General features: G+C 73.2%; 97 protein-coding genes, 5 tRNA genes and 3 pseudogenes (1 of these 105 cut by a window edge). 35 read left to right on the top strand and 70 right to left on the bottom strand.

All coding sequences use genetic code 11. The features are described from left to right. From hrpA to POF43_RS35095, 3 genes and pseudogenes are all read left to right on the top strand, one after another. Nucleotides 1–278: the final stretch of an ATP-dependent RNA helicase HrpA gene (gene hrpA, locus POF43_RS05050; RefSeq protein ID WP_271315564.1), read on the top strand. 3,664 nt of this gene lie to the left of the window's left edge; only the last 278 of its 3,942 coding nucleotides appear in the window; the start codon falls outside the window, past its left edge; it ends in the stop codon at nt 276–278. Nucleotides 279–402: 124 nt separating this feature from the next. Beyond that, a tRNA-Asp gene (locus POF43_RS05045) sits at nt 403–480 on the top strand. Between the two features lie 1,196 nt (nt 481–1,676). Further along, nucleotides 1,677–1,802 (top strand): annotated as a pseudogene (locus tag POF43_RS35095) (DUF6274 family protein); the annotation flags it as partial. Nucleotides 1,803–2,162: 360 nt separating this feature from the next. Here the strand turns inward: POF43_RS35095 and bldC are convergent. Together bldC and POF43_RS05030 are read right to left on the bottom strand one after the other, a co-directional pair. Beyond that, the gene (gene bldC, locus POF43_RS05035) at nt 2,163–2,369 is read right to left on the bottom strand and encodes a developmental transcriptional regulator BldC (RefSeq protein WP_109448844.1); all 207 of its coding nucleotides are present in this window, start codon (nt 2,367–2,369) and stop codon (nt 2,163–2,165) included. Nucleotides 2,370–2,864: 495 nt separating this feature from the next. Continuing rightward, a complete protein-coding gene (locus POF43_RS05030; protein WP_271322926.1) occupies nt 2,865–3,761 on the bottom strand; it encodes a DUF8083 family protein in 897 nt (298 codons plus the stop codon). 253 nt (nt 3,762–4,014) lie between these two features. Here POF43_RS05030 and POF43_RS05025 point away from each other — a divergent pair, with 253 nt between their 5' ends. Further along, nucleotides 4,015–5,127: a Leu/Phe/Val dehydrogenase gene (locus POF43_RS05025; protein WP_271313867.1), complete on the top strand. Its 1,113-nt coding sequence runs from the start codon at nt 4,015–4,017 to the stop codon at nt 5,125–5,127. 252 nt (nt 5,128–5,379) lie between these two features. After that, complete coding sequence (locus POF43_RS05020) at nt 5,380–5,637, top strand: DUF3073 domain-containing protein (protein WP_271313868.1); 258 nt, start codon at nt 5,380–5,382, stop codon at nt 5,635–5,637. A gap of 75 nt (nt 5,638–5,712) precedes the next feature. Here POF43_RS05020 and purM read toward each other — a convergent pair whose 3' ends face one another. From purM to purS, 6 genes are all read right to left on the bottom strand, one after another. Beyond that, nucleotides 5,713–6,780: a phosphoribosylformylglycinamidine cyclo-ligase gene (gene purM, locus POF43_RS05015; protein ID WP_271313869.1), complete on the bottom strand. Its 1,068-nt coding sequence runs from the start codon at nt 6,778–6,780 to the stop codon at nt 5,713–5,715. Between the two features lie 37 nt (nt 6,781–6,817). Then, nucleotides 6,818–8,335 (bottom strand): amidophosphoribosyltransferase, encoded by a 1,518-nt coding sequence (purF, locus tag POF43_RS05010; protein ID WP_271313870.1) that lies wholly within the window; start codon nt 8,333–8,335, stop codon nt 6,818–6,820. 106 nt (nt 8,336–8,441) lie between these two features. After that, nucleotides 8,442–9,209 carry a maleylpyruvate isomerase family mycothiol-dependent enzyme gene (locus POF43_RS05005; protein ID WP_271322925.1) on the bottom strand — a complete coding sequence of 256 codons (768 nt, stop codon included), beginning with the start codon at nt 9,207–9,209 and terminating at the stop codon, nt 8,442–8,444. A gap of 206 nt (nt 9,210–9,415) precedes the next feature. Further along, entirely contained in the window at nt 9,416–11,665 is a 2,250-nt protein-coding gene (purL, locus tag POF43_RS05000; RefSeq protein WP_271322924.1) for a phosphoribosylformylglycinamidine synthase subunit PurL, read from the bottom strand. Continuing rightward, nucleotides 11,665–12,342 (bottom strand): phosphoribosylformylglycinamidine synthase subunit PurQ, encoded by a 678-nt coding sequence (purQ, locus tag POF43_RS04995; RefSeq protein ID WP_271313873.1) that lies wholly within the window; start codon nt 12,340–12,342, stop codon nt 11,665–11,667. Before purQ ends, purL begins: the two co-directional genes overlap by 1 nt. Continuing rightward, the gene (gene purS / locus POF43_RS04990) at nt 12,339–12,602 is read right to left on the bottom strand and encodes a phosphoribosylformylglycinamidine synthase subunit PurS (protein ID WP_271313874.1); all 264 of its coding nucleotides are present in this window, start codon (nt 12,600–12,602) and stop codon (nt 12,339–12,341) included. Before purS ends, purQ begins: the two co-directional genes overlap by 4 nt. Before the next feature lie 325 nt (nt 12,603–12,927). Here purS and POF43_RS04985 point away from each other — a divergent pair, with 325 nt between their 5' ends. The 5 genes from POF43_RS04985 to POF43_RS04965 all read left to right on the top strand — a co-directional run bounded on the left by POF43_RS04985 (nt 12,928) and on the right by POF43_RS04965 (nt 15,261). Beyond that, nucleotides 12,928–13,245, top strand: a complete 318-nt coding sequence (locus POF43_RS04985) for a histone-like nucleoid-structuring protein Lsr2 (protein ID WP_271313875.1) — start codon at nt 12,928–12,930, stop codon at nt 13,243–13,245. A gap of 107 nt (nt 13,246–13,352) precedes the next feature. After that, nucleotides 13,353–13,424, top strand: a tRNA-Gly gene (locus tag POF43_RS04980). Nucleotides 13,425–13,503: 79 nt separating this feature from the next. Further along, nucleotides 13,504–13,579, top strand: a tRNA-Gly gene (locus POF43_RS04975). A 151-nt stretch (nt 13,580–13,730) separates the two neighbouring features. Continuing rightward, nucleotides 13,731–13,806 (top strand) — tRNA-Gly (locus POF43_RS04970). Nucleotides 13,807–13,983: 177 nt separating this feature from the next. Further along, on the top strand, nt 13,984–15,261 hold the full coding sequence (locus POF43_RS04965; protein WP_271322923.1) for an MFS transporter: 1,278 nt from the start codon (nt 13,984–13,986) through the stop codon (nt 15,259–15,261). A 142-nt stretch (nt 15,262–15,403) separates the two neighbouring features. Here POF43_RS04965 and POF43_RS04960 read toward each other — a convergent pair whose 3' ends face one another. The 4 genes from POF43_RS04960 to purD all read right to left on the bottom strand — a co-directional run bounded on the left by POF43_RS04960 (nt 15,404) and on the right by purD (nt 21,669). Beyond that, on the bottom strand, nt 15,404–16,303 hold the full coding sequence (locus POF43_RS04960) for a phosphoribosylaminoimidazolesuccinocarboxamide synthase (protein WP_271313877.1): 900 nt from the start codon (nt 16,301–16,303) through the stop codon (nt 15,404–15,406). 47 nt (nt 16,304–16,350) lie between these two features. Then, nucleotides 16,351–17,889: a N,N-dimethylformamidase beta subunit family domain-containing protein gene (locus POF43_RS04955; RefSeq protein WP_271313878.1), complete on the bottom strand. Its 1,539-nt coding sequence runs from the start codon at nt 17,887–17,889 to the stop codon at nt 16,351–16,353. 362 nt (nt 17,890–18,251) lie between these two features. After that, nucleotides 18,252–20,045: a hypothetical protein gene (locus tag POF43_RS04950; protein WP_282704425.1), complete on the bottom strand. Its 1,794-nt coding sequence runs from the start codon at nt 20,043–20,045 to the stop codon at nt 18,252–18,254. A 376-nt stretch (nt 20,046–20,421) separates the two neighbouring features. Further along, nucleotides 20,422–21,669: a phosphoribosylamine--glycine ligase gene (gene purD / locus POF43_RS04945; RefSeq protein WP_271318703.1), complete on the bottom strand. Its 1,248-nt coding sequence runs from the start codon at nt 21,667–21,669 to the stop codon at nt 20,422–20,424. Nucleotides 21,670–22,138: 469 nt separating this feature from the next. Here purD and POF43_RS04940 point away from each other — a divergent pair, with 469 nt between their 5' ends. Beyond that, nucleotides 22,139–23,095 (top strand): SLATT domain-containing protein, encoded by a 957-nt coding sequence (locus POF43_RS04940; RefSeq protein WP_372515837.1) that lies wholly within the window; start codon nt 22,139–22,141, stop codon nt 23,093–23,095. A gap of 107 nt (nt 23,096–23,202) precedes the next feature. On the opposite strand, the gene POF43_RS04935 is transcribed toward POF43_RS04940, so the two are convergent. From POF43_RS04935 to POF43_RS04920, 4 genes are all read right to left on the bottom strand, one after another. Continuing rightward, nucleotides 23,203–23,853: a putative DNA-mimic protein gene (locus tag POF43_RS04935; protein WP_271324836.1), complete on the bottom strand. Its 651-nt coding sequence runs from the start codon at nt 23,851–23,853 to the stop codon at nt 23,203–23,205. A 101-nt stretch (nt 23,854–23,954) separates the two neighbouring features. Beyond that, the gene (locus tag POF43_RS04930; RefSeq protein ID WP_271316229.1) at nt 23,955–24,629 is read right to left on the bottom strand and encodes a GntR family transcriptional regulator; all 675 of its coding nucleotides are present in this window, start codon (nt 24,627–24,629) and stop codon (nt 23,955–23,957) included. A 137-nt stretch (nt 24,630–24,766) separates the two neighbouring features. Continuing rightward, on the bottom strand, nt 24,767–26,137 hold the full coding sequence (locus tag POF43_RS04925) for an aspartate aminotransferase family protein (RefSeq protein WP_271316228.1): 1,371 nt from the start codon (nt 26,135–26,137) through the stop codon (nt 24,767–24,769). A gap of 113 nt (nt 26,138–26,250) precedes the next feature. Continuing rightward, nucleotides 26,251–27,534, bottom strand: a complete 1,284-nt coding sequence (locus POF43_RS04920) for an adenylosuccinate synthase (protein WP_271316227.1) — start codon at nt 27,532–27,534, stop codon at nt 26,251–26,253. 135 nt (nt 27,535–27,669) lie between these two features. Between POF43_RS04920 and POF43_RS04915 the strand changes: the two genes are divergently transcribed. Beyond that, the gene (locus POF43_RS04915; RefSeq protein WP_271316226.1) at nt 27,670–28,518 is read left to right on the top strand and encodes a diacylglycerol kinase; all 849 of its coding nucleotides are present in this window, start codon (nt 27,670–27,672) and stop codon (nt 28,516–28,518) included. Between the two features lie 626 nt (nt 28,519–29,144). After that, complete coding sequence (locus POF43_RS04910) at nt 29,145–29,828, top strand: DUF4397 domain-containing protein (RefSeq protein ID WP_271325962.1); 684 nt, start codon at nt 29,145–29,147, stop codon at nt 29,826–29,828. A 170-nt stretch (nt 29,829–29,998) separates the two neighbouring features. Here the strand turns inward: POF43_RS04910 and POF43_RS04905 are convergent, their stop codons facing one another. The 11 genes from POF43_RS04905 to POF43_RS04855 form a co-directional block, all read right to left on the bottom strand. After that, on the bottom strand, nt 29,999–31,006 hold the full coding sequence (locus tag POF43_RS04905) for an HTTM domain-containing protein (RefSeq protein WP_282704424.1): 1,008 nt from the start codon (nt 31,004–31,006) through the stop codon (nt 29,999–30,001). Next, entirely contained in the window at nt 30,996–31,550 is a 555-nt protein-coding gene (locus POF43_RS04900; protein ID WP_271324723.1) for a DUF5819 family protein, read from the bottom strand. Before POF43_RS04900 ends, POF43_RS04905 begins: the two co-directional genes overlap by 11 nt. 242 nt (nt 31,551–31,792) lie before the next feature. Beyond that, a complete protein-coding gene (locus tag POF43_RS04895; RefSeq protein WP_372515835.1) occupies nt 31,793–33,004 on the bottom strand; it encodes an ice-binding family protein in 1,212 nt (403 codons plus the stop codon). A gap of 312 nt (nt 33,005–33,316) precedes the next feature. Beyond that, nucleotides 33,317–34,519 carry a cytochrome P450 gene (locus POF43_RS04890; RefSeq protein ID WP_271316739.1) on the bottom strand — a complete coding sequence of 401 codons (1,203 nt, stop codon included), beginning with the start codon at nt 34,517–34,519 and terminating at the stop codon, nt 33,317–33,319. Continuing rightward, on the bottom strand, nt 34,516–35,250 hold the full coding sequence (locus tag POF43_RS04885) for an alpha/beta fold hydrolase (RefSeq protein WP_271324724.1): 735 nt from the start codon (nt 35,248–35,250) through the stop codon (nt 34,516–34,518). The genes POF43_RS04890 and POF43_RS04885 overlap by 4 nt, the downstream gene beginning before the upstream one ends. Next, nucleotides 35,247–36,575 carry a kynureninase gene (kynU, locus tag POF43_RS04880; protein WP_282704423.1) on the bottom strand — a complete coding sequence of 443 codons (1,329 nt, stop codon included), beginning with the start codon at nt 36,573–36,575 and terminating at the stop codon, nt 35,247–35,249. The genes POF43_RS04885 and kynU overlap by 4 nt, the downstream gene beginning before the upstream one ends. Continuing rightward, nucleotides 36,568–37,416, bottom strand: a complete 849-nt coding sequence (locus POF43_RS04875) for a tryptophan 2,3-dioxygenase family protein (RefSeq protein ID WP_271317855.1) — start codon at nt 37,414–37,416, stop codon at nt 36,568–36,570. Before POF43_RS04875 ends, kynU begins: the two co-directional genes overlap by 8 nt. Nucleotides 37,417–37,547: 131 nt before the next feature. Further along, nucleotides 37,548–37,961, bottom strand: coding sequence for a DUF3151 domain-containing protein (locus POF43_RS04870; protein ID WP_271325358.1), 414 nt, complete (start codon nt 37,959–37,961; stop codon nt 37,548–37,550). A gap of 374 nt (nt 37,962–38,335) precedes the next feature. Then, a complete protein-coding gene (gene fbaA / locus POF43_RS04865; RefSeq protein ID WP_271317857.1) occupies nt 38,336–39,358 on the bottom strand; it encodes a class II fructose-bisphosphate aldolase in 1,023 nt (340 codons plus the stop codon). 370 nt (nt 39,359–39,728) lie between these two features. Next, entirely contained in the window at nt 39,729–40,265 is a 537-nt protein-coding gene (gene pyrE / locus POF43_RS04860; protein ID WP_271317858.1) for an orotate phosphoribosyltransferase, read from the bottom strand. A 207-nt stretch (nt 40,266–40,472) separates the two neighbouring features. After that, nucleotides 40,473–41,261 (bottom strand): AraC family transcriptional regulator, encoded by a 789-nt coding sequence (locus tag POF43_RS04855; RefSeq protein WP_271325698.1) that lies wholly within the window; start codon nt 41,259–41,261, stop codon nt 40,473–40,475. 54 nt (nt 41,262–41,315) lie between these two features. Here POF43_RS04855 and POF43_RS04850 point away from each other — a divergent pair, with 54 nt between their 5' ends. Next, a complete protein-coding gene (locus POF43_RS04850; protein ID WP_271325699.1) occupies nt 41,316–42,800 on the top strand; it encodes an MFS transporter in 1,485 nt (494 codons plus the stop codon). Nucleotides 42,801–43,050: 250 nt separating this feature from the next. On the opposite strand, the gene POF43_RS04845 is transcribed toward POF43_RS04850, so the two are convergent. From POF43_RS04845 to POF43_RS04825, 5 genes are all read right to left on the bottom strand, one after another. Beyond that, nucleotides 43,051–43,890 (bottom strand): aldose epimerase family protein, encoded by an 840-nt coding sequence (locus POF43_RS04845; protein WP_271326070.1) that lies wholly within the window; start codon nt 43,888–43,890, stop codon nt 43,051–43,053. Between the two features lie 694 nt (nt 43,891–44,584). Then, nucleotides 44,585–45,550, bottom strand: a complete 966-nt coding sequence (locus POF43_RS04840; protein ID WP_271318523.1) for an SRPBCC family protein — start codon at nt 45,548–45,550, stop codon at nt 44,585–44,587. 1,402 nt (nt 45,551–46,952) lie between these two features. Then, entirely contained in the window at nt 46,953–48,437 is a 1,485-nt protein-coding gene (locus tag POF43_RS04835; protein ID WP_271325860.1) for a spermine/spermidine synthase domain-containing protein, read from the bottom strand. A 419-nt stretch (nt 48,438–48,856) separates the two neighbouring features. Beyond that, a complete protein-coding gene (locus tag POF43_RS04830) occupies nt 48,857–49,417 on the bottom strand; it encodes a DUF2617 family protein (protein ID WP_282704422.1) in 561 nt (186 codons plus the stop codon). A gap of 323 nt (nt 49,418–49,740) precedes the next feature. Beyond that, entirely contained in the window at nt 49,741–49,989 is a 249-nt protein-coding gene (locus tag POF43_RS04825; RefSeq protein WP_271314336.1) for a hypothetical protein, read from the bottom strand. A 192-nt stretch (nt 49,990–50,181) separates the two neighbouring features. Here POF43_RS04825 and POF43_RS04820 point away from each other — a divergent pair, with 192 nt between their 5' ends. Then, the gene (locus POF43_RS04820; RefSeq protein WP_271323228.1) at nt 50,182–51,360 is read left to right on the top strand and encodes a pyridoxal phosphate-dependent aminotransferase; all 1,179 of its coding nucleotides are present in this window, start codon (nt 50,182–50,184) and stop codon (nt 51,358–51,360) included. A gap of 75 nt (nt 51,361–51,435) precedes the next feature. Here POF43_RS04820 and POF43_RS04815 read toward each other — a convergent pair whose 3' ends face one another. The 3 genes and pseudogenes from POF43_RS04815 to POF43_RS35085 all read right to left on the bottom strand — a co-directional run. Beyond that, on the bottom strand, nt 51,436–51,993 hold the full coding sequence (locus tag POF43_RS04815; RefSeq protein WP_271314334.1) for a type III secretion system chaperone family protein: 558 nt from the start codon (nt 51,991–51,993) through the stop codon (nt 51,436–51,438). 143 nt (nt 51,994–52,136) lie between these two features. Continuing rightward, a pseudogene (locus POF43_RS35090) lies at nt 52,137–53,213 on the bottom strand (AAA family ATPase); the annotation flags it as partial. A gap of 71 nt (nt 53,214–53,284) precedes the next feature. Further along, a pseudogene (locus POF43_RS35085) lies at nt 53,285–54,800 on the bottom strand (Clp protease N-terminal domain-containing protein); the annotation flags it as partial. A gap of 184 nt (nt 54,801–54,984) precedes the next feature. On the opposite strand from POF43_RS35085, the gene POF43_RS04805 reads away from it, so the two are divergent. Beyond that, entirely contained in the window at nt 54,985–55,401 is a 417-nt protein-coding gene (locus tag POF43_RS04805; RefSeq protein ID WP_271314332.1) for a pyridoxamine 5'-phosphate oxidase family protein, read from the top strand. Between the two features lie 77 nt (nt 55,402–55,478). On the opposite strand, the gene POF43_RS04800 is transcribed toward POF43_RS04805, so the two are convergent. From POF43_RS04800 to dnaK, 4 genes are all read right to left on the bottom strand, one after another. Further along, nucleotides 55,479–55,934, bottom strand: a complete 456-nt coding sequence (locus POF43_RS04800) for a heat shock protein transcriptional repressor HspR (protein WP_271314338.1) — start codon at nt 55,932–55,934, stop codon at nt 55,479–55,481. Nucleotides 55,935–55,936: 2 nt separating this feature from the next. Then, entirely contained in the window at nt 55,937–57,136 is a 1,200-nt protein-coding gene (dnaJ, locus tag POF43_RS04795; RefSeq protein ID WP_271314331.1) for a molecular chaperone DnaJ, read from the bottom strand. Nucleotides 57,137–57,251: 115 nt separating this feature from the next. After that, the gene (gene grpE, locus POF43_RS04790; RefSeq protein WP_271323230.1) at nt 57,252–57,902 is read right to left on the bottom strand and encodes a nucleotide exchange factor GrpE; all 651 of its coding nucleotides are present in this window, start codon (nt 57,900–57,902) and stop codon (nt 57,252–57,254) included. After that, nucleotides 57,899–59,761, bottom strand: coding sequence for a molecular chaperone DnaK (gene dnaK, locus POF43_RS04785; protein ID WP_271314329.1), 1,863 nt, complete (start codon nt 59,759–59,761; stop codon nt 57,899–57,901). Before dnaK ends, grpE begins: the two co-directional genes overlap by 4 nt. A 393-nt stretch (nt 59,762–60,154) precedes the next feature. On the opposite strand from dnaK, the gene POF43_RS04780 reads away from it, so the two are divergent. Both POF43_RS04780 and POF43_RS04775 read left to right on the top strand, forming a co-directional pair. Then, nucleotides 60,155–62,425 carry a (Fe-S)-binding protein gene (locus POF43_RS04780; RefSeq protein ID WP_271323231.1) on the top strand — a complete coding sequence of 757 codons (2,271 nt, stop codon included), beginning with the start codon at nt 60,155–60,157 and terminating at the stop codon, nt 62,423–62,425. A 171-nt stretch (nt 62,426–62,596) separates the two neighbouring features. After that, nucleotides 62,597–63,541, top strand: a complete 945-nt coding sequence (locus POF43_RS04775; protein WP_271323232.1) for a Yip1 family protein — start codon at nt 62,597–62,599, stop codon at nt 63,539–63,541. A 100-nt stretch (nt 63,542–63,641) separates the two neighbouring features. Here the strand turns inward: POF43_RS04775 and dcd are convergent, their stop codons facing one another. Together dcd and POF43_RS04765 are read right to left on the bottom strand one after the other, a co-directional pair. Then, the gene (gene dcd, locus POF43_RS04770; protein ID WP_271318877.1) at nt 63,642–64,217 is read right to left on the bottom strand and encodes a dCTP deaminase; all 576 of its coding nucleotides are present in this window, start codon (nt 64,215–64,217) and stop codon (nt 63,642–63,644) included. Next, the gene (locus tag POF43_RS04765) at nt 64,204–64,401 is read right to left on the bottom strand and encodes a hypothetical protein (protein ID WP_271318878.1); all 198 of its coding nucleotides are present in this window, start codon (nt 64,399–64,401) and stop codon (nt 64,204–64,206) included. Before POF43_RS04765 ends, dcd begins: the two co-directional genes overlap by 14 nt. A gap of 142 nt (nt 64,402–64,543) precedes the next feature. Between POF43_RS04765 and POF43_RS04760 the strand changes: the two genes are divergently transcribed. Continuing rightward, nucleotides 64,544–64,617: transfer RNA gene (locus tag POF43_RS04760), tRNA-Gly, on the top strand. 83 nt (nt 64,618–64,700) lie between these two features. Here POF43_RS04760 and POF43_RS04755 read toward each other — a convergent pair. From POF43_RS04755 to POF43_RS04730, 6 genes are all read right to left on the bottom strand, one after another. Next, complete coding sequence (locus tag POF43_RS04755) at nt 64,701–65,066, bottom strand: hypothetical protein (RefSeq protein ID WP_271325433.1); 366 nt, start codon at nt 65,064–65,066, stop codon at nt 64,701–64,703. After that, nucleotides 65,063–65,524, bottom strand: coding sequence for a Shedu anti-phage system protein SduA domain-containing protein (locus POF43_RS04750; protein WP_271325434.1), 462 nt, complete (start codon nt 65,522–65,524; stop codon nt 65,063–65,065). The genes POF43_RS04755 and POF43_RS04750 overlap by 4 nt, the downstream gene beginning before the upstream one ends. An 18-nt stretch (nt 65,525–65,542) precedes the next feature. Then, complete coding sequence (locus POF43_RS04745; protein WP_271325435.1) at nt 65,543–66,121, bottom strand: hypothetical protein; 579 nt, start codon at nt 66,119–66,121, stop codon at nt 65,543–65,545. Between the two features lie 390 nt (nt 66,122–66,511). Further along, nucleotides 66,512–67,450 carry a DUF6086 family protein gene (locus POF43_RS04740; protein WP_271325436.1) on the bottom strand — a complete coding sequence of 313 codons (939 nt, stop codon included), beginning with the start codon at nt 67,448–67,450 and terminating at the stop codon, nt 66,512–66,514. Nucleotides 67,451–67,457: 7 nt separating this feature from the next. Beyond that, nucleotides 67,458–68,852, bottom strand: a complete 1,395-nt coding sequence (locus POF43_RS04735; protein WP_282704421.1) for a hypothetical protein — start codon at nt 68,850–68,852, stop codon at nt 67,458–67,460. Between the two features lie 29 nt (nt 68,853–68,881). Continuing rightward, on the bottom strand, nt 68,882–69,202 hold the full coding sequence (locus POF43_RS04730) for a hypothetical protein (RefSeq protein ID WP_271325167.1): 321 nt from the start codon (nt 69,200–69,202) through the stop codon (nt 68,882–68,884). 791 nt (nt 69,203–69,993) lie between these two features. On the opposite strand from POF43_RS04730, the gene POF43_RS04725 reads away from it, so the two are divergent. After that, on the top strand, nt 69,994–71,046 hold the full coding sequence (locus POF43_RS04725; RefSeq protein WP_271325166.1) for an LLM class flavin-dependent oxidoreductase: 1,053 nt from the start codon (nt 69,994–69,996) through the stop codon (nt 71,044–71,046). 88 nt (nt 71,047–71,134) lie between these two features. Here the strand turns inward: POF43_RS04725 and POF43_RS04720 are convergent, their stop codons facing one another. From POF43_RS04720 to POF43_RS04705, 4 genes are all read right to left on the bottom strand, one after another. Continuing rightward, the gene (locus POF43_RS04720; protein WP_271325165.1) at nt 71,135–72,349 is read right to left on the bottom strand and encodes a hypothetical protein; all 1,215 of its coding nucleotides are present in this window, start codon (nt 72,347–72,349) and stop codon (nt 71,135–71,137) included. Nucleotides 72,350–72,577: 228 nt separating this feature from the next. Then, a complete protein-coding gene (locus POF43_RS04715; protein WP_271316915.1) occupies nt 72,578–72,859 on the bottom strand; it encodes a hypothetical protein in 282 nt (93 codons plus the stop codon). 182 nt (nt 72,860–73,041) lie between these two features. Further along, nucleotides 73,042–74,115: a fatty acid desaturase family protein gene (locus POF43_RS04710; RefSeq protein WP_282698816.1), complete on the bottom strand. Its 1,074-nt coding sequence runs from the start codon at nt 74,113–74,115 to the stop codon at nt 73,042–73,044. Between the two features lie 358 nt (nt 74,116–74,473). Then, a complete protein-coding gene (locus POF43_RS04705; protein WP_271325777.1) occupies nt 74,474–74,758 on the bottom strand; it encodes an SCO5918 family protein in 285 nt (94 codons plus the stop codon). 818 nt (nt 74,759–75,576) lie between these two features. On the opposite strand from POF43_RS04705, the gene POF43_RS04700 reads away from it, so the two are divergent. Continuing rightward, a complete protein-coding gene (locus tag POF43_RS04700; protein ID WP_271316917.1) occupies nt 75,577–75,780 on the top strand; it encodes a cold-shock protein in 204 nt (67 codons plus the stop codon). Between the two features lie 110 nt (nt 75,781–75,890). Then, a complete protein-coding gene (locus POF43_RS04695; RefSeq protein ID WP_271325778.1) occupies nt 75,891–76,115 on the top strand; it encodes a hypothetical protein in 225 nt (74 codons plus the stop codon). A gap of 374 nt (nt 76,116–76,489) precedes the next feature. On the opposite strand, the gene POF43_RS04690 is transcribed toward POF43_RS04695, so the two are convergent. The 4 genes from POF43_RS04690 to POF43_RS04675 all read right to left on the bottom strand — a co-directional run bounded on the left by POF43_RS04690 (nt 76,490) and on the right by POF43_RS04675 (nt 78,776). Continuing rightward, complete coding sequence (locus tag POF43_RS04690) at nt 76,490–77,077, bottom strand: hypothetical protein (RefSeq protein ID WP_282704420.1); 588 nt, start codon at nt 77,075–77,077, stop codon at nt 76,490–76,492. After that, nucleotides 77,058–77,549: an RNA polymerase sigma factor gene (locus POF43_RS04685; RefSeq protein ID WP_271318427.1), complete on the bottom strand. Its 492-nt coding sequence runs from the start codon at nt 77,547–77,549 to the stop codon at nt 77,058–77,060. The genes POF43_RS04690 and POF43_RS04685 overlap by 20 nt, the downstream gene beginning before the upstream one ends. 96 nt (nt 77,550–77,645) lie before the next feature. Continuing rightward, a complete protein-coding gene (locus POF43_RS04680; protein WP_500692334.1) occupies nt 77,646–78,293 on the bottom strand; it encodes a class F sortase in 648 nt (215 codons plus the stop codon). Nucleotides 78,294–78,302: 9 nt separating this feature from the next. Beyond that, complete coding sequence (locus POF43_RS04675; RefSeq protein ID WP_271325750.1) at nt 78,303–78,776, bottom strand: Tat pathway signal sequence domain protein; 474 nt, start codon at nt 78,774–78,776, stop codon at nt 78,303–78,305. 524 nt (nt 78,777–79,300) lie between these two features. Between POF43_RS04675 and POF43_RS04670 the strand changes: the two genes are divergently transcribed. Further along, a complete protein-coding gene (locus POF43_RS04670) occupies nt 79,301–80,095 on the top strand; it encodes a trypsin-like serine peptidase (protein WP_271325013.1) in 795 nt (264 codons plus the stop codon). A 143-nt stretch (nt 80,096–80,238) separates the two neighbouring features. After that, a complete protein-coding gene (locus POF43_RS04665; RefSeq protein WP_271317198.1) occupies nt 80,239–80,967 on the top strand; it encodes a type 1 glutamine amidotransferase domain-containing protein in 729 nt (242 codons plus the stop codon). On the opposite strand, the gene POF43_RS04660 is transcribed toward POF43_RS04665, so the two are convergent. From POF43_RS04660 to POF43_RS04635, 6 genes are all read right to left on the bottom strand, one after another. Further along, nucleotides 80,968–82,653, bottom strand: a complete 1,686-nt coding sequence (locus POF43_RS04660) for a sensor histidine kinase (RefSeq protein ID WP_271325014.1) — start codon at nt 82,651–82,653, stop codon at nt 80,968–80,970. Next, a complete protein-coding gene (locus tag POF43_RS04655; protein ID WP_271325016.1) occupies nt 82,653–83,378 on the bottom strand; it encodes a response regulator transcription factor in 726 nt (241 codons plus the stop codon). The genes POF43_RS04660 and POF43_RS04655 overlap by 1 nt, the downstream gene beginning before the upstream one ends. 109 nt (nt 83,379–83,487) lie before the next feature. Next, nucleotides 83,488–84,231: a hypothetical protein gene (locus POF43_RS04650; protein ID WP_271325015.1), complete on the bottom strand. Its 744-nt coding sequence runs from the start codon at nt 84,229–84,231 to the stop codon at nt 83,488–83,490. 95 nt (nt 84,232–84,326) lie between these two features. After that, complete coding sequence (locus tag POF43_RS04645) at nt 84,327–85,538, bottom strand: ABC transporter permease (RefSeq protein WP_282704419.1); 1,212 nt, start codon at nt 85,536–85,538, stop codon at nt 84,327–84,329. Then, a complete protein-coding gene (locus POF43_RS04640) occupies nt 85,535–86,461 on the bottom strand; it encodes an ABC transporter ATP-binding protein (protein WP_282704418.1) in 927 nt (308 codons plus the stop codon). Before POF43_RS04640 ends, POF43_RS04645 begins: the two co-directional genes overlap by 4 nt. Then, entirely contained in the window at nt 86,458–87,807 is a 1,350-nt protein-coding gene (locus POF43_RS04635) for an efflux RND transporter periplasmic adaptor subunit (protein ID WP_271325215.1), read from the bottom strand. Before POF43_RS04635 ends, POF43_RS04640 begins: the two co-directional genes overlap by 4 nt. 271 nt (nt 87,808–88,078) lie before the next feature. Here POF43_RS04635 and POF43_RS04630 point away from each other — a divergent pair, with 271 nt between their 5' ends. The 4 genes from POF43_RS04630 to POF43_RS04615 all read left to right on the top strand — a co-directional run bounded on the left by POF43_RS04630 (nt 88,079) and on the right by POF43_RS04615 (nt 93,428). Beyond that, complete coding sequence (locus tag POF43_RS04630) at nt 88,079–88,771, top strand: hypothetical protein (protein ID WP_271325216.1); 693 nt, start codon at nt 88,079–88,081, stop codon at nt 88,769–88,771. A 388-nt stretch (nt 88,772–89,159) separates the two neighbouring features. After that, complete coding sequence (locus POF43_RS04625) at nt 89,160–89,888, top strand: hypothetical protein (protein ID WP_271318825.1); 729 nt, start codon at nt 89,160–89,162, stop codon at nt 89,886–89,888. 202 nt (nt 89,889–90,090) lie between these two features. Beyond that, complete coding sequence (locus tag POF43_RS04620; RefSeq protein ID WP_271325760.1) at nt 90,091–91,047, top strand: LysR family transcriptional regulator; 957 nt, start codon at nt 90,091–90,093, stop codon at nt 91,045–91,047. A gap of 932 nt (nt 91,048–91,979) precedes the next feature. After that, a complete protein-coding gene (locus tag POF43_RS04615) occupies nt 91,980–93,428 on the top strand; it encodes a choice-of-anchor P family protein (protein WP_271324989.1) in 1,449 nt (482 codons plus the stop codon). Between the two features lie 200 nt (nt 93,429–93,628). Here POF43_RS04615 and POF43_RS04610 read toward each other — a convergent pair whose 3' ends face one another. The 4 genes from POF43_RS04610 to POF43_RS04595 form a co-directional block, all read right to left on the bottom strand. Beyond that, a complete protein-coding gene (locus POF43_RS04610; RefSeq protein ID WP_271324988.1) occupies nt 93,629–94,414 on the bottom strand; it encodes an arylamine N-acetyltransferase family protein in 786 nt (261 codons plus the stop codon). Between the two features lie 208 nt (nt 94,415–94,622). Further along, a complete protein-coding gene (locus POF43_RS04605) occupies nt 94,623–95,312 on the bottom strand; it encodes a 4a-hydroxytetrahydrobiopterin dehydratase family protein (protein WP_271324987.1) in 690 nt (229 codons plus the stop codon). Nucleotides 95,313–95,597: 285 nt separating this feature from the next. Further along, nucleotides 95,598–96,524: a YihY/virulence factor BrkB family protein gene (locus POF43_RS04600; RefSeq protein WP_271317180.1), complete on the bottom strand. Its 927-nt coding sequence runs from the start codon at nt 96,522–96,524 to the stop codon at nt 95,598–95,600. Between the two features lie 236 nt (nt 96,525–96,760). Beyond that, nucleotides 96,761–97,219, bottom strand: a complete 459-nt coding sequence (locus POF43_RS04595) for a GNAT family N-acetyltransferase (RefSeq protein ID WP_271325542.1) — start codon at nt 97,217–97,219, stop codon at nt 96,761–96,763. A 224-nt stretch (nt 97,220–97,443) separates the two neighbouring features. Between POF43_RS04595 and POF43_RS04590 the strand changes: the two genes are divergently transcribed. Both POF43_RS04590 and POF43_RS04585 read left to right on the top strand, forming a co-directional pair. Next, nucleotides 97,444–98,178, top strand: coding sequence for a hypothetical protein (locus tag POF43_RS04590; protein ID WP_271325541.1), 735 nt, complete (start codon nt 97,444–97,446; stop codon nt 98,176–98,178). Between the two features lie 108 nt (nt 98,179–98,286). Continuing rightward, complete coding sequence (locus tag POF43_RS04585) at nt 98,287–99,648, top strand: cytochrome P450 (protein WP_271325540.1); 1,362 nt, start codon at nt 98,287–98,289, stop codon at nt 99,646–99,648. 2,127 nt (nt 99,649–101,775) lie between these two features. Here the strand turns inward: POF43_RS04585 and POF43_RS04580 are convergent. After that, nucleotides 101,776–103,215, bottom strand: coding sequence for an MFS transporter (locus POF43_RS04580; protein WP_282704417.1), 1,440 nt, complete (start codon nt 103,213–103,215; stop codon nt 101,776–101,778). A gap of 1,291 nt (nt 103,216–104,506) precedes the next feature. On the opposite strand from POF43_RS04580, the gene POF43_RS04575 reads away from it, so the two are divergent. From POF43_RS04575 to POF43_RS04565, 3 genes are all read left to right on the top strand, one after another. Continuing rightward, nucleotides 104,507–105,136 carry a tetratricopeptide repeat protein gene (locus POF43_RS04575; RefSeq protein ID WP_271325667.1) on the top strand — a complete coding sequence of 210 codons (630 nt, stop codon included), beginning with the start codon at nt 104,507–104,509 and terminating at the stop codon, nt 105,134–105,136. A gap of 68 nt (nt 105,137–105,204) precedes the next feature. Beyond that, nucleotides 105,205–105,435: a DUF8825 domain-containing protein gene (locus POF43_RS04570; protein WP_271318183.1), complete on the top strand. Its 231-nt coding sequence runs from the start codon at nt 105,205–105,207 to the stop codon at nt 105,433–105,435. Between the two features lie 468 nt (nt 105,436–105,903). Beyond that, nucleotides 105,904–106,581 carry an LAETG motif-containing sortase-dependent surface protein gene (locus tag POF43_RS04565; RefSeq protein WP_282704416.1) on the top strand — a complete coding sequence of 226 codons (678 nt, stop codon included), beginning with the start codon at nt 105,904–105,906 and terminating at the stop codon, nt 106,579–106,581. A gap of 740 nt (nt 106,582–107,321) precedes the next feature. Here POF43_RS04565 and POF43_RS04560 read toward each other — a convergent pair. Continuing rightward, complete coding sequence (locus POF43_RS04560; protein ID WP_271318860.1) at nt 107,322–107,534, bottom strand: hypothetical protein; 213 nt, start codon at nt 107,532–107,534, stop codon at nt 107,322–107,324. A gap of 1,202 nt (nt 107,535–108,736) precedes the next feature. Here POF43_RS04560 and POF43_RS04555 point away from each other — a divergent pair. Beyond that, nucleotides 108,737–109,252 (top strand): hypothetical protein, encoded by a 516-nt coding sequence (locus POF43_RS04555; protein WP_271325536.1) that lies wholly within the window; start codon nt 108,737–108,739, stop codon nt 109,250–109,252. Between the two features lie 132 nt (nt 109,253–109,384). On the opposite strand, the gene POF43_RS04550 is transcribed toward POF43_RS04555, so the two are convergent. The 3 genes from POF43_RS04550 to POF43_RS04540 all read right to left on the bottom strand — a co-directional run bounded on the left by POF43_RS04550 (nt 109,385) and on the right by POF43_RS04540 (nt 112,905). Continuing rightward, entirely contained in the window at nt 109,385–109,558 is a 174-nt protein-coding gene (locus POF43_RS04550; protein ID WP_271325537.1) for a hypothetical protein, read from the bottom strand. A 10-nt stretch (nt 109,559–109,568) separates the two neighbouring features. After that, nucleotides 109,569–112,466: a condensation domain-containing protein gene (locus POF43_RS04545; RefSeq protein ID WP_282704415.1), complete on the bottom strand. Its 2,898-nt coding sequence runs from the start codon at nt 112,464–112,466 to the stop codon at nt 109,569–109,571. 211 nt (nt 112,467–112,677) lie between these two features. Next, complete coding sequence (locus POF43_RS04540; RefSeq protein WP_282704414.1) at nt 112,678–112,905, bottom strand: hypothetical protein; 228 nt, start codon at nt 112,903–112,905, stop codon at nt 112,678–112,680. A gap of 343 nt (nt 112,906–113,248) precedes the next feature. On the opposite strand from POF43_RS04540, the gene POF43_RS04535 reads away from it, so the two are divergent. Next, nucleotides 113,249–115,240, top strand: coding sequence for a non-ribosomal peptide synthetase (locus tag POF43_RS04535; protein ID WP_271325504.1), 1,992 nt, complete (start codon nt 113,249–113,251; stop codon nt 115,238–115,240). Nucleotides 115,241–115,343: the final 103 nt, after the last annotated feature.

Genomic DNA, 115,343 nt, shown 5'->3' with positions numbered 1-115,343 from the left:
TGCTGCGGTACCTGATCGCCGTCGACCGCCGGCTCCAGCAGATGCCGTCCGGCGTCCAGCGCGACACCGCCCGGATGGCGAAGGTCCACGAGATGGCCGCCGAGTACGCGGACCTGCTCGCCGCCCTCAAGCCCGGCCGCCCCGTGCCGCCCGAGGTCCGCGAGATCCGCTGGATGCTGGAGGAACTGCGCGTCAGCTACTTCGCGCACGCCCTCGGCACGTCGTACCCGGTCTCCGACAAGCGCATCCTGAAGGCGATCGACGCCGCCTGGCCCTGACCTCCCCGGGGCCGCTGACCGGCCCCGGAAGCCCCCGGGTATCCAGTTCGACCCGGGGGCCCGAGCTGCTGTAGAGTCGTGCACGCAACGAAGCGAACGCCCTCCGGGGGTTCGCCGAGAGCCTGGTCCTGTGGAGCAGTTTGGAGTGCTCGTCACCCTGTCAAGGTGAAGGCCGCGGGTTCAAATCCCGTCAGGACCGCCAGTTGTGAACGATGGCCCGTAGCCCGCAAAGGCTGCGGGCCTTCGCCATACCCACCGCGAGGCAGTTGGGCCGAGAACGATCCGGGCCGAGGCCGCGCCCGGCGGCAGAGCCGCCCGTTGTGAACGATGGCCCGTGAGCCGCGACGGCTTCGGGCCATCGCCGTACCCACCTCCAGCCGACCGGGCCGAGAACGATCCGGGCCGGGGCCGCGCCCGGCGGCGGAGCCGCCCGATCGACACAGCAAATCCCGTCAGGACCGCCAGTAGTGAATGAAGGCCCGTAGCCGCCAAGGCTCCGGGCCTTCGTCATACCCACCGCCAGCCGACCGGGCCGAGAACCATCCGGGCCAGGGGCCGCGCCCGGCGGCGGAGCCGCCCGATCGACACAGCAAATCCCGTCAGGACCGCCAGTAATGAACGAAGGCCCGTAGCCGCAAAGGCTGCGGGCCTTCGCCGTACCCACCGCGAGGCAGTTGGGCCGAGAACCATCCGGGCCGGGGCCACGCCCGGCGGCGGAGCCGCCCGTTGTGAACGATGGCCCGTGAGCCGCGACGGCTTCGGGCCATCGTCATATCCCCGGAGCAACCCGATCGCGTTCGCGGCCCGCCACGCCTTCCGCGTTCCGCGTTCCGTCACCGTTCCCGAACCGCCGGCGGCCGACGCACCCGCATCCCTTCCGCGTTCCGCCGACGCCCCAACCCGCCGGAGGCCGACGCACCCGCACCCCTCGCACCTCCCGCCGCCACCCCGAACCGCCGGAGGCCACCGCCCCGAACCGCCGGAGGCCACCGCCCCCAACCCCCCGCTCCCCGGCTGCCGTTGGCATGCGTCCGTCCCCGTTCGGCCGGCCGCAGGGCAACACCCGGGTGGGGGAAGCCCTGTACGGGCGTCTGGGGGCCTTGAGGGGCTTCGGGGGGACTGGGGACCGTATGGACGTGACGAGGCCCACAGGGGGCCGTTGGAACGGACGCAGGGGTGGAATCGTCAGGCGGCGTGGGCAGTCTTGACGGGGGCGGGGGGTGCGGGTACCCCTGGCGAGGGGCAACGGACGCGGCCGGAGGGCGGTGCAGGCGCATGGCGAACGATGCGGAACGCGGGCGGGCCGGGAGCGCGGAGCCGGTCGCCGGCGGGCCGGCGCGAGACCCGGGGCCGGTTCCGGGCGACCCGCCCGCCGCCGCCGCGGGCCCGCGGCCGGCGAGCCGGCACGAGACCCGGGCGCTGCTGCGGGCGCATCTGTCCGCCGCCGCGGGAAGCGGCCCGCACCTGACCCGGCACTGTGGCACATGCCACCGCCTGTTGCGGCTGGCGCTGGAGGCACGGGAGAGGCGTTGAGCCCAATACCGGAAATAACGCCCGATGGGCAAGAGTTGGCCAAGTGACGGGCGTCACGTAAAGACTTCGCAAGGCGGGGGAACCAGCCGAGCCCCGAGGCCTCGTCAATTTAATATGTGAAATTGCACTCTTCGGCACACAAAAAAGCGATCGCGCCGGACCCGGCGGAGTCCGGCGCGATCGAAGCGGCAGCCCTGATGGGGACAGGGGACCTGAGCACGCGATGGGCGGTCGTACCCGGCTGGGGGACCCGGCGAACCGCCCGGTGGTGTGGTTTTGCGGTGGGACATGGTGTTACGTGGTGCTGCTGGGCATTGCCCGGTGTTACGCACTGCCCCGAACTGCGCGGGGTCAGCTCTCAGTGCGCTGCTGCGGGATACCCGCGAGCAGAGCCCTGACCTCCGCCTCGCGGTAGCGACGGTGGCCACCGAGCGTGCGGATCGACGTGAGCTTGCCGGCCTTGGCCCAGCGAGTGACCGTCTTCGGGTCAACGCGGAACATGGTGGCGACCTCAGCGGGGGTCAGCAGCGGCTCGGCATCTGGGGTGCGAGCGGTCATGAGCGGCCTCCTCGGGAGAACCGAACCATCACGGTTCATTCCTCTAAATTCTGCACCTTGACCCGCGTTGCCCGAAATGGCGGACGCGAGCCGAGTCGGTAATAGGACGAACGGCTTGTCCTCGGCACTACAACTACACCATCTGTCCAGCCGGAGCGGCCAAACCGATGGAATTGCCCCTCAGGTGTTCAAGCTCGGCGGATGCCGATGGACCATGCCATAACGGACAGTCACCCGGGCGTGACGATCAGTCACAGCGTGATCAAGACGGTGCGACCGCCTCTGGAACACGCAAGTTGTCCTATTTTGGCATGAGGGTTGGGTATGAGCGCAAGAGTGCTAAACGTGCTCTCCGTCACCTTCGACCCGTTGGTCCGAAAACGGCGCATGGGAACGCACCGGATCCGGACCCTGCTTACCCCGGGATAAGCGTTGGGTAAGGGTACACATCGCCCGCCCCGGGGACGAACCAGAGAACGGCCGCCGAAGCCAGGTCTAGCTGGCGAACTGGAGATCGCGCACCGCGCGCCAGCGCTCGGCCAGCCGGGTGTACGCCTCGCCGGCCGCGTCCGAGTCGCCGTCCCGCAGGGCCGACAGAGCCGTCGTGACGTCCGCGGCGCTGCGGTCGTCACGCAGACCGCTTTCCGGGATGACGTGTACCAAACCCCCGTAATCCAGCTCGACCAGGGAGCGGGGGTGGAACTCTTCCAGCCATCGGCCGACGTCCACGAGGTCGTCGATCATCGGGCTGTCCTCCATGGTGTCGCGCAGCACGCGCAGCCCCCTGGCCACCCGGCGGCGGGCCTGCACCATCGCGGCGCGGTAGCGCAGCGAGGGCGCGGGGCGCTGTTTACGGTCACCTTCACCTGAGCTATCCGGGACCTCGATCACGTCGCCGGACGGTGCGAAGAGCCGCTCGCCGTCGTCGAAGAGCACGAACCAGCGCACCGGCACGTGCCAGGTCGCCGAGCGGATCCACGGCCGCGCGTCGGGATTGCGCTCCCGCCAGCGCTCGAAGTCCTCGGCCGCCTGCCGCCGCACCAGGGGCGGCAGCACCGCGTCCAGCACCGGGGCCGGCCACTGGTCGGTCAGCTCCTCCATCGCCAGCCAGCCGCGCAGCCGGGTCCGCCACGGGCACACGTGCAGCACGCCGTCGACCAGCGTGACGAACGCGTCCGGGCTCTCGCGCACCGGGACCGGGACCGGCGGCACCGGGACCAGGTCGGCCAGCGCCTGGCGCAACTCGTCCTGCGCGGTGCGCGGTTCACCGGCCACCGAGGCCGCCGCGTACCGCTGCCAGTGGCTGCGTTCCCGCTCGGGGAAGGCCGCGAGCGGTTCGTAGACCCGCAGATACGACGCGTACGGGATGGCCGCCGTCGACAACCCTGACAAGCCCACTCACCGCTTCCTGGTCGCCGGTCCGTGCACGGTCCCGCCCGCCTGCCGTCTCCCCCTGTCGTCCCCCGCGAACCCGTTCCCGAATCAGGGGACACGCACAGGTACGCCGCATCGTCCCACGGGCGTCACCCGTCCGGGAGAGGTACCCGCCGGCACGTGGGCCGGAACCGGCCATGGGGCCTACGCTGTCGTCACCAGGCCCTCCCCACCCTCCTGGAGGGCGCACCTCTCCTCGGGAGTCACCACCGTGACCGACGTACCTCCACGGGAATCCGTGGTCTCCAAGCTGTTCCGATCGGAGCAGGGCGGGCACGAGCAGGTCGTTCTGTGCCAGGACCGGGCGAGCGGGCTGCGCGCCGTCATCGCCCTGCACTCCACCGCGCTGGGCCCCGGCCTCGGCGGCACCCGGTTCTTCCCGTACCCGAGTGACGACGCGGCCGTCGAGGACGCGCTCAACCTCGCCCGCGGCATGAGCTACAAGAACGCGCTGGCCGGGCTGGACCACGGCGGCGGCAAGGGCGTCATCATCGGCGACCCGGCCACCGACAAGACGCCCGAACTGCTGCGCGCCTACGGCCGTTTCGTGGCCACCCTGGGCGGCCGCTACGTGACGGCGTGCGACGTCGGCACCTACGTGGCCGACATGGACGTGGTCGCCACCGAGAACCCGTGGACCACCGGCCGCTCCCCGCAGAACGGCGGCGCCGGCGACTCCTCGGTGCTGACCGCCTACGGCGTCTTCCAGGGCATGCGCGCCAGCGCCAGGACCCTGTGGGGCGAGCCGACGCTGGCCGGCCGCCGGGTGGGCATCGCGGGCATCGGCAAGGTCGGCCACCACCTGGTGGAGCACCTGCTGGCCGACGGTGCCACCGTGGTGGTCACCGACGTGCGGGCCGAGGCGGTCGCCGCGGTGTGCGAGCGGCACCCCGGGGTGGAGGTGGCCGACGGCACCGGCGCGCTGATCCGCGCCGGCCTCGACGTGTACGCCCCCTGCGCCCTCGGCGGCGCGCTGAACGACGACACGGTTCCCGTGCTCACCGCCACGGTGGTCTGCGGAGCGGCCAACAACCAACTGGCCCACCCGGGAGTGGAGAAGGACCTCGCCGACCGCGGGATCCTCTACGCGCCCGACTACGTCGTCAACGCCGGTGGCGTCATCCAGGTCGCCGACGAGCTGCACGGATTCGATTTCGACCGGGCCCGGGCCAAGGCCGCGAAGATCTACGACACCACGCTGGCGATCTTCGAACGCGCCGCGGCCGACGGCATCCCGCCGGCCGCCGCCGCCGACCGGCTGGCCGAGCAGCGGATGGCCGACCGCACCCCCGCCGAGAGCTGGCTGCGGCCCACCGTGGCATGACGCGGGTGACCCGTACCACGCCCCGGCCGCACCCTGCTGGCAGAAGAAGGTAAAATCACAGCTGACCAGCCAGGACAAGGTCTTCGATGGTGTCTGTCTCGACGCGCGTCATGCGGGCGACGTACCGTGCGAGCGCGGAAGCAGGTACCGTTGAAGCCTTACGGACCGGTCTTCGCCATGAAGGCCGATTCATATCAGATACGCGTGTCAAGACTCGGGGCCGTCGAGCCCCGCCGTTGAGGGGGTCGAGCCATGGGGCGCGGCCGGGCCAAGGCCAAGCAGACAAAGGTCGCCCGCCAGCTGAAGTACAACAGCGGCGGAACAGATCTCTCACGTCTGGCCGAGGAGCTGGGCGCATCGTCGAGCCATCCGGTGAAACCACCGGAGCCGGTTGAGGACGATGAGCTGGACAATGACGACGACCCGTACGCACAGTACGCGGATCGCTACAACGACGAGGACGACGACGACGAGGACTCCGAGCCCTCGCCGCAACGCCGTCGCGCTTGACGCCTCTGTCTCGTTCACCCGGTCCGGGCCCCGCCCGGACCGGGTTTCGTCGCGCCCGTGCGGCGTGACGTCCGGTTACGAGGCGTAGTCGCCGGTCATGGTGACCGCTTCGGCGGTCCGGTCGGTGACGGTGCCGGCCACCCAGGCGTCCACGCCGCGGTCGGCGAGCACCGCCAGCGCCACGTCGGCCGCCTCGGCCGCGACGACGGCGATCATGCCGACGCCCATGTTCAGCGTCTTCTCCAGCTCCGGGCGGGTGACCTCGCCGAGCGAGCCGACCAGGGTGAAGACCGGGTCGGGCGTCCAGCTGCCGCGGTCCACCACGGCGGTCAGGTGGTCCGGCACGACCCGGGCCAGGTTGGCCGCCAGGCCGCCGCCGGTGACGTGCGAGAAGGCGTGCACCTCGCAGGCGCGGGTGAGGGCCAGGCAGTCCAGCGAGTAGATCCTGGTGGGCTCCAGCAGTTCCTCGCCCAGGGTGCGGCCGAGTTCCGGTACCTCGCGGTCCAGCGCCCAGCCGGCCCGGTCGAAGACCACATGCCGTACCAGCGAGTACCCGTTCGAGTGAAGTCCGGAAGACGCCATGGCGATCAGCACGTCACCCGTCCGGATGCGGTCGGCGCCCAGCAGTTGATCGGCCTCGACCACGCCGGTGCCGGCGCCGGCCACGTCGAACTCGTCCTGGCCCAGCAGGCCGGGGTGCTCGGCGGTCTCGCCGCCGACCAGCGCGCAGCCGGCCAGCACGCAGCCCTCGGCGATGCCCTTGACGATGGCGGCGACCCGCTCGGGGAAGACCTTGCCGACGCACACGTAGTCGGTCATGAACAGCGGTTCGGCACCGCAGACCACCAGGTCGTCGACGACCATGCCGACCAGGTCGTGGCCGATGGTGTCGTAGACGCCCATCCGGCGGGCGATGTCGACCTTGGTGCCGACGCCGTCGGTGGCCGAGGCCAGCAGCGGGCGCTGGTACCGCTTGAGGGCGGAGGCGTCGAACAGCCCGGCGAAGCCGCCGATGGAGCCGACCACCTCGGGGCGGGTGGCCTTGCGGACCCACTCCTTCATCAGCTGGACGGCGCGGTCGCCGGCCTCGATGTCGACGCCGGCGGCCGCGTAGGACGCGCCGCCGCCCGTTGTCTCAGACATGGCAGAGGAACCTTCGTGTCGGGTCCGGCGGCGCCGGTCAGGGACGGCGGAGCGCGTCGGCCGCGGACGTGCCGCCGGCCAGTTCGGTCTCCAGGAGCTGCTTGCCCAGCAGTTCCGGGTCGGGCAGCTCCATCGGGTACTCACCGTCGAAGCAGGCGCGGCACAGGTTCGGCTTGGCGATGGTGGTCGCCTCGACCATCGCGTCGATCGAGATGTACGACAGCGAGTCCGCGCCGAGCGACTTGCCGATCTCGTCGACCGTCATGCCGTTGGCGATCAGCTCGGCCCGGGTGGCGAAGTCGATGCCGAAGAAGCACGGCCACTTCACCGGCGGCGAGGAGATCCGCACGTGGACCTCCAGGGCGCCGGCCTCGCGCAGCATGCGCACCAGGGCGCGCTGGGTGTTGCCGCGCACGATGGAGTCGTCGACGACGACCAGCCGCTTGCCCCGGATGACTTCCTTGAGCGGGTTGAGCTTGAGCCGGATGCCGAGCTGGCGGATGGTCTGCGAGGGCTGGATGAAGGTGCGGCCCACGTAGGAGTTCTTCACCAGGCCCGAGCCGTACGGGATGCCGCTGGCCTCGGCGTAGCCGACCGCGGCCGGCGTGCCGGACTCCGGGGTCGGTATCACCAGGTCGGCGTCGACCGGCGCCTCCTTGGCCAGCCGGCGGCCCATCTCGACCCGCGAGAGGTAGACGTTGCGCCCGGCGATGTCGGTGTCGGGGCGGGCGAGGTAGACGTACTCGAAGACGCAGCCCTTGGGGGCCGGCTCGGCGAAGTGCGAGGAGCGCACGCCGTTCTCGTCGATGGCGATCAGCTCGCCGGGTTCCACCTCGCGCACGAAGCTGGCGCCGCAGATGTCCAGCGCCGCGCTCTCCGAGGCGACGACCCAGCCGCGTTCCAGCCGGCCCAGCACCAGCGGGCGGATGCCCTGCGGGTCACGGGCCGCGTACAGGGTCTGCTCGTCCATGTAGACCAGGCAGAAGGCGCCCTTGACCTGGGGCAGCACCCGGCGGGCGGCTTCCTCCAGGGGCAGCGGGGAGCCGTCCTCGTCGGTCTGGCCGGCCAGCAGGGCGGTCACCAGGTCGGTGTCGTTGGTCGCCGCGACCCGGGTCGCGCGGCCGTCCGTCTGCGGCAGGCGGGCGGCCATCTCGGCGAGTTCGGCGGTGTTGACCAGGTTGCCGTTGTGGCCGAGCGCGATCGAGCCGTGCGCGGTCGCACGGAACGTCGGCTGGGCGTTCTCCCACACCGAGGCTCCGGTGGTGGAGTAGCGGGCGTGGCCCACCGCGATATGGCCTCTGAGGGATCCGAGGGAAGTCTCGTCAAAGACCTGGGAGACAAGCCCCATGTCCTTGAAGACCAGGATCTGCGAGCCGTTGCTCACCGCGATCCCGGCAGACTCCTGACCCCGGTGTTGCAGCGCGTACAGTCCGAAATAGGTCAGCTTCGCGACCTCTTCTCCCGGAGCCCAGACACCGAAGACGCCGCAAGCGTCCTGGGGGCCCTTCTCACCGGGAAGGAGATCGTGGCTCAGTCGTCCGTCTCCACGTGGCACGTCTTGAGTCTATGGCAGGTCCCCCGCCGACCGGACCCGCGCGGCGGCCCGGCCGGCAGGTGAGGCGAGAATCACGGCCGCCGCGCACCGCAACGCGCCGGCGGGGTCACCGTCTGTCAGGCCCGGCCCCCGGCAACCCCGCCTCCGCCACGCACAGCGGCCGGCCCGGCACCGGCAGGTACCCGGTGAGGTCGGCCCGCTCGCCGCCGGCCGAGACCGCGGCGTCGGCCAGCGCGGCGGCCCATGCGACACGCCCGGTGGCCAGCCGCAGCCAGGTGACCGGGTCGGTCTCGACGACGTTGGGCGGGGTGCCGCGGGTGTGCCGGGGGCCGGGGAGGCACTGCACGGCGGCGAACGGCGGCACCCGGACCTCGACCGCGTTGCCGGGGGCCCGCTCGGCCAGCGCGTCGGCCAGCACCCGCACGGTGGACGCCAGCGCCTGCCGGTCCAGCGGCACGGCGGCACCGGTGGCGGCGGCCAGGTCGTCGGCGTGCACGGTGAGCTCGACGAGCCGGCCCACCACGAGGCCGGCGGCGGTCGTGCTCCCGGGCGGCACCCGCACCGTCGGGTCGGCGGGCGGGCCGGCCGGCGCCCGCTCCAGCGCGGCCACCGCCGACGCCAGCCGGGCGGCCGGGTCCGGGTCCGCCGCGCCCTGCTCCGGTCGGCCGGGCGGCGCCTCGTGCAGCGTCTCGACCTGCGACGCGACGTGGCCGGCCAGGTCCCGCACCGTCCAGCCCGGCAGCCGGGTCGGCAGCGCGAGGGCGGCCGGGTCCAGCCCGGCGACCGCGTCCCGCACCGCGGCGGCCTGCGCCAGCAGTGCGGCACGGGTCTTCACCGGGTCGTGGACGCGGGCTCTGCGGGTTCGCGGCGGCATGCGGTCGAGATTAATGCGCGGGTAGGACAGCGGCCGGTGAACCGTCGCGGATACGGCAGCGCGGGCCCGTGCACCGTGGCGGATACGACAGGCCGGCCCCGCCAACCGTCGCGGATACGACAACTGCCCCGCAGGACCCGTGCGCGGATACGACAGCGGCCCCGCGCACCACCAGGGGTTCGCGGGGCCGCCGGGAGCGCCGTGCGTCAGGCGATGATCGCCGGGAGCGTGGCCTCGTGGGCCGCGAGCAGCTCGGTCAGCGGCAGGGTGAACTCGCCCTGCACGTCCAGCGCGTCGCCGTCCACCACACCGATCCGGGTGGCGGGCAGTCCGCGGGCGCCGCACATGTCGGTGAACCGCAGTTCCTCGCTGCGCGGCACCGCGACGACCGCGCGGCCGGCCGACTCCGAGAACAGCAGGGTGAACGCGTCCACGCCGTCCGGCACCACGATCCGGGCGCCGTTGCCGCCGCGCAGGCAGGACTCGGCGAGCGCCTGGACCAGTCCGCCGTCGGACAGGTCGTGGGCGGCGTCGATCATGCCGTCGCGGGAGCCGGAGATGAGGATCTCGGCCAGCAGCTTCTCCCGCTCCAGGTCCACCGCCGGCGGCAGCCCGCCGAGGTGGTCGTGGGCGACCTGGGCCCAGGCGGAGCCGCCGAACTCGTCGCGCGTCTCGCCCAGCAGGTAGACCAGCTGGCCCTGCTCGGCGAAGGCGATCGGGGTGCGGCGGGTGACGTCGTCGATGACCCCGAGCACGGCGACCACCGGGGTCGGGTGGATCGCGGTGTCGCCGGTCTGGTTGTACAGCGAGACGTTGCCGCCGGTGACCGGGGTGCCCAGCGCCAGGCAGCCGTCGGCCAGGCCGCGGGTGGCCTCGGCGAACTGCCACATGACGGCCGGGTCCTCGGGCGAGCCGAAGTTGAGGCAGTCGGAGACCGCGAGCGGCCGGGCGCCGGTGGCGGCGACGTTGCGGAACGCCTCGGCCAGCGCCAGCTGCGCACCGGTGTACGGGTCGAGCTTGGCGAACCGGCCGTTGCCGTCGGTGGCCACCGCGACGCCGAGGTTGGTCTCCTCGTCGATGCGGATCATGCCGGAGTCCTCGGGCTGGGCCAGCACGGTGTTGCCCAGGACGTAGCGGTCGTACTGGCCGGTGATCCACGCCTTGGACGCCTGGTTGGGGCTGGAGACCAGCGCCAGGACGGCCGCGCGCAGCTCGTCGCCGCCGGCCGGGCGGGCCAGCTTCGACGGGTCGTCGGCCTGGAGGGCGTCCTGCCAGTCGGGGCGGGCGTAGGGCCGCTGGTAGACCGGGCCCTCGTGGGCGACGGTCCGCGGCGGCACGTCGACGATCTGCTCGCCGTGCCAGTAGATCTCCAGCCGCTCGCCGTCGGTCACCTCACCGATGACGGTGGCGATGACGTCCCACTTCTCGCAGATCTCCATGAACCGGTCGACGTGCCCCGGTTCGACGATCGCGCACATGCGCTCCTGCGACTCGCTCATCAGGATCTCCTCGGGGGAGAGCGAGGAGTCGCGCAGCGGGACGGTGTCGAGCTCGACGCGCATGCCGCCGGAGCCGGCCGAGGCCAGTTCGCTGGTGGCGCAGGACAGCCCGGCGCCGCCGAGGTCCTGGATGCCGACGACCAGCTTCTCGGCGAAGACCTCCAGGGTGCACTCGATGAGCAGCTTCTCCTGGAACGGGTCGCCGACCTGCACCGCGGGCCGCTTGGCCGGGCCGGTGCTGTCGAAGGTCTCCGAGGCCAGCACCGACACGCCGCCGATGCCGTCGCCGCCGGTGCGGGCGCCGTAGAGGATGACCTTGTTGCCGGTGCCGGAGGCCTTGGCGAGGTGGATGTCCTCGTGCCGCATGACCCCCACGCACAGCGCGTTGACCAGCGGGTTGCCCTGGTAGCAGGGGTCGAAGACGACCTCGCCGCCGATGTTGGGCAGGCCCAGGCAGTTGCCGTAGCCGCCGATGCCGGCCACCACGCCGGGCAGCACGCGCCGGGTGTCGGGGTGGTCGGCGGCGCCGAACCGCAGCGGGTCCATGACGGCGACCGGGCGGGCGCCCATCGCGAGGATGTCGCGGACGATGCCGCCGACGCCGGTCGCGGCGCCCTGGTACGGCTCGATGTACGAGGGGTGGTTGTGCGACTCGATCTTGAAGGTGACCGCGTAGCCCTGGCCGACATCGACCACGCCGGCGTTCTCGCCGATGCCGACGAGCATGGTGTCGGAGGCCGGGGCCTTCTCGCCGAACTGGCGCAGGTGGACCTTGCTGGACTTGTACGAGCAGTGCTCGGACCACATCACCGAGTACATGGCGAGTTCGGCGCCGGTCGGGCGGCGGCCGAGGATCTCCACCACGCGCTCGTACTCGTCGGGCTTCAGGCCGAGTTCGGCCCAGGGCAGCGGGGTGTCGGGCGTCTTGGCGGCGTGCTCAGTGGTGTCGAGAATCATCAGACGTTCACCAACTGCTTGAGGATCGACGTGAAGAAGCCGAGCCCTTCGGTGGTCGGGCCGGTGAGCGGCTCGACGGCGTGCTCGGGGTGCGGCATGAGGCCCACGACGTTGCCGGCGGCGTTGCTGACACCGGCGATGTCGCGGCGCGATCCGTTGGGGTTCAGCTCCAGGTACCGGGCCACCACCCGCCCCTCGGCCTCCAGCATGTCCAGGGTGCGCTCGTCGGCGATATAGCCGCCTTCACCGTTCTTCAGCGGAACAGTGATCTCCTGGCCCTTTTCGTACGATGACGTCCAGGCGGTGGAGTTGTTCTCGACCCGGAGCTTCTGGTCGCGGCAGATGAAGTGCAAATGGTCATTCCGGGTGAGCGCACCGGGCAGGAGATGCGATTCACACAGGATCTGGAATCCGTTGCAGATGCCCAGAACCGGAAGACCCTCCTTCGCGCCCTCGATGATCATCTCCATGATCGGGGAGAACCGCGAGATCGCGCCACAGCGCAGGTAGTCGCCGTAACTGAAACCGCCGGGCAGGACGACGCCGTCGACCTGCTGGAGATCCTTCTCACGGTGCCACAGCGCGACGGGTTCGGCGCCGGCCAGCCGCACCGCGCGCAGCGCGTCGCGGTCGTCGAGCGAACCGGGGAAGGTGACGACTCCGATGCGAGCGGTCACGAGGCGTCGCCGTTCTCGACGCGGACGGTGAAGTCCTCGATCACGGTGTTGGCCAGAAAACTCTCCGCGATCTTGTGAATACGGCCGAGGGCGTCGTCATCGACGGGCCCTTCGACCTCCAGCTCGAAGCGCTTGCCCTGCCGTACATCGGAGATCCCGTCGAAGCCCAGGCGGACGAGGGCGCGCGATACCGCCTGGCCCTGGGGGTCGAGGATTTCCGGCTTGAGCATGACGTCGACGACGACGCGTGCCACTGGCACTCCCGGGGGTGTGGTGCTAGGTGAAGTGTCCTCAGGGTACCCGGCCACAGAATCTACACGCATAGATATAGCTGTCACCCCGTCACGGTTATGCATCGACCGGGGTAACCTCTTGGGAATCGGAGCAGGAAAACCGTATGGTCCCGATTGCGGTCCGTCCGCCGTGGAAAATGCGGTCACTTCCGCACGCGATAATCCGCTCGCTTCATACGAAAACTCATTGACAACAACCGTCGGCTACGGCATATACCCGCACGGCACACCGGGTACCGGGGACGTTTCGAGCGTTCCCGGCGGATCGTGGCGGGACGAAAGGACAGAATCCATGGCGCAGCGCGTGGTGGTCACACTCTCCGACGACATCGACGGCGGCGAAGCCGCCGAGACGGTGGCGTTCGGCCTTGACGGCAAGGCCTACGAGATCGATCTGTCCAGCGACAACGCCGGCAAGCTGCGGGCCGCGCTCGGTCCCTATCTGGAGGCCGGCCGCCGCCGCAGCCGCTCCGGCAAGACCTTCCAGCGCACCGCGGTCGCGCCGGACCCGGCCGCGGTGCGCGCCTGGGCCCGGTCCAACGGCATGGAGGTGCCGCCGCGCGGCCGCATCCCCAAGAAGGTCTACGAGGCCTTCGAATCGGCGAGTTGAGCCTGACGGCCGGTCGAAGCGGCCGATTGGACAGCAGCCCCCGGTGATCCGCTAGAGTCTGGAACACGCCGAGGGGCAAGGCCGAAAGGCCGGGCCAACCGGACCGCGCGGGTGTAGCTCAGTAGTAGAGCGCCCCTTTTCCAAAGGGGAGGCGCAGTGTGCGATTCCTGTCACCCGCTCGACTGGCCGTTCTACCTGGTCCAACGGATCAGGTAGAGTAGCCAGCGCGCCGGACGGTGAAAGCCGTTCGGAGGCAATGCGGACGTGGCTCAGTTGGTAGAGCATCACCTTGCCAAGGTGAGGGTCGCGGGTTCGAATCCCGTCGTCCGCTCCAGGAATCGAAGGGCCCGGTCGGCTGACCGGGCCCTTCGTCGTGCCGTGGTACCGGTGGTCGCGCCCTGGTTGCCGGCGCGCGACACGGCCCGGCGGTGGCGGGTGCCGGACGGCCGGGGGGCCGTGGTTATGATGACGTGGTCACAGCGCACGCGGACGTGGCTCAGTTGGTAGAGCATCACCTTGCCAAGGTGAGGGTCGCGGGTTCGAATCCCGTCGTCCGCTCCAGAGATCGAAGGGCCCGGTCGGCAGACCGGGCCCTTCGTCGTTGTGCGGACGTCGTGGAGCCGGGGTGAAGCTTCGGTGCCGGGCCGCGCCGCCATTCCGCACCGATCCGGGCGAAGCCGGGGATCACGGCTCCCAGGGGCCGTTGACACCTCCGCAACCCGGACATAGCTTCCGCAGATGCTGACTACGGTGCGGGAGCAGGCGCGTGGCCTGACCAAGGACCAGCGCAACGCGTTCCTCGCGGCCTACCTGGGCTGGACGATGGACGCCTTCGACTATTTCCTCGTGGTGCTCGTCTACAGCGAGATCGCCGACGACTTCCACGTCTCGCTGACCGACATGGCGTTCCTGACCACGGTCACCCTGGTCATGCGGCCGGTGGGCGCGTTCGTCTTCGGCCTGTGGGCGGACAAACGCGGCCGCCGGACGCCGCTGATGGTGGACGTGATGTTCTACTCCGTCGTCGGTTTCGCGTGCGCGTTCGCGCCCAACTACACGATCCTGCTGCTGCTGCGGCTGCTGTACGGCGTCGGCATGGGCGGCGAGTGGGGTCTGGGCGCGGCGCTGGCGATGGAGAAGATCCCGGTGGCCAAGCGCGGTTTCTGGTCCGGGGTGCTGCAGAGCGGTTACTCCTTCGGCTACCTGATCGCCGCGCTCGCCTTCTTGTTCATCGAGCCGCACTTCGGCTGGCGCGGGATGTTCGCGTTCAGCCTGGTGCCGGCGCTGGTCGCGCTGTACGTGCGGACCAAGGTCGGCGAGTCCGAGGCGTGGGAACGCACCGTCCGGCTCAACGACACGCCGGTGCGGGAGATCTTCAAGGACCCCAAGGTGCTGCGCCGGTTCGGTTATCTGGTCCTGCTGATGACCGCGTTCAACCTGATGTCGCACGGCACCCAGGACGTCTATCCGACCTTCATCAAGAAGGGCCTGGGGATGACGCCGGACACCGCGATCGTCATCGCCATCGTCTACAACATCGGGGCGATGATCGGCGGCCCGCTGATGGGCGGTTATTCGGAACGCTTCGGACGGCGCCGGGTGATCGTCGTGGCGGCGGTGATCGGCCTGCCGATCGTGCCGCTGTTCGCCTATTCGACGTCGGCCGGCTGGCTGGCGCTGGGTTCGTTCCTGATGCAGATGTGCGTCCAGGGCGCCTGGGGCGTGATCCCGGCGCACCTGAACGAGCTGAGCCCGGACAAGATCCGCGGTTTCTACCCGGGGGTGACCTACCAGCTCGGCAACCTGATCGCCGCGCTGAACCTGCCGCTCCAGGAGTGGCTGGCCACCCGCTACAGCTATCCGACCGCGCTGATGGTGACGATCATCCCGACCCTGCTGCTGGTCGTGCTGCTGACGGCCGTCGGCAAGGAGGCCCGCGGCCAGCGGTTCGGCCGGGCGGACGACACGGCGACCGGGGCACCGGAGTCGGGCACCGCGCCGGAGCCGGCCATGTGATCGGCCGGGCACCGTCGCGACGAAGGACGCCACCGCCTGGCGGGGTGGCGTCCTTCGTCGTCGCGCCGGCGCGGGCGGGCCGTCCCCGGCGGCGGCGCGGGCGCGGTCCGGCCGGCCGCGGCCGTGCGGGGACCGCGGGAGGTCACTGCCAGGTCAGGCCGGTCAGGCGCTCGTAGGCCTCGATGTACTTGGCGCGGGTGGCGGTGACCACGTCGGCGGGCAGCGGGGGCGGCGGGACCTCGGCCGCGCGGTCCCAGCCGGAGGCGGCAGAGGTGAGCCAGTCGCGGACGTACTGCTTGTCGAAGCTGGGCTGGGCGCGGCCGGGCTGCCAGGTGTCGGCGGGCCAGAAGCGGGAGGAGTCGGGGGTGAGGACCTCGTCGCCCAGGACGAGTTCGTCGCCGTCGAAGCCGAACTCGAACTTGGTGTCGGCCAGGATGATGCCGCGCTCGCGGGCGATGTCGCGGGCCCGGGCGTAGACGGCGGTCGTCAGCTGCCGCAGGGTGGCCGCGGTCTCGGCGCCGACCTGGTGGGCGACCACCTCGAACGAGACGTTCTCGTCGTGCTCGCCGACCTCGGCCTTGGTGGCGGGGGTGAAGATCGGCGCCGGGAGCTGCGAGCCGTCGGCCAGGCCCTCGGGCAGCGCGAGCCCGCAGACCGTGCGGGTCGCCTCGTACTCGGTCAGGCCGGACCCGGTGAGGTAGCCGCGGGCGACGCACTCGACCGGGACCATGGTGAGGGCCTTGACGACCGTGGTGCGGCCCGCCCAGTCGGCGGGGGCGCCGGCCGGCAGGTCGGTGGAGACCACGTGGTTGGGGCACAGGTCGGTCAGCTGGTCGAACCACCACAGCGACAGCCGGGTCAGCACCCGGCCCTTGTCGGGGATGGCGGTGGGCAGCACCCAGTCGTACGCGGAGATCCGGTCGCTGGCGACCATCACCAGGTGGCCGTCGGCGTCCCGGTAGAGGTCACGGACCTTGCCGGTGTGCAGATGGGTCAGGCCCGGCACCTCGACGGGTTCGGGCTTTTCCACGAATCCGGACACGCTTCCTCCACGGTGGTTCCGACGAACAGCGTCGATTCTCGCGCACCTCACCGCGGCCCGGGCGCGGCGGGTCGGGTGCGGCCGGTGACGCGGTCCAGCAGGTTGGCGGTGGCGCGCTGGACGCGGCGGTCGACGTGGCCGGGCCGGTCCAGCGCCGGTGACCAGGCGAAGGTGCCGGAGGCGAAGACGTAGGCGCCGCTGGGCGCGCGGTACAGCGAGGTCTCCTGGTGGGTGAGGGCGCCGGTGCCGTCCTCGTACGGGGAGTGGGCGAGCAGCATGCGTTCGGTGTACTCCGGCAGCGCGGTGCGCGGGAAGTAGCGGTCGGCCTCGCCGGCGACCAGGCCGGGCAGCTCGTCGTTCTCCCCGGCGCCGGTGTCCTGCCACAGCCAGTGGCCGGCGTTGCGGACCACCATGGGGCACGGTTCCGGGACCCGGCCGGCGTACTGGACGCCGAGCAGGCCCTGTTCGGGCTCGCCCAGGTCGCGCCACAGGGCGCTGCGGCCGCGGGCGTCGGGGCGGCGCTTGCGGCACATCATGAGCCGGTCGGGGGCGCCGCTGGGCGAGGGGGCCAGCGAGACCTGCCAGTACATGGTGTTGGCGGACAGGAAGACCAGCGAGGTGCCGTGGGCGCGGGCGCGTTCGGCGGCGCGGCGCATGGCGACGGTCCAGTACTCGTCGTGGCCGGGGAAGACCAGGCCCCGGTAGCGGGTGGGGTCGACCCGGCCGGCGTGCAGGTCGCGGGCGCCGGCGTAGGCCAGGTCGTAGCCCTCGCGCTCGGCCCAGCGGATGAAGTCGTAGGCGTGGCCGACGTGCAGCGGCAGGCCGGCGCCGGCGTAGGGCCGGTCGAAGGAGACGGTGACGGCCGCGGACTCCTCGCCCAGCAGCCCGCCGTGCTCGTCCCAGGCGTGGTAGAGGCTGGCGCCGGTGCGGCCGTTCTCCGGGTAGAGGTTGTACGCCTGCCAGGTGACGTCGGGCAGCACGAGCAGCAGGTCGGCGGGCTCGGGCGAGCGCACGGTGAACGGCACGTGGCTGCGGTAGCCGTCGGCGGTGGTCAGCACGGCCACGTAGGCGCCGGGCCGCCACAGGGTGGGGATCTGGAGCCGCCAGGACTGCCACCAGTTGTGGCACGAGACGGTGCGCCCGGCCGTCAGCGGCGGGCACTGGACGATGCCGGACAGCCGGGGGCTGGTGGTGATCTGGCCGGCGCCGCCGTCGTAGGCGCCGATCCGGTAGACGTCGACCAGGAACTGCTGCGCGGGATTGACGGTGACGTGGAAGTCGACCGCGCCGCCGGGTTCGACCGAGGAGCAGGCGGTGTACCCCTTGATCTGAAGGCCCACGTCGTCGGCGTTGTGCGGTCCGGGCTCGCGTCTGCTGCGGGCGGTGCGCTGGGCGGGCAGCGTGCGGGTGCCGGTGCGGCCGCCGTCGATGGCGGCCAGGTCGACGTACCAGGGCAGCAGCTGTCCTGAGCCCTCCAGGTAGTGCTCGCGTTCGCGCAGCCAGGGCAGCGGCCCCTGGCCGAAGGGGTCGTTCACGCCGTGCGCGAGCGCACCCGAGTCCCAGCGCCGGATCTGATCCAGGCTCACCTGTCTCCCCCTCCTCGCGAACGGCCGAATGTCACGAAAACCACCGCGGACCACCAGCAGATCACACAAAGCAGCGCTTCCATCACCCATCGTGGCTAATTATCGGAACGGATTCCCGGCCAGATGCCTTATTACCGGCCAAGCGTGACGAAGTCGTGACGTTACTCACATACCGAACGGCCGGAAGGGCGGTGGTCGATGGGCGCGGCGGCCGGCCCGGCGCGGCCCGCGGTCGCCGGTGCGGACGGCAGTCCCCGGTGCGGCCCGTCGTCGCCGGTGCGGGCCCCCGTCCTCCGTGCGGCCCGTCGTCGCCGGTGCGGACCGCCGTCCCCCGGGCTGCCCCAACGGGCCGGGGCGGCGGTTCAGACCAGTCGGACCGGCTGCTCCAGGCGGACGCCGACGGCGGCCAGCCAGGCGCGCAGCGGCGCGGGGTCGCCGTGCTCGACCAGGCACTGCACGGGCTGGGCGAGGTCGCAGCGGCGGACGCCGCCGACCAGGAGCGCCGGGCCGTCGAGCCAGTCCAGGCCGGGCACCGCGCCCGCGGTGTCGACGGCGGCGCAGCAGACCATCGCGGTGACGTGGTCGGCCAGCAGGTCCCGGCCGCCGCGCGGGGGCAGCAACTGGTAGACGGGGGTGGGCGGTTCGGCCTCCGGGCCGACTCCGGCACCGTCGCCGGGGTCACCGGCGCCCGCGGTCGCGGCGGCGAGTTCCTCCTCGCGGCGCAGCTCGTCGCGCTGCTGGCAGGCGGTGAGCCGGGCGGCCAGCTCCTCGCTGCCGCCGCGCGCCAGCCGGTCCAGCACCCGGGCCAGCGTGACGGGCCCGGGGGCGGCCGGGTCGGCGGACGCCACGGCGGACGGCACCCCGGCGGGCGCGGCGGCGAGAGCGCCTCGGCCCGGGGGCGCCGCGGCGACGGCACCGGCGGGCGGCGAGGTGGCGGGGGCGGACCCGGCGGGCGGGTAGGCGGCGAGGGCACCGGTGGGCGGGGCGCCGGGTTCCGGTGCGGCGCCGGAGGGCTCGTCCAGCACCCGGTGCAGGCGGGCGGCGTCGGTGCGCCAGCCGCGGTCCACCACGTCCCGCGGGTACGCCTCCCAGCTCACCGGCGCCCAGGCGGGGCCGGGGCGGGCCGGGCCGCCGTGGAAGAGGCGGGCGGCCAGCAGCGAGGTGGCCTCGTCGACGGCGCCGGGCGACTCCAGCAGATCGCAGGCCGGGCGTTCCCCCAGCCGGGTCTCGAAGCCCTCCGCCAGCCGGTCGCGGCGGGACAGTTCGGTCAGCGCGCAGACCACGCCGACGTCCAGCCGGGACGGCCAGCGGCCCATCCGCCAGGCGGGCAGCGCGACCCGGGTCAGCAGCCGGTCCCAGCCGGCGTAGGCCAGGCCCACCTGCTCCTGGGCGACGATCCGCAGGCCGTAGTCGACGGTCTGGGCGTTCTCCGAGGCGGCGGCGGCCACCGCGCGTTCCATCTCGGCGATGTGCGTGCGGCAGCCGCGCAGCATCAGCCGGGCGAGCCGGCCGACCAGCGCCAGCGCCGGGCGCAGCGGCACGGTGAGGGCCGCCGGCGCGTCGAGGCCGCCGGGGGCGCAGACCGCGACGGCGGCGTCCAGGCCGCGGACGAAGCGGCGGGCGGCCGCTATGTCGGGGTCGGTGGCCGGGCCGGTGCCGGCCACCACCGGGGCGAGCAGGGCGCGCAGTTCGGCGACCCGCATCCACCAGATGAACGGTGAGCCGATGACCAGCACCGGCGCCGGTTCGCCGGCGGCGCGGCGGCGGGCGGCGGTGCGGGGCAGGCCGGTGCCGCCGGTGTGGCCGGGGTGGCTGCGGTCCTCCAGCCAGCTGTCGCAGTCCGGGGTGAGGGCTATCGCGGACGGCACCGGCACGTCGAGCCGGCCGGCCAGGTCGCGGACCAGGCGGTACAGCTCCGGCGCGGACTCCTCCGGCACCGGGACGGTCGGGCTGACCGCGGGTCTGGCCCGGGTGACGACCGCCGCGACCGCGGCGCCGGCCAGCAGCGCCAGGACGGCGACCAGCACCGCCGCCCAGCGCAGGACGTGCCAGACGGCGCCACCGGTGTGCCCGGTCGCGACGGCACCCAGCAGCACCACCGCGACCGCGGCGGGCGACAGGGCGAGCGCCAGCGCGGCGCTCCGGACGCGGAGCACCGCGAGGGCACGGACACGTGCTGCGTCTTTACCGGCCACCGAGCTGTTCACCCCCAAGCTGATACAGCTGAGACGACAGCGGACGCCGACGGCGTTGGCTCATGCCCCCACTGTGGCAAAGGCTCCCGACATCGCAATGCCGGGAGGGCCAGTTGCCTCAGTGCCCCGGACACATCCGTCCGGGGCACCGGAGTCCACTTGCCGGGCACCCTAGTTCGGGTCGCGGGCCGCGTCAGCCGGATAGCGGAAGGGCTCACCCGATTGAATGGCTTTGGCTACGGCTGGCGACCGGGCGAACACGCTGCGCAGTCGCTCCGGGGGCGGGCGGACACCGGGGTCGGGCCGCCGGTCACGGGGGTGGCGGGGGTTGCTCCGGTCAGCCGCGGGCGGCGTCCCGGGCGATGTCGGTGCGGTGGTGTGAGCCGTCCAGGGTGATCCGGCCGACGCCGGCGTAGGCGCGGTCGCGGGCGGTGGTGAGGTCCGGGCCGGTCGCGGTGACCGACAGCACCCGGCCGCCGGCGCTGACCACCCGGCCGTCGGCGTCGTGCGCGGTGCCGGCGTGGTGGACGTAGGTGTGCTCGTCGGCCGCGGCGTCCGGCAGGCCGCCGATCGGGTCGCCGGTGCGCGGGGTGCCGGGGTAGTTGTGCGAGGCGATGACCACGGTGACGGCCGAGCCGTCGCTCCAGCGCAGGCCGGGGTGGTCGGCGAGGCGGCCGGTGGCGGCGTGCAGCAGCAGGCCGCCGAGCGGGGTCCTGAGCCGGGCCAGCACGACCTGGGTCTCCGGGTCGCCGAACCGGGCGTTGAACTCGATGACCCGCACGCCGCGCGAGGTCAGCGCGAGCCCGGCGTACAGCAGGCCGCTGAAGGGGGTGCCGCGGCGGCGCAGTTCGTCGACGGTGGGCTGGAGCACGCTGTCCAGCACCTCCTCGACCAGCTTGGGGTCGCTCCACGGCAGCGGCGAGTAGGCGCCCATGCCGCCGGTGTTGGGCCCCTGGTCGGCGTCGAGGGCGCGCTTGAAGTCCTGGGCCGGCTGCAACGGCAGCACGGTGACGCCGTCGGTCACCGCGAACAGCGAGACCTCGGGGCCGTCGAGGAACTCCTCGATGACGACGCGCCCGCAGGCCACCGCGTGCTCGCGCGCCTCGCGCAGGTCGCCGGTGACCACGACGCCCTTGCCGGCCGCCAGTCCGTCGTCCTTGACGACGTAGGGCGGGCCGAACGCGTCGAGGGCGGCGTCGGCCTCCTCGGGCGTGACGCACACGTAGCTGCGCGCGGTGGGGACGCCGGCGGCCGCCATGACCTCCTTGGCGAACGCCTTGGAGCCCTCCAGTTCGGCGGCCTCCTTCGACGGGCCGAAGCAGGGGATGCCGACCGAGCGGACCGCGTCGGCGACCCCGGCGACCAGCGGCGCCTCCGGGCCGACCACGACCAGGTCGGCGTCCAGCCGGGTGGCGAGCGCGGCGACCGCGGTGCCGTCGAGAGCGTCGACCGGGTGCGACTGGGCCACCTGGGCCGTGCCGGCGTTGCCGGGGGCGCAGTGCAGCGACGTCACACCGGGGTCGAGGGACAGAGCGCGGCACAGGGCGTGTTCGCGGGCGCCACCGCCGATTACGAGGACCTTCACGCGGGCCAGGGTAGTCGGCCCCGGGGACCGCTCCGCCGACGGCGTCCGATGGGTGGGACGGCGCGGGTGGCGGACGGGACGCGGAGGGTGGGACGGCGCGGCCGGCGGGCGGGACGCGGAGGGGGGGACGGCGCGGGTGGCGGGCGGGACGCGGACGGGGGACGGCACGGGTGGCGGGCGGGACGCGATCGGGGCCGGCGCAGGGGGCGCGGGGTGGTCCGCGGCACCGGGCCGGGCGGGGTGGGTGCGCTCCGGAGGGGCGGTGCGCCGGGGCCCCGCGCCGGTGCTCACTCTTTCGGGTGAGGCCGGACGGGGCCGGGCACCGGCGAGGACGGCCCCTTCGGGGGGTTCACGGTGCAAGAGGCTCATCCGGTCCACCGGATGGCGGTATGAAGGGAACTTCGGGGCCACGCGGCCTGATCGTCGGCCGCGTTGATCGGTCCCGGCGGACGGGTGAGGGAGTTCACGGGTGAGCCAACCGGACAAGCACCCCGAAGGAGGCCCTCAGGAGGGCGTCCCCGGCGGCCCGGGCGGCGTTGGCGGCACCCCGGCGGGCCACGGCGTCCCCGGCCAGCCGTACGGCGTGGGCAACGCGTGGCCGCTGGGCCGGGGACCGGGCGGGCCGGTGGCGTTCGGCGGCCCGGTGCCGGGGCGGTGGGACGGCGGCTGGCCCGGCGGGCGGTCCGGGGGCTGGCCGGGCGGCGGCTACCGGCGCGGCCGGCTGCGGGACCGGGCCGGCGACCTGGCCGGCGCGCCCTTCCCGCAGGGCGACTGGGGTGATCCGGCGGCCCGGCTGGCGGAGTTGTACCGCTGGGCCGAGCAGGACGCGTCGCGCACCGCCGAGTGGTATCTGGCGGACCGGCTGTGGAAGCGGCGGCTGGCGCGGCTGGCCCGGGCGGTGACGCTGGCCGGGGTGGCCGTCGCGGTGGCGCTGCCGCTGCTGGCGCTGGCCGCCGGGTCGTCGGGCGACGCGGGCCGGTCGGCAGCGGTGTGGGGGGACCTCGGGCTGCTGGCGGCGGCGCTCGGCGCCGGGTTCGACCGGTGGTTCGGGCTGTCGTCGGGGTGGATGCGGGACGTGGCCACCGCGCAGGCGGTCCGGCGGCGGCTGGAGGCGCTGCGGTTCGACTGGGCGTCGGAGAGCGTGCGCGAGGTGCTGGGCCCGGCGGACGGCACCGCCAGCGAGGCGGCGGAGCGCTGCCTGACGGTGCTGCGCCGGTTCTGCGAGGACGTCACCGAGCTGGTCCGGGGCGAGACGGCCGAGTGGATGGTGGAGTTCCACGCCGGCGGCGGCCCGCTGCGCACCCAGTCGGCCGGCGGCTGGCACCGCCGCGACGACGGGCGCCCGGCGGCCCGTTTCCCGCTGCCGCCCGCCACCGGCCGCCCCAGCATGCCGCGCCAGCGCCCGCCGGAGAGCCCGGGCCGCTAGCCGATCGCGCCGCCCGGCCGGTCGGGCGGCAGCGGTCAGCCGGTCAGGCGGGCAGTCGGCGAGCGGCAGTTGGCGAGCGGCAGTTGGCGAGCGGCGAGCGGCGCGGTCTAGCTGAAGATGATCATGGAGCTCTGCGCGAGGCTGCGGGTGACCGCCGCGTGCAGGCCGAGCCAGACGTGGCGTTCGCGGGTGAAGGGGCTGCCGTCGGACGGCACCGGGCGGGCGGGTTCCTCCAGTTCGGTGGGGCGCTCCGGCGGGGCCGGGGCGGCCGGCGGGTTGGCCGGGTCGATGCCGATCGCCGGGGCGACCGCGAGCAGTTCGCGCAGCAGCCCGTGGCTCGACCCGAGCGGGCCGCCGCCGGCCAGCAGTTCGTCGTTGGCGACCGGCGCGGCGAAGTCCAGCGGGAGGTAGGCGCCGGCGTTGTCGTAGTGCCACACCAGGTGGGACTGCTCGGCGGCGGACTGGAACATCTCCAGCAACTGCTGGTAGTCCGAGCCGAGTTCACCGGTCGGTGTCACTTCCAGGCCGCACACGCCCAGCAGGTGGACGCGGCGCAGCAGGTGCAGGTCCGCGTAGTCGAAGCCGGCCACCGGCGCGACGTCGCCGGAGACGCCCGGCATGTAGCGGTAGACCGGCACCGAGGGCAGGCCGACCTCGTTCAGGGCCTTGTCGAACGAGGCGATCTCGTCGGCGAACGGGTTGTCGGGACTGTGGCACAGCACGTCCACCAGGGGGACCAGCCACAGGTCACAGGCCACGGGCTCTCCACGTCATCGAGGGTTGCTGGCGGGAACTGCCCAGCGTAGCCGCCGAGCACCGTCCCGTCAGGACCACCGGCCGACCGCCGTGCGACGGGCCGTCAGCGGCCGGCCGCCAGCTCCCGCATGGCGTCCAGGGTGTGGCCGTTGTACTCGGCGACGATGCGCCGGGCGGTGCCGGCGTCACCGTCGCCGACGGCCTGCGCCAGCGGTACGTGCCCGGTCCAGAAGACGCCGGCGAGGGTGGGGACCCGGCGCAGGTGGGGAACCGCGTAGACCCAGGACTGCACGCGCAGCCGGTCGAGGAAGTCGGTGAGGTGGGCGTTGCCGGCCAGCAGCGCGAGTTCCCGCCAGAAGCGCAGGTCGCAGCCGATCAGCACGTCGATGGTGCCGGCCCGGGCGGCGGCGGCCGCGGCCTCGGCCCGGCGGTGGACCGAGGCGAGGCGTTCCGGGGCGAAGACCGGGCCGAGGTCGGCCATCCGGCGCAGCAGGCCGTCGGTGACCAGGGTGCGGGCCTCGACGATGCCGCGGTAGTCCTCGTCGGAGAAGGCGCGCACCTGGAAGCCGCGGTGGTGTTCGACGTCGAGCAGGCCCTGCGCGGCCAGGTCCACCAGCGCCTCGCGGACCGGGGTGGCCGACACGCCGTACAGCTCGGCGATCTGCTTCACCGTGAAGTGCCGTCCGGCGGCGAGCCGGCCGGTCAGCACCTCGTCGCGCAGCGCGTCGGCGATCTGCTGTCGCAGGCTGCTGCGCCGTACCGGCGTCACGCCGGACATTCCGCCTCCTCGACCGGCCCGCGGCGGATCTCGCCGGGCGGCAGGTTCCGGACAACATACCGAGGAACGGGCGGGGTCCCGGCCGGGCGGCGGCCGGGACCCGTCCCGTGCGGTACGGCGGGCGGCGGGGGCCGGGGTCAGACGGTGAACCCGTCGGCCGTGGTCAGCGCCTCGTCGAGGATGGCCAGGCCCTCCTTGGCCTCGGCCTCGGTGATGGTGCACGGCGGTACGACGTGGGTGCGGTTCATGTTCACGAACGGCCACAGTCCGTTCTTCTTGCAGGCGGCGGCGAACGCGCCCATCGGGGCGTTGTCGGCGGCGCTGGGGTTGTAGGGCACCAGCGGTTCGCGGGTCTCCTTGCTGCGCACCAGGTCCAGCGCCCAGAACACGCCCATGCCGCGGACCTCGCCGACGCTGGGGTGGCGGTCGGCGATCTCGCGCAGCGCCGGGCCGATGACGCGTTCGCCCAGGTCGGCGGCGTTCTCCACGATCCGCTCCTCGCGCATCGCGTTGATGGTGGCGACGGCGGAGGCGCAGGCCAGCGGGTGACCGGAGTAGGTGAGGCCGCCGGGGTAGGGGCGGGTGGCGAAGGTGGCGGCGATCTCGGCGGAGATGGCCACCCCGCCGAGCGGCACGTAGCCGGAGTTGACGCCCTTGGCGAAGGTCATCAGGTCGGGCACCACGTCCCAGTGGTCGGCGGCGAACCACCGGCCGGTGCGGCCGAAGCCGGCCATCACCTCGTCGAGGACGAAGACGATGCCGTACCGGTCGCACAGCGCGCGGACGCCCGCCAGGTAGCCCTCCGGCGGGACCAGCACGCCGGCGGTGCCGACGACGGTCTCCAGGATGATCGCCGCGATCGACTGCGGTCCTTCGAAGGCGATCAGGTCAGCCAGGTGCGACAGCGCCCGCTCGCACTCCTGCTCGGGGCTGTCGGAGTGGAACGGCGAGCGGTACGGGTAGGGGCCCCAGAAGTGCACGACGCCGGCCGAGGCGGTGTCCGACGGCCAGCGGCGCGGGTCGCCGGTGAGGTTGATCGCGCCGGAGGTGGCGCCGTGGTACGAGCGGTACGCGGACAGCACCTTGGGGCGGCCGGTGTGCAGCCGGGCCATCCGCACGGCGTTCTCCACCGCCTCGGCGCCGCCGTTGGTGAAGAAGATCTTGTCCAGGTCACCGGGGGTGCGCTCGGCGACCAGCCGGGCGGCCTCGGCGCGCACGTCGATGGCGTAGGCGGGCGCGAAGGTGGTCATCCGGCCGGCCTGCTCCTGGATGGCGGCGACCACCTTCGGGTGCTGGTAGCCGATGTTGGCGTTGACCAGCCCGGAGGAGAAGTCCAGGTAGGTATTGCCGTCGTAGTCCCAGAAGTAGGAGCCCTGCGCGCCGGCCACGGCCAGCGGCTCGATGAGCTCCTGGGCGGACCAGGAGTGGAAGACATGGGCCCGGTCGGCGGCCTTCACGGCGGCGCCCTTGGCCGGGTCGGGCTGGTGGTCGGCACGAGGGGTGGTCATGGCGCCAGCGTAGGCACGGCACGCGGAGCCGGGAAGCTTTCACCCTGTATGGTCCGGGCCGCCCGCGGCGACACAGTGTCGGCGTGGGCGGCCCGGGGGTGCGAACGGGCGGATCAGAGGAAGGAGTTGATCTCGATGGTCTCGTTGCGGCCGGGTCCGACGCCGATGGCGGAGATCCGCGCGCCGGACATCTCCTCCAGCGCCTTGACGTACGCCTTCGCGTTGGGCGGCAGCTCCTCGAACGTCTTCGCCGCGCTGATGTCCTCGGTCCAGCCCGGCAGCGTTTCGTAGATCGGCTTCGCGTGGTGGAAGTCGGTCTGGCTGTAGGGCAGTTCCTCCACCCGGGTGCCGTCGATGTCGTAGGCGACGCAGACCGGGATGCGTTCCCAGCCGGTGAGCACGTCGAGCTTGGTGAGGAAGAAGTCGGTCAGGCCGTTGACGCGGGTGGCGTACCGGGCGATGACCGCGTCGAACCAGCCGCAGCGCCGGTCGCGGCCGGTGGTCACGCCGCGTTCGCCGCCGATCCGGCGCAGCGCCTCGCCGTCCGCGTCGTGCAGTTCGGTCGGGAACGGGCCCGAGCCGACCCGGGTGGTGTACGCCTTGAGGATGCCGATGACGCGGGTGATGCGGGTCGGGCCGATGCCGGAGCCGGTGCAGGCGCCGCCGGCCGTCGGGTTGGAGGAGGTCACGAAGGGATACGTGCCGTGGTCGACGTCGAGCAGCGTGCCCTGGCCGCCTTCCAGCAGCACGACCTTGTCCTGGTCCAGCGCGTCGTTGAGCACCAGGGTGGTGTCGGTGACGAAGTCCTTGATCCGGTCGGCGTAGCCGAGGTACTCCTCGACGACCTGGTCGGTGGAGATCGCCCGGCGGTTGAAGATCTTCACCAGGATCTGGTTCTTGTCGCCGAGCGCGGCCTCGACCTTCTGCCGCAGGATCGACTCGTCGAACAGGTCCTGCACCCGCACGCCGACCCGGTTGATCTTGTCGGCGTAACTCGGGCCGATGCCGCGGCCGGTGGTGCCGATGCGGCGGGTGCCCAGGAAGCGTTCGGTGACCTTGTCCAGGGTCTGGTGGTACGGCGTGATCAGGTGGGCGTTGCCGCTGATCAGCAGGCGGGAGGTGTCGACCCCGCGCCCCTGGAGCCCGCTCAGCTCGGAGAGCAGGACGGCCGGGTCGACGACGACGCCGTTGCCGATGACGGGGACGCATCCGGGTGACAGGATGCCGGACGGCAACAGGTGGAGCGCGTACTTCTGGTCGCCGACCACCACGGTGTGGCCGGCGTTGTTGCCGCCCTGGTAACGGACGACGTAGTCGACGGAGCCGCCGAGGAGGTCGGTGGCCTTCCCCTTGCCCTCGTCACCCCACTGAGCACCGAGCAGCACAAGTGCGGGCACAGGCGTACACCCCTTCCGGGCGGGGCATGTCCAACGTGCGTCGCAGCAGTCGGTTCGGTGCCCCGGAATAGACGAAGCCCCTGGCGCAAAGGCGCAAGGGGCTCTTGCACCGAGATTTTACCCGAGAGGACCAAGGTGTCGGCTCATGCCCCGCTGCTTGTCGTCATAGACCCGGTGGCCCGCACGTTGGACGGCGAATCGGTGCGCATCGCGAAGGACGTCCTGCGGGCCGGCGCCGACTCGTTGAAATTCTGTCTGCCCGATTCCGTCGCCGAGTGGGAGCGGATGCTGCGGCACCGCGGCCGGCGCCGCCCGGTGGTGGTCGGCGACGACGCGGCGCTGCTGCGCACGGTGCGGACGCTGCGCAGTGAGGGCACGCTCGGGCAGCTGACGCTGTCCTACGTTCCGGTGGGGCCCCGGCGGCCGCAGGGGCTCGCGGAGCGGTTCGGGGTGCCGTTGTCGGCCGCGCCGGCCGCCCGCGCCGCGCTGGAGGGGGCGGAGCGGGCGCTGGACCTGCTGGTGGACGACAGCGGCGGCATCGTGGTCGGCGCGCTGCGCATCCCCGGGGTGGACGGCCGCCCGGAGCCGGCGCCGGAGCCGGCCGACGCCCGGCCGCCGGAGTCCGGGGACGGCGCCGCGCGACGGCACTGGCTGGAGCGCGGCGCGCGGTCGCTGGCCCGGGCGCTGTCGGGGCCGCACGGGCACCCGATGGAGCACCTGCTGCGGGTCGAGGCGGACGGTGTGCTGCTGGCCGACCTCGACCGCCCGGTCCACCAGGTCTGCGTCGACGCGCCCGACGGCGGTCTCGCACTGGTCCGGGTCCACCAGGCCGGCGACCGCACGACGCTGTCCGCCCACGAGTTCAGCGTCTCCGGCCGGGACTTCCGCTACCGCGCCGACGAGGCGGTGTGCGGCCCGGTGCGGCACCGCACCTGGACGGTGCACCCGTCGGCGTGGCGTCTGACGGTGCCGGCCAAGGACTGACCCGCGGCGGGGCGCCGGGGGCTGCCGCGGGGTGCCGGGGGCGGCCGCGGGGTGCCGGGGCTGCCGCAGGGCGCCGCACGCCGGCGGCGCGTCGGCCGTACGCCGGCGGCACCGGTCCGCACGGTGGGCCGCTCCGCACGGTGGGCCGCCTCCGGGCCGCACGGTGGGCCGGCCCCGGCCCCGGCCGCACGCCGGCGGCGCGTCGATCGCTCCCGGCCGCACGTCGATCGCCCCGACCGCATCCGGCCGCACGCTGGGCCGCCCCGGGCCTCCGGACCCCGCGCCTCCGCGCCTCCGCACCTCGCCCACCCCGGCCGCGCGTCTCCGAACCCGACCGCACCGCCGTGACCTGCGTCTTCCGCGCGAGTTGCCGACCTGTCTGGACCTTGGGACAGTGATCTGGGGCCGTTCGGGTGACGGCGCGGGCACGGAACGTCCACGCCATCGCCTCGTCCGGGGCCGCGGGGGCCGGGGCCGTCCCGGTCCGCCGGGCCGTCCCCGCGTCAGGCCGTCCGCGCCGGCGCCGGCGTGCCCCGGCTCCGTCCGCCGCCGTACCTCCTCCGCCGTACCTCCTCCCGGCCATGCCCGGGGTCCGCTCGGGGACCAAGTGACGAAGGGACGAGTACATGAACAAGCTCGCGAGGACCACGCTGGCGCTCGGCGCCAGCGGTCTGCTGTCGCTGGGCGCCGTCGCACCGGCCGCCGCCACTCCGCACGCCGCCACCGCGGGCACCGCGAAGATCTCCGTCTTCCACGGCATCCCGGGCATGACGGTCGACGTGTACGCCAACGGCAAGAAAATGCTGTCGGACCTCAAGCCCGGCAGCCTCACCCAGCCCACCGACCTGCCGCAGGGCACGTACGACATCAAGGTCCTGCGCGCCGGTTCGGCCCCCGGCAGCTCGCCGCTGCTCCAGCGCAGCGTCGACGTCACCAGCGGCTCGAACTCCACCTTGGTGGCGAACCTCAACCCCGGCGGCCAGCCCGCGCTGAACGCCTTCAGCAACGACGTCTCCGCGGTCCCGGCCGGCAAGGCGCGGCTCACCGTGCGGCACGTCGCGGCGGCTCCGGCGGTGGACGTCAAGGTCAACGGCGGCACGGTGTTCAAGGACCTGAAGAACCCGGGCCAGGCCCAGGTGGACGTCCCGGCCGGCACGATCAACACCAGCGTCGTCCTCACCGGCACCGACAAGGTCGTCCTGGGCCCGTCCCGCTACACCGTGACGGCCGGCAGCAACACCGTCGTCTACGCCTGGGGCAGCGCCAACAACCGCGACCTCGCCCTGAAGGTGCAGTCCCTGGCCCACTGACGAGGCCACCGCCGGCGCGAAGTCCTGCGAGGGGTGCCCCGCGGTCCGGGCGTCCGGCGGGGGAGGACGTTCTCGCGGTCCGGGTGGGCGTGCGGCGGTGAACGGCCGCCGTGCGCCCACCCGTTCGCGCGCCCGCACCGCACCGCACCGGATCGGCGGGCGGGCCGGCGTCAGACCCGGGCCGGCACGTCGGGCACCGCGGGGGCGGGTACGGCGGGGGCGGCGCCGGGGCGGCGGGAGCGGTCCGGGCGGCGGAGGGAGCGGAAGAAGCGGTCCGGCAGGAAGACCGCGTCGGCGACGATCATGGCGCCGGAGAAGACCGGCAGCCCCAGGAGCACGGCGATGCCCAGGTGCATGCCGAGCAGCAGCGCCAGGACCGCGTACTTCGCCCTGCTGAACGCCGCGAACGGCACGGCCACCTGGACCAGGACGGTCAGGTACCCGGTGACCGCCAGGGCCAGCGGGTGCTGGTCGGCGAGGTGGGACAGCGCCGGCCACGGCTGGAACAGGCCGAGGTGCAGGACGTAGTGCAGCGCGGTGCCGTCCCGCCACTGGTCGCCCTGGACCTTGTACAGGCCGGTGGAGCCGTACAGGACGCAGACCTGGGCGGCGATGACGAACATCGCGCAGTTGTGCAGCACGGTACGCAGCCGCACCCGGACCAGGGCGGCCTGCCGGACGGCGGGACGCGCCGGGCGGCGACCGCGTCTGCGGGCGTCGAGCGACCAGCGGGAGCCGCAGGCGGTGAACGCCAGGTAGACGGCCATCAGGACGATGAGGTTGTCGCCACCGTCCGTCATGAGGATGGCCCGGCCGTGGAAGGACGTCACGACGAGGGCGAACAGCACGGACAGCGCCCGGGTCCGCCAGCCCAGCGCGAACAGGGCGCAGACCAGCAGGGCGAACGCGTAGCAGCACGCGAACCAGGCGGGGCGGTCGCTGAGGGTCAGGACACTGAACCAGCCGGTCCGGCCCTGGAGTTCTCGCGCGAGCGCCGGGCTCCACGGTGAACCGGGCCCCCAGATCTCGTCGCGGTGCGGGAACTCGCGCAGCAGGAACGCCAGGTAGAGCAGTCCGTAGCCGGCCCGCAGCACGGCGGCGGCGTGCAGGGAGACCGCTCGTTCGGTCAGCAGGGTGAACGCCCGGGTGACCGGGTCGGGGGTGCGGTCAGCGGCCATGGGAGGTCACCTGCCACCACGGGAGGATCTGGGTGCTGGAGGGCGTGCGGGGGCCCGGGCTTCCCGGGAGGCCGATCGGGGTGGTGTCGACGCGCAGCTGGACGGCGTCGAACGCGCCGGAGCCGTGGGCGGCCAGCCGCTGGGCGGCGATGCCGGCCAGGTACCGCCGCAGCATGCGGGCCCGCTCCGGACCGGGTTCGTCACCGGTCCCCTGGGCGGTGGAGTAGAGGGACCACGCCCGGCGCAGCATGTTCTGCGCCGTGTGGCTGGGGAAGGGGTCGTGCCGGACGGCGGCGGTGTCCTGCGCGGTCAGGTCCAGCCAGCGGCCGGCCCGCCGGGTGCCGCCGGCCGAGGTCGTCGCGGCGCGCGCCCAGACCTCCTGCGGCGCGGATTCCGGATTCGGCGCGAACATCTGCCAGTTCTGCTCGAAATAGGGATAGATCCACGCGTTGATCTGCCGCTGATATCGCTGGGACACGACATTCGGCGGCGCGTTGTAGAGGAATACCAGGCACAGGTGGACAAGGGCCGTGGTGACGCACACGGCCGCTCCGACGGCGATGATGATTGCGGCCGTGCGGGAAAGCGGGACATCCGGTTCCGCCGTTCCGGTCACGGCCGGTGCCGGCGCGGGAACGGTGCTTGTCGCACGGTGGCGGTCAGTACTGCTCATCTCTTCCTTTCCGGCCGGGGGCGCAGGCGTGGCGAGCGCGCGCCGCGGCCGCTCCCCGGGACGGTGGTCCGTCCCCGGGAGCAGCCACGGCACGGTGGGGGTGCGGACGCGGGTCAGATCCGCGCGGTACGCGGGCCGCGGCGGCGCACGGCGTACGCTCCGGTGCCCAGCGCGGTCAGGGCCAGCAGGCCGGCGCCGGCGCCGAGTTCACCGGCCGAGCCGCCCTGCGAGCCGCCGAACCCGGTGCCCGGGGTGCCGTACGGGCGGTGGCCGTGGTGCCGCCGGCCGTGGTCGGACCCACCGTGGTCGAACCCGCCGTGGTGCGGACGGTGGTGGTGCGGACGGTGGTGGTGGTGACCGCAGTGGTGGTACCGGCCGCAGTGGTGGCCGCCCCCTCCGCCGCCGGTCGTCCCGCCGGTGTTCCCACCGGTCGTGCCACCCGTGTTCCCGCCGGTCGTACCACCCGTGTTCCCACCGGTCGTACCACCGGTGTTCCCGCCGGTCGTACCACCCGTGTTCCCACCGGTCGTACCACCGGTGTTCCCACCCGTCGTGCCGCCGGTGTTCCCACCGGTGTTGCCGCCCGTCGTGCCGCCGGTGGTGGCGCTGCCGCAGACCGAGCGGGTGATGGTGTTGGTGTCCAGCGTGACCGACCCGTTGCGGGCCAGCGTCCGGCCGTCGACGGTCGCGCCGGTGGTGGCCGAGATCGAGGTGAGGGCCAGGATGTTGCCCACGAAGGTGGAGTTGGTGCCCAGGGTGGCCGAACTGCCCACCTGCCAGAAGACGTTGCACGGCTGGGCACCGTTGATCAGGACGACCCGGCTGGCGGAGGCCGTGGTCAGGGTGGACCCGATCTGGAAGATGAAGACGGCGTTCGGGTCGCCCTCGGCGTCGAGCGTCAGGGTGCCGGTCAGGCCGATCGACGACGAGCCGTGGTAGACGCCGGGCGTCAGCGTCAGACCGCCGAGGTCACCGGCGATGTTGGCGTCCGGCGCCTGGCCCGCGGCGTTGTTGTAGGCGGCGGTCAGGTCGGTCTGCGCCTGGAGGGCGACCGCGTCCGCGGAGTGGATGACGCCGTTCACCGTGCCGGGCGGGAATCCGGTGACCGAGGTGCCCGGGCTGACGCCGACGTTGCCGGTGATCACGGAGGGGCCGGTGTTGGTGACGCTCTGGCCGGCCAGGACCGCGAAACTGCTGGTCGTACCCAGCGGCACGGCCACCCCGATCGCGCTCGCCCCGGCCGGCGTGAAGGCCGCCCACGCCGCCGCGAGGCTCACGACGAGGGCCGACGCGCCCCAGGCGTGGAAAGCGCGCCGTCTCGGCACGCCAGGTGATTTCTTTTTCATGGTGACGACTGACCCCTTCAGAACGTTCCGACGGTTTCTGGGTCGCCGAGAAGCGATGACAGACGCACGGTCGAATTCCGGTAAAGGGCAATGCGTTCCCGTCGCGACTCTCCGGCGGAGAGACACTTGCTCGGCATATTCCACGAGAACGCTATGCGGACGTCACGGATTCACCGGGGACGCGCGGCGGCGCATCCGGGTGAATTGTCATACGGGCTTATTTTCATATTCGGACACGGCAGAGCCCGCCCCGCCCCCGCCGGGGGAGGTGGGACGGGCCCGGGTACCGGATCAGACCTCGACGAGCAGCTCGGTCAGGCCGCGGATGACGTAGCCCGGCTTCCACGACGGCTCGCGCACCAGCCGCAGTCCGGGTGCCGCCCGCAGCAACGCGCCGAAGGACGCCAGCAGTTCGACGCGGGCCAGTGGCGCACCGAGGCAGTAGTGGATGCCGGCGCCGAAGGTGACGTGCGGGTTGTCCTCGCGGGCGAGGTCGAGGCGGCCGGGGTCGGTGAAGTGCGCCGGGTCGTGGTTGGCGGAGCCGAACAGCAGCGCCACCTCGCTGCCGCGCGGGATCACCGTGCCGCCCAGCTCGATGTCGTCCAGCACCCAGCGTTCGAACATCTGCAACGGGGTGTCGTAGCGCAGGAGTTCCTCGACGGCGGTGGGCAGCAGGCCGGGGCGGGCGCGCAGCGCGGCGAGCTGCTCGGGGTGCCGGAACAGCGTCCACCAGCCGTTGACCGTGGTGTTGACGGTGGCCTCGTGGCCGGCGTTGAGCAGCAGGACGCAGGTGGAGACCATCTCCTGCTCGGTGAGCGTCTCACCGCCGTCGTGGGCGGCGATCAGCGCGCTGACCAGGTCGTCGCCGGGACGGGCGCGGCGCTGGGCGATCAGGCCGCGCAGGTAGCCGGAGAACTCCTCGCTGGCGCGGACCGCGGCGGCGGCGGTGGCCTCGTCCGGGTTCAGCTCGAACATGCCGCAGATCGCCGCCGACCAGGGCCGCAGCGGCTCCCGGTCCTGCGGGGGTATGCCGAGCATCTCGGCGATGACGGCGACCGGCAGGGGTTCGGCGACCTGGGCCAGCAGGTCGCCGCCGCCGTCCGCCACCAGGTCGTCGGCCAGCCGGGACGCCAGCGACTCCACGGTCGGCCGCAGCCGCTCGACGGTCCGCGGGGTGAACGCCTTCGACACCAGCCGCCGGATGCGGGTGTGGTCGGGCGCCTCCAGGTCGAGCAGCCCGTTGCCGTTCAGCACGTGGAACGGCTCGTGCTCGGGCGGGGGCGGGGTGCGGCCGAACTCCTCGTGGCTGAACCGGTGCTGGTAGGTGCGGCCCAGGCGCCGGTCGCGCAGCAGCGCGCTGACGTCGTCGTGGTGCGGCACCAGCCACTGCCGGGTCGGTTCGAACCGGACCGCCCGGCCGCGGTCGCGCAGTGCGGCGTAGGCGGGGTAGGGGTCGGCGACGAAGGCGGGCGACCAGGGGTCGAAGGCGGTCACGCGAACTCCCGCAGGGCGTCGAGCAGATGGGGGAAGGCGGCGCTGCCGGGGGTGAGCGCCGCGAAGTGCCCGGTGCCGGGCAGCTCGCGCAGCGCCGCGCCGGAGGCGGCCGTGTACCGGCGGGACAGCTCCACCGGCACGTCCGGGTCGTCGGTGCCGTGCAGCAGCACCGCGGGCCGGGCGGCGGGCAGCAGCCGCCCGGGGTCGGCGTCGTCCAGCGGGCCGTCCGGGCCGAGCAGCTCGTCGACGGCGTGGTCGCTCAGCCCCAGCTCGCGGGCCAGCGCGAGGTCGGCCACCGGGCCGACGGCGACCACGCCGCGCACCCGTTCCGGCAGCCGGTGCGCGGCCCACAGCGCGAGCTGGCCGCCCGCGGAGTGGCCCAGCAGCACCTGGGCTGCGCCGTCCGGCCAGGCGCCCGCGACCACCGCCGCCACGTCGGCCGACATCTCGGGCCAGCGACCGCCGCCGCCGACCCGGCGGTACTCGGCGAGCGCGACCGCGTAGCCCTCGGCGGCCAGCGCGCCGGCGGTCGCCGCCAGGTAGCCGCGGTCGTGGCGCTGACGCCAGTAGCCGCCGTGCAGCACGGTCACCCGCGGGCCGGCCGGGTCGCCGTGGAAGTCCACCACCTGCGACGCGTGCGGCCCGTACCGCCAGGTGCGCGCGGGCGGCGGCGCCGGCAGGGCGGCCAGCGCCGGCCACTCCCCCGCGACGCGGGCCGCGGCGCCGGTCACCGGGCGTCCCCGGCCAGCACCTCGCCCAGGACGCGGGCGGCGCGCAGCGCGTCGGCATACCGGGTGTACAGCGGCGTGAAGCCGAACCGCAGCACGTCGGGACGGCGGAAGTCGCCCACCACCCCGCGGGCGATCAGCTCCCGCATCACCTCACCGGCGCCGGCGCAGCGCAGGCTGACCTGGCTGCCGCGTTCGGCGTGCGCGGCCGGCGTCACCGGCTCCACCCGGCCGGCGGGCACCAGGGCGGCGACGCAGTCGAGGAAGAAGTCGGTCAGCGCCAGGCTCTTGGCCCGCACCTGCTCGATCCGCACGCCGTCCCAGGCCTCCAGCGCGGTCTCCAGCGCCAGCAGCGACAGGATCTCCGGCGTGCCGACCCGGCCGCGCGCCGCGCCGTCGGCGGGCCGGTAGCCGGGGGTCATGCCGAACGGGTCGGCGTGCGAGTTCCAGCCCGGCAGCGGCGAGTCGAACCGCGGCTGGAGGTCGCGCCGCACGTAGAGGTACGCGGGCGCGCCCGGCCCACCGTTGAGGTACTTGTACGTACATCCGATCGCGAGGTCGACGCCGTGCGCGTCCAGTCCGACCGGCAGGGCGCCGGCGCTGTGGCACAGGTCCCACACGACCAGCGCGCCGGCCGCGTGCGCCGCGGCGGTGACGCCGGGCAGGTCGTGCAGCCGTCCGGTGCGATAGTCGACGTGGTTGACCAGCGCGACGGCGGTACGCGGGCCGATCTCGCCGGCCATCGCGGCGGCGTCCACCGGCCGGACCGTGCGGCCGGTGAGCCGGGCGGCGGAGGCGGCGATGTACCCGTCGGTCGGGAAGGTCGCGGCGTCGACCAGGATCTCGTCGCGGTCCTGCCCGGCGAGCCGGACCGCGCCGACGACGGCCTTGAAGACGTTGACGCTGGTGGAGTCGCCGACCACGATCTGCCCGGCCGCCGCGCCCACCAGCGGCGCGATCCGGTCGCCGATCCGCTCCGGCGCCGTCCACCAGCCCGACTCCGTCCAGGACCGGATGCGCAGCGCACCCCATTCCTCGGTCACCACCCGGTGCAGCCGGTCCGCGACCGCGGTGGGCAGCGCGCCCAGCGAGTTGCCGTCCAGGTAGACGGTGTCGTCCAGCGCGAACCGGTCCCGCACCGCGGCCAGCGGATCGGCGCCGTCCAGCGCGCGGGCGCGGTCGTCCAACGTGGGGGTCCGCTGCGCGGCGCCGGGGGTGGTCTGCTGCGCGGCGCCGGTGGTGGCCGGTGCGGTCTGCTCCGCTGCGCCGGCGGTGACCGGGGCGGCGTGCGGGGGGTGGGCGGCGGTGTCCTCGGGGGCGTCAGACATGGCTGCGGGCCGTCCACAGTTCGGGGAAGACGGTCTTGGCGGCACGTTTCTCCAACCAGGCGACACCGGCCGAGCCGCCGGTGCCCGACTTGGCGCCCATCGCGCGGCGGGTGGCGACCAGGTGGTCGTTGCGCCAGCGCCAGACGAGTTCGGCGACCTCGGTCAGCGCCTCGCCGAGCCGCACCTCCGGGGTGTCCTGCCCGCCGGCGTAGACGTTCGCCCAGACCTGCTCCACGCGCGGGTCGGGCACGTAGCGGGCGGACAGGTCGCGGCCGAGGACCTCCGGCGGGACGGCGTGGCCGCGGCGGGCCAGGTAGCCGAGCACCTCGTCGTACAGGCTCGGCTCGTACAGCGCCTTCTCCAGCTCGGCGTGCACCCGGGGGGCGCCGCGGTGCGGCACCAGCATGGACGCCGACTTGTCGCCGAGCAGGAACTCCAGCCGCCGGTACATCGCGGACTGGAACCCCGAACCGTCGCCGAGCGCCGCGCGGTAGGCGTTGAACTGGACCGGTGTCAGGTGGGCCAGCGGCTTCCAGGAGGCGTTGAGCGACTCCAGCTCCCACGTGCTGCGGCGCAGCGCCTCCAGCACGACCGGCAGCTCGTCCTGGCGCAGCGCCTCGCAGGCGACCTGCCATTCGTGGACCAGCACGGTGAACCACAGTTCCATCACCTGGGTGGCCACCAGGAAGACCATCTCGCCCGGCTCGTCCGACAGCGGGTGCTGGAGATGGGTGAGGACGTCGGCCTGGACGTAGTCCTCGTAGGGCGTGGTGCCCTCGAAGTCGAGGTTCGGGGTCTCCGGTCCGGCTTCGTTTCGGGCCTCGGGGGGCGGTACGGACATCACTTTCTCCGTTCATTGCGGCCCCACGGGATCGCCGGGGGCCATGCGGAGATCTTCCGCATGGCCCGGCCGGACCGCAAGGTCTGCCGGAGTGACCCCCCGCACGTGGCGCGGGGGGTCACCCGGGTCCGTCAGCCCAGCGTGTCGGCCGCGGTCGGGGAGGAGTCGCGCAGGAACGTGCTGCAGCGCTCGTACTCCTCGCTCTCACCGATCGCCTGCGCCGCGCGGGCCAGCGCGTGCAGCGCCCGCAGGAAGCCGCGGTTCGGCTCGTGCTCGAACGGCACCGGGCCGTGGCCCTTCCACCCCGCGCGCCGCAGCGCGTCCAGCCCGCGGTGGTAGCCGGTCCGGGCGTACGCGTAGGACGCCACGGTGTTGCCCGTCTCGAACGCGTCGTCGGCGAGCTGCGCCCACGCGAGGGAGGACGACGGGTACTTCGCCGCGACGTCCGCGGGTGCGGCGCCGGAGGCGAGCAGGTCACGCGGCTCCGGGTCGTCGGGAAGGTGGGTGGGGGCGGGTCCCCCGAGCAGGTTCTCGTGTGTAGCCATGGTTTCCAGTCTGCCGGTTCCCGCGACGGGACGCGGCACGGCCCCGGCGGACCAAGGTCTCCGGGGCCGTGCGCGGGCCACGCCGCGAGCACGCTGCGGGTGCGGATGCGGTGCGGTGGTGCGGTTGCGATGTGGTGCGTGGTGCGATTGCGGTGCGTGGTGCGGTGGTACGTGGTGCGGGTGCGGTGGTGCGATTGCGGTGGTGCGGGGTGCGGTGCTTGGTGCGGGTGGCACGGGTGCGGCGGCGGCGCGTCCGCGGCGCGTTCGGCGGTGCGTCTCCGCGCCCGTCAGGCGTTGCGTCTCCGCGTCCGTCCGGCGGTGCGATGACGCGTGCGGTGCGTGGTCCGCGGTGTGCCGCGCCCGTGCCGCGGCGGCTACTTGAGCTTCTTGCCGGCCGACCGCAGGTTCTCCGTGGCGGTGACGACGCGGGCGGCCATGCCGGCCTCGGCGGCCTTGCCCCACACGCGCGGGTCGTAGGTCTTCTTGTCGCCGACCTCGCCGTCGACCTTCAGCACGCCGTCGTAGTTGGCGAGCATGTGCCCGGCGACCGGGCGGGTGAAGGCGTACTGGGTGTCGGTGTCGATGTTCATCTTGACCACCCCGTACTCCAGCGCCTCGTTGATCTCCTCGATCGTCGAGCCGGAGCCGCCGTGGAAGACGAAGTCGAACGGGCTCGGCTTGCCGTACTTCTCGCCGACCGCGTCCTGGAGTTCCTTCAGGATCGACGGGCGCAGCACGACGTTGCCCGGCTTGTAGACGCCGTGCACGTTGCCGAAGGAGGCGGCCAGCAGGTAGCGGCCCTTCTCGCCCAGGCCGACCGCCTCGGCGGTGCGGAACCCGTCGTCGACGGAGGTGTAGAGGGAGTCGTTGATCTCGTGGGAGACGCCGTCCTCCTCGCCGCCGGTCGGGGTGATCTCCATCTCCAGGATGATCTTCGCCTTGACCGCCTGGGCCAGCAGCTCCTTGGCGATGTCCAGGTTGTCGGCCAGGTTCTCCGCCGAGCCGTCCCACATGTGCGACTGGAACAGCGGGTTGCGGCCGGCCGCGACGCGCTCCTGGCTGATGGCCAGCAGCGGGCGGACGTAGCTGTCGAGCTTGCCCTTCGGGCAGTGGTCGGTGTGCAGCGCCACGTTGACCGGGTACTTCTCCGCGACGATGTGCGCGAACTCGGCCAGCGCGACCGCGCCGGTGACCATGTCCTTGCTGTACTGACCGCCCAGGAACTCCGCGCCACCGGTGGAGATCTGGACGATGCCGTCGCTTTCCGCCTCGGCGAGACCGCGCAGCGCGGCGTGCAGGGTCTGCGACGAGGTCACGTTGACGGCCGGGTAGGCGAACTTGCCTGCCTTCGCCCGGTCGAGCATCTCGTTGTAGACCTCGGGGGTTGCGATGGGCATGTGTCCGCTCCTTGGACTTGCGGGTGTGCGGTGCTTCAGGGGCTCTCTCGACGCCGTTGTCGCCCTCATCCTTCCAGACGCGGCGACCGAGGCACATACCCCGTTTTGGGGGCGTTTGTACGACTGTTGGGCGGCGGCGGGTGTTTCACGTGAAACACCCGCCCGGCTCAACGGGTCCCGCCCCGCCCGGTTCCAGGGGCTTCCGCCAGGCGTTTGCCGGGGGTGAGTTGGCGGCGGGCCGTTGTCCGGGCTTCCGTTGACCGTTGCGCGGACCCGCGGTGACCGTTGCGCGGGCCTCCGTTGACCGCCACCCCGGACGCCCGGGCCTCCGCAGACCCCCACCCCCGGCGCCCGGGCCCTCCGTCAGCCGTTACAGGCCGAGGTCGCCCACCCCGTAGGCGTAGTGGTACGACAGCCCGGCGTCGGCGATCGCACCGGCCGCGCCGCGTTCGAGCAGGACGGCCACGCCGACCACCTCGGCGCCCGCCTCGCGCAGCGCCTCGACCGCGGTGAGCACCGAACCGCCGGTGGTGGAGGTGTCCTCGACCGCCAGCACACGGCGGCCGGCGACGTCCGGGCCCTCGATGCGGCGCTGGAGGCCGTGCGCCTTACCGGTCTTGCGGACCACGAAGGCGTCCAGCGAACGGCCCCGCGCGGCGGCGGCGTGCAGCATGGCGGCCGCCACCGGGTCGGCGCCCAGCGTCAGTCCGCCGACCGCGTCGTACTCCAGGTCGGCGGTCAGGTCGAGCATGACCTGCCCCACCAGCGGCGCCGCCGCGCCGTCCAGCGCGACCCGGCGCAGGTCGACGTAGTAGTCCGCCTCCAGCCCCGAGGACAGCGTCACCTTGCCGTGGACCACGGCCTTTTCCTTGATCTGCCGCAGCAGAGCCTCACGGGCGTCAGTCATGCGACGAGGGTAACGAGCCGACGCCGGCGGTGGTGAACCGGTGGGAGCGGGGCCGGGACGGGCGGTGCGGGGGCGGGACGGGCGGTGCGGGGGCGGGACGGGCGGCGGCGACGGCCGCGTGCGGATCGCGGGGGGCGATTGGCGCCGCGAGCCAGGGCACCGGGCGGTGCTGTCGAACCCGTCGGGTCCCCCGGAAGGGGCGGGCCCTCACGGAGCGCCGGGCGGGGCGGCGGTGGGACGGTGGTCCGCGCAACCCGCCGCGGCGCGGTAGGCACCGGGGGTCTGGCCCATCGTCCGGGCGAAGGTGTCGATGAACGCGCTGGTCGTGGCCCAGCCGCAGCGCCGGGCGGTCTCGGTGACCGTCGCCCCCTCGGCGAGGTGGATCATCGCGTGGAAGACACGCGTGGTGGTGCGCCACTGCGGGTAGGTCGTGCCGAACTCGGTCCGGAACAGCCGGGCGAGCGTCCGCTCACCGACCCCGGCCCGGCGGGCGAGGGCGGCCGCGGTGCGCGGCCGGGTCAGGTCCTCGGCGACGAGCCGGCAGACCTGGGCCAGCCGGGGGTCGCGGGCGATCGGCAGCGTCAGGGGCTGGACGTGGGCGCGGCGCAGCCGGTCGGTCAGCACCGCCCGCATCCGCCGGGCCTCGGGGTCCGGCAGGCCGGGTCCGGTGCAGGCGACGAGCAGTTCCCGCAGCAGACCGTCCACGGCCACGACGGTCGGCGACCCGGTCGGCAGCGGGGCGTCGTCCGCCGGGAAGCCGACGGTGTGCACGGAGGTCCGCCCGTGGACCCGGTGCTCGTGCCAGGTGCCGGCGGGGGTCCACACGGCGCGGCCGGACGAGGCGACCCAGGCCCCCGCGTCGGTCTGGACGGCGAGCACGCCGGTGCTGACGTGGATGAGCTGGTGGTGGTCGTGGCGGTGCCGGGCGATGATCTCGCCGGAGGCGTGGGTGTGCGTGCTGGTGGGGGCGATCCCGGGTTGGCCGTTCCGCGACATGGAACGGCAGAATAACGGAAGCACGACTGGCGGTGCTCATGACACCGTGACGCCATGGCGACAGCACCAGGTGATTCCGCACCGCCGCGAACCGGGCCGGGGCCCCTCCCCGGCGACCCGACGACCTTCCCCGGCGACCCGGCACCCTTCTCCGGCGACCCGACACGCCTCTCCGGCAGCCCGACGACCCTTTCCGGCGGCCCGGCCACCCTCGACGACGCCCCGGCGGCCCGTCCCCCGGGCGGCGGCGGCACGCCGGGGACGGCCGGGCGCCGCGGGGCGGCCGGTGGGCTGCTGGGCCGGCTGCGCCGTGCCGCCGTCGACGTCCGGCCGCTCGCCGTGCCGGCCTACCGACGCGTCCTGGCCGGTCAGGGCGCGTCGCTGGTGGGGACGATGGTGACCCAGGTGACCATCCCGGTGCAGATCTACGCGCTGTCGCACTCGTCGCTGTACGTGGGGCTGGCCGGGCTCGCCGGGTTCGTGCCCATCGTCGTCCTCGGCCTCTACGGCGGCGCGATCGCCGACGTGGTGGACCGGCGGCTGCTGTGCCTGTGGTCGTCACTGGTGACCTGGGCGGTGACCCTCGCTCTGCTCGTCCAGACGCTGCTGGGCGTCCGGTCGGTGGGCCTCATCCTCGCGCTGGTCGCCGTGCAGGCGGGCGGCTCCGCCATATCCTCGTCCACGCTCGGCGCGATCATCCCGCGCATCGTGCCGTCCGGCCTGGTGCCGGCCGCCAACACGCTGAGCTTCACCGTCGGCAACATCGGATCGGTCCTCGGACCGCTGGCCGCCGGGGTGCTCGTCGGGCTCCCGCACGGGTACGCCCTCGCCTACGGGGTGGACGCCGTGCTGTTCACCGTGTCGCTCTACTCGACGCTGCGGCTGCCTTCCATCCGCCCGGAGAACGCCCCGGCCCGCCGCGGTCTGCTGGCGGTCCTGGACGGGCTGCGGTTCATCAGCGGCAGGCCGGTGCTGCTGATGTCGTTCGGGGTGGACATCGCCGCCATGGTGCTGGCCATGCCGAACGCCCTGTTCCCGCAGGTGGCGGCCACCCGGTTCCACGGCGGGATCGGCTGGCTGTACTCGGCGGTCGCCATCGGGTCGGTGCTGGCGGGACTGTGCAGCGGGTGGATCGGGCGGGTACGCCGCCAGGGTGTGGCGCTCACCGTCGCGGTGGTCGGCTGGGGGGTGGCCATCGCCCTCGCCGGGTTCGCCCGCACGCTGTGGCTCGCCGTCGCCCTGCTCGCACTGGCCGGCGCCGCCGACCTGGTGAGCGCCGTCTACCGCCAGACGATCCTCCAGACCCACGCCCCGGACGAGATGCGCGGCCGCATGCAGGGGATCTTCACCGTGGTCGTCAGCGGCGGCCCCCGGCTCGGCGACCTGCGCGCGGGAGCGATGGCGGCGGCCACCACCGTGGGCATCGCCTGGTCGGGCAGCGCCATGCTCTGCGTCGTCCTCGTCCTGGCCGGCGCGCTGGCGGTACGCCCGTTCCGGACCTACACGGTGAACGCGGCGGGCGGCCGGACGGCGCCGTGAGACGCCCCGCGACGGGGTCGTCCACCCGGCGCGCGGACGGGTGTCGGGGTGTCGGGGTGTCGGGATCGGCGGATCGGGGGCGGCGGGGGCGGGGGCTCGCGGCGGGGGTCGGAGTCGGGGTGCGGCGGGGCGCGGCGGGGCGGGGGCGTCGGGGACCGGGGTCGGCGCGCGGCGGGGGCCGGGGGCGCGCGGCACCGGGCCCGCCCCCGGCCCCCGCCCACGGCGGGTCGCGGGCCGTCAGCCCAGGCGCTCAGCCCAGGCGCTCCCAGGCGAAGGTGGCCGCCATCTCCAGGGGGTTGATCGGGGTGACCATCCGGGGCGCGGTGTTGAGGCCGTTGGGCGGGCCGGACTGCGGCTCGACGCAGACCGCGGCGTCCTGCTCGTCGTAGACCACGACCCACGGGGACGGGCTGGTGACGCGCAGCCGCAGCTCGCCGGGCCAGGTGAGGGTGACGTCGACGCCGTCGGGCATGCCGAAGCAGTCGTCCCAGGGGCCGGGCAGCGGGTCGATGCGCTTGCCGGTCGGCAGGTGGTCGTCGCCGCGCTCCTCCTGCCAGGCGGCGTCGAAGGCCACGGTGACGTTCGCGCCGCCGTCGCCCAGGTTGCGTTTGAACCACGGGTGCCAGCCGGCCTGCGCGGGGAACGAGTCGCCGGGCACGTCGGTGACGGTCTCCACCGCCATCCCCAGCGTCAGCGAGTCCTCGGTCAGCTCGAAGGTCTGCGTCACCCGGCCCGGGTACGGCCACGGGTCGGCGAGGTCGTAGGTGAACGCGGCCGTGCGCTCGGTGCCGCCGGGGGCCTGCCGCCAGACGGTGTCGCGACCGGTGCCGTGGATGGCGTGCGGCGCGGAGTTGATCGGCAACTGGTGCGTGACGGCGCCGTTGCGGAACCTGCCCAGCGCGGTCCGCCCGCACCACGGCACCATCGGGAACGCGCCGTACTTGTCACCCTGACGCAGCAGTTCCCGGCCGCCGACCCGCAGACCGCCGATACGGCAGCCGGCCTGCGGACGAATCGTCAACTCGACGTCACCCGCGGTCAGTCGAACGGGGGAGGACAGGGCGTCGGCCGCCCGGGGGGTCTCGGTCATGCCCCGAATCTACCGGGGCCCGCCCGCCCCCGAAGGACACCGCCCGCCACGATCACCCGGACCACCACGACGCCGGTACGGGGGTCCCAGGCGGGAGCGGGAGCGGGTGGGGGTCGGGTCGTCGGGCGGACGGGTCCGGGTGCCGGATGACCCGAGGCGGGACCGGGTGCCGGACGGAGAGGCGGGACCGGGTGCCGCCGGGGCCCCGCAACGAGGCCGACTCGCCGCACGGCGAACAGCGCGCCGGAGCGGCACCGCTCGCACGGCGAACCCGACGCGGGAACGGACTTTGGTCGGACCGGACGCTGGTCGTACGCGAGCCCGACGCCGGAGCGGAACCACCACCCGACGGACCCCGCCGGAGAAAACCACCGGTCACGCCCGCGAACCACGCCCCGGAAGCCGGACCGACCGCACGGCGAGCCGTCGGAGCAACCGAACCCGCCACCGCGTCCAGCCCCGCCACCGCAGCCGAACCCGCCACGCAGCGCCCCCGCACGGGAACGGAGCCGGACACACATGGCGAACCCGCATCGCGAACCCCCACCGCGAAGCCGCACCGGAAGCCCCGGTCAGCCGCCCGGCGAACCCGGCACCGCAGCCGACCCACCCGCAGGACGACCCCCAGCGCGAGCGCCCACCCGGTGCCCGGCAGACGGACGGTCCCCCGGCCGACCGCCGGAGGCAAGCGGCCTCAGCGGCGTCGGCGCCACGCCCGGCCGACGACCACCGCGCCGGCCAGCAGTGCGGCCGCCGCGGGGGCGGCCCAGCGCAGGGTCTCGCCGGCCGAGCCGGTGTCCGGCGCGGCGACCGGCGCGTAGCGGCCACGGGGCGGGGCGTGGTCGACCTCCTCGGCACTGCGGCCGATCATGGTGCGCCGGGCGTGCGCGGCCTCCGCGGGCGGCTCGTCGCCGGTCTCGTCCTCCAGGCCGGCCACCGTCTCCGGCACGTCGACGCCGACGTCGTCCTCGTCGAGCCCGCCGTCGTCCGCCTCGCCGCCGAAGGCTCCGGTGTCCAGCCGGTCGTCGTCGGCGTCGTCGGCGTCGAGGTCCAGGTCCTCGGCGGCCGGCTCGGTCAGGTCGGCGCCGTCGAGCTCGTCGCGATCGGAGGCGTACCGGTCGTCGAGGGCGTCGGAGGCGTCGAGGTCGGCGCGGCCGGGCGGAACGTTCCCGCCGGAGACGGGGGGCGCGGGCGGCGGCGGGGACTCCTCGACGGGACCGGCGACCGGTTCGGCGTCGAGGTCGGTGGTGAAGTCGTTGACGAAGCGGTCCAGCAGCCTGCGGGCGGCGGCCTCCGCCGTGGCGTCGTCGTACTCGGTGAGCCGTCCGCCGGCCTGGACCGCGCCGGAGAACTCGATCCGGGTGCCCTGGTCCTCCCGTTCCAGGCCGATGACCAGGGCGACCTTCACGACGCCGCCGCCGCGGGCCTCGGTGCCCTCGCCCTCGATCTCGAAACCGCCGTCGCACTCCGCGATCCGCAGGCTTCCCCGGTAGGTGATCGTCGAGCCGCCGATCCGCAGCCGCAGCCGCCCGGCGACCGTCCCCTGCGGTGAGTCGGCGTCCCGCTGCACCGCCGAAACGCACCGCACGACACGGTCCGGCTCGGCCAGAGCCCGCCGCACGACCCCCACCGGAAACGGAACGAACGCCTCATGCTCCATGTTCAACGAGCCTACTCACCCCACCCCCCGCCCGTCAGTGCCCCGACACGCCTGAAACGGCCCGAGCCGCCCGGCCCGGACGCCCGTCCAAGGGCAGCACCGCTGGTCGGCGCCCTCCCCCGGCGCCCCCGCACCGCGCCACGAACCCGCCGCAGACGTGCGGAATGGTGTTCTCCACAGCGGTGGCGAGCACCTCACGGGTCGGCCCAACACGCCCGAACGACCCGGCCCCCGGCCCCCGGCCCGAACGGCTCTCCGCGGCAGCCCCGGCCGCCCACGCCGTACGACGGCAACCACGTCCGCGGAGGCATCGGCACAGGTCGGAGCGCTTCTACGTCCGGGTTCCCGCGCCGGCGGCGTGCTGAGCCTGCGGGGGCCGCGCGGGAAGACGTCGCGCGTGACGATGGCGAGGCCCCCGCTCGGTCGGGTCAGCACCGAAGCCTCAGCACGGGCGCAGCCAGCCCTCTGCCGCTCCTCCGCACACCTGAAGCAGTACACCGGCTCCGCCACCCCAGCCCCGTGGCCCGCCCCCGGCCCCCGCGACCTCGCCCTGCCGAACCATCGGCCGACGCTCCGGCCGTTCGCCCGGTCCGCGCGACGCGTGACGCTGGCGCCGACCGGGACCCTGCTCACCGGCTCCCGCACCTCGACCGGCCACCGCTGACCGGCCAGCGCCGACCACCCACCGCCCCCGCCCGGCGCACCCGCGACGCCAGCGCCCCGGCCCCGCCGACGCAAGCGGTGCGGCCGACAGCGGTCGGAGCGCGCTGGTCACCGTATTCGGCACGCGCTGGCCACCGTGCGCAGCATGTACCGGAGCGGCCCACCCGTACCCGATCGTTCCGCACAGGCTGGCCACCGCACCCTGCACGCACCGGAGCGGCCCACCCGTACCCGATCGTTCCGCACGCGCTGGCCACCGAGCTCAGCTCGCACCGGAGCAGCCCACGCGCACCCGATCACCTCCCGCGCATTCCGCAAACGGCCCGGCGCGATGACGGCCCACGTGGTGTTCCCCGCCAACCCGCACACCCCGCACACTCCCCGGCGGAACAGCACCGCCGCACCGTCACCCCGCCCCCGACGCTTCGCGCCCACCCCGTGAAAAACCCCGCCCTTCCGCAACCACCGTCCCGTTGGAAGGCGTAACCCCCGTGCCTCGGCGCCGACTTCCGCGTCACCCTCAACTGCCTTCGCCCACCCGCCCGTTCACCGCGTACAAGACAGACCGTCGACCGAGTCGGCGACCCCGACGAGGCAGCCGCCCACCGTGCACCTCGCCACGCCCCCGCGCCTCCCGCGTCACCGGCCACGCCCCTCCTCCGCCAGCAACTGCCCCCGCGGCCCCTCACCGTCAACGCCCTCCACCGCCAAACGCCCCCACCGCCAACGACCACGCCCCTCACCCCCCGAACCGCGGCCTCAGCAGCGTCGAGGGCGGCACCCCGGACGGCGAGCGGACGGTGACCGGCCGTACCCCCGCCGTCGCGGATGCGGGAAGCGCCGGGGGGCGTTCCCCCGCCAGGACGAAGCCGTCCGGGCCGGCGCGGTAGGGCAGCGTTCTCAGTCCGGCCGCGCGCAGGCCGGCGTCGATCGTCCACAGGGTGGGGCCGGGCGGACCGGCGGCCACGGCGACGCGGGCGGTGGGCGGCAGGGTGCGGCGCAGCAGGCCGTAGAACTCCTCGCAGTACGCGTCGGGGTCGAGTACCGGGGCGGGCAGGTCGGCGATCACCACGTCGTAGCGGGCGCCGGGTTCGGCGGTGCGCAGCCAGTCGAAGGGGTCGGACCGCCGCACCCGGACCCGGGGGTCGGCGAAGGCGTGGCCGTTGAGCGCGGTGAGGTCGGGGTCGGTGCGGGCGGCGCGCAGCAGACCGGTGTCGGGGCCGACGACGGTGACCGACGCGACGCCGGGGAAGGCCAGCAGCCGGTGCAGGGTGAGGCCGTCGCCGCCGCCGAGCAGCAGCACGCGGCGGTGCGGTCCGGCGGACATCGCGGGGTCGGTCAGCGCGGCGGGCAGGGCGGAGCCGGCCCGGGCGATCTGGTGGCCGCCGACGAAGACCCGCAGCGGCCGGCCGGGCGTGCCGCCGGTCAGGGCGACCTCCTGCGCGCCGGTGCCGCCGGCCGGCCGGGCCCCGGCGCCGTACAGCGCGTCGCGGGCGGCCCGTTCGAAGGTACCGGCGCAGGCCGCGGCCGTCGCGAGCACGGCGAGCACCAGCAGGTTGGCGACCAGCAGCAGGCAGCGGGAGCGGGCGGTCAGGTCGCGGTGGAACAGGCCGAGCACCATGGCGCCGCCGGCCACCGCGTTGACCGCGCCGGTGACCAGGGCGCCCGCCAACTGCCCCAGGCAGGGCAGCAGCAGGAACGGGAAGGCCAGCCCGCCGGCCAGCGCGCCGACGTAGTCCGCGGCGAACAGGTCGGCGACCGCGCCGCCGGCGTCCTGCCGGCGCACCCGCTGGATCAGGGTCATCAGCAGGGGTATCTCGGCGCCGGTGAGCACCCCGATGGCGAAGGCGAACGCGGCGGGGGCGGCCGGGGACGGCCCGAGCCAGGCGAAGCAGGCGTAGAGCGCCATCGCGGAGAGCCCGCCGGTGAGCGCCAGGGCGGCCTCGGTCAGCGCGAAGCCGAGCGCCGCCCGGCGGCGCAGCCCCTTGGCCAGCAACGAGCCGACGCCCATGGCGAAGACCATGACGGACAGCACCACGGACGCCTCGGTGACCGACGAGGTACCGGCCAGGTAGGAGGCGAGGGCGACGAGTTCGAGTTCGTAGACCAGCCCGCAGGCCGCGCACACGAAGACCGCGGCGAGCACCAGCGCACGACCCAGCCGCGCCGGTACCGGCAGCCTGACCGGTACGGCGCCCCGCGCGATCAGTACGTGGTCGACCATGCCCTCACGCTACGTCACTTCCTGTGGCCAGACGATCACCCGCAGGTGGCATATGACGGCATTCGGGGGCGCGTTCAGGCAGACACGCACACCCGCACGCCCCCCCACGCGCGCCGGTCCCACCACGCCGGTCCAGCCACGTCGGCCCATGCGCACCGGTCCCGCCACGCCGACCCCTGCACGCCGCCGCCGGCACATCCGCCTCAACGCCGCCCCGCGCCAACGCCGAACACCTCACGCGCGCCGACCACCACATCGGCCCGGCAGCCGCACCGCCAAAGCCCCGCACCGCGCCCCCGAAGCCCGCACCGCCAAAGCCCCGCACCGCGCCCCCGAAGCCCGCACCGCACCCACGCACCCCCGAAGCCCCGCACCCCAAAACCCCGCCCCGCACCACCCGCACCCGTACCAAAAACCCCTCACACCAGACCCGACACCCGCGACCGGGTCGCGACCAGGCGTCCTTCCTGCGGGTAGGCGTGCCAGGTGCGCCACGCCACCTCGCCGGGGCCGCCGTCGTCGCCGTCCGGACCGCGGTGCACGAGCAGGGCGGTGAACGCGTTGGGGTCGCCGGGGAAGCGGCCGGCCAGGCCGTTGGGGTGGTCGGCGACCACCGCCAGCAACTCCTGGGCGCGGCTGGCGAAGGCGTCCGGCGGCAGCGTCTCCACCCGGGCGGCGAACTCGTAGTCCCAGTCGCCGACGCGTTCGGCGACGCCGAGCGGCAGCGGGGTGCGGCGGCCGGGCAGGCAGGCGACGGTCTCCGAGCAGGCGCCGGCACCCGCCGACAGCAGGATCTGGTGCGAGGCGCCGAGCAGGCGCATCTGCACGCGGGCCCGCGCCGGGCGCGAACCACCGTCCGCGGACGGCAGTTCGAGGTCGAGGTCGACGACGGCCAGCGCGGGCAGCGGCTCGGTGCCCAGGCTCCAGGCCAGGTCTCCGGCGCGGGTGTCGGTGTAGGCGGTCTGGAGTGTGGTGAGCATGGGTCGGCTCCGCTGGCACGAAGTGCGGTGGTCTGAACGGGGCGGCCCCGTGCGGCGGTCCCGCCGCGGTCGGCGCCGGCGGTCCACGCCGCGAGGACCCGGGGGAACTTCCACCGGCGCGAAACGTCAACGGGGAGTCTGGATATACGGAATCATGAAATACGCCGCACCCCCAGCGTTTTTACCCATTCATACCCGCATTACATCCCCACGGGCCCTGTCCGGTTCAGGTGTTCGGCTCGGGCGCCCGCGACTCCCGCTCGTGAGCGGGCAGTCGGCGGCACCGCACCCCTCACCTCGGGTGCGGTGCCGCTGTCGCCGTCTCAGTGGTGCCCGCCGCCGGAGAAGCCGCCACCACCGCCGTGGTGACCGCCGGAGAAGCCACCGCCGCCGTGGTGGCCGCCGCCGGTGTGGTGGTGGCCGTGGTGCTGGTCGCCGGCGGCGGCGCCACCCGCCAGGTAGGAGGTGTCGTTGCGGCGGGACAGGTCGCCGCGGCCCCCGCGGCGGCGCACCGCGTTGCTCACGACGCCGACCACTACTACGAGGAGGACGGCGATGACGATGACGGCCATGGTGCGTTCCTTTCGTCGGTCCGTACGGAATCACGCCGCAGGCGGTCCGTCCGGTTCCCTTCCCCTGCCCACCTTGTGCCGGAGAATCCTCGGCCCGCCACGTGTGGGGAGGTCCCCGGCCCCCCACGTGCGGGGGACCTCCTTGTCCGTCGCGTTCTTGAGGAAGCCGGGGGCAGGCCGCAGGATGGACGCATGACGATCAAGCGCGCGCAGCGTCCCCTGCTGAACCGGCGGCTGGACGGCTTCGGGACCACGATCTTCGCCGAGATGTCCGCGCTGGCCGCGGCCACCGGATCGATCAATCTCGGCCAGGGCTTCCCCGACACCGACGGCCCCGAGGAGGTCCGGGAGGCAGCGGTGCGGGCGCTGCGCGACGGCCGGGGCAACCAGTACCCGCCGGGGCCGGGCGTTCCGGAGCTGCGGCAGGCGATCGCCGCGCACCAGGCGGCGTTCCACGGGCTGACCGTCGACCCGGACCGCGAGGTGCTGGTGACGGCCGGCGCCACCGAGGCGATCGCGGCGGCGCTGCTGGCCCTGGTCGAACCCGGTGACGAGGTCATCGCGCTGGAGCCGTACTACGACTCCTACGCGGCCGGCATCGCGATGGCCGGCGGCACCCGGGTGCCGGTGACGCTGCGGCCGGACGGCGACCGGTTCGTCCTGGACCTGGACGAGCTGCGCGCCGCCGTCACCGGCCGCACCCGGCTGATCCTGCTCAACACCCCGCACAACCCCACCGGCACGGTGCTGTCCCGCGCGGAGCTGGCCGCCATCGCCGAACTGGCCGTCGAACGCGACCTGCTGGTGGTCACCGACGAGGTCTACGAACACCTGGTCTTCGACGGCGAACACCTGCCGCTGGCCGCCTTCCCCGGCATGCGCGAGCGCACGGTCACCATCTCCTCGGCCGGCAAGACCTTCTCCTTCACCGGCTGGAAGGTCGGCTGGGTCACCGGCACGCCCGAACTCGTCGACGCGGTGCGTACCGCCAAGCAGTTCCTGACCTACGTCTCCGCCGGGCCGTTCCAGTACGCGGTGGCCGAGGCGCTGCGGTTGCCGGCCGCCTACTTCACCGGGCTGGCCGACGACCTGCGGGCCAAGCGCGACCTGCTGTCCGCCGGGCTCGCCGAGGCCGGTTTCCGGGTCTTCCGCCCGGCCGGCACCTACTTCGTCACCACCGACATCACCCCGCTCGGCGGCACCGACGGCTTCGCGTTCTGCCGCGAACTGCCGGGCCGCGCCGGGGTCGTCGCGGTGCCCAACGCCGTCTTCTACGACGACCGCGCGGCCGGCGCGCCGTACGTGCGGTGGGCGTTCTGCAAGAAGCTGGACGTGCTCGCCGAGGCGGTCTCCCGGCTGAAGAACCTGTAGCCCGGCTCAGGACCGCGTGGACGCGCGGGAGCCCGGCACCGCACCGGTGCCGGACTCCCGCGTGCGTACGCCGGGTCAGGCCTGCTCGGGCCCGCCGTCGGACTCGCCGGGCCCGGCGCTGCCGGACTCGGCGTCCTTCTCCAGGCCCAGCTGGTCGATGACCCACTTGTCGAAGTCGATCGAGGCCCGCACCCAGCTGACCGTGCTGGAGACGAAGTGCTCCAGGCCCACGCCGAGGCCCAGCAGCATCTGCGCCTCGCCGATCAGCCGGACCGCGCCGTCCTCCTGGGTGTGGGTGTACACCTTCGGCCACAGCGTCTGGCGGTTCCAGCCGTCGATGACCTCCAGCAGCTTCGGCTTCTCGTCCAGCGGATAGGTCCGGTCGTAGAACGTGCGGACCGCGTAGACCTCCTGCTCGTCCTCGCCGCGGAACATGAAGTACGTGCGGAACGTCTCCCAGGGCGCCGCGAGGTCACCCTCGTCGTCGACGACGTGCTTGAGCTCCATCTGGTCCAGCAACTGCTTGACGATTTCCTGGTCGGGACGGATCACACCTCCACCGGGCGGACCGGCCGGAGGTTCGTTGTCCGGCTTGCCACCGAAGTTCGGAATAGAGGACGGGTCGATGCTCACCGCGGGTTCCCTTCATACGGAATTCCTGCATCCTCCCGCATCGGCGCGGGGGCTTGGCAACCCCGGCCGGCCTCGGCCGGGGGTCACCGTACGGGCGCCGTCCCGCGTCGCTGCACGGCCGGGGGTCCCGTGGTCCGGGGCCCTCACCGGACGGGCGCCACCTCCAAGTGTCCCTCACTGTCCCCGTCGGCCCGCGAGACGCGGACCGTGTCGCCGTCGCGCACCTCGCCGGACAGGATCGACCGGGCCAGCCGGTCGCCGATCGCGGTCTGCACCAGGCGGCGCAGCGGCCGTGCGCCGTACGCCGGGTCGTTGCCCTCGTGGGCCAGCCAGGCCAGCGCCTCGTCGGTGATCTCCAGCTCCAGGCGGCGGTCGCGCAACCGGTCGCGCAGCCGGCCGATCTGCAGGCCGGCGATCCGCTTCAGCTCCGGCTCCAGCAGCGCGCCGAAGACCACCACGTCGTCGAGACGGTTGAGGAACTCCGGCTTGAAGGCCTGCCGGACGGTGTTCAGCACGCCCTCCCGCTTGGCCTCGTCCGTCAGCTCGGGGTTGACCAGGTACTGCGATCCGAGGTTGGAGGTGAGGATGAGGATGGTGTTGCGGAAGTCGACCGTGCGGCCCTGCCCGTCGGTCAGCCGGCCGTCGTCGAGCACCTGGAGCAGCACGTCGAAGACCTCGGGGTGGGCCTTTTCCACCTCGTCCAGCAGCACCACGGTGTACGGGCGGCGGCGCACCGCCTCGGTGAGCTGGCCGCCCTCCTCGTAGCCGATGTATCCGGGCGGGGCGCCGACCAGCCGGGCGACGGAGTGCTTCTCGCCGTACTCGCTCATGTCGATGCGGACCATGGCGCGCTCGTCGTCGAACAGGAAGTCGGCGAGCGCCTTGGCCAGCTCGGTCTTGCCGACGCCGGTGGGGCCGAGGAAGAGGAACGATCCGGTGGGCCGGTCCGGGTCGGCGATGCCGCTGCGCGAGCGGCGCACCGCGTCGGAGACGGCGGCGACCGCCTCGCGCTGGCCGATCAGCCGGCGCCCCAGTTCGTCCTCCATGCGCAGCAGCTTGCGGGTCTCGCCCTCCAGCATGCGGCCGGCCGGGATGCCGGTCCAGGCGGCGACCACCTCGGCGATGTCGTCGGCGGTGACCTCCTCGCCGACCATGCCCTCCAGCGCCCGCTGGGCCTCGATGGCCTCGGCCAGCGCCTTCTCGGCGGCCGGGATCTCCTCGGTGCGGATACGGCCCGGGGTGACCCAGTCGCCGGTCTCCGGCGCCTTCAGCTCGGCGCGCTGGTAGTCGCTCTCCAGCTCGTCCAGCCGCTTCTTCAGCTCACCGACCCGGTTGTGGACCTCGCGTTCCTTGTTCCACCGCGCGGTCAGGCCGCGCAGCTCCTCGTCCTTCTCCTCCCGGCCGCGGCGCAGCGCCTCCAGGCGTTCGCGGGCGTCCGGGGCCAGGGCCTGTTCGGCCTCGTCGCGGTCCTTGGCCTTCTTGAGCTTCTTCTCCTTCACCCCGGAGGTCGCCAGCAGCGACTCCTCCTCCATCCGCAGCCGGTCGACGGCGCGCTGGAGTTCGTCGATCTCCACCGGTGAGGAGTCGATCTCCATGTGCAGCCGGGAGGCGGCCTCGTCGACCAGGTCGATCGCCTTGTCGGGCAGGAAGCGGGAGGTGATGTACCGGTGCGAGAGGTTGGCGGCGGCCACCAGCGCGGAGTCGGCGATGCGGACCTCGTGGTGGGCCTCGTAGCGCGGCTTGAGCCCGCGCAGGATCGCGACGGTGTCGGAGACCGACGGCTCGGCCACCAGCACCTGCTGGAAGCGGCGTTCCAGGGCCGGGTCCTTCTCGATCCGCTCGCGGTACTCGTCCAGCGTGGTGGCGCCGACCATCCGCAGTTCGCCGCGGGCCAGCATCGGCTTGAGCATGTTGCCGGCGTCCATCGCCGAGTCGCCGCCGGCGCCCGCGCCGACCACGGTGTGCAGCTCGTCGATGAACGTGATGATCCGGCCGTCGCTCTCCTTGATCTCGGCGAGCACCGCCTTGAGGCGTTCCTCGAACTCGCCGCGGTACTTCGCGCCGGCCACCATCGCGCCCAGGTCCAGCGCGACCAGCCGCTTGTCCTTCAGCGAGCCGGGCACGTCGCCCTTGACGATGCGCTGGGCCAGCCCCTCGACGACGGCGGTCTTGCCGACGCCGGGCTCGCCGATGAGCACCGGGTTGTTCTTGGTGCGGCGGGAGAGCACCTGCACGACGCGGCGGATCTCGTTGTCCCGGCCGATCACCGGGTCGAGCTTGCCCTCGCGGGCGATGGCGGTGAAGTCGGTGCCGTACTTCTCCAGCGCCTTGTAGGTGGCCTCGGGGTCGGGAGTGGTCACGCGTGTGCCTCCGCGGGCGGTCTCGAAGGCGTCCAGCAGCGCGGTGGCCGTGGCGCCCTGGCGTTCCAGGGTCTGGGCGACCGTACCGCCCTTGGCGGCCAGGCCGATCAGCAGATGTTCGGTGGAGACGTAGGCGTCGCCCAGCTCCTTCGCCCGCTCCGCCGCGTCCGCGATCACCGCCAGCAGCTCGCGGGAGGCCTGCGGCGGCGCGACGGTGGCGCCCTGCACGGTCGGCAGCACGGCGATCTGCGCCTCGGCGGCCTTCAGCAGCGCCCCGGGGTCGGCGCCGACCGCGATCAGCAGGTCCTTGAGGTTGTCGTTGTCGGCGGCGTCCAGGAGGGCGGCCAGCAGGTGCGCGGGCGTCAGGTCGGCGTGCCCCGCCGTCACCGCGCGGTTGTTCGCACCGCTCACGGCCTCCTGGCTCTTGTTGGTCAGCTCTGCGTTCACGGGGACGCGGACCTCCTCCTGGGTGACACCGTCTGTCTCCTGCCGAGTACAGCATAAGACAAGTTGAGCCTATTCCGCTCAACTCAGGGATTCGTCCGGCCGGGGTCGTCCACGCGGAACGGCGCCGCCCGCCGGGTGCCCCGTTCGGACGTGGGACGCGGTACCCCCGCGATACGTTGCCGTCATGGCCTTCGACCCCCGTACCCCGAGTCCGGACTTCCTCGCGTTCTGGCGGGAGCCGCACTACGCGACGCTGACCACCGTCCGCCCCGACGGCACCCCGCACGTCGTACCGGTGGGCGTGACGTACGACCCGCCGGCGGGGCTGGCCCGGGTGACGGCGCGCGACGGCAGCCTGAAGGTGCGCAACGTGCTCACCGCCGGCGACGCGGGCGCGCCGGTGGCCGTCTGCCAGGTGGACGGCGGCCGCTGGGCCACGCTGGAGGGCCGCGCGACGGTCTCGCGGGTCCCCGGCCGGATCGCCGAGGCGGTGCGCCGGTACGAGGAGCGGTACGGCCGCGAGGTGCGCGAGGACCCCGAGCGCGTCGTCATCGAGATCGCGCTGACCCGCGCGAAGGGTTCGCCCCAGCTGCTGGGCTGACCGGCGGGCCGCCAACGGCGACGGCCCCGCCTCCGGTGGGAGGCGGGGCCGTTCGACGGCTCGTGGCGCACGTCAGGTCACGGCGTGCGCCGGGGAGTGGGACGCCAGACCACCAGCGCGGACGTCTGCTGGACGTCCTCGTAGCGGACCAGGTCGCGGCGGTAGGAGGCGTGGACGGCCGCCTCGCGCTGCCGCAGGGTGGCCGCGGCGCCCTCCAGACCGGCCTGGAGCTCGGCGACCCGCGCCTGGAGCGCCGCCACCTGGTTCTCCAGCTCGATGATCCGCTTGATCCCGGCGAGGTTGATGCCCTCGTCCTGGCTCAGCTGCTGGACCTGGCGCAGCAGGTCGATGTCCCGCGCCGAGTACCGGCGGCCGCGGCCGGCGGTACGGTCCGGCGATACCAGGCCCAGCCGGTCGTACTGCCGCAGGGTCTGCGGATGCAGCCCGGACAGCTGCGCCGCGACCGAGATGACGTACACCGGTGATTCTTCGGTCAGTTCATACGGATTACGGCGTGCTCCCCGGCCGTCCATCCTCATGCTCCCTTCGCGGCCTTGAACAGCTCCGCCCGCGGATCGGCGTCCGCGGTGGCCTTGCGATACGACTCCAGCGCGTCGAGCGCCTCGCCCTCCGACTCGGCCGGCACCGTCACCTCGACGGTGACGAGCAGGTCGCCGCGGGAACCGTCCTTACGGGCGGCGCCCTTGCCGCGGGCGCGCAGGGTACGGCCGTTGGGAGTGCCCGGCGGCAGCTTGAGCGTGACCGGCGGCCCGCCCAGGGTGGGCACCTTGATGTCGCCGCCGAGGGCCGCCTCCGGGAACGTCACCGGCACGGTGACCGTGAGGTTGTCCCCCTTGCGGCCGAAGACCGGGTGGCTGTGCACGTGGACCACGACGTACAGGTCGCCGTTGGGCCCGCCGCGCTCGCCCGGAGCGCCCTTGCCGCGCAGCCGGATGCGCTGCCCGTCGCTGACGCCCGCCGGGATGCGGACCTGCATGGTGCGGGAGCTGGCGGCGCGGCCGCTGCCCTTGCACACGTCGCAGGGGTCCTGGGCGATCATGCCGCGGCCCTTGCAGTCCACGCACGGGTCGGTCAGCGAGAAGCCGCCGCCCCCGCCGCGCGAGACCTGCCCGGTGCCGACGCAGGTCGGGCACACCCGCGGGGTGCCGTTCTTGTCGCCGGTGCCCGCGCACGCCTTGCAGGGTGCGGAGGAGGACATCCGCAACGGCACGGTGGCGCCGTCGACCGCCTCGGTGAAGCTCAGCGTCACCTCGGACTCGATGTCCTGGCCGCGCCGCGGCTGGGTCCGGGTGGTGCCGCCGCGGTTGAACAGCCCGCCGAAGACGTCGCCGAGCCCGCCGCCGAAGCCGCCGCCCGCGCCGCCACCGCCGGGGGAGCCCCCGGGCTGGCCGGGGGCGCCGCCGCCGAACAGGTCGCCGAGGTCGAAGTTGAAGCCGCCCGGACCGCCGGCGCCGCCGGGGGTGCGGAACCCGCCGCTGCCGAACAGGGTCCGCGCCTCGTCGTACTCCTTGCGGCGCTTGGGGTCCGACAGCACGTCGTTGGCCTCGGAGATCTCCTTGAAGCGCTCCTCGGCCTTGACGTCACCCTTGTTGGCGTCCGGGTGGTACTCGCGGGCGAGCTTGCGGTACGACTTCTTGATCTCGGCCACGGTGGCGTCCTTGGGGACGCCGAGGACCTTGTAGTAGTCCTTCTCCACGTAGTCCTTGGTGTTCACCTTCGGCGTCCCTCCTCCCGTACGAATACCGGGATCCGTGGTACGGGTACCACGGACCCGGTGCCGTCGATCACGTCAGCCCTCACGTCGTTCGGGCTTCCTGCTCCGCGGGGCGTCAGCCCTCGTCCGGGCCACCGCTCTCCTCGTCCGCCACGTCCTCGTCGGCCCGGCCCTGCGCGCCCGGCTGCGGTTCGGCGACGGCCACCCGCGCGGGGCGGATGGTGCGTTCGCCGATCCGATACCCAGGCTGGAGGATGCTCACGCACGTGGTCTCGGTGACCTCGGGCGAGTAACTGTGCATCAGGGCCTCGTGCACCAGCGGGTCGAAGGGCTCGCCCTCCTTGCCGAACTGCTGGAGACCGAGCTTGGCGGCCACCGACTCCACCGACTCGCCGACCGACTTGAAGCCGCCGACCAGCTCGCCGTGTTCACGCGCCCGGCCGATGTCGTCGAGCACCGGGAGCAGCTCGGTGAGCAGCCCGGCGACGGCGATCTCCTTGACGGCGATCCGGTCGCGGTCCACCCGGCGGCGGTAGTTCTGGTACTCCGCCTGGACACGCTGCAGGTCGGCGGTGCGCTCGGCCAGCTGGGTGCGGGCGGTCTCCGCCTCCTTGCGGGCGGCGCCGTCGCCGGCGTTGCCCGCGTCCCCGGCCGGGGCACCCGGGCCCGCCTGATCGGCGGACCCGGAACCCTGCTCGGCGGACCGGTCGGTCTCGTCGACGGGGACGTCAGCGGACTCCGAGAAGCCCTGCGACTCCTCCGTCACGCCGCACCACCCTCACGCTTGTCCTCGTCGACGATCTCGGCGTCCACCACGTCGTCGGCGTCGTCCTTGGACATGTTCACGTGCTCGCCGTCCTCGCCCGCGCCCTCGGCACCGGGGTTGTCCGACTGGGCGTTGGCGTACATGGCCTGGCCGAGCTTCTGGCTGGTGGCGGCGACCTTCTCGGTCGCCTCGCGGATCGCGGCGATGTCCTCGCCCTTGAGCTTGTCCTGGAGCTCGGTGACCGCGGCCTCGACCTCGGTCTTGATCTCGCCGGGGACCTTGTCCTCGTTGTCCTTGAGGAACTTCTCCGTCTGGTAGACCAGCTGCTCGGCCTGGTTGCGGGTCTCGGCGGCCTCGCGGCGCTTGTGGTCCTCGTCCGCGTACTGCTCGGCCTCGCGCATCATGCGGTCGATGTCGTCCTTCGGCAGCGCGGAGCCGCCGGTGACGGTCATCCGCTGCTCCTTGCCGGTGCCGAGGTCCTTGGCGGCCACGTGCATGATGCCGTTGGCGTCGATGTCGAAGGTGACCTCGACCTGCGGCACGCCGCGCGGGGCCGGCGGCAGGCCGGTCAGCTCGAACATGCCGAGCTTCTTGTTGTACGCCGCGATCTCGCGCTCGCCCTGGTAGACCTGGATCTGCACCGACGGCTGGTTGTCCTCGGCCGTGGTGAAGATCTCCGAACGCTTCGTCGGGATCGTGGTGTTGCGCTCGATGAGCTTGGTCATGATGCCGCCCTTGGTCTCGATGCCCAGGGACAGCGGGGTGACGTCCAGCAGCAGGACGTCCTTGACCTCACCCTTGAGGACACCGGCCTGGAGCGAGGCACCGATGGCGACGACCTCGTCCGGGTTGACGCCCTTGTTGGCGTCCTTGCCGCCGGTCAGCTCGCGCACCAGCTCGGCCACGGCCGGCATCCGGGTCGAACCGCCGACCAGCACCACGTGGTCGATCTCGGCGAGCTGGATGCCCGCGTCCTTGATCACGTTCTGGAACGGGGTCTTGCAGCGGTCCAGCAGGTCACGGGTGAGCTGCTGGAACTGCGCCCGGGTGAGCTTCTCGTCCAGGTGCAGCGGGCCCTCGGCGGAGGCCGTGATGTAGGGCAGGTTGATGCTCGTCTCGGTGGACGACGACAGCTCGATCTTGGCCTTCTCCGCCGCCTCACGCAGGCGCTGGAGGGCCATCTTGTCCTTGGACAGGTCCACCCCGTGGCCGGAGTGGAACTGCTTGACCAGGAAGTCCACGACGCGCTGGTCCCAGTCGTCACCACCGAGGTGGTTGTCACCGTTGGTCGCCTTGACCTCGACCACGCCGTCGCCGATCTCCAGCAGCGACACGTCGAAGGTGCCGCCGCCGAGGTCGAAGACCAGGATGGTCTGGTCGTCCTTGTCCAGGCCGTACGCCAGCGCGGCGGCGGTCGGCTCGTTGACGATGCGCAGGACGTTCAGACCGGCGATCTCGCCGGCCTCCTTGGTGGCCTGGCGCTCGGAGTCGTTGAAGTACGCCGGGACGGTGATGACCGCGTCGGCCACCTTCTCGCCCAGGTACGACTCGGCGTCGCGCTTCAGCTTCTGCAGGATGAACGCGGAGATCTGCTGCGGCGTGAAGTCCTTGCCGTCGACGCCGATCTTCCAGTCCGTGCCCATGTGACGCTTGACGGAGCGAATGGTCCGCTCGACGTTCGTCACCGCCTGGCGCTTGGCCACCTCGCCGACCAGCACCTCGCCGTTCTTGGCGAAGGCGACGACGGACGGCGTGGTCCTGGCGCCCTCGGCGTTGGTGATGACGGTGGGCTCACCGCCTTCGAGAACACAGACGACGGAGTTCGTCGTACCCAGGTCGATGCCGACCGCACGTGCCATGGTGGAATCCTCCAGCTGACTTGAGTGGAACTGACTCAAGAGTGCCTGAGCGCCTTCTCGATGTCAACCAACATGAGCGGGCATGACTCAAGTCTCCTGTGCGTAAGGAACGCATAAGGCGGCGGAGCGCGCGCCGACGGCCGCGCCGGACCTCCGCCGGACCCCGCCAGGACCGGCCCGGGCGCCCCCGACGGACTTCCCGGGCCGCGCACGGCCCCCCGCCCGCTCCACGCGGACTCCGCGGAGCGCGGACCCGGCGCGGATCACGCGACGTAGATCACCGGACCGGGCGGCTGCGTGCGACCGGGGATTGCGGGTAATGTCGGAAGACCACGTAAGTTACTGCTTAGTAATCGCCATTCGGCGCGCCCCTGGCAGGGATGAGGAGCCCTCATGCAACTCGCCGCGATCATCGTGTCGCTGGTTCTCACGGCGGTGGGGGTGGCCCTCATCGGCCGCGCGGTCGGCAGGATCTACCGTTTCGTCAACCTCGGCAGCAAACTGCCCGAGGGTGCGCGCACCGGCGACCCGGTCAACCGGTCCAGGACCCTGGCCACCGAATTCGTCGGTCACACCAGGATGAACCGCTGGGGCGTCGTCGGCGTCGCCCACTGGTTCGTGGCCGTCGGCTTCCTCACCCTCGGTCTCACCATCATCAACGCCTACGGCCAGCTGTTCAAGGCGAACTGGCTCCTGCCGATCATCGGCGACTGGGTGCCGTACGAGTTCTACGTGGACTTCATCGCCCTGTTCACCACGCTCGGCATCCTGGTCCTGATGGCGATCCGCCTGATGAACCTGCCCTCCCGGGCCGGCCGCAAGTCCCGGTTCGCCGGCTCGGTGGCCTGGCAGGCGTACTTCGTCGAGTACGTGATCCTGGTGATCGGCCTCGCCATCCTCACCCTGCGCGGCCTGGAAGGCGCCATCCACGGCGTCAACCACTACGAGGCGTCGTACTGGGCGTCGTACCCGCTGGTCGCCGCGTTCCACGGCCTCAGCGTCGGCACCCTGCAGAACCTCGTGTACTTGGTCGCGATGATCAAGCTCGGCGTCACCATGGGCTGGGCCATCACCGTCGGCCTCAACACGAACATGGGCGTCGCCTGGCACCGGTTCCTAGCGTTCTTCAACATCTACTTCAAGCGCGAGGCGTCCGGCGCCGTCGCGCTCGGCGCGCTCCAGCCGATGATCTCCGACGGCAGGCCGATCGACTTCGAGGACCCGGGCGAGGACGACCAGTTCGGCGTCTCCCAGGTCGAGCACTTCTCCTGGAAGGGCATCCTCGACTTCTCCACCTGCACCGAGTGCGGCCGCTGCCAGTCGCAGTGCCCCGCGTGGAACACCGGCAAGCCGCTGTCGCCGAAGCTGCTCATCATGAGCCTGCGCGAGCACGCGCACGCCAAGGCGCCGTACCTGCTGGCCGGCGGCGGCAAGAACGCGGAGGGCGAGGAGAAGGCCACCGAGGAGCAGCTGGCCGGCGTCCCGGCCGCCGCACTGGCCGAGGCCGAGCGCCCGCTGATCGGCACGCTGGAGGAGAACGGCGTCATCGACCCGGACGTGCTGTGGTCGTGCACCACGTGCGGCGCCTGCGTCGAGCAGTGCCCGGTCGACATCGAGCACATCGACCACATCGTCGACATGCGGCGCTACCAGGTGATGATCGAGTCGTCGTTCCCGTCCGAGGCGGGCACGATGCTGAAGAACCTGGAGAAGAAGGGCAACCCCTGGGGCCTGCCGAAGAAGCAGCGGCTGGCCTGGGTCAAGGAGGTCGGCTTCGAGGTGCCGGTCGTCGGCGAGGACATCGAGGACCTCACCGAAACGGAGTACCTGTACTGGGTGGGCTGCGCCGGCTCCCTGGAGGACCGCGCCAAGAAGACCACCAAGGCGTTCGCCGAGCTGCTGCACATCGCCGGCGTCTCCTTCGCCATCATGGGCGGCGAGGAGAACTGCACCGGTGACTCCGCCCGCCGCCTGGGCAACGAGTTCCTCTTCCAGCAGCTCGGCCAGGAGAACGTCGCCACGCTGAACATGGCGTTCGGCGAGGACGACGAGGACGAGTCGACGAAGCTCCCCGCGTCCCGCAAGAAGATCGTCGCCACCTGCCCGCACTGCTTCAACACACTGGCCAACGAGTACCCGCAGCTCGGCGGCGAGTACGAGGTCATCCACCACACCCAGCTGCTCCAGCACCTCATCGACGACGGCAAGCTGGTCCCGGTCACCCCGGTCGAGGGTCTGATCACCTACCACGACCCGTGCTACCTGGGCCGGCACAACAAGGTCTACACGCCGCCGCGCGAGATCATCGCCGCCGTCCCCGGCAACCGCACCGAGGAGATGCACCGCCACAAGGAACGCGGTTTCTGCTGCGGCGCGGGCGGTGCCCGGATGTGGATGGAAGAGCGCATCGGCAAGCGCATCAACAACGAACGCGTCGACGAGGCCCTGTCCCTCGACCCGGACATCATCTCCACCGCCTGCCCCTTCTGCCTGGTCATGCTGACCGACTCGGTCAACGGCAAGAAGAGCGACGGCAGCGCGAAGGAGTCCGTCCAGGTGGTCGACGTCGCCCAGCTGCTGCTCGACTCCGTCCGGACGGCACCGCCGGCCGGCGAGTCCGACGGCGAACCGGCCAACGCGCCGGAACCGGAACCGGCGAAGTAGCCGGACACGCGGCCCCACGCGAAACGGCCGGCGCCCTGGCGGGGGCGCCGGCCGTTCGTTGTTGCGCGGGCCGGTGTGATCATCCGATGCGTGTCACAGCTTCGCAGCAATGCCGCCCCGATGGCCCGGCCTCCCGCTCGAAGGTCCGTCAGGCCGGGTACGTTCGAGAGCGTGGCAGGATTCAGGATCGGACGCGGCGGCCCCGCGCAGCAGCAGCCCCAACCGCGACACCCCGGGCAGTATCCCGGCCCGCCGGCGGGTCGACCCCCGGCCCAGGACGACGCGCCGGGCCACACCCGCGCGTTCACCGTCAACGTCAACACGGACGGCGGCCACCAGGACCCGTACCAGGGTCAGGGGTACCAGGGTCAGGGTCAGGGGTACCAGGGCGGATACCAGGGCCAGGGGTACGCGAACCAGGGGTACCCGGCGCAGGGTCAGCAGGGGTACGGGTATCCGGGCCAGGGGTATCCGGACCAGGGTGATTATCAGGGCGGCGGTCCGGACGGTTACGGCGACGCGGACGGTGGCGTCAACACCTACCGGGCCGGTCAGCCGAGCGCGCCGCCGATGGGACCGCGCCTGCCGTGGCAGCAGTTGCTGACCGGGATCGTGGTCCGGCCCGGTCGGACGTTCTGGCAGATGCGCGACTACCAGGTCTGGGGTCCCGCGCTGCTGGTGACGTTCGGCTACGGACTGCTCGCCGTCTTCGGCTTCGACAGCGTGCGGTCCGACGTGCTCGGCGAGCCGATGTCGCAGAGCGTCCCGTGGGTGGTGGTCACCGCGGTCGCGGTGACACTGATGGGCCTGGTGATGGGCGCCGTCACGCACACCCTCGCCCGGCAGTTCGGCGGCGACGGCAACTGGGCGCCCACGATCGGCCTGGCCATGCTGGTCGCCTCGATCACCGACGCGCCGCGCCTGCTGTTCGCGCTCTTCCTCGGCGGCGGCAACGGATTCGTCGAGATCCTCGGCTGGGTCAGCTGGCTGGCCTGCGGTGCGCTGATGACGTCGATGGTCAGCAAGTCCCACGACCTGCCGTGGCCGAAGGCGCTGGGCGCCGCGTCGATCCAGCTGATCGCGCTGCTGGTGCTGTTCAAGCTGCCGACGTTGTAGAGGACGCCGCGGCGGGACGCACGGCCGCGGGCGTGGGCGTGGGCGTGGATGTGGGCGTGGGCGTGGCCGGCGGAGCCGTCGCGGGGGCGGCGGGGGCGGGTCAGACCTGGGTGCGGTGGAAGTTCAGGTAGGAACGGGACGGCGTGGGGCCGCGCTGGCCCTGGTAGCGCGATCCGTGGCGCCCGGAACCGTAGGGGAACTCCGCGGGCGAGGTGAGGCGGAACAGGCAGAGCTGGCCGATCTTCATACCGGGCCACAGCTTCATGGGGAGCGTGGCCACGTTGGACAGCTCCAGCGTGACGTGCCCGGAGAAGCCGGGGTCGATGAAGCCGGCGGTCGAGTGCGTCAGCAGTCCGAGCCGCCCGAGCGAGCTCTTGCCCTCAAGCCGTGAGGCGACGTCGTCCGGGAGGGTGATGACCTCGTAGGTCGACGCGAGCACGAACTCGCCCGGGTGAAGGATGAACGGATCATCCCCCTGCGGCTCCACCAGCCGCGTCAACTCCGGCTGCTCGACCGCCGGATCGATGTGCGGGTAGCGGTGGTTCTCGAAGACTCTGAAGAACCGGTCCAGCCGTACGTCAATGCTCGACGGCTGGACCATCGACTCGTCGTACGGATCGATACGGACCCGTCCGGACTCGATTTCCGCCCGGATGTCCTTGTCAGAGAGAAGCACCTGATGAGGATACGTCCCCGGCCAGCCGCTCCAGGGCCACCGGCACCGAATGCCGCAACCGCGCGCACCGGGGACACCGGATCAACCGCCCCGGGCCCAGCCGCTCCACCCCGAGATTCTGCAACGGGAACACCCCCGTGCTGAAGACATGCCCATCCGCACACCGCACCACCGTGCGCTCCATACGCGCTCCCCTTCCCCACCAGAGGCCAGAACGCACGCCACCCTAGGCGATCCCCACCCCCCACCCCACCAGCCACTCCGCCAACTCCGCCATGCGGTACAGTTACCCCACGCGACGGCATCCCCACTCAGCCGTTGTCTACGCGGGTGTAGTTTAATGGTAGAACATGAGCTTCCCAAGCTCAGAGCGCGGGTTCGATTCCCGTCACCCGCTCCACGCATCAGCCCCAGGTCAGCGACCTGGGGCTTTTTGTTGTCCGGGCCCGTTCAACGGCTCCTCTGCATCATCCGGCCGGAGCACTAACGAGTAGGTCGTGAGGAGCGCCCCGGACGCAGGTGGCGGGAGGCTGCCAAGCAGGAGGACAGCCACGTCGCCTCGACTTGAGCGATGATCATGCCGTCTACCGTGATCATCCCGTCCATCAGACCACCGACGATCGTTCCGTCCTTCACGCTGCCGACCCGTATCGAGTGATCGCCGACACGGAACATCCGCCAGTCCATGTCGCTGTGCCAGAGCCGGGCAGTCGTCTCACCTTTTCGCTGGGCGAAGACGAGTTCCTCGCCGAACTCGTTCACGAAGTAGCCGACATAGTCCTTTTCGGTTATCTCACCACCACACAGGCGGGCAAGAAGCCGTTCGATTGCAGGAGGGGTGTCATTCATGCCGGGAGCTCCTCGGAGGCATCGGGGTCCTGCCACGGCGACGAGAGCGCCAACATCCGTGCCGCCGAATCCAGCAGGGACTCGTACGTGATCACTTCTATGCGCGCCATATGAGTGTTGTAGGTGCGTAGAGTTTCCGCGATCTCTTGGGGCGTGACACTCCCCGTGGCGAACTGCGAGTGTCCGAGAACGACCGTCACCGAAGCTCTGCGGGTGTCGACACCGTGGTCGGCCAGAATCGCAGGGCGGTTCTCGTCCATCGCCCGGAGATAGTTCTGCGCCTGGGAGACCGCGCGATGCGCCGCAGCGCCCAGCATGAGATGACCACTACGTCGGATCACCAAGTCCTGGACGTTGGCTCGCTTGAGCTCAACCACGTGCAGGGATCCGTCACCACGCAGCAACGGGATGTCCAGAATGGTGTCCGCGGTGTACTGACGACGTGCCAGTTCACGCACATAGGCTCCACCGAAGATCTACTCCTGATTCTTGAGACAGGAGTGGAGGTCACTCTCGGAACTCTTGGGGTCGTCCACTGCGGTACGCAACGCCGCCAGGCCGGTTCGCCTCGCCTTCAGTTCAAGCAACTGGGCCAACAACGCCGCGTCAGCATCCGCCAGAACGTCGTTCATCATCCGCGCGGTCTCGGCGGAGGCCGGCCGGGGAATGTTCCGGAGAAGGATCTCCATATGCCCGATCTGCTGGAGTCGCCTCATGTCTCGGACGGACAACTGGATCCCACCCTCGCCGGTACCGAGGCCCAGATGATCAGCGGACTGCACGATGCCACGAAAGAGGTCCCGGGCCTCGGCGGCGGTCGCGTTGAGGTCTTCCTTGCACAGGACGTCCAGCACTGCGACTGCCTGGCCGGCGCCTATGGCAGCCATCCGCCGCATGTACTCCTCGCTGCTCTGCCGCGCCTCCTCGTCGTAGTAGTTCTCCAGAATTTCAAGGAAGAGCTCGCCTCCCGCATACGCGGCGAAGTGCTGAAAGCGCCGGGCAAGCTCGAAGTCCTGGTAGAGGATGGCCTCCTGAGCGACATCCCTCCAAGGCATTCACCAGTGGCCTGCCCTTGCCATGTGTGAGGCGATCACCCATGAGGCGGAGCACCGCATCTATGCGCTCCTGCACGCCGGTCTGCTGGGTCAGCTCCCGTGCTGCCTCGACCAGACGCCGCAGCGTGGAGCCGGACCGGAATGTCGTCATGCGGTCCCCCCTGGAACCGGCCACCGACAACGACGCCTGGTCGCGATCCGGGTACGGAAGAGATGCAGCGACAGGTTCGCGGCCGCCCTCGGCGCCGGCTCCAGTACTCCGCCACGGGCACGGTCACGGCCGGGCAGGGCTCCCTGGAGGCTCTGCCGAGCCGCGCCGAGGGCCGGCCCGGCGAGGCGCCCGGCTCTCCGGACCCGCCGGCCTCCGGTGCGGTACCGGCGGTCAGTCCGTCAGCGGGGCATCTGGGCCGCGTGCTGGTCACGCAGGGCCGACCAGGCAGCTCGCTGCTCAGCAGGGTCCGTCGGCGGCACGTCGTGCCCGGCGCGGCGCAGGAGTTCCAGCGCGGTGGCCAGGAAGCCGACGGTCAGGGATCGCTCCACACCCTGGCCGGTGCGTCCGTAACGGGCCAACGCCCGCGTGCAGAAGGCCAGCAGAGCCGGGATGTCGATGGTTGCGTCCGCGTCGCCGGCGGCACAGCCGATGACGGACGGGACGCCAAGCAGCTCCGCGACGAGCACCTCGTGTCCGATGAACAGACGGGCGATGTCGGCGTCCGGCCGCCACAGGACCGCACCGGATTCCCCGCCGGCGCGGAACGCCACCGTTTCTCCCTCGGACGGCAAAGCCCGGGCGCCGCGAGCGGCTTGCTCTGCGGAAGCGGGGGGCAGATTTCCCGCGGCAAGCAGTGCGCGGGCGCGGTCGAAGACGAGAGTCCCCTCCATTTCCACAGCCCGCGCCGTGATGTCGTCTACGACCCGGCGCAGCACCTTCAGCCATTCGCGGCGGAAGACGGCCTCGGGTACCACAAGTCGGCTGCGTTGGTTGAGCAGGTCCGCAGGCCCCCAGTCGAGGCTGTACCAACGGGAATCGATGGTCAGATCCTCCCCCTGCCGGGTGATCCACCATTCGACCTGGAACGCGGACGGTCCCCAATAGACGTGTACACGCTCTTCCGTTCCCTCCGCCAGGGTCTCCAGCATGATGACGATGTCGTCGACGAGTACCTGCACGTCCTCGCTGTAGACGAGCGACACCGGCAGGCCATTCCAGGAGAGGATCATTCGTTCGGTGTCGTCCGGGTACATCTGCCGCATGGCACCGTCGATGTCGTCCACCACGTCGGAGATATCGACGGTCTCCGGTGAACCCGTCTGAATCCAGAAATCCATGACCAGCCTATTTGGTGTAGGGATACGCGTGGACCGTACCATTCGGACGGACCTTGACGTACAGTGCGTTGGGTTTCTGCATCGTTCCATCCGGCATGTATTCGATGCAATCGTTGTCCGGGGGGAGATCGAAGAATCCCTGCTTGCCGGGGCCGAGTTCAGCACCCTTCCGGACTGCGAAGTCCACATCCGCGGGGCTGCCGAAACGCCCCTGCGGATTACCCGTTTTCTTGACCCGTTGCGGTCCCTCGTTCCAGTCAATTCCGTGTGTTTTCCCCGACAGGGCTTCCCCCTCGGGCTTGTATGTCTTCCCATCTACGGTGACTCCCTTGCGGACCTCCGCGATCTGCTTATTGCGGCTCAGACCCGAGAGGTCCGACTTCCGCTGGGTATAGGAGGCCAGGTCCTCCTCGGAAGTCGGCTTCGGCTGTCCCTTCGCCGCCCCGTCCCAGTCGCCCTCGCCGCCCCCAGCGCCCCCGCCACCATCGGACGTCATGTTGACGCGGTCCGGGCCGGTCGCGTCCATGGCCAGCCTGCCACCACCGGCCGCGATGAGCCCTACCCCGCCAGCGATGGCGGAGGCCGAGACCACTCCGGCCGGAACGCCGAGGAGAGCACCGACCCCAGTGGCGTCCAGGACGGCGCCCCCGATCTCGCCGCCGGCGCCCAGCGTGGCCAGCCCGACCCCGGCGAGCACCTCGCCCACCGCGTCGGCGTCATGCAGCATCGCGTTGCCGAGCGACGCCAGGTCGGACAGGGCCTGTTCGCCTACGTTCCCCAGGAACTCCCCGGTGTCCGACAGGATCGTGCCGGTGGTGTCCTTCACCTTGTCCCAGGTGCTGTCGTGCATCCCGTCGTGTGTGATCGCCCGGTGAATGCGTGCTGCGGCGGCGCCGGCAGCCTGGTCCCGTACCTGCTTGGCCGACGCCAACAGCGTCTTCGCAGCGCTCAGCGACGACGAAGCCGCTTCCTGCTTCCTACGCGCCGCCGTGGCGTCCGGATCGTCCTTCGGTGTGTGCGGCGGCAGCGCCTTGAGGCGGTTGCCCGCCGCCTTGTGCTCGGCGTCGGCTGTCTGCGCGTCCCGCAGCGCCTTGAGCGATATGGCCTGCGCGTGCGCCAGCGCGCTCGCCCAGTCGCCGTCGCTGCCCTCCCGCACCACGACGCCCACGGCTCGGGCCGCGACGTCATAACGGTGGAACGCCTTCCGTAGATCACCGACCGCGTCGTGCGCGGCGTCCCGGAACCGGTCGGCGGCGTCGGAATTCCACGACTCGACCGAGGCCAGCGCCTGTATCTCTCCGGTTTCCCGCTGTATGTCGTCGGCGGTGTCACGCAGCGTCAGCCCGAGCAGTGCCAACCCCTCGGGATCACCGGGTACCGGATCGCCGTCCTCTCCGAGCACGGCCCATTCATGCGCGGGCGGACGACGGCTCACTTGTACCCGCCGCCGTGCGCCCTTGCCGTGTCCTGCTTGCGCAGTGCGGTGGCCAGTTGGGCATCGACACCCTCGTACGAGTCGGCCGCATCCTCCGTGATCACGCCGAGGGTCCGGATCTTGTCAGCCAAGTGCTTCCGGTGGATGCGCCAGTTGTCACCGAAGTCGTGGAAGGCGGAAGCGATGCGGGCGTCCCCCAGTTCGCCGACCGAATATCCATCGGCTGGATTCGACCTGTTGGTGAACTCGTCGTAGATCCGCTGCAACGCCTTTGAACACTCGCGCAGCCGCCGTGTGTCGGCCTTGAGATCGCTCATGCCGGCTCCATCCCCCTGAGAACACCTTGATGACAGGATATTAGGAGGATCGGCGGCTATCCGCTGGTGACTTCTCGCTCCGAGAGCGGTCGGCAAGCTCCGCAAGCCTCCTTCACGATCGCCCGGGTGCCCGTCCGGCGTTCCGGGGCCGCGCTGACGCGGGTCTCCCGCTTCAGGTAGCCGGAACGGTTCCCGGATCCGGCGAAGACGACCCGTACATCGTCCAGAATCGCAGCGAGTTCCACCACGACGAGCAGGTCTCCAGCGTCGGGAAAGGGGGTCAGGCATGGCGCAGAACTAGGCCCGCACGGGACAAGCAGACTGATACGCAGCGCAGGGTGCAAAGACCCGGCGTCACAGCAATCAGCAGAGCACCGGCACCGGCACCGACCCGTCCTCGTCGAGACGCCCGAACTGCTCGGCCCCATTGCCGAGCCGTCCCAGTGGCGACTTCGGCTTTCCGTTCCGGCTGGACCCTGATGCGGACGTCATCAGCCTCAGCCGCCAGCACACCGAAGGCCGCGTCCCAGGTTGGCGGGCGGGCGGCGCCACCGCACGTGTGCCGACGGGCGGCTGGGCGGCTGCGCGTCCCGGGTGAACCGTTTCCGCCGACCGCGGGGGGCGCCGAGCGGGATCCCGCACAGGGCCTTCTCCATGCAGGGGTCGTACAGGCCGGCGGCGCCGCGAACTTCTCCGCGTTCGTCCGGAAGGCGACGTGCTCGGGATCGGAATGATCGGGGGGCGGGCGGTGTTCGGCTGTGCGTGGGTGTCGTGGACGAGAGAGGGGTGCTGTGCCGTTGAGTTCGGAGCCGTTGCGGAAGCTGGGGTTCTTGACGATCGGGCTGTTCGACGGGGCCGATCCGCGCCGGGGGCACGAGTCGACGCTGGAGATCATCGAACTGGGGGAGCGGCTGGGGTTCGACAGTGCCTGGGTGCGGCACCGGCATCTGCAGTACGGGATCTCCTCCCCCACCGCGGTCCTCGCGGCGGCCACCCAGCGCACCAGCCGTATCGAACTGGGCACCGCGGTCATACCGGTGGGCTGGGAGAACCCGCTGCGGCTGGCCGAGGACCTGGCGACCGTCGACATCCTGTCCGGCGGGCGGCTGAACCCCGGGGTCAGCGTCCGGCCGCCGATGAACTACGACCGGGTCAAGCACGCGCTCTACCCCGACACCGCCGGCATCGAGGACTTCGGCTACGAACGGGTGCGGCGGCTGCTGGACTTCGTGCGCGGCGAACCCGCCAGCGACTTCAGCGGCGTCCAGGGCTTCGAGGTGTTCTCCGACCGCGTCCAGCCGCACTCCCCGGGCCTCGGCGGCCGTATGTGGTACGGCGCGGCGAGCCTCGGTTCGGCCCGGTGGGCGGGTGAGCACGGCATGAACCTGCTGACCAGCAGCGTCGTGAAGGCGGAGGCGGAGGCGGAGGCGGAGATACCGGGGCCGCCGGGGTCACCGGACTTCGCCGGCATCCAGCTCTCGCACATCCGCGCCTTCCGCGCCCGCCACCCCGACGGCGACCGGGCCCGCGTCTCGCAGGGACTCGTCGTCATCCCGACCGACAGCGCCACGCCGCGGCAGCGCGCGAAGTACGAGGAGTACGCCCGCGAGCGCACCCCGCGCACCGCCGGACCGCAGGGGCCGGGCCGCCTGCTGTTCGCCCCCGACCTCGTCGGGCCCTCCGCGCGGATCGCCGAGCAACTGCACGCGCACGCCGCCTTCCGGGAGGTCGACGAGGTCGCGTTCGCGCTGCCCTTCACCTTCGACCACGAGGACTACGTCCAGATCCTCACCGACATCGCCACGGGGCTCGGCCCGGCCCTGGGCTGGCGGCCCAGCGTCTGACCCCGGGCACCCCGACTCCCGCCGCCGGCAACGGCGTTGGCCCGGTCCCGCCGTCCGTACCACGCGGCCGGGCCGGGGCCGGCCGGTGTCAGCCCGCCTGCGGGGAGGACTCCTCGGTGTCGCCGGCCTCGAAGGCGGCGTAGGGGTGGACGAAGCTGTCCTGGGTGAAGGGGGTGAACCAGTCGTTGACGTCGGTGGTGCGGGCGGGGTCGGCCGCCTCGTCGGTGCCGTCGGCCTCAGCGGTGCCGTCGTTGCCGGCGGTGCCGTCGTTGCCGGCGGGGTCGTCGGGTCCGGCGGGGTCGTCCTCATCATCGAGGTCGTCGAGGTCGTCGAGGGTGGGGTCGTAGAGCCACTCGTGGTCGGAGTCCTCGTACACGTGGTCGGCGAAGACCTGCCAGGCGCGGCTGACGTCGTCGTCGAGCAGGCCGTAGAGGTCGGCGGTCACCTCGGCCTGGTTGAGCAGGATGCGGGTGAGCAGTTCCTCCGCGAGGCAGCTCAACTCACCGAAGCCGGGCTGGTGGAAGCGGCCGGTGAGCATGACGGCGGCCACCGCCAGGCGCCGGGAGAACAGCACGGTGTACTGCGCGGCGAACTGCTGCGGCAGGTCGTCGAGGATCATGAACACCCCGTCGCTCTCGCCGACGTTGGGGCCGTCCTCCTCCAACGTGGCCAGATCCGCGAAGAGTTCGTCCACCAGGATCTCGCTGACGTAGACCAGCGCGCCGGCGGCGACCTCGGCGGTCTCGCGGTTGACGATCCGGACGGCCTCGTTGTCGGTGTACCCGAAGCAGGCCAGCGGGAACGCGGCCAGCCGCGGGGCGAGGGAGCGGAGCTTGAGCCGCATCGTCTCGACGTCGGTGGCGTCGCGGCCCGGCTCACCGGCCGGCCTGGACAGCGCGTGCAGCCGGGCGCGTTCGGCCGGGTCGGCGGGTGGCGCGTCGGGTCCGTCGGCCGCGTCGAGGCTCTCCTGCGCGGAATCCGGCTGGAGTTCGACCTCGCACTTGGCGATCTCCCAGTCGGCCAGCAGCTCCGACAGCTCCAGGACCTCGCTGATCACGCCGTGGACGGCGTCCTCGGCGAACTCCAGCGCCGGGGCGTCGGCGAAGACCTTCAGCAGCGCGCCGCCGGGGTGAACGGCGATGACGTGCTCCTCGATCCCCACCTCCATCCCGTCCGGCCCCTCGATCGCCTCGATCGACTCCAGGCCGGACTTGAGCAGGTGGACGACGCCCTCACGCTGGAGGGCGTCCAGGTCGGAAGCGCCTTCGGGGGTACTGACCCCCACGGTTACGACGTATGTCACCCGTTCATCGTGCCTCACGCCCGGCCCGGTGGACCCCGGAACGGGCCACCTCGTCCCCGCGTCGCGCCAACGGGGACCGCGCGGCGGGGTCCGCGCCGCGGGGGCGGTGGGGTCCGCCCCGCGAGGGCGCTGGGGCGGGGCGTCCGCGCGGCGGGACGGCGAGGCGGCGGGTCCGGGCGGCGAGGCGGTGAAGCGGCGGGTCCGGGCACGGCCTCCGGCGGGAGGCCGTCACGCCGCCGGGGTGGAAGGGCCGCCGGCGGTGCCGCGGTGGCGGCGGTGCCCGGTGAACCACAGGCGGCGGCCGCGGGCGGGGTCGGAGGTGCGGGTGGTGTCGACGGTGAGGTTCAGCCGGGTGCCGGAGCCGTCGGGGGCCGCCGGGTGACTGGACTGCTCGGTGGCCTCGAAGGCGTCACGCAGCACTTCCGCGACCCGCCGGGCCACGTCCGGCGTGGCGGCGGTGACCACGACCTCGGCGAGACCGGGGGCCGGGAGGGCGGAGTGATCACTCATGGGTTCCTCCCTTTCGGGCTTCTGGTCTTCTGGCCTTCTGGCCTTCTGGCCTTCTGGTGTCCCGCTTCGGGCTTCGGGCTTCGGGCGAGGCGGTCGGGCCTTCCCGCTTCCCCCGGTTCGGCCTTCCCGCTTCCCCCGGTCCGACCCCTCCCCCTTCCCGCGGTCGAGGCGTCCCGGGCCGCTCATGCCGTTCGTACGCGCAGCGGCGCGCCGGCGTCGTGCAGGTGGCGCAGGGCCTGCGCGTAGGAGGCGATGAGGCCGGCCTCGGTGTAGGCGATGCCCAGCTCGGCGCAGTACGCGCGGACGATGACGCGGGCGCGGCGCAGGTGGGGGGTGGGCATGCTGGGGAAGAGGTGGTGTTCGATCTGGTGGTTGAGGCCGCCGAGCACGACCTCCAGGAGCAGTCCGCCGCGCACGTTGCGCGAGGTCAGCACCTGGCGCCGCAGGAAGTCCGGTCGTTCGTCGGCCCCGGTGATCGTCGGCATGCCCTTGTGGTTCGGGGCGAACGTGCACCCCATGTACACGCCGAACACCATCTGGTGAACGGCGAGGAACGCCAGCGCCTGCCAGGGGGTGAGCACCAGCAGCAGCGCGGCCAGGTAGACGGCGACGTGCACGCACAGCAACACGCCCTCCAGGCCGCGGAGCTTGATCGCGGAGCCGCGCCGGAAGACCGCCCGCGCACCGGCGAAGTGCAGGTTGAAGCCTTCGAGGGTGAGCAGCGGGAAGAACCAGAACGCCTGGCGGGCGCCGATGAACCGGGCCAGTCCGCCGACCCGCTCGGCCTGCCCCCGCGACCAGACGAAGACGTACGGGTCGACGTCGGGGTCGAGGTCCTCGTGGTTGGGGTTGGCGTGGTGGCGGGTGTGCTTGTCCTGCCACCAGCCGTAACTCATGCCGACGCCCAGGTTCCCGGCGATCCGTCCGGCTGTCTCGCTGGGCCGGCGCAGCCGGAATACCTGGCGGTGCGCGAGGTCGTGCGCGACGAGGGCGACCTGGGCGAACATCACGCCGAGTCCGGCCGCGATCAGCAGCTGCCACCAGGAGTGGCCGAGCACCGCGAAGGCGGTCCAGCCGGCCGCGTACAGCACGGCGACGCCGCCGATGCGCGCGGCGTAGTACCCCGGCCGGCGGCGCAGCAGGCCCGCGCCGACGATGCGGCGCGAGAGCACGGCGAAGTCGCTGCCCGGGGCGGTGGACGGGGGCGGGGGCGGTGCGGCCAGGGTGGCCAGCGGCGGGGTGTCGGTGGGGGTCATGGCACGTGGCCCGTCCCCGGGCATGACGCCCGGCGTAGGTGGCTCACCGCAGGAAGGAGCAGGCTGAGGCCCGGCTCAGAAACGTCCTCCGGTACGGCCAGCGTACGGCACCCGCCCGGTCCCCGACCGGGAGCGCACGACGCGTTCCACCGCTGCCGCGACCGGCGTTTCCCCTTGCGCCGCAAGGGTTTTCGCCGTGACGGCAGGGGTGTCCGCAGCACCGCGGCAGCGGGCTTCGGCCACCGCCGCAGGGCCCGCGCGCCGTCGGCACGGCGCGTCGCGAACGCGGGACCCGGCAGGCGCGACGGCGGGGGCGTCGCCGGTCGCGCGGCACGTCGGGCCGCTGTCGCCGCGTGGGTCAGGACATCGGCCAGGGGTCCGCGGGCGCGGTCGGCTGGGGCGGCGCGACCGGGGCGGAGGCGCAGGTGAAGCCCAGGCGCGTGAGGGCGATGGTGACCTCGGCGGCGGAGAAGTCGCGGCGGTCCTGCCGGGTGAGGACCGCGCCGACCTGCTTCACCGGGTACGTCCGGCGGCCGATCGTGACGGACGGACCGTTGACGGGTTCGGGAGCGATGCCCTTCATGGCCGCCTGTACCTCACTCGCGGTCAGGTCGAAGTGACAGCCGGCGATGACACAGCGCACAGGGGCTCCTGGGGTATTCGGTGGAGGTTCTGAATCCACAGCGTCGCACAGCGCGCTGCGCATGACGACAGCAAAAGGCCACCGGTCCGTTCATTTTCGCCTCCCCCGCGCGGTCCGCCGCAACCTCATCGAGATCACATCGAGATCTCGGCGCGGACCGGCCACCGATCGCCTGTGGGCTTCCGGGGCAACACCTGTGCGGCGTCCGCCCGCACCTCCGGCGCGCGCCCGCCCGCTCGCGGGCCCGCGAGGGGCGGCGCGTGGCCCGGGCGCGATGTGGTGTTGCGCACAGCGTCGAACGCACGGCCCCGGAACGGCTCCCACGGATCGGCCGGGCGGATCTGCCGCGCGGTCCGCCAGCGGGCCGGCCGCACACGGACGGACACGGTCCGCATCCGTCCGCCACGGTCCGCATCCGTCCGCACACGTCCGCGGAACCGGTCACTCACACCTTCGCGGGGCCATCCCGCAGTCACCTCGCAACCCGCCCCCGGAGAGTGACGCCCCGCACTTCCGCGACTGCGGGGAGGCGCCGGAAGCGGTGTTCACCGTCCGCTCTCCGGTCTGCTGTTCCGGCGGCGGATGCGTTCTTCACGGGTTGTCGATCACATCCTCGCCACTGTGACGGATGTGTGTTAGGTTGACTGCGTTGCGGTTTTGGTACCCATGGAACTCTGTGTGCACCTGAGGATGTGACCTTCAGGTGCATTTTTGTTTTTCCGGACAGCGAATTCTTTCGTCATATCCGGAGGGGTCAATACGGCGACGCGATTCCGCACAGTGCGGGGTTTCGTTCTACTGCCCCTGAGGAGAACATTATGGCTACCGGTACCGTGAAGTGGTTCAACGCTGAAAAGGGCTTCGGCTTCATCGAGCAGGACGGCGGCGGCGCCGACGTCTTCGCCCACTACTCCAACATCTCCGCCTCCGGCTTCCGTGAGCTCCAGGAAGGCCAGAAGGTCAGCTTCGAGGTCGTCCAGGGCCAGAAGGGCCCGCAGGCCGAGAACATCGTCCCGGCCTGACCCGAGACGCCTCGACGGCCGGGACCGCTCCTTCGGGAGTGGTCCCGGCCGTCCGCGTTTCCGCCAACGGCGAAGGGCCCCGAAGAGTTCACCGGGAATTATCTCCACCGGTGCCCGACGACTTTCCGGGCGACATCGGCGACCGCTCCCGGACCGTCACCGCGGTGAGCCGATTCCGTACCTCCGCCCAATCCGGCGACGACGGCACCGCATTCACCACCCGCGTCGCCCCCGCGCCACCACCCGCGTTCGCCGACGGGCCGACCACCGCTCCGGGAACCGCCTCCGCCGACCGGCTCACGCATTCGCCGTCCGAGGTCGCGGTAAAACGCTGACGGTGACCACCGAGAACGCACCGGACCGCCTTATGACCGAATGCGTGGCCGGTTGATCCGAAGCCGTGAATTCGGATTGCCCGTACCCCGGTTCCCCGCCCCCGCGGCCGTCTCCGGCGCCGCCCGTCACTGCCCCCGCGGCGGCCCTCGGCGCCGCCCCGCCACCGCCCCGCCGCGCTCCCCGGCCCCGCCTGACCCCGCCGGCCGGCCATCGCGGAACCGCGTCCCCGCCGAGCCCACTTCCCCATGAAGCAGCTCAGCCGCTCCTCCCCCTCAAGTACCTATGCCAGCACCGGAGTTGCCGCTCCGGTGCGTCAACTCCCCATGCGATGGGCCGACCCCGCGTCACGGCGCGACCGCGCCCACTTCCCGCGTCACGGCGTGACCTCCGGCTTCGTCGGGCTGGTCGGGCTCGTCGTCCGCGTCGAACCCGTCACCGCCGGGGGGCTCGCCAGCCGTCCGTCGCCCGCCCGCCGTGCGGTGGCGGTGGGGGTCGGGTCCAGGGAGTCGCGCAGGCGGCCCGACGGGGTGGACGGCCGGCGTCGGGGCAGTCCGGTGGGCCGTTGCGGGATCGCGGTGGGGCCGGCCGACCGGGAGGGGGCCGGAGCGGGTGCCGAGGGGGCCGTCCGGCCGGGCAGCGAGGTGCCGGCGGCCGGCGGGGCGGCGGGCGGTACCGGGTCCGGCGGCGCGGCGGGGCCGTTGAGCGTCAGCGTCAGGGGCAGCGCGACAGCGGCGGCGAACGCCAGCCCGATGCCGGCGGCGGCGGCCGCGCGCAGGCTGCGGCGGCGGGCCGCGGTGCGGCGGACGCGTTCGAACGTGCCGGGCGGCGGCATCAGGTGCCCGGTGCCGGGGCCGAGCAGGACGGTCAGCTCGTCGTCGTGGTCCTCGGCCGGGTGCTGGACGCGGCCGTCGCTGCGGCCGTCGCCGCGGTCCTTTCCGGGGTCAGCGGGGTGAGTGGTCAAGACGTCTCCCGAGGTTGGAGCGCAGAAGTTCGCGGGCGGCGTGCAGGTCGGCCTTGACCGTGCCCTCCTTGCGTCCGGTCAGCAGGGCCACTTCACGCACCGGCAGGTCCGCGTAGTAGTACAGCAGGACCGGCACGCGCAGTCGCCGGGGCAGGGAACGGACGAGCAGCCGCACCGAGGGGTCGTCCTCGTCCTGGCCGCGGGTGACGGCTTCGGCGGTGACGCGGCGCAGGGTGCGGCGTTCGCGTTCCAGCCGGCGCCAGTGGTCGCGCACCAGGTTGGCGGCGGTGACGTAGAGGAAGCCGCGCGGCTCGTCCACCTTGGACCAGCGGGCCCACAGGCGGGTGAACGCCTCGGAGGCGATCTCGTGCGCGGTGCCGTCGTCGTCGACCAGCCGCCGGCACCACCCGGCGAGCCGCGGGTAGACGGCGGCGAACAGTTCGGACGCCGCGGTGTCCTGGGACCGGCTCAACGCTCTCCAAGGTCTGGGCGGGGCAAGGGAGTTCGGTGGTCGCCGTGGTCCCGGGCGGGCGTTGCGGCCCGTCCGGGACCACGGGTGGTCAGCCGGTCACGTCGTCGTGGCGGGCGTCGTGGACGTCAGGTCGGCGTAGACGACGACGTTGTCGGCGTAGCCGGTCCCCGCGGCGTCGCGCGGGCCGCCGCAGGTGATCAGCCGCAGCTCGGGCCGGGCGGTGTCACCGTAGACGGACGCGGTGGGGAAGTGCGCCTTGGCGACGGTACGCACCGACTCGACGGTGAAGCCGGCCGTGGCACCGTCGCGCAGCCGGGCGGTGACCCGGTCGCCCGGACGCAGCCGGGACAGGTGCAGGAACACCCCGTCGCCGTACCGGCCGACCGTGACGTGGGCCAGGATCACCGACGGCCCGGTCCGCCCCGGCGTCGGCGAGCCGTCGTACCAGCCGGCCGGCGCGTGCGCGGCGATCGGCGGCACCTCGACGGTGCCGTCCGCGGCCAGCCCGAGCCGCATCACGGGGGTGTCGACCCCGATGGCCGGGATCTCCAGCCGCACCGGCGCGGAGGACGCCAACGGCTTCGGACCGGCGGACGGCCGGGCGGCCGGTGCCTTCGCCGGCGGCGCGGTGACGGCGACCGGCGTCCGGGGGCCGTTCGCGGCGGCCGGGCGGTCCGGGCCGCAGCCCGCGCAGCAGGCGGCGGCGGCGGCCGGCACCGCGAGGGCCGCGACGGCACGCTTCAGGCGCAACGGTCAGCCCTGGGCCCGCAGCGAACGGCGGCGCACGACGACGACGGCCGCGCCCAGCAGCACGACCGCGGCGGCCGCGGAGCCCTCGGCGGTGCCGTGCCCGCTGTGGCCGGCGGCCAGCGGCGGAACACCGGTGTCCGGGGCGCCGCTGGGCACGCGACCGACCTGGCGGCCGGGCGCGGGAACCGCGGAGACGGCCGGCCGGGGGGCGCTGGTCGGCTGGCCGGTGGGCTTGACCGGGCGGCTGGTCGGCCGGCCGGAGGGCTTGCCCGAGGTGCCGGTCAGCCGGCCGGAGCCGGTGCCCGAGGCGCTGGCCGGCTGGCCGGTGCCCTTGCCCGAGTCACTGGCCAGCCGGCCGGTGGCGGGGGCGCCCGACGGGTGGGCGGAGCCGACGGCCAGCGCCGGGCCGGCCGTCGCGAGCACCGCACCGCAGGCCAGGGCGGCCGCTGTCATCACACTCTTGCGCAGGAACGGCATAACGACTTCTCTCTCCTCGGCCCGCCACCGCCGCGCCGGGCGGCGGGCGGCAGGCGCTCGTTGTCGGATCGGGCGAAGAGACGACCGGGCCGCCGACCCGGTTGCAAAGGGTTGGTAAAGCGTTGCGGGGACGGGGAGTTGGGGACCGCGGAAGACCACCGGGGGTCGCCGGAGGCCGCCGCGCGGTACCGCGATCGGGTCGGCGCCGGTGTCGCGCGTGGCGTCGTCCGGTGGCGGCGGGTGACCGGGGCGGGCGGGCGCGTACCGTCCGCCACCGCGGCGGAACGGGCCGTGGCCGGCGGCATCGCCGCAGGTGAAGCGGGGGTCCGCGGTCGGTCGTATCTCTTGCGCGCGGGTGCGCGGCGGGACAGGAACGGCTCATCACGACCCGCCGCGCGACCGGGAGTCCCGGGCAACGGCCTGTCCCGGCCCAACCCGGGTACGAGGACTGCGTCGGACGGCCGCGTCACCGGTGATCGTCCGCGGAGAGGAGTCGGAACGTGGCCAGTCGGTCGAGGACCGGGTTGTCAGGGATACGGGTGTGGGTGGCGGTGGCCGCCGCGCTGTCGATAGGGGTGCTCGCGGCCGGGCCCGCAGCGGCGGATCCCCCGGCGCCGCCCGGCACGGGCACCGCGACGCCGTTCGACGGCACGCCCACGGTCGGCGCGCTGTTCCGCAACGGCCTTGCCGCGGACCACGGTTGCAGCGCGAGCGTGGTGGCGAGCCCGGGGCACGACCTCGTGCTGACGGCGGCGCACTGCGTGCACGGCACCGCTGCGGGCTGGCAGTTCGTGCCCGGATACGACGAGGGGAGGACCCCGTACGGCGTGTGGACGGTCACCCACGCCTACGTGGACCCGGCGTGGACCTCGGGTCAGGACCCGCGGCACGACTACGCCATCCTGACCGTCGCCGACCAGCGGCTCGGTGGCCGCACGGTCGGGGTGCAGGACGTCACCGGTGCCAACGTGCTGGGCCAGGCGCCGCGTTCGGGCAGCACGATCACCGACGTCGCGTACAACGCCGGCCTCGACGACCAGCCGATCCGCTGCGTGACCGGGGTGTACTACACCGACGGCTATCCCAGCTTCAACTGCCACGGCTACGTGGGCGGTTCCAGCGGCAGCCCGTGGATCACCGGCGGTCCCGGCCACCTCACCTTCGTCGTCGGTGTCATCGCCGGACTGCACCAGGGCGGCTGTTACGAGTACACCTCCTACTCCCCGGCGTTCCGCCCGGACGTCTACCAACTGATCGCCCGCGCGACGCTGGGGCTGCCCGCCGACACCGTGCCGGCGGCCGGCGGCGACGGCTGCTGACGTCCGGCGCGACGCCGCCGGCCGGCGGCCGGCCGGCCCGCGCGGGGGTGTCCGCCGGGTCGCGCCGCACCCCCGGCCGACGGCACCGCACCGGGCGCTAGCGTGGGGCCGTCCGGTACCCCGACCGTCGCCGAGGTGACCCCATGCGAGTGCTGATTCCGCTGCCCGACCGGGACTTCGACGTGACGGAGGTCGCCGTGCCGTGGCGGGTGCTGCGGGACGCGGGGCACCAGGTGGTGTTCGCCACCGAGCGCGCCGGGACCGTACCGGCCGCCGATCCGCGGCTGTTGACCGGCGTGCTGTTCGGCAAGCTCGGCGCGCACGAGGAACCCGTGCGGTTCTACCGGGAGTTGGAGCGCGCGCCGGAGTTCGCCGCGACGGTGGCGTGGGAGGCGGTGGAGCCGGCCGACTACGACGGGCTGCTGCTGCCGGGCGGTCACGCGCCGGGGATGCGGCAGTACCTGGGGTCGCCGGTGCTGGCCGGCAAGGTGTCCGCGTTCTGGGCGCTGCGGCGGCCGGTCGGCGCGATCTGCCACGGCGTCCTGGTGGCGGCCCGGGCCGGCGTGCTGGGCGGCCACCGCACGACGTGCCTGCCGGCGTACATGGAACGCACCGCCTACGCGCTCACCGCGTGGCGGCTGGGGCGTTATTACCGCACGTATCCGGCCTACGTCGAGCAGGAGGTCCGGGCGGCGCTGGACCGCCCGGAGCAGTTCGAACGCGGTCCGCGCGCCGGGACGGCCCGCGGCACCGCCACCGACGACACGGCCGCCTTCGTCGTCGAGGACGGCCACTACCTGTCGGCCCGCTGGCCGGGCGACGCCTACCTGTTCGGCCGCCGGTTCGCCGCGATGCTGGCGCAGGCGGGCTGATCAGCTCCCGGGCTGCACGCACGGCACGCTGACCCGGAAGACCGCGCCCCCGCCGGGAGCGGTCTCCAGGTCGACGTGGCCGCCGTGCCCGGTGACCAGGGCGGCGACGATGGCCAGGCCCAGGCCGGCGCCGCCGCCCTCGCGGCGGGAGCGGGAGGCGTCGACCCGGTAGAAGCGCTCGAAGACCCGGGCGGCCTGGGCGGGTTCCAGGCCGGGCCCGGAGTCGGCCACCTCGATGACGCCGTGGCCGCCGGCCGTGCCGACGCCGATGCGCACCGGGGTGCCGGGCGGGGTGTGGGCGACGGCGTTGCCGACCAGGTTGGCGACGACCTGCCGCAGCCGGGCCTCGTCGCCCAGCACCAGCGCCGGGCCCGGCGGGGTGCCGGCGCCACCGGGGCCGGTGAGGGAGACCGGGCGGGTGGCGTCCAGCGCGGTGGTGTCGTGCAGCGCGTCGGCGGCCAGGGTGCGCAGGTCCATCGGCTCCAGCCGCAGCGGGCGGTGCTCGTCGGCGCGGGCCAGCGTGAGCAGGTCCTGCACCAGGCCGCCCATCCGGATCGCCTCGCTCTCGATGCGGGCCATCGTGCGCTGGACGTCGGCCTCGTCCGGCAGCGCGCCCATCCGGTACAGCTCGGCGAAGCCGCGGATGCCGGCCAGCGGGGTGCGCAGTTCGTGGCTGGCGTCGGCGACGAAGCGCCGCATGCGGTCCTCGGACTCGGCCCGGGCGGCGAACGCGGACTCGATCTGCGCCAGCATGCCGTTGAGCGCGGTCGACAGCCGGCCGGCCTCGGTGCGCGGTGAGACGTCGGGCATCCGGTACGACAGCGGGCGGCCGGCCGCGATCTCGGTGGCGGTCGCCTCGATCCGGCGCAGCGGCCGCAGCCCGGCGCGTACCGCGAACCAGCCGGCCAGCCCCAGCAGCGCCGCCACCAGCAGGCCGATCAGCAGGAACGCGGTGCGCAGCTTCGCCGTGGTGGAGGTGACGTCGTCCAGCGAGACGGCGACCACCACGCCGGCCGGCAGTTCGGCGGCCGGCGCGGTGGTCGCCGCCGCGGTGCCGTAGCCGCCGGGGTGCGGGCCGGTGTGCCGGCCGGGCGGGCCGCCGACCGGCAGGATCAGCACCCGCCAGCTGCCGCCGCCGTGGTCGCTGGGGACGTCGAACGGGGTGCCGGTGCGCGCCTTGAGCTGGGCGGCGTTCATCACCGGCCACAGCGGGCGCGGGTCGCCGGCCGAGACCGGGACGCGCAGTTGCTGGGTGATCGTGCCGTCGGGCGCGGCGAACGCCACCACGTACTGGCTGGGCAGCCAGGACCGGGGGAAGCCCCCGCCGGCGGTCCCGTCGGCGGCGCCGTGCTGCTGGTGCTGCGGCGGGGGGCCGCCGAGCATCAGCCGATGCGTCAACGGCTGCCCGAACCGCTCCAGTTGCTGGTCGGCGCGTTCGACGAGCTTGCCCTGGACCGAGCCGAGGACCACGGTGTCGCTGACCCCGAGCCCGATGACGACCAGCGCCACCGACAGCAGCACCAGCCGGGAGCGCAGCGACAGCGCGGACGGCCGCAGCGCGCGGGCCGCCCTCCGCAGCCATGCCGCGTTCCGCAGCCGGGCCGCATTCCGCAGCGGGGCCGTCTTCCGCAGCCGGGCCGCCGTTGTCCTCAGGCGCCGCAGCAGCAGTGTGCCGGTGCCGGTCATCAGTGCGGCCGGCGCAGGACGTATCCGACGCCGCGCACGGTGTGGATGAGTTTCGCGGCACCGCCCTCGCCGCTGTCGAGCTTGCGGCGCAGGTAGGAGATGTAGGACTCGACGATGCTGAGGTCGCCGCCGAAGTCGTAGGCCCACACGTGGTCGAGGATCTGCGGTTTGGACAGCACCCGGCCGGCGTTGGCCATCAGGTATTCGAGGAGTTTGAACTCGGTGGGCGACAGCGACACCACCCGGCCGCCCCGCAGCACCTGGTGGCCGACCGGGTCGAGTTCGAGGTCACCGACCATGAGGGTGCCGTTGTCGTCGGGGCCGCCGGTGCGCCGCAGGATCGCGCGGATGCGGGCGATGAGCTCCTCGAGGCTGAAGGGCTTGGTGACGTAGTCGTCGCCGCCGGCCGTCAGCCCGGAGACCTTGTCCTCCACGCCGTCCTTGGCGGTCAGGAACAGCACCGGCAGGTGGTCGCGGGCGGCGGCGTTGCGGCCGTAGGCGGTCTCCTCGCGCAGCCGCCGCACGACGGCGAAGCCGTCCATGTCCGGCAGCATCACGTCGAGGACCACCAGGTCGGGGCAGTCGCCGGCCACCACGGCCAGCGCCTCGGCGCCGGTGGCGGCCGAGACCACCCGGAATCCGGCGAAGCGCAGGGAGGCCGACAGCAGTTCCCTGATGTTGGGTTCGTCGTCGACGACCAGCAGGCTGGCCTCGGGTGCGTCCATGGTCATCCGCCCTCTGGGTCCTTCGTCACGTGCGGTGGGGGCTGGGCAACGGTACGCCGTGCCGCGTCCGGGCGGCGCGGCTGCCCCGCTCAGCCCCCGCCGCCCGCGGTCAGCCGCCGCTCCCGGCGCTCGAGCCGGCGCCGCCCGCCGCGCCGCCGCCGAAGCCGCGCCCGCCGCCGAATCCGCCGAATCCGCCGGTCAGGCCGCCCTCGGTGACGGTGCTGGCCTTGATGTCGCCGGAGGAGTCGGCGCTGCCGCGCACGGTGACGGTCTGGCCCGGCTGGAGGTCGGCGACCTTGCCGTTCTTCGACTCGCTGACGGTGGTCGACTTCGCGGTGGTGACCTTGACGATGTCGCCCTGGGCGTCGGAGACGTAGATCGTCGAGCCGTCGACCAGTTTGACGGTGCCGGTGGTCATCCCGGCGGCCGCGCCGCCCGCCGCACCGCCCGCGGCGCCCGCCGCGGTGCCGCCACGGGTGCCGCCGAACGTGCGGCCGGCCGCCGCGCCGGAGCCGGCCGCGCCGCCGCGGGCACCGGCGAACGCCGCCGCACCGCCCCGGGCGCCGGCCGGCGACTGGTTCTTCTCCACCAGCACGCCGCCGGTGAACGCCAGCGCCGCGACCACGCAGCCGGACAGCAGCAGCGTGGCCCACGGCAGCCGGCGGCGCGGCGGGGCGGCCAGTTCGGCGCTGATGTCGCGGGCGTCCGGCGGCACCGCCAGCACCTCCTCCGGCCGCAGCACCAGCTCGGCGGTGTCGGGCGCGGTCCGCGGCTGGGGCAGCAGCTCGCCGGACGGCTCCGGTGCGGGTGCGGGGGCGCCGGCCTTCACGAGGTCGGTTCGGCGTCGGGCCATGTCCGGGTACTCCTGTCCATACGGCGGTTCCATACGGGGTCGTGCGGGGCGGGTGGTGCGGTGCGCGGCGCCGGGCGGGCCGGGAGCGGGCGGGGTCACTCGTGCCGGAGGGCCTCGATGGGCCGCAGGCTGGCGGCGCGGTTGGCCGGGTAGCTGCCGAAGAACAGGCCGATGGCCACCGCGATGGCCAGGGCGCCGACCACCGACTCGGGGATGACGACCGGCTTGATGCCGACGATGGTGAACCGCGAGCCGATCAGGCCGACGGCCACGCCGAGCCCGCCGCCGACCAGCGACAGCAGGGTGGACTCGGTGAGGAACTGGCCGAGGATGACGCCCTTGGGGGCGCCGATCGCCTTACGGATGCCGATCTCGCGGGTCCGCTCGGTCACCGTCACCAGCATGATGTTGGTGATGCCGATGCCGCCGACCAGCAGCGAGATCGCGGCGACCGCGCCCAGCAGCACGGTGAACGTCTGGTTGGTGGAGGCCTGCGTGGTCAGCAGCGAGGTCTGGCTGCTGACCCGGAAGTCCAGCGCGGTCGGGTCGCTGATGCCGTGCTGGCCCATCAGCGTGGTGGTGATCTCGTTCTGGGCCGGCGTGGTCGCGGTGGCCGACGTGGCCTCCACCAGGATCTGGTTGAGCGAGCCGAAGCCGGTGAAGGCGTTCTGCACGGTGGGCAGCGGGGCGATCACCACGTCGTCGGGGTCCTGGAACCCGGTGCCGCCCTTGGTGGCCAGTTCGCCGACCACGGTGAACGGCGTGCCGCCCAGCACCAGTTGCTTGCCGACCGGGTCGGCGGTGCCGAACAGGTCGGTGGCGGTGGTGGAGCCGATGACGGCGACCTTGCGGGAGTTGAGGACGTCGTCGGCGCTGAAGTAGTCGCCCTTGACGACCTTGCTGTTGGACGCCTCGAAGTACGCCGGGTAGGTGCCGACGACCTGGCTGACGGTGTGCGAGGTGCCCTGGTAGAGCGCGGTCTGCGAGGTGGTGACCTCCGGAGCCACCGACCGCACGTCCGGGTTGGTCTTGGTATCGGCCAGCGCGCGGGCGTCGTCCACGGTGAGCGGCTTGGTGGTGGTCGCGCCGCCGGTGGCGCCGAATCCGGCGCCGGAGGTGACGGTCAGGGAGTTGGTGCCCAGCTTCTCGATGGAGTCCTTCACCGCCTGGGAGGAGCCGTTGCCGACCGCGAGCAGCAGGATGACCGCGGCCACGCCGATCAGCACGCCGAGCATGGTCAGGCCGGACCGCACCTTGTTGGCGGCGAGTCCGCCGACCGCGAAGCGCAGGGTCTCGAAGGGGTTCACCGCGGATCGCCTCCGGTGGACGACGGGAGGGCGGGGACGGGGGCCATGGCGGGCGGCGGGCCGTCCACCGGGGCCTGCCGGACGTCCTCGGTGATCTGGCCGTCGACCAGCCGCACCACCCGCTTGGCGTGCCGGGCCACCTCGTCCTCGTGGGTGATCAGCACGACGGTGCGGCCGGTGGCGTTGAGCCGGTCGACGATGCCCAGCACCTCCGCGGTGCTGCGGCTGTCGAGGTTGCCGGTCGGCTCGTCGGCCAGCAGCATCGCCGGTGAGGTCACCAACGCCCTTGCCACGGCGACGCGTTGCTGCTGGCCGCCGGACAACTCGTTGGGCCGGTGGTCCATCCGGTCGCCGAGGCCCACCAGGGTGAGCGCGGCCACCGCCCGCTGACGCCGGTCGGCGCTGCGCACCCCGGCGTAGGCCAGCGGGAGTTCGACCTGCGCGAGCGCGGGGGTGCGCGGGACCAGGTTGAACGACTGGAAGACGAAGCCGATCTTGCGGTTGCGCACCAGGGACAGCTGGTGTTCGTCCAGCCCGCCCACGTCGATGCCGTCGAGCCGGTAGGAGCCGGAGGTGGGCACGTCGAGGCAGCCGATGATGTTCATCAGGGTGGACTTGCCGGAGCCCGAACTGCCCATCACCGCGACGAAGTCGCCGCGCTTGACGGTCAGGTCCACCCCGCGCCGCTCACCGGTGGCCGGGTCGTACGGGCCGGCCAGCGCGTGCACCGCGGCCTCGCCGTGCCCGTAGGTCTTCATCAGCGACCGCACGTCGATGACCGGCGGCGGTCCCCACGGGCCACCGTCCGCCGCCAGGCCGTGGGCGGCCAACGGGTCGGGCGGCGGGTCGTTCTCGGCGCTGGAGACGATGGCGCCGGGTACGTCCGCGGGCCCGCGGCGCCGCAGGCGCAGGCGCGGGATCATCCGCGGCCCCCGCCGCGACCGCCGCCGAAGCCGCCGCCGGCGCCGCCACCGAAGCCGCCGGCCCGGCCCGCGCCCGCGCCGCCGGGGAAGGCGCCGCTGGGGAAGCCGTTGGTGCCGGTGGAGGCCACGGAGGCGATCTGGATCTGCTGGCCGGCGGTCAGGCCGCTGGTGATCTGGTCGTCGGTGTCGCCCTGCACGCCCACGGTCACGTTGACCGTGCTGGTGCTGCCGTCCTTGGCGACCACGGTGACCGTGCGGGCGGCACCGGTGCCGCTGACCGCCTCGGCCGGGACGTAGAGCGCGTCGGACGCCTCACCGGTGACCACCTGGATGGTGGCGGACAGGCCGGTGCGCAGTCCGGTGGTGGAGCCGGAGATCGCCAGCGTCGCCGCGTACTGCACCGCGCTGCCCGAACCGCTGCCGCCGCCGGAACCGGAACCACTGCTGACCGGCAGCGAACTGACCGACAGCACCTTGGCGTTGAGGACCTTGTCGGATTCGGCGGTGAGCGTCACCGTGGCGGGCTGGCCGGCCTTGATCTTCAGCGAGTCGGACTCGGAGAAGTCGGCGGTGACCTGCATGCCGGTGGGGTTGGTGATGACGACGAAGCCGGTCGGCGCGGACGACGACGAGCTGGAGGAGGACCCGGACGAGGACGAGCCGGAGCTCGAACCGCCGCCGGAACCACCGGAGTTGCCGGCCGAACCGGAAGAGCCGGCCACCGTGTCGCCGACCTTGCCGGCCACCGAGGCGACCGTGCCGCTGACCGGTGCGGTCAACTCCGTGCCGTCGACCGCGCTCTGCGCCGCGGCCACCGCGTTCTGCGCCTGCGTCACCTGCGCCTGGGCCTGCGCGACCTGGGCGGGGTCGACGGTCGTCGTGGTGGTGGCCGCCTGTGAGGACGCCCCGCCGCGCGAGGAGCCGCCACCGGACGAACCGCTGTCGGTCGTCGTGGTCTCACCCGCCTCGGCCTTGGTGAGGTTGTCCTGGTCCGCGGTGAGCGTGGCCTGGTCCTCCTGGAGCGTCTGGTCGGCCGAGGTCGGGTCGACCTTCGCCAGCACCTCGCCCTTGGTCACCGTGTCACCGGGGGCGACCTTCACCTCGGTGAGCGTGCCGCCGGTGGTGAAGCTGACGCCCGCGTCACTGGGGGAGGCGAGCGACCCGGAGCCGGAGACCGTCGCCAGGACCGTGCCCTTGGCGACCGTCGCGGTACGGGTGCCGGTGCGGGCCGGTGTGGTGCTGTCGCTGTTCACCGCCGCGTAGGCGCCGGCGGCGGCCGCGAGGAGCACGACGCCGAGCACCGAGTTCATCAGGACGGCCCTGCGCCGCCGTGGGAGCACCTTCATGGCAGCAGAGTGACCGTCCGCCTTGTCGAACTCCTGACACCCGGCTGGGAGTTCGCTGGGAACGCCACCCCCGCACACCCGGCCCGCCACCCCGGTCGAACCAGCGCGTACCGGTACGCAACCATGCGTACCGACCGCCATCGGCCGCCCGGGACTCCCAGGAAACTCCCGGAAATCTCCCAGCCCGCCCTCAAGCCGGTGCGGTTGAGTAGGGCGGCGGTGGTACGCCCACCACGCCCTGCTACCGCATTCCCGAGGAGAGCCGGCCCCCATGACCCGGACCACCATCCCGTCGGCCGCGTCCAGCACGTCGCGCCGGGCCCTCGTACCCGCCGCGGTCATCGCCGCCGGCCTGCTGCTGCTCACCGGCTGCTCCTCCTCTTCCTCCTCCGGCGGTACGTCGGCGAAGGCGTCGGCCACCCCCTCCGCGGGGGCCTCCGGCGGCCCGCAGCAGATGGCCGCCTACCAGCAGTGCCTCTCGCAGCACGGCGTCAAGCTCCCGGCCCGCCCGAGCGGCCGGCCCAGCGGCGGCTTCGGCGGCGGGTTCGGCGGCGGCCACCGGCCCAGCGGCGCGCCGAGCGGCGCCCCCGGTTCGAACGGCGGCGCACGCGGTGGGTTCGGCGGGCGTGGCGGCGGCTTCGGCGGTGGCTTCGGTGGCGGCCAGTCCGCGAACCCGGCGTACGCCAAGGCCGAGCAGGCCTGCGAGAAGCTGCGCCCCAGCTTCGGCGGCGGGGCCGGCGGCGCCTTCGGCGGCGGTGGCGCGAACGCGACCGCGATGAAGGCGTTCACCAGCTGCCTGAAGGACCACGGCGTGACGCTGCCCTCCGCCTCCCCGGGCACTCGCGGCGGCACCGGCATGAAGGGCGTCGCGTCCGGCGACTCCAAGACGGCCAAGGCGTTCAAGACCTGCCAGGTCCTGCTCCCCAAGCGCACCAACGCCCCGAGCGCGAGCCCGTCGGCCTGAGGGTCGGTTCCAGCGGTGCGGGGGTTGGCGGGGCCGGCGGTTGGCGGCGCGGGAGGGTGGCGGCGCCGGCGGTGCGGGGCTGGCGGCGGCGGTCGAGGAGCTGGCGGTGCAGGGGTTGGCGGCGCCGGCGGTGCGGGGTTGTCAGCGGCGGCGGTCGAGGAGCTGGCGGTGCGGGGGGCGGCGTCGGACGGGTCGGCGGTGAACCGGCGTTGCCTGGCACCCGCGTCGAACTCTGGCCGTGCGAACGGCCGTTAAGCATCACTGACCCCCGGGGCAAGCGGTACTTGCTTCCGGGCCGGGAGGCGGAACGGGACAGTGGGGGGCACGGAAGGCCGCCTTCGGGCGGAGTGTCCGCGCCCGCCCGTTCCGCCTCCCTTGAGGAACCGTCATGCCCAGGAGCTCCCTCGCCGCGTTCGCCATGGCCCTGGCCGCGTTCGCCGGCGCCGCGGTGACCGGCTGTTCGGCCGGCGGACCGGCGTCCGCGTCCGGTTCGGGACCGGCCGCCACGGCGTCCACCGCACCGGGCACCGCTGCCGCACGGGGCACCGGCACCGCGCCGGGAGCGGCTGCCGCGACCGGCCGATCCGGCTCCGCCTCCTGGGTGTTGACCGCTCCGGCCACCGTCGACGGTCTGGCCCGCTTCCGCCCGCCGGCCGACGACCTGGCCAGGCTGACCGCCAGCCTTGACACCCTCACCACCCAACTGGGCATCACCGGCAGCATGGTTGAGGCCGTCTACGACGACCCGGCGAAGAACGCGTACGTCGTCGTCGCCGGGCTCAACGGCACCGGGTACGACCCGGCGGCGCTGGACCGGCTCGCGAAGGTCCCCTCCACCACCGACGACGGCGCCGGCGACCGGGTCACCAGCGACTGGTCGGCCACGGACGCCGGACCGCACGGCGGACGGGCCGGCTGCCAGGAGACGCTGGTGCGGTCCGGCTGGATGGCCTCCGACGCCTCCGACTGCGTCTGGCTGACCCCCACCACCTTCGGCCTGGTCACCCTCTATCCCAAGGTCGACGGCGGCAAGCTCCTCGACGATGCCCCCGCCGGCGTCGTCGGCCCGGTGATGCGCCAGGTCCGGGCGGCGGTGGAGCACGACCCGGCGACGTGATGGACTGCCCTCCGGGGGCGGGGTGGGGCGGACCGGAGCGGGCCGGTGCGGCTCGGCGCCGGTTCGGTTCGGCGCGGTGCGGCTCCCGTTGCGGTGCGGCTCCCGGGCGCCGGCTGGGGCAACGATGGGGTGCGCGACCGGGGTCGGGCGCCGAACTCCCGTAGTTTCGGCGGGAGTTGAGAGCGGCGGAGGGGTTGACCGCGTGGAGCTGGAACCGAGACGGCTCGTCGTCCTGCACACCGTCGAGCGGGCCGGCGGCATCGCGGCGGCGGCCCGGCTGCTGGGCATCACCCCCTCGGCCGTCTCCCAGGCGGTGCGCCGGCTGGAGCGGGAGGCGGGCGTCGCGCTGCTGGACCGGACCGGCGGGCGTGCCGACCTCACCGCGACCGGCCGCGCGCTGGCCGAACGCGGCGGCCGCATCGCCGCCGAACTCGCCCTGGCCGCACAGGACCTGACCGCCGGCACCGAGGCCGGCGGCCCGGTCGTCATCGGCGCTGTCCTCGCGGTGCTGACCACCTTCGTCGCCCGCGTCATCCCCTCCCTCACCGAACGCCATCCCGCGCTGCGCCCGTGCCTGCGCGAGGTCTCCAACGCCGACGGACTGCGCGCCCTGCACCGCGGCGAGCTGGACGTCCTGCTGGCCACCGCCGACCACGACCACCGCCCGGACGCCCCGCCCGGCTACGCGCTGAAGGTCCTCATGCGCAACGAGTACAGCGTCGGCGTACCCACCGCGTGGGGTCATGTGCCGTGCACGGCGGCCGAGTTGGCGTCCGTGCCGTGGATCGGGGCGCCCCGGGGCCACGCCCGCGCCCACGCCTACGACCGCCTCGCCGCCGAACACGGCCTGCCGGGCGCTCCGTTGGCGCACGAGGCGGCCAACTGGTCGGCGGTGGTGGCGATGACGGCCGCCGGACTGGGCGCGGTGGTCCTGCCGCGGTCCGTCGCCTCCCGTACGCCCGGCCTAACGATGACGCCGGTCGCCGTGCCGGGCGCCTTCGAGACGCTGGTGCTGCACCGCGCCGTCGGCGACACCACGCCGCCGGCCGTCGCCGTCGTCCTGGCCCGACTGGCCGAAGGCGCGATCGACGCCGCGGAGGAGATGTCCCGCACCGGCATGCTGGACCGCGAACCGATCGTCACCGCCCGGCTTCACTGACGCGGGGAGATGCGGGGCGCGGCGTTCCGGAGGTGGGGGTGCGGGGGCCCGGGGTGCGGGGGTGGGGACCGTAGCGGCCGTGCGGCCGTGCCACCGTGCCGCCGACAGTCGCCCGGTCACGCCGTCACGCGTCACTCCGCCATGCCGTCACGCGTCACGCGTCACTCCGTCAGGCGTCAGGCTCCACGCCCACTGTCCGCTGATCGGGTGATCGGGTGATCGGGTGCCCCAGTGACCCGCGGAATCCTCGGCGGCACGTCGATCGGGGCGGCGGCCCCGGCGACCAGCACCGCGCCGCTCGCGTCGGCGCCGTAACCCGGCCGTACGCACCGCGATCCGGTCATCGGCACCGCACCCCGATCGTCCGCACCGCCGCCGCCCGACCGTAGGCACCGCAGGTCAACCGTAGGCACCGCCGGTCAACCGCAGGCCCTGCGGCCCGGCCATCGGCGCACCGCGGCCCCAGCCGTCGGCGCCCGGCGGACCACCCCTCAGTCGGCGTGGCCCCACGAGCGGCGCACGGACCCTTGCGCCACCTCAGCGGTTCTCGGTGACACCTGGTCAGAAAATCGTCACGGTCCGTGGAATATGCCAATCATGATCGCAACAAATCAGATCGGCATAAAAGCGCTTTCGTAGCGCCGCGTCACTACGTCCCCCGGTCATCACGTCCTCCGGTCATCACAACAGCTCGTCGCTTCGCCCTTCCGCCACCCGAAAGCGGTCCCGCACCTCGGTCCGAGGGCGCTTTCCGGTGGCGGAACGGATGCGCCGGCTGTCGCTGAGGGCTCCTTTCGACGCGCTCGTGCGAACGAGGGCACCCGTCCACGGGCGCCGCCGTTTCGGAGTGCGCACGACACCGTTCCACCGCCGCCGGGCGGTCACACGGACCCGGCCCGGTCACCCGCACCACACCCGAATGAGGAACGTTCATGAGTTCACGCTTGAGGCGCGGCATCGGCCTTGCCGTGCTGTCGTCCCTGGTCGGCACACTGTGCCTGGCCGCGCCGGCCACCGCGGCCCCGTCGCCGGTGGCCAACGCCTTCGTGGTGTCGGCCGACGCCATCGGAGGGATCGTCGCGGTCCCGCCCACCCCGGTCTCCGCGTACCCCCCGGGCGGCACGACCACCCTGGTCGGCCTGAACCTGGGGCCGTTCGCGACCGCCGCGGTTCTCACCGCGACCACCGGAGGCAGCACGACCACCGGCGACTCCAACGCCTCGGCGACGGTGGCAAATCTCGGTGTCAACCTCGGAACCATCGGCTCGCTGGCCCTCACCGGCGTCAACTCCACCTGCAACGCGACGCCGGCCGGCGCGACCGGCTCCGGCGTCATCGCGAGCGGCTCGGTGAGCGTGCTGGGCGTCCCGATCCTGAACCTGCCGGTCTCCGCCGCGCCCAACACGGTGGTGGGCGTCCCCGGCATCGGCACCATCACGCTCAACGAGCAGACCACCGCTCCTGACGGCACCCTGTCCGTCAACGCGCTGCACCTGGTGCTGCTGCCCGCGCTGGGCGCCGCCAACGTCATCGTCGGCCACGCCGACTGCGCCGGCGCGGCCCCGATGGTCCCCTCGTTGTCGATCAACAAGTCGGCCGTGGAGACCTCGTTCACCGCCGGCGAGACCATTCACTACAACTACATCGTCACCAACACCGGCGCCCAGGAGCTCAGCGACATCGACGTGGCCGACTCCGGCCCCGGCGACCCGACGGTCACCTGCCCGGACGCCGTCCTGGAACCGGGAGCCGAAGAGACCTGCACCGCCACGTACGTCGCCACCGCGGCGGACGTGACAGCCGGCGAGATCACCGACACCGCCACGGTCACCGCCACCCTGCCGGACGACAGCACCGTGACGGCGACCAGTAACGAGGTCACCATTCCGGCCCTCGGCACCCCTGGAAGCGGTTCGATCCGGGTGGTCAAGCACGCGAACCGACGCACCTTCTCCCGCGTCGGCCAGCTGATCCGCTACACGTTCCACGTCACCAACACCGGCACCTCGACGCTGACGAACGTGGACGTCACGGACTCCGGCCCCGGCAACCCGACGGTCACCTGCCCGGAGACCACCCTGGCCCCCGGCGCGTCCGAGGACTGCACCGCCGTCTACCGCGTCACCCGCTCCGACTGGGTGCGCGGCCGGATCACCGACCGGGGCACGGCCACCGCCACCACCCCGACCGACAGCACGGTCACCTCGACCAGCCGCGCGGTGACCATCCGCGCCGACCGCGGCCGTCCCGGCCACCCCGGCCGTCCGGGTCACCACCACCGGCACCACCGCCACCACCCGCGGCGGCACCACCCGCGGCGCCACCACGTGATCAGGCACCACGTGATCAGGCACCACCGTCGCCTGCACGGCGGCCGTTGATCCTCCCGCCAGTCCGGTGAGCGTTACCGCGCCCACCGGTGACTGACCGGCGGTGGCCCGGGAACCCCTGGTTCCCGGGCCACCGTGCGTTCCGCCCGTGCGAACGCCGGCCGGTACCAGCTGTGCGTTCCGCCCGGTCAACGCGAGCCGGTGCAGGGGGTCCGGCAACGGGCCGCGTTCAGCGCGGTGCCCGGCCGCGTTCAGCGCGCGGTGTCCGCCCTCGCTCGCGGTACGTGGTCCAGGGCGATGCCGAAGTGGTCGCGGTACGCGGTCAGCACGGCGGCGTCGTCGGGCAGTTCGGTCTCGCGGCGGCCGGCCGCGCCGGTCACGACGAGCCGGCGGCCGCTGAGCGTGACGTGGCCGTCGCCGGTCAGCAGCGAGCAGACCAGGGACCTGGTGAACGCCGACTCCGGCGACGTGCACTGCCACCACGCCGCCACCCGGAAGTCCGCCAGCTCCCGGCCCCGCGGCTCCAGCAGGTAACCCGGCGCACCGTCCCGCGTCACCAGCAGATCTCCCCGGCCGTCCTCGGAAACCGCGAACACCCCGCCGGGGTCCGCCTGTTCACCGCGTTCGTCCAGCAGCAGCGGGTGCGTCGCGAACCGCCCGAACCCCACGTCCGCCAGCCACCGCCGCCCCGACGCCTCCACCGACAGCGCCAGATGGTCGAACGGCGGTCCCGGCCGCCCGTCCTTGCCGTGGACCCGCCCGGCCAGCAACGTCACCGGATACCCGAGCGCGGTCAGCAGCGCCGCGAACGCGCCGTTCAACTCGTAGCAGAAGCCGCCGCGCCGCCGCGCGACGATCTTCTCCACCAGCGCGCCGGCCTCCAGCCGCACCGGCTCGCCCAGGTGCACGCTCAGGTTCTCGAACGGCACCGCCATCTGGTGCCGCCGGTGCAGCTCCGCCAACGCCACCGCGTCCGTCCGCACCGGCCGCCCCACACCGATCCGCGCGAGATACGCCTCCACCGCCGCCTCGTCCATCCCCCCAGTAGGCCGGAACACGTCCCGCCACGCCATAGGCCGTTGGACCTACGCCGGGAGTCCCTCCGGGGGTTCGCCGGGGTTCCCGCCGGGGCGTCGCTGGCGTTCCCGCCGGGGGGTCGCCGGTGGCATCGGGATCCGGCACAGGCACCGCAGCGCGACGCGGGCATCACGGCCCGACGCGGGCATCACGGCTCAACGCGGGCGGTCAGTCGCGGCCCTGCCAGGTCGTCACGCACGCCTCGTTGCCCTCGGCGTCGGCGAGCACCCAGAAGGCGGGAGCGGCCTCCTCGTCCAGCAGGCGGCCGCCGGCGGCGAGCGCGGCGGCGAGACGCCGGGGCGCCTCGTCGTGCGGGACGCATATGTCGAAGTGGACGCGGTTGCGCTGCGGGCGCGGCGCGTCCATCTGCTGGAACCAGATCGCCGGCCCCTGCCCGACCGGGTCCACGAGCGGGTCCCGGGGACCGTCGGCGCCCGGTTCGGCGACGTACCCCGTCACGGCCCGCCAGAACGGCCGGATCGCGGCGATGTCGAGCGCGTCGATCGCGATCTCCAGTTGCTGGACCGACCGCGCCGCACCCGTGCCGGTCTCCGGCTCCGTGCGCAGTCCGGCCTGCCGCACGGTGTCCGAGATCCGCCGGGCGAGGTCCACGTCGAGCGCGGTCAGCGCCGCCCGGTCCAGCGTCTGGAGCGTGAGGACGACCCGGTCCGCCCGCAGGTCGGCCCGCAGATGCCCGTCCGCGTCCGCGCCGCACGCCGCGACCGCCTCCGCCGCGACCGAGGCCGCCCGGGCCATCGACCCGACCACCACCGAGGCGCGCAACGTGCCCAGCAGATACCGCCACCCCAGCCCGCTCACCGCGTCCGAGGCATCCCGTCGACTCAGTGTCTCCTCCATACACGCATCCTCGCAGCCACCACTGACAACGGCGCCGCGTGCGGCTTCGGCCGGTCAGCCGGACAGGCGGTGGGCGGGTCCGGGCTGAACGGGGTGCGTGGCAGACGGGTACGTGCTGGACGGGTGCGTGGCGGACGAGTACGTACTGAACGGATACGTGGCAGACGAGTACGTACTGAACGGATACGTGGCAGACGGCGCCACGTCAGCCGCGCGGTCGGATCATCAGGCAAGCGGCCAGACACGCAGTCGATCAGCCGGTCAACCGGTCAGCCGATCAGCCGGTCAATCCGTCAGCTCGCCGCGCCTGGGCGGTCGTGGTGACCCGCGCCGGAACCAGCGGGCCGGCGACGGGAGTACGCGGGTGGCCGGCGAGCGGGCCAGCTCGACGTTGAACAGCGCGCCGAGCAGCAGCGCCAGGTTGGACAGCCACAGCCAGATGAGGAAGACGACGAGGCCGGCCAGCGAACCGTAGACGCGGTGGTACGTCGAGACGTGCGCGGCGTACTCGGTGAACCCGAACGACACCGCCATCAGCAGCAGCACCGCCAGCGCGCCGCCGGGCGCCATCCGCCGCACGCCGCGCGCGTGTTCCGGGCCCGAGCGGTACAGCAGGAGGATCAGCACCACCGCGACCGCCAGCAGCACCACCCAGCGCAGCACCCCCCACGCCGCCAGCGCCGCGCCGCCGACGCCCACCGCGTCACCCAGCCGGTGCGCCAGGTCCCCGGAGACCAGCAGCGCGATGCTGCTCACCAGCAGCATCACGATGATCGTCACCGTGGTCAGCAGGATCAGCGGCGCGGTCTTCCACACCGGCCGGTGCGCGCTCTCCTGGTGCATCGCGTGCAGCGCCCGCCGGAAGACGGCCAGGTAGCTCGACCCCGACCACATACCGCTGACCCCGCCGAACGCGATCAGCAGCCACGCCGAACCGCCGTCGGTGTGCCGCAGCGCGTCCCGCAGCAGCCCCCGCGACTCGGCGGGAACGATGTCCGTCAGGTGGTCGATCACCGCGGGCGTGGCCGCCGGAATCGACAGCCCGATCACCGACAGCACCACCAGCAGCACCGGGAACAGCGCCAGCACCGCGTAATACGTCAGCGCGGCGGCCCAGTCCGTCACGTCCTGGTTCCACGCGGTCAGCGGCGTCCGCCGCACCGCGGCCCACCAGCCGCTCTTCGGTCCCTCGCGTCCGCCCGCCCCACCCATGCCCCGCGCCTTCTTCCCTCGCCGAGCCCCGCACCGGGTTGCTCCCGCCGCAGCGTAACGGTGGTCCGCATGCCCCGCTTCCGGTCGGTTATCCCCAGCCTCTGTGGATAACCTCCGGCACCGGCGAACGGCGGGGGCCGGGCGGCGGACCGGGCGCGGGTGAGGGCCGGGCGGCGGGGTGGGGGCCGGGCGGCGGAGTGAGGGTGCTGGGGCGGGGGCGGCGGGGGCCGCGGCCTTCAGTCGGCCGACCGGGCCGCGGTGCCGAGCGCCATCATGCGGTAGTCCCCGTCGTCGCCGGTGTGGACGTAGCCGGCGGCGGCGTAGATCGGCGCCGCCGGATTGTCGCGGTGGACGCCGAGGCACAGGTCGACGTGGCCGGCCGCGCGGGCCTGCTCGGCGTAGGCGTCGAGCAGCAGGCGGCCGAACCCCCGGCGGCGGTGCCGCGCGACAACGTGGATGCTGACCAGCGTCGCGCTGTCGCCGGTCGGCAGCCACATCTGGTAACCGGCCGCTTCACCGTCGACATCCAGCACGAGGGTGCGCGGCAGGCAGTCGATCCACAGCGCCAGATTACGGTCGATCGCCGCCGTCCAGCGCTGCTCGTTGGCGGGTTCGATCGTCTGCATGTACGAACGTTCGGACCGCAGCACGAAGGGCAGGTCCGCCACCTCGGCCGGTCGAAGCGAAGAGGTCACGGGGGCTCCTGTCGGAGTGGCGGTGGTGATCGCGGGGCGATGGCGATGGCTGGCGGCGCGGCGTGGCGGGGCCGGGTGCCCGCGTCACGAACACGCCGGGGCGCGGTGGGGTGTCCGGCATTCTTCCCGGGCCCGCGCCTGGGAGGGAAATCCTTTTGCCGGGCCGCCGGCTCGGGTGCCAGCATGCGGCGCATGACGAACGGAATCGAGTCCATCCCCCTGCGGTGACCCGCGACGAAGCGGCCCCGGCCCGCCGCGCCGAGCCCTACTACACGCGCGCGATGCGCATGCGGAACAGCAAGATTTCCGCCGATATACCCCTGCCTGACGCCGAAGCGTGGAAGAACCGGCCACGGCACCGCCCCAACGACCTCCCCCGACTGCTGGCGGAAGCGGCGGCCGAACTGCACCGCGTACTGTCGACGGCCGACCACCCCGGACCGCTCCCCGCTCCCGACGGCATCCTGGGCTTCGGCCCCCGCGCGATCGAGGGCGTCGTACGGCTGCTGCGGCCGCTCGGCGCGTTGCCGGAGGAACGGCTGGAACACGCGGCACGCCACCTGACCCGGCGCGGCACCCGCCGCGAAACGGTCTGGCTGGGTCTGGCCCTGCTCGACGGCCGGGTCTACGGCTACGACCGCAGCGTCCTGACCCGGCTGGCGTCGCTGGAACCCGTGGCGCCACAGGCGATCAGAACGCTGGCGAGGAGCGGCCCGCAGGCACTGCCGCACCTGCTGGACCTGCGCGAACCCCTGACCGGACCGGCCGAACGGGCCCTGACGCAGGCGTTGTCGGAGGTACTTCCGGATGCGCCGCCGGAGGCACCGGCACAAGCACTGACGCGGGCGCTCGCACAGCCGCCGGCGCGGGCACAGGCGACACTTCGCGATCCGCTCCCCGACGGTGGCTCCTCCCGCCACGCCGATCCCTCCGGCCCGTCCGGCCCCGTGCCGATATGACCGGATTCCGGCGTGGCGACCGTTTCCCCCGGTGGAATAGGGGAGTTGAACAGGAAGGCCCGTGCGAGCGAAAGGCCAGCTGCCGTGAACCGTCCAGCGTCACGTCCGGTGAAGAGCCGGGCCCCGGCCGTCCTCGCCCCCGCGCCGCCCGGCAGCGGGCTGCTGCCGGTGCCGGGGGACCGCGGACTGCCCTATGTGGGCTACGCGTTGCACACCATCCGCGATCCGGTCCGTCTCAACCGGGGCCGCTACCAGCGCCACGGCCCGGTGTCGTGGGGCGGTTTCCTCGGACGGCGGATGGTCACCGTCCAGGGGCCGGACGCCGCGCAGGCGGTGCTGGGCAACCGCGACAAGGCCTTCGCCAACGGTCCCGCCTGGGGCTTCTTCATCGGGCCGTTCTTCGAACGCGGCATCATGCTGCTCGACTTCGAGGAGCACCTGCACCACCGGCGCATCATGCAGCAGGCGTTCACCCGCGACCGCATCGCCGGCTACCTCGCCCGGATGAACGACAGCGCCGCGCACGGCATGTCGGCCTGGCGCCCCGGTCCGTTCCCCATGCTGCCGCACCTCAAACGGCTCACCCTCGACATGGCCCTCGACGTCTTCACCGGCCTCGACCTCGGCCCGTCCGAGGTCAGACGGGTGGGCGACGCGTTCACCGCGGCGGTGCGCGCCGGGCTGTCGGTGGTCCGCTTCCCGGTCCCCGGCCTGCGCTGGAGCCGGGGGCTGAAGGCGCGGAACGTGCTCGTCGACTTCTTCCGGCAGCACATCCCCGCCAAACGGCGCGACGGCGGCGACGACCTGTTCGCCGCACTGTGCTGCGCACAGTCCGAGGAGGGCGAACGCTTCACCGACGCCGACGTCGTCAACCACATGATCTTCGCGCTGATGGCCGCGCACGACACCACCACCATCGCGATGACCTCGATGGCCTACCACCTGGCCCGGCACCCGCAGTGGCAGGACCGCTGCCGTGCCGAGTCCCGCGCCCTCGGCACCGACCGGGTCACCCCGGCCGACCTCGCCGCGCTCCCGTCGCTCGACCACGTGATGCGCGAGGCGCTGCGGCTGTGCCCGCCGGTGCCCATGCTGCCGCGCGTCGCGGTACGCGACACCGCCGTCCTCGGCCACCACATCCCGGCCGGCACGCTGGTCTCCGTCGCCAACTTCACCAACCACCGGATGCCCGAACACTGGCCCGACCCCGAGACGTTCGACCCCGACCGGTTCAGCGACGCCCGACGGCACGAGATCACCCACCAGTACGCCTGGTTCCCCTTCGGCGGCGGCGTCCACAAGTGCATCGGCCTGTACTTCGCCGACGCGCAGATCAAGGCCGTCATGCACCAACTCCTCCTGTCCCACGCCTGGTCGGTACCTGCCGACTACACCTGGACCCTCGACATGACCACCCTCCCGATCCCCAAGGACGGCCTCCCGGTGACCCTGACACGCCTGACGGGGTGAGGCCGGGTCCGTCACCGGGGCGGAGGCGGAGCGGACGGGGCGGGTGGTGGCGGACGGCGGTGGGGTGCTGCGGGCTGCGCTGGCGTGGCGGACGGCGGGGAGCGGTGGCGGGCGGTGGCGGGGTGTTGCGGGCTGTGCCGGGCCGCGCCTGGCCGTGGCGGACGGCGGCGACGCGTCGTGGGCTACGGCGGTCGGCGTGGGCCGTGGCGGGCCGCGCCGGCCGCACGGCGGGCCATGTCGAGCCACGGCGGACGGCACCGACGCTTCGTGAGTCGCGCCGACCGGCGCGGGCGGGCGCACCGGACAGAGACGGCACGGGCGCAGGCAGGCGTGCCTGGCCGTATCGAACGGTCCGCCGGTCCGCCAGCGGGCACCAGCGGTTGGGCGGAGGTGGCGGGCCGGGGTTGCCGAACTCGTCCGGAATCCGGGCACGGCGACAGGGGCAGCGGCGTCACGCGGACGTCGCGCTCCGAGCGCGGTCGGGCGCCGGTGCCCCCACGCCGCACCCCGCCCGCCTTCACCTCATGGCGGCGATCCCGCCTTTCACCCCATGGCGGCGCTGACGTCGCCGGGCGCGCACCTCGTCCGGCTACGCCTCCGCCGGCCCCCGCGGCGGGCGGGAGTTCGGATGGCGGCGAGCACTCGGTCACCGGGCTCCCGCTTGGCGGGCGGGGGTTCGGACTGCGGGAGGGTACGGTGCACGAACTCCCGGATGGCGGAACGGAGTTCGGACTGCGGCGGATGTTCAGGAACGCGGGTTCGGACTGCGGCGGAGGTTCACGAACGCGGGTTCGGACCGCGGCGGATCTTCGGCGGCCGCTGCGGGTCGGCCGCGCGGGGCCGCGGCCGCGTGCCCCGGCCTTGACGCACCGCCCCCGTCGCACGCTCCAGTTGCACGGCTCGGGCACCCAGGCCGTCGCGCGTAGGCCGTCGCACTGAGACCGTCGCACTGAGACCGTCGCGTCGAGGGTGATCCACCGGAACCTCGGCCCGGACACCGAGTTCCGCCGTCATGCCTCTGCCTCCGTCCGCTGCGGGCCACCTCGCCGACCCCGCCGACCCCGCCAGCCCCGCCGACCTTGCCGACCTTGCCGACCCCGCTGACCGGGCCCTGTCAGCGGAGCCACGACAGGTCGGGCCGTCCGCGATGGCCGGCGATCCGCAACGTCGACCCGGTCTGCCACCGTCGGTCAGGGCTCGACGCGGCGCTCCACCGCCCAGCCACGGCCTGCTACGGCCTGCCACCGCCAGCAACGGCCAAACGGCAGCCCGCGACTGTGCGGCCCGGCGGACCGCGTCGCGCAACGTGTGCGGGGTCCGCGCACCGCGCAGGCGTTGAGGATCTGTTCGCTGACACCAACATGCTTCTCACCTCTCCATCGATCAGTTACGTCCGCTCCATCGACCAGCTTCGTCCGCACCGCACCGCTCGGATCCGCACCCGCTCGCCTGGGCGCCGACCCGGCCCTCACCTCCGGCGATCCCCTCATCGCCTTCGGGATCCCCTCACCACCTCCGCGATCACCTGCTCACCCGCTCACCTGCTCACCTGCTCACCTGCACGAGCGTCTTCGCGTTCTTCTCGGTCATCTTCGTCCAGCTCCGTCCTCCCCCTCCAGCGAATGCGCCGCGATCGACGTGACGGTCTCCCGCACGCGGTCACGGCGTCGGACAGCCGAAGCCGTCCGGGCCACGGGCGGTACCGGTGCCGCCCCTTCCAACACACTGGTTACTCTACGTGACATCAGCGCATCGCGTCGTGACGGCTAGTTGAAGCACGCAATCCATCCACAGCCTGTGGATAACATCCCCCGCCAACCTCCCGGCCATGAGCTCTCGGCCGGAGCACGACTGAAAGACGGCTGGAGGACAACTGGAGCACGGCCGCAGCGCGGTTCACGAAAACGATCACATACACGTCGCCGGTTCTCGACATTCCCGGTGCGGTGGGTCGCGGAGGTCCTCCAGCGGTATCGGACAGTTACTGCTCCGCCGATCACGATCATTTCGTTGACAGCACCACACATGCGCAGGGCGAGCGAACCACGTATGCACGCGCAAGTCGTAACTGCCTTTATCGCAGGGCGACTTCGGAATTCCGTAGATCAATTCCCTTGAGCCACACGGCTATTTCCGCCGCGGCACCCGCACCGCGTTCCGTGCGCCCTGTCGCGCCTTCGCGTTCCCGTCGCCCCGCCGCGCCACCCCCGACGGCGTCCCCGCGCGGGTCGCACCGGCCAGTGCGGCGATGACCAGGGCAGCCAGCGGCAGCAGTCCGAAGGCGACGGACAGCCCGGCGGCGGTGGCGAGGCCGCCGATGAGCGGGGAGACCGCGAGCCAGCCCGCGTTGCCGGCGAACCCGACCTGAGCCAGCGCGGGCCCGGACCCCGGCAGTGCCCCCGCCCCGGCGAACGCACCGGGGAAGACCGCGCTGACCCCGGCACCGGCACACACCAGCGCCGCCAGCATCACCGCAGGCCGCCCCACCAGCAGCGCGACCGTCAGCACGACCGCGCAGCCCAGCGTGCCGGTCCGGATCAACCGCACCCAGCCCAGCCGGTCGACCAGCCGGTCGTTGAGCATCCGGGTCGCCACCTCGCCGGCGCAGAACGCGGCGTACCCGGTCGCGGCCACCGCCGCGCCGGCGCCCGCGTGCCGCAGGTAGACCCCGCTCCAGGAGGCCGGCGCGTCCTCGATCAACGAGCCGAAGAACGCCATCAGCGCGAGAGCCAGCAGCACTTGACGCGCCCGGCCGGCCGGGACTCCTGGCTCGCTCGGATCACGCACGTCGCCCGAACCACCCGGCCCGGCCGAACCACCCGAACCCCCCGAACCGTCCGAACCGTTCGAACCGGCGGCACCCACCACGCCCACCGTGCCGCCAGCGTCACCCACCTCGCCCGTATCGCCAACCTCGCCAACCTCGCCAACCTCACCCGTCGAAAGGACAGCCGAGGCCAACTCCCCCGTAGCGAGTACGTGTTGCTCCGGCTGAAGGCCGCACGCGGCGAGCGCGGAGACGGTGGCTAGCGTGACCGCGGTGACCACGAACTGGTCGGTCTGCGGCAGCGACAGCGCGGCGGTGGCCGCCGCGGCGAGGCCGCCCGCGACCGCGCCGAGGCTGCGGACGGCGTGCATCGCGTTGAGGACCGAGCGGCCGTAGACCCGCTGTACGGCGAGGGCCTGGGCGTTCATCGCCACCGACGTGGCGCCGTCCGCCGCGCCCAGCAGAACCAGCAGGGCGGCGAGCATTCCGGCGGACCGGGCCAGCGGAACCAGGCCGAGCGGCAGGCACAGCACCAGCGGCGCGCACCCGCTGATCGCACGGCCGCCGAACCGCCGTACCGCGAGGCCGCCCACCTGGCTGCCGGCCAGCGCTCCGACTCCGGGCCCGGCCAGCACGAGGCCCAACACCCCCGCTGACAGGTGCAGTTGGTCCTTCACCTCCGGGATGCGCGCGGCCCAGGAGGCGAACACCGCACCGTGCACGAAGAACACCGCCGTCACCGCCACCCGGGCCCGCCGGGTCCGCGCCCCGACCGCCCGCCCATCCGGCGTACCGGCCATCCCACCCCCACCGCCTCAGAGCCTGTCGCGTGCGCGGTCCACGGTAGGGCCAGTCGTGGGGACGGCGCCGCCGAACTCCGTTGCTGAGGGCAGCGGTTCACGTCACGTGAAGGTGCCCCCGGACGGCACCGGCCCCGTCCCGGCGGCAAACGACGCCAGCCCCCTTCCCGCCTCGCGACCCCACCGCGGCCGGGCCCATGCATCGGCGCCCAACCCAGCGTCCACGTAAGCCTGCTCGTCGAACAGACGGCCGAGGAACGGACGTTGCCGGACTCCACCGCAGCGACTGGTGTTTCACCCGCACAGGGGGACGCCGCCCGGCCAGAACCGCCCCTCTCCCGTGCAACGCGCCCCACCACACCGGCCCACGAACCCGCGCCGAACTCCCGCCTCTCACCAGGTACGTTCGGCACCCCACCCGACACGCGCCCCCACCCAACGCGCCCCACCCAACGCAACCCACCACCCCCACTCCTCCGCCCGCACCGATTCCGCTTTCAGGAGCGGCCGTTCATCGCGCGCCCCCAGCACCGTCCGAAGCGCCGCCCCGGGCACCACCCCGAACTCCCCCAGCGACAGCGGGACTCCACGCCGATGCCCACGGCACCGAACCCTCGCCCCCAGCAAGGCAGCCCCTCACCCGGAGCGTGCGCGCCACGCCCAACACGGCTGCTGGTGTGGGCAATCACCTGCGCTGACGTGGGCGATCACCTGCGCCGGTGTCGGCGATCTCCGTGCGACCAACCGCCCCGGCCCGTGCCGTTTCCGGCCGCCGCTCACCGCAGGAAGGGACCGGCCGCCGAACTCCCGCCCTCGCGCCAGCGGTTCACCGTCAGCAGGGCCGTATCCGTGAACTCCCCTGCCCAGACGGCGAGTTGCTGCCACCTTCGCACCCCCTCCCCGAACCGCCCCTCCCGAACCGGTGCCCGTTCACCGGCCCTGGTGCGCGGGGCCGGGGTACGTAGGATGACGTGGACCGGCAGGCCGCGCCGGTGCTCCAACTCGCCGGAGGTGAGCCGTGATCCGCTGGTGGAAACGGCGCCGTGACGGCGGTCGGCCGACCACGTCCGAGGGTGCGGCCACCCCGCGCGGCCGGGACCCCGACGGCCGCCCGACGACCCGCGCTCCGCAACCTGCGTCCGGCCCGGGCACCCCCCGCCTGCCGGGCCGGACAGCGCCGCCGCCGGGCGGTTCCGCTTCGCTGCCCGGCGTTCCCGTTCCGCGCCGCTCGGCCGACGCGGCCCGGGGTGTACCGGCGCTCGGTGCCGGCCGCGGGCGGTCGGCGGCCGCGATGGCCCGGCTGGCGGAGGAGGCGCGCGGCGGCGACCCCGTCGCGATGGCGAACTACGGCACCGCGCTGCACCTCGAAGGCCACCGCGAACCGGCCCGTGCCTGGCTGCTGCGTGCCTGGGACGCGGGCAACGCCGGCGCCGGTTTCAATCTCGGCACGTTGTACCTGATGGCGGGCGACACCAACCAGGCCCACCTGATCTGGCAGCGGGCCGCCCGTCTCGGCGACGCCGACGCCATGCTCGGCCTGGTCCGCCTCGCCCTGGGACGTGACGACCCGGCCACCGCACTCGACTGGTCCGGCCGGATCCTCGCCCAGGACGAGACGTTCCCCATCACCGCGCTCGGCGTCGCCTTCCGCGACCACGGCGACGAGACGCGGGCGGTCCACGCGTTCGAACGGGCGACCGAAATGGGCGATCCGTACGCCATGGACTATCTCGCCGAGCTGCTGGAACGCCGCGGCGGGACCCGCCGGGCCACCGAACTGCGGGCGTCGGCGGCACGGGCACGGGCGGCCGAAGAGGCGAGCGGTGAAGAGGCCGGCAGCGAAGGGACCGGCGGAGAAGAGGCGGGCGGCGACGGCCCGGCCGACCGCCGCGCCGACCCGGACGGCTCCGGCCAGGGCTGACGACACACCCCCGAGGTTCACCCGGGAGGGTGCTGCGGCGAAAATCGAACACGTGCTTGAATAGCTGCGTGAACCACACCTTTCCTGACGACCTCATGGAGGCCCAGCGCGCCTGGTACGCCGTGTACCACCGACTCGCAACGTCCCAGCACACGGCGCAAACCACGGTCCTGCGGCGCGAGCTGCTGCGGCTGTCGGTCCGGATATCCACCCACCCCTACTGGACCTGCCTGCCCAGCGGCGTACCGGCCGCCCGGATGGCGCTCAAGCAGGCCGCCTGGTCCGAGGCGGACCAGTGACCCCGGTCGCCCCCGGCGCACGTTCCGCCGTCCGGCGAAGAGCCGCCCGCGGAGACCGACGAACGGCAAACCTTCACGGATTCTCCCCATCCGCTTTCACGGACCCCTCCAGGACGTACCGACGAGACGGAACGGGGACGACGGAACGCTGCCGGAACGACGTTCCCTGAGGCCAGCGGGTTGTGGGGGTCGGCGGCGGCCGGACCGGGTCGGGCGACCGTCCGAACGAGGCGTTCCGGACACGCCGGAAGACAAGACGGACTCGTGCCCGAATGTCGTGTTCTGGAGCAGTTGACAGTGAGGCTGCCATTGTTGACGATGTGTGGCACCGCCGATCCCCAAATCCTTTTCGTCGTCCACCGAGGTCAATCGGCCGGTCCGATTCACTTCGTAGACCACGTGATTTCGGCAGACGACGCCCCGCGACCCAGGGCCAATTGGGCGCACTGACTTTTCCTGGAGGAACGTGTGATATCCAAGCGCGGGCTCATCGTCGCCGGTGCCCTGGGAGTTGGTTCCGCCCTTCTCGCGTCGACGAGTGCTTTCGCCTGCCAGATCGGCGACTTCACCGTCAACTCGACCGCGGCGTGCGACACCAGCAGCGCCACCCCGCAGGCCGCCATCACGGTGACCGACAAGGACGGCTCCGGCACCGCCGCCACCATCACCGTGGCGCTGGCCAGCGCGCCCGGCACCGTGCTCGGCACCGGCCGCATCGAGAACCCGACCGCCCAGGGCGTGACCACCACCATCACGGTGCCGTGGCAGTCCGGTGCGACCTACACGGTCCACGTGAAGTCGGACCGCTACAACGTCGACAGCGACTCCTCGACGCACCCGGCCGCGCCGGCCGTCGACTGCGGCACCACGCCGTCCGCCCCGGCCGCCCCCTCGACCCCGGCCCAGCCGACGCCGAGCAAGTCGGCGTCGTCCACCCCGAGCACCGAGGCCACCAGCTCGCCGAGCCAGAGCGCCTCCGTCGCCCCGGCCCCGGCCGCCTCGCAGTCCAGCGCCGGCAGCTCGCTCGCCGAGACCGGTGGCGGCAGCAACACCACCCCGATGCTCGGCATCGCCGCGGCCCTGGTGATCGTCGGTGGCGGCGCGCTCATCATGGTCCGCCGTCGCTCCGCCGGTCGTCACAACTGACCTGCTCCACCCGGCATCCCGCCACACACGCTCCACCACCGGAAGGCCCGTCCCACCCAGGGACGGGCCTTCCGCGTTCCCACCACGGGGAACGGTGGGCGCGGACGGATCGCGCGGACGGATCGCGCGGACGGATCGCGCGGACGGCGTCCGCGAACGGTGGGTGCGGCGGGCTGAGGGTGCGGACGGATCGCGCGAACGGTGGGAGGGCGCGGACGGAGGGTGGGTGCGGACGGAGGGTGAGCGCGGGCAGCGGGCGCGAACGGCGGCCGGGGTGGGGGTGGTTGGCGGCCTGCGGAGAAGCGGGGCGCGCGCGGACGTCCGGATGCGGCCCGCGCCCGCCTGTTGGACGGGGAAGCGGGAGGCCGCGGGCCGTTAGCCACAGCGTCCGTACACCGTCGACAGCGGTACGCGGTCACGGGTGCCGGGTGAAGCGCCACGCAGGGCTTGGACGCGGTAGGCGGCGCGCGGTACGCGGCACTAGCGCGCGGTACGGCGGGCTCGGCGCCGAAGGAGTCGCACCGGCGCCGGGCGGAATGGCGCGGGGAGCCGGACGGCGGGACCGGGACGCGGGCGCCACGGGGCCGGACGGCGGTGACGGCGGGACCGAAACGCGGGCGCTGCGAGGCCGGGGCGTTCGAGGGCAGGCGGAGCCGGGGTCACGCCGGACGCCGGCGGACGTACCCGGGCCGGCGGCCGTTACGGTGCCGACCCGGGCGGCGGTTCGAACCGCCGGAGGATCAGGCCTCCAGGAAGCCCGCCGGGCCGGTGCTGAGGACGTCGGAGGTGTCGGTGGCGGCGGCGGCCTTGATGATGCTGGCGTGCAGCTGGTTGGCGCTGACGCGCGGTGCGGCGTGGGTCTCGGCGGCGCTGGCCGGACCGGCGGCGACGAGGCCGGCGGCCAGCAGGGTGGCGGCTACGGCGGCGACGCGGGTGCCCTTGGTGTGCTTCATGGCATGCCCCTCAGGGTTCGGTGGAGGTTCTCAACACGGTTGATGCGCAACGGCTTTGGGCCGTAGGCCTCCACGGGGTCCCCCGGGCGCCTTGGCGCGAACTGTAAAGGAATGCGTGGGCCGCGTGGAGACCTTTCACGCGTATTTTTCCGCCAACTCCTCCTCGGCGTGCATGAGTTGCCGGATGCCGGGTCGAGCGCCCGACCGACGCCCGGCCCGACGGCCACCACGGTGAAGCGTCGTCCAGTCCCCCATGCCCCCGTCGCTCCGTACCCCCGTGCCCCCGTGCCCCCATCACCCCGTCACCACGAACGGGGTGGCGCCCGCGAACGGGGTCGGCGGCAGGGCCGGTTCGGCGGCCTGGCCGGAATCGGGGTGACGCGGGGGCGAGGCGGCGCGGTCGGGGGCGAGGCGGCGCAGGCGAGGCCGCGGGCGAGGCGAGGCGAACGGGGCGGGACAACGCGGGCGGGATCGGGGCGACGCGGGCGGAGCGGTGCAGCGCGGGCGGGGCGGTGCGAGCTGGGCGGGGCGGTGCGAGCTGGGCGGGGCGGGGCCGGCCGCAGCGGGCGGGGCGGGGCAACGCAGCCGGAGCGTGCGCAACGCAACCGGAGCGTGCGCGACGCAGTCGAAGTCAGAGTCGCAGTCGGCGCCGGTGCCGGCGCCGCGAACGGGATCAGCCTCGCGGTCGGGGACACCCCCGGAGTCGAGGGGTCGGGTACGGAACGGGCTCGCACCGGCGCCGCTCTTTACCCCCCAGCCACGCCGCAGCCTCCGCTCCCCGCCTCTCCATGCGAATTCCGCCCTTTCGGCTCCCCGTCCACCGCCACCCTGTCCGATCACCATCCTTTTCCATTCTGCGTCGGCGCTTGTCATGGTTCGACCAGTCGCGGCCGGGCTTCCCCGGCGCTCGCATCGTCTCTCGGCTTCCGGCACGTCGGCGAGGGTGCGCCGCAGCGGCTGGCGCGCGGGACAACGCAGGGGCGTCCGCCCACCAAAGGCCGTTTGACCTGGTACGGAGCGAGGTCTTGCGGGTGGATGTCCGGGGCACCCTCGGGGTGGAGCCGGGGCGGGATCAGGGTCATCTCAGGGATGAATTCAGGGTCACTTAGGGGATATCCACCCTATCCATCAGGGTATTGATGGATAAATCTTCACGAGAATTCAGAGGCCACTCGGGACGGAATTACCGTAGAATCCATTTCGTGAATACATCGAGCCACAACGAAGCCCTGCAGACGGCGGTCGTCGTCGTCATCATGGCCCTGCTCATCGTGCGGCGCATGCGCGGTCGCAGGGTCTACGGCGGGCGGGCGCCGATCGTCATAGCGATCATGGCGGTGTACGGCGCGGTGCTGATCGGGACCGCGGTGGGCGTCTCGTACCCGAGCCACCTGACCGAGGGTGACGTCGTGCTGCTCGGCGTGGGAACTGTGGTCTCGCTGGCCCTGGGCGCGATACGGGGCACGACGGTGCGCATGTTCCTGCGCGAGGGCGAGCTGTACGCGCGGTACACGCCGCTGACGGTGGTGCTGTGGCTCGTGACGTTCGCCGTCCGGCTGGGCATAGGCACCGGGGCCTCGCACGTCAACGCCTCGCACACGGTGGCGCAGGCGAGCCTGGTCATGATGGTCGCCCTGAGCCTGGCGGGCGAGACGGTGGTGGTGAGGGCGCGCGGCAAGCAGGCGGTGAACGGCGTACGGCCGATCGGCGCCGCCTGACCCGCCAGCCGCAACCGCCCACGTCCATGACCATGACCACGCCCACGCCCACGCCCAGTCACGGTCCGCCGAGTGGGAGGAAGTGACGCGCGGGCGAGGAAAGGGGGGTGTGCGAGCCCGGTACGCCAGGGGTCAGGTCCGGACGCGGCCCGGGGCGGCGATGAGGTCGAGGGGGTCGTGGCCGGCGTCGGCGGCACTGCCCTTCTCGACCGCGAGACCCAGCCCCGGCAGTCGGCGGCCGATGGCGGCACGGTCCTTGGGAGCGTTCTCGAAGACGGTGGAGGTGGTGTGGGTTTCGTCGAGCAACTCCGTTTGCTCAGCGGGGCGTTGGAGGGCGCATGCGCTCGTCGGCCGCCCCTCGCCGAAGGCTGCCCGGGCGCCCGGGAGGGCGGAGGCGACCGCCCAACCGCTCGTCGTCGGTCGTGGGGTCGAGGACGCGCGTCAGCTTCTGGGAGCGGTCGGCGTCCAACGGCGAAGGCGGGCCGGCGGGGTACTCGACGTCCGGTTCCGCCGGCGCGGCCAGCTTGACGCTGTCCCGTCGCCGAGCCGTGTGTGCCGTCGCCGGGTTCACTGCGGTCGATCGGTCCAGGTAGGCACGGAACGGCACCACGGGCGGCAGCCCATCGACCGCGTCCGGGGCGCCGGGGGTCCCGGTGCCGACGGTCCCGGTGTCGAGGGCCTCGGGACCGGCGGCCTCGGGACCGGTGCCAACGGCTCCGGTGCCATCGCCTCGGGTGCGAACGGAACCGGTGCGAACGGCTCCGGTGCGAACGCCTCCGGTGCGAACGCCTCCGGTGCCAACGGCTCCGGTGCCATCGACTCGGGTGCCATCGACTCGGGTGCGAACGCCTCCGGTGCCAACGGCTCCGGTGCGAACAGAACCAGTGCCAACAGAACCGGTGCGAGCACCTCCCGTGGCGTCGGCCCTGTCACCGATCGCCCCCGCAGCGTCGGGCCCGGTGCCACCGGCTGCGGATCGGGTCGCCGTGTGGAGTGCGGACAGGTCGCGCAGGACCAGCGGCAGCGAGTGGCCGTCGCGCAGGGCGGGGTGGCCGGTGAGCACCAGCAGGTGACCGTCGGGGCCGAGGTGGATCAGGGTGAAGCGCAGCAAAGGGCGTTCGTCCGGCCGGAACCGGGTTCGCTTGTCCTGGGCGAGCAGCACGGCCAGGCGGTGTGCCCGCTCGTTCGGTGCCGCGCCGCGCACGTCCTGTACGGAGAACGGCACGTCGATCTCGTTCGCGATCAGCCGTACGGCCCGGCCCGCTTCGTCACGCCCGAAGACGGTCCGCAGCACCGGGTGGCGACGCACGAGCTGGCGGCACACGCTGTGCAGCGCGTCCGCGTCGACGGGACCGCGGAGGCCGAAGACCTGCTGCGTGTTGTCCGGGGCGGACGGGTCGCCGTTGCCGGGGTCCTCGCCGAAGCGGTCGGCGGATTCGGCGCGGGGGCGCGGGGGCGCCGGTAACGGGCCGCGCGGCAGCACGTCCTGCGGGGCGTCGAACGTGGAGCGGCGGGCGTCGGGCCGGGCGGGTTCGCCGGAGGGAGGCCTGACGGGGTCGCCACGTTCTGCGGCGGACCGGGAGCCCTCGATGGCGGAGGCGTGCGCGCCCATCGCGGCCACCGTTTTGTGGCGGAGGACGTCGAGCGCGGTCAGCGCGAACCCGGTGCGGGACACCCGGGCGGCGGACGCCAGTACGTCCTCGACCTCGCCGGGTTCGGCGCTGAAGCCCCGCATCCGCACCTGACGCCCGGCACGGTCGACGTCCCCCGCACCCCCAGCCCGATCGACGCCCCGGATGCTCCCGACACCTCCGACGCGACCGCCGCCCCCAACGCCCCCAACCCGACCAACGCGATCCACATCCCCCGCCATCAACCCCACCCCCACCCCCACCCCCAATCCACCGATGGGAGAGTCCCCCTCCGCGGTGGCCAGTGCCCGCAGGAAGGTGATGAATCGGCGCTGGTGGGTGGTGACGTCGTGCTGGGTGTAGCGGTCGGGGTGGGCCAGGAACTCGCACTCCAGGCCCTTGCTCTCGGCGCCGGGGCGGAAGTTGACGGTGAGGTCCGGTACCGGGCCGCCGGACAGGGTGGTCACCGTCGTGGTGCGGCCGGCGAACCTCAGGTCCGCGCTGATCGGGGTGATGTCCACCAGCAGACCGAACAGGTGCTCGTCGCGGTCCGGTCGGCGCAGGTCGCGGCACAGGTCGTCGTGGGGGTACCGCTGGTGGGCCATCAACTCGCCCAGCCGGGTGGTGACATGGCGCAGCAGGTCGGTGCGGGTCATGGCCGGGTCGATCGCGAGCCGCAGCGGCAGCCGGTTGGCGACCATGCCGGGGATCGTCAGCATCTGCGCGCCGCGCCGTGCGGTCACCGGGACGCCGAGGGTGATGTCCGGCCGGCCGGTCACGCGGTGCAGGAACGCGCCGACGGCGGCGAGCAGCGGCACGGTCCACGGGGTGCGGGCCTGGCGGCCGGCGGCGTGCAGGGCGCCGAGTTCGTCCGGCGACAGCGTCACCAGTGAGGTGATCGGGCGCGCGGCCGGGCCGGCCGGCGCGCCGGGCGCCAGGCTGGGCACAGGAGCGCGGTCCGCCAGCCGGTCGGCCCAGTAGGCGCGGTCCGCGGCGTACTCCGGCGACGCCCGGTAGGCGGCCTCGTCGGCCAGCAGCGTCGTCAGCCGGCCCAGCGGGTCGCCGGCCGGGTCGCCCTCGCCGGCCAGCAGCGCCTCGTAGACCTCGGCGATCCGCCGGGCGAGCACGAGCGCGCCGAACGTGTCGGTCAGGATGTGGTGGCAGCGTCGGTACCAGAAGTAGTGGTCGTCGCCGAGGCGCAGGAGTGCGGCGCGGGCCAGGACGCCGGTCACCAGGTCAGGGGCGGTGGCGCGGTCCCGTTCCATCCACGCCTGAGCGGCGGTCCGCGGGTCGCTCTCGCGGCGGAGGTCCACCGACTGCCACCCGGAGGTGCCGCCGGCCGTCAACTCCTGTGTGGCGCCGGCGCCCTGGTCGACGGCCGCCAGGCGCACGTCGAACGTCCCGCACTCCCCCTCGGCGTGCCGTACCGCCCGCGCGAGCAGCCGGGCGTCGACCGGGCCGCGGATCTCCGAGTAGTGCGCGAGGTTGTACGCGGACGATCCCGGCGCGAGCCGATGGGCGGCCCAGACGCCGCGTTGGGCGGCCGTCAACGGCAGCGCCTGCCGCGCGGGGCGTGCGTTCATCGAAGCCCGACCACCTTTCCGGCGCGCCGGCCGCACCGGCCTCACCCCACCGTCCGCCCCCGATGCTGGCGGCGCGACGACCCCGGTGACCAGGTATCCGACCGGCAATCCCCCCGAGCAGGCCGGCGGGGGCGCGTCCGTGGGCGGTGCGCGGCGGCCGGCCGTGGGGGCGGGGACGGGGACGGGGTCCTCGACGGTTCGGCGGGCGGGGTCAGCGGGTGCTCTCGGTGGCGAACAGTTCCAGGTGCCCGCACCCGGGGCACCGGAAGGCCTCGATCTGCCTGCGGGGGCGGCCCATCCGCTTCGCGCCGCCGAGGAGCCCCTTCTCCAGCGCGCCCTCGACCCACCGCGCGAACCCCCGCGACCCCTCACCGGCGTCCAGCAGGAATCCGTCCTCCAGCCCGACCGCCCCGCACTGCGTACAGCGTATGGAGTTCATGAACGGCAGTGTAGGAGCGACCGGCGCCCGGCCCACCCCTCGCCGCCCCGGTGACGTCCGGCCCGCACCACCCCGAGCAACACCACCCCACCCCAGCAACACCACCCCACCCCAGCAACCCCGCCCCCAAAGACACCCCGCCCAGCGACATCCGACCCAATTGCCGGTCGGTTGCCTGGATCGCCCCGGTTCGCGGCGGGACGATGGGGTGGTCCTGGCCGAAGGCGCCCGCGAGCGGTCCGCCTCCCGGCTTCCCCGGCTCCGCGCGGTCCTCCCCCCTGGCCGCCGGATCGGGCGTGGCGTGCGACCGCCGCGTGGAGCGATGTGAACGGAAAGGTGTGGCATGCGGGACGACGAGCCGGCCCACGACGGCGACGCCACCCACCTGGCGCAGGTGCTGGACGACCGCGCGCGGCGCACCCCCGACGCGATCGCGCTGCTGGCGCCGGGCACCGAACCGTTGACGTTCGCGGGTCTCGCGGAACGGGTACGGGCCGGCGCCGACCGGCTGGCGGCCTGCGGGGTGCGGCGCGGGGACCGTGTGGTGGTACCGGCGGCCAACGACCCCGACAGCGCGGTGACGTTGCTGGCGGTGATGTCCGTGGCGGTGTGCTGCCCGGTCAATCCGGGGCTGGCGCAGGACGAGTACGAGGCGTACTTCGACGTGCTGGAGCCGACCGCGATCCTGCTGGCCGACGGCGCGCCGGGGCGGTTGCGGCGGGCGGCGCTGACCAGTGAGCTGGACGTGGTCGCCCACGACGGGCGGCTCGGCGCGGGGACGCCGGCGGGCCAACTGCTGCGGTGCGGACGGCGTTCGGCGCCGCCGGTGGTGGGCGAGTCGGTGCTGCTGCGGACGTCGGGCACCACGTCCGCGGGCAAGATCGTGCCGTTGACGATGGCCGGGATGCTGGCGGCGGCGCGCGCGTCGGTGACCGCGTACCGGCTGACGGCGAGCGACCGGCGGCTCAACCTCAATCCGCTGTTCTACGTGCAGGGGCTGGTCGGCGGTCTGGTGACGGCGCTGGTGTCCGGTTCGTCGATGGCGTGCGTGCCGGCGTTCGATCCGGCCGGGACGCTGCGGTTGCTGGGGGAGTTGGAGCCGTCGTGGTTCTCGGCGAGCCCGATGACGCACCGGGCGCTGCTGGACGCCTCGCGGGGCAGGCCGCTGGTCGCGCCCCGGCTGCGGTTCATCCGCTCCGGCGCGGCGCCGATGCCGGCCGGGCTGAAGCGGGAGCTGGAGAGCCGTTTCGGGGTGCCGCTGATCGAGTCGTACGGGATGTCGGAGGCGTCGCAGATCGCGTGCGCGCCGCTGCCGCAGGACGGCACGGCGCAGGGCATGCTGCCGTCCGGCTCGCAGGTCGGCGTGCTGGGCGCGGACGGCGCGGTCAGCACCGCGGCCGGTGCGAGCGGCGAGATCGTGGTGCGCGGCGGCAACGTCATCGAGCGGTACGTGTGGCCGCACGACGCCGGCGAGGCTTTCGTGGACGGCTGGTTGCGCACCGGTGACCTGGGCGAACTGGCCGCCGACGGTTCGCTGACGATCACCGGGCGGGCCAAGGAGCTGATCAACCGCGGCGGGGAGAAGGTCAGTCCGCACGAGGTCGAAGAGGTGCTGCTGAACCACCCGGCGGTGGGCCGCGCGGTGGTGTTCGGCGTGCCGGACGGGCCGACCGAGCACGTCGCCGCGGTGGTGGTGCCGCGTCCGGGCCGGGCGGTGGACGAGGCGGCGCTGCGGGCGTACGCCGTCGAGCACCTGGCGGCGTTCGAGGTGCCGGAACGGGTCGTGTTCCGCGCCGAGTTGCCGCTGAACGCCTCGGGCAAGCCGGTGCGGGGCGAGATGCCCCGGCTGCTCGGTGTGCGGTTCGGCGTTCCGGCGGGCGTGTGCGCGAGCGCGGTGCGCGAGGAACCGGGGCCGGCGCGGTCGACCGCCGCGCGGCAGACCGCCGCGGCGGAGCCGGCGGCCCCCCATGACACCCTCCGGCCGGGCGGCGGCCGGCCGGAGGGCCCCGATCCGCTGACGGTGGTCACCTCGCCGGCCTTCACCGGCCCGGCGGGTGCCACCGGTGCGGCCGGCGACCCGGACGACGGGCGCGGCGCCGCGCCGCGCACCCCGCTGGAGGCGGCGCTGGCCGGGCTGTGGGCGTACGCCCTGGGCCGGGCGTCGGTCGGGGTGGACGAGGACTTTTTCTCGCTGGGCGGAGATCCGACGTCGGCGTTGTCCCTGCTGATGGCCGTGGAGGAGGCGCTGGGCACCGCCTTGTCGGCGTCCGACCTGTTCGACGGGATGCGCACGGTGGAGCTGATGGCGTCGGCGATCGAACGCGGCGACCGGTGACACCGCCGGGACCGGTGACACCGCCGGGACCGCGCGAGGCGCACCTCCGCGCCCCGGCGCCCGCTTCGGGCCCCATCGCCGGCCACTGACACCGGTGCCGGAG

This window comes from Streptantibioticus silvisoli (assembly GCF_027947535.2).
Classification (GTDB): Bacteria; Actinomycetota; Actinomycetes; order Streptomycetales; family Streptomycetaceae; genus Streptantibioticus_C; species Streptantibioticus_C silvisoli.
The sequence above is the reverse complement of the archived record's forward strand: the minus strand, read 5'-3'. Positions and strand labels throughout refer to the sequence as shown.

Excerpts from the sequence above, each read along its gene's own strand:
- bldC (WP_109448844.1), bottom strand. The coding sequence starts at position 2,369 with ATGACCGCTCGCACCCCAGATGCCGAGCCGCTGCTGACCCCCGCTGAG.
- POF43_RS05020 (WP_271313868.1), top strand. The coding sequence starts at position 5,380 with ATGGGGCGCGGCCGGGCCAAGGCCAAGCAGACAAAGGTCGCCCGCCAG.
- purM (WP_271313869.1), bottom strand. The coding sequence starts at position 6,780 with ATGTCTGAGACAACGGGCGGCGGCGCGTCCTACGCGGCCGCCGGCGTC.
- POF43_RS05005 (WP_271322925.1), bottom strand. The coding sequence starts at position 9,209 with ATGCCGCCGCGAACCCGCAGAGCCCGCGTCCACGACCCGGTGAAGACC.
- purL (WP_271322924.1), bottom strand. The coding sequence starts at position 11,665 with ATGATTCTCGACACCACTGAGCACGCCGCCAAGACGCCCGACACCCCG.
- POF43_RS04985 (WP_271313875.1), top strand. The coding sequence starts at position 12,928 with ATGGCGCAGCGCGTGGTGGTCACACTCTCCGACGACATCGACGGCGGC.
- POF43_RS04965 (WP_271322923.1), top strand. The coding sequence starts at position 13,984 with ATGCTGACTACGGTGCGGGAGCAGGCGCGTGGCCTGACCAAGGACCAG.
- POF43_RS04930 (WP_271316229.1), bottom strand. The coding sequence starts at position 24,629 with ATGTCCGGCGTGACGCCGGTACGGCGCAGCAGCCTGCGACAGCAGATC.
- POF43_RS04925 (WP_271316228.1), bottom strand. The coding sequence starts at position 26,137 with ATGACCACCCCTCGTGCCGACCACCAGCCCGACCCGGCCAAGGGCGCC.
- POF43_RS04910 (WP_271325962.1), top strand. The coding sequence starts at position 29,145 with ATGAACAAGCTCGCGAGGACCACGCTGGCGCTCGGCGCCAGCGGTCTG.
- POF43_RS04905 (WP_282704424.1), bottom strand. The coding sequence starts at position 31,006 with ATGGCCGCTGACCGCACCCCCGACCCGGTCACCCGGGCGTTCACCCTG.
- kynU (WP_282704423.1), bottom strand. The coding sequence starts at position 36,575 with ATGTCTGACGCCCCCGAGGACACCGCCGCCCACCCCCCGCACGCCGCC.
- POF43_RS04875 (WP_271317855.1), bottom strand. The coding sequence starts at position 37,416 with ATGTCCGTACCGCCCCCCGAGGCCCGAAACGAAGCCGGACCGGAGACC.
- POF43_RS04870 (WP_271325358.1), bottom strand. The coding sequence starts at position 37,961 with ATGGCTACACACGAGAACCTGCTCGGGGGACCCGCCCCCACCCACCTT.
- fbaA (WP_271317857.1), bottom strand. The coding sequence starts at position 39,358 with ATGCCCATCGCAACCCCCGAGGTCTACAACGAGATGCTCGACCGGGCG.
- pyrE (WP_271317858.1), bottom strand. The coding sequence starts at position 40,265 with ATGACTGACGCCCGTGAGGCTCTGCTGCGGCAGATCAAGGAAAAGGCC.
- POF43_RS04855 (WP_271325698.1), bottom strand. The coding sequence starts at position 41,261 with ATGTCGCGGAACGGCCAACCCGGGATCGCCCCCACCAGCACGCACACC.
- POF43_RS04850 (WP_271325699.1), top strand. The coding sequence starts at position 41,316 with ATGGCGACAGCACCAGGTGATTCCGCACCGCCGCGAACCGGGCCGGGG.
- POF43_RS04845 (WP_271326070.1), bottom strand. The coding sequence starts at position 43,890 with ATGACCGAGACCCCCCGGGCGGCCGACGCCCTGTCCTCCCCCGTTCGA.
- POF43_RS04840 (WP_271318523.1), bottom strand. The coding sequence starts at position 45,550 with ATGGAGCATGAGGCGTTCGTTCCGTTTCCGGTGGGGGTCGTGCGGCGG.
- POF43_RS04835 (WP_271325860.1), bottom strand. The coding sequence starts at position 48,437 with ATGGTCGACCACGTACTGATCGCGCGGGGCGCCGTACCGGTCAGGCTG.
- POF43_RS04830 (WP_282704422.1), bottom strand. The coding sequence starts at position 49,417 with ATGCTCACCACACTCCAGACCGCCTACACCGACACCCGCGCCGGAGAC.
- POF43_RS04825 (WP_271314336.1), bottom strand. The coding sequence starts at position 49,989 with ATGGCCGTCATCGTCATCGCCGTCCTCCTCGTAGTAGTGGTCGGCGTC.
- POF43_RS04820 (WP_271323228.1), top strand. The coding sequence starts at position 50,182 with ATGACGATCAAGCGCGCGCAGCGTCCCCTGCTGAACCGGCGGCTGGAC.
- POF43_RS04805 (WP_271314332.1), top strand. The coding sequence starts at position 54,985 with ATGGCCTTCGACCCCCGTACCCCGAGTCCGGACTTCCTCGCGTTCTGG.
- POF43_RS04800 (WP_271314338.1), bottom strand. The coding sequence starts at position 55,934 with ATGGACGGCCGGGGAGCACGCCGTAATCCGTATGAACTGACCGAAGAA.
- dnaK (WP_271314329.1), bottom strand. The coding sequence starts at position 59,761 with ATGGCACGTGCGGTCGGCATCGACCTGGGTACGACGAACTCCGTCGTC.
- POF43_RS04780 (WP_271323231.1), top strand. The coding sequence starts at position 60,155 with ATGCAACTCGCCGCGATCATCGTGTCGCTGGTTCTCACGGCGGTGGGG.
- POF43_RS04765 (WP_271318878.1), bottom strand. The coding sequence starts at position 64,401 with ATGGAGCGCACGGTGGTGCGGTGTGCGGATGGGCATGTCTTCAGCACG.
- POF43_RS04755 (WP_271325433.1), bottom strand. The coding sequence starts at position 65,066 with ATGAATGACACCCCTCCTGCAATCGAACGGCTTCTTGCCCGCCTGTGT.
- POF43_RS04745 (WP_271325435.1), bottom strand. The coding sequence starts at position 66,121 with ATGCCTTGGAGGGATGTCGCTCAGGAGGCCATCCTCTACCAGGACTTC.
- POF43_RS04740 (WP_271325436.1), bottom strand. The coding sequence starts at position 67,450 with ATGGATTTCTGGATTCAGACGGGTTCACCGGAGACCGTCGATATCTCC.
- POF43_RS04730 (WP_271325167.1), bottom strand. The coding sequence starts at position 69,202 with ATGAGCGATCTCAAGGCCGACACACGGCGGCTGCGCGAGTGTTCAAAG.
- POF43_RS04715 (WP_271316915.1), bottom strand. The coding sequence starts at position 72,859 with ATGAGTGATCACTCCGCCCTCCCGGCCCCCGGTCTCGCCGAGGTCGTG.
- POF43_RS04710 (WP_282698816.1), bottom strand. The coding sequence starts at position 74,115 with ATGACCCCCACCGACACCCCGCCGCTGGCCACCCTGGCCGCACCGCCC.
- POF43_RS04700 (WP_271316917.1), top strand. The coding sequence starts at position 75,577 with ATGGCTACCGGTACCGTGAAGTGGTTCAACGCTGAAAAGGGCTTCGGC.
- POF43_RS04675 (WP_271325750.1), bottom strand. The coding sequence starts at position 78,776 with ATGCCGTTCCTGCGCAAGAGTGTGATGACAGCGGCCGCCCTGGCCTGC.
- POF43_RS04665 (WP_271317198.1), top strand. The coding sequence starts at position 80,239 with ATGCGAGTGCTGATTCCGCTGCCCGACCGGGACTTCGACGTGACGGAG.
- POF43_RS04660 (WP_271325014.1), bottom strand. The coding sequence starts at position 82,653 with ATGACCGGCACCGGCACACTGCTGCTGCGGCGCCTGAGGACAACGGCG.
- POF43_RS04655 (WP_271325016.1), bottom strand. The coding sequence starts at position 83,378 with ATGGACGCACCCGAGGCCAGCCTGCTGGTCGTCGACGACGAACCCAAC.
- POF43_RS04650 (WP_271325015.1), bottom strand. The coding sequence starts at position 84,231 with ATGGCCCGACGCCGAACCGACCTCGTGAAGGCCGGCGCCCCCGCACCC.
- POF43_RS04640 (WP_282704418.1), bottom strand. The coding sequence starts at position 86,461 with ATGATCCCGCGCCTGCGCCTGCGGCGCCGCGGGCCCGCGGACGTACCC.
- POF43_RS04635 (WP_271325215.1), bottom strand. The coding sequence starts at position 87,807 with ATGAAGGTGCTCCCACGGCGGCGCAGGGCCGTCCTGATGAACTCGGTG.
- POF43_RS04630 (WP_271325216.1), top strand. The coding sequence starts at position 88,079 with ATGACCCGGACCACCATCCCGTCGGCCGCGTCCAGCACGTCGCGCCGG.
- POF43_RS04625 (WP_271318825.1), top strand. The coding sequence starts at position 89,160 with ATGCCCAGGAGCTCCCTCGCCGCGTTCGCCATGGCCCTGGCCGCGTTC.
- POF43_RS04615 (WP_271324989.1), top strand. The coding sequence starts at position 91,980 with ATGAGTTCACGCTTGAGGCGCGGCATCGGCCTTGCCGTGCTGTCGTCC.
- POF43_RS04610 (WP_271324988.1), bottom strand. The coding sequence starts at position 94,414 with ATGGACGAGGCGGCGGTGGAGGCGTATCTCGCGCGGATCGGTGTGGGG.
- POF43_RS04605 (WP_271324987.1), bottom strand. The coding sequence starts at position 95,312 with ATGGAGGAGACACTGAGTCGACGGGATGCCTCGGACGCGGTGAGCGGG.
- POF43_RS04600 (WP_271317180.1), bottom strand. The coding sequence starts at position 96,524 with ATGGGTGGGGCGGGCGGACGCGAGGGACCGAAGAGCGGCTGGTGGGCC.
- POF43_RS04580 (WP_282704417.1), bottom strand. The coding sequence starts at position 103,215 with ATGGCCGGTACGCCGGATGGGCGGGCGGTCGGGGCGCGGACCCGGCGG.
- POF43_RS04575 (WP_271325667.1), top strand. The coding sequence starts at position 104,507 with ATGGCCCGGCTGGCGGAGGAGGCGCGCGGCGGCGACCCCGTCGCGATG.
- POF43_RS04560 (WP_271318860.1), bottom strand. The coding sequence starts at position 107,534 with ATGAAGCACACCAAGGGCACCCGCGTCGCCGCCGTAGCCGCCACCCTG.
- POF43_RS04545 (WP_282704415.1), bottom strand. The coding sequence starts at position 112,466 with ATGAACGCACGCCCCGCGCGGCAGGCGCTGCCGTTGACGGCCGCCCAA.
- POF43_RS04540 (WP_282704414.1), bottom strand. The coding sequence starts at position 112,905 with ATGAACTCCATACGCTGTACGCAGTGCGGGGCGGTCGGGCTGGAGGAC.
- POF43_RS04535 (WP_271325504.1), top strand. The coding sequence starts at position 113,249 with ATGCGGGACGACGAGCCGGCCCACGACGGCGACGCCACCCACCTGGCG.